The sequence below is a fragment of the Sorangium sp. So ce426 genome (genome assembly GCF_051475585.1).
Taxonomy (GTDB): domain Bacteria; phylum Myxococcota_A; class Polyangia; order Polyangiales; family Polyangiaceae; genus Sorangium; species Sorangium cellulosum_B.
This window is the reverse complement of the sequence record NZ_CP150341.1, coordinates 922,744-1,038,086: the sequence shown is the minus strand read 5'-3', so window position 1 is coordinate 1,038,086 and position 115,343 is coordinate 922,744. Positions and strand designations below refer to the sequence as shown.

The 115,343-nt window shown below is 72.2% G+C and carries 84 protein-coding genes and 1 tRNA gene (2 of these 85 only partly in view); 36 read left to right on the top strand and 49 right to left on the bottom strand.

The window, feature by feature from the left end; translation table 11 throughout:
* Positions 1 to 548, top strand: partial view of a DNRLRE domain-containing protein gene (locus WMF44_RS03880; RefSeq protein WP_437297769.1) — the end only. It extends 2,890 nt beyond the left edge of the window; the window shows 548 of its 3,438 coding nt (coding positions 2,891–3,438); its start codon lies off the left edge, out of view; its stop codon occupies positions 546 to 548.
* On the opposite strand, the gene WMF44_RS03875 is transcribed toward WMF44_RS03880, so the two are convergent.
* Positions 533 to 1,513, bottom strand: a complete 981-nt coding sequence (locus tag WMF44_RS03875; protein WP_437297768.1) for a LysR family transcriptional regulator — start codon at positions 1,511 to 1,513, stop codon at positions 533 to 535. The genes WMF44_RS03880 and WMF44_RS03875 overlap by 16 nt on opposite strands.
* Positions 1,514 to 1,606: 93 nt before the next feature.
* Here WMF44_RS03875 and WMF44_RS03870 point away from each other — a divergent pair, with 93 nt between their 5' ends.
* Positions 1,607 to 2,479, top strand: coding sequence for an SDR family NAD(P)-dependent oxidoreductase (locus tag WMF44_RS03870; protein ID WP_437297767.1), 873 nt, complete (start codon positions 1,607 to 1,609; stop codon positions 2,477 to 2,479).
* Positions 2,480 to 2,543: 64 nt separating this feature from the next.
* Here WMF44_RS03870 and WMF44_RS03865 read toward each other — a convergent pair whose 3' ends face one another.
* Entirely contained in the window at positions 2,544 to 3,011 is a 468-nt protein-coding gene (locus WMF44_RS03865) for a hypothetical protein (protein WP_437297766.1), read from the bottom strand.
* Between the two features lie 187 nt (positions 3,012 to 3,198).
* On the opposite strand from WMF44_RS03865, the gene WMF44_RS03860 reads away from it, so the two are divergent.
* Positions 3,199 to 4,632 carry a sigma 54-interacting transcriptional regulator gene (locus tag WMF44_RS03860; protein ID WP_437297765.1) on the top strand — a complete coding sequence of 478 codons (1,434 nt, stop codon included), beginning with the start codon at positions 3,199 to 3,201 and terminating at the stop codon, positions 4,630 to 4,632.
* Positions 4,633 to 4,654: 22 nt separating this feature from the next.
* Here WMF44_RS03860 and WMF44_RS03855 read toward each other — a convergent pair whose 3' ends face one another.
* Complete coding sequence (locus WMF44_RS03855) at positions 4,655 to 4,954, bottom strand: hypothetical protein (protein ID WP_437297764.1); 300 nt, start codon at positions 4,952 to 4,954, stop codon at positions 4,655 to 4,657.
* Positions 4,955 to 5,731: 777 nt separating this feature from the next.
* On the opposite strand from WMF44_RS03855, the gene WMF44_RS03850 reads away from it, so the two are divergent.
* A complete protein-coding gene (locus WMF44_RS03850) occupies positions 5,732 to 6,388 on the top strand; it encodes a hypothetical protein (RefSeq protein ID WP_437297763.1) in 657 nt (218 codons plus the stop codon).
* A gap of 91 nt (positions 6,389 to 6,479) precedes the next feature.
* Here the strand turns inward: WMF44_RS03850 and WMF44_RS03845 are convergent, their stop codons facing one another.
* A complete protein-coding gene (locus WMF44_RS03845; protein WP_437297762.1) occupies positions 6,480 to 9,065 on the bottom strand; it encodes an SUMF1/EgtB/PvdO family nonheme iron enzyme in 2,586 nt (861 codons plus the stop codon).
* A gap of 248 nt (positions 9,066 to 9,313) precedes the next feature.
* Between WMF44_RS03845 and WMF44_RS03840 the strand changes: the two genes are divergently transcribed.
* Entirely contained in the window at positions 9,314 to 10,189 is an 876-nt protein-coding gene (locus tag WMF44_RS03840) for an ATP-grasp domain-containing protein (protein ID WP_437297761.1), read from the top strand.
* Positions 10,190 to 10,219: 30 nt separating this feature from the next.
* Here WMF44_RS03840 and WMF44_RS03835 read toward each other — a convergent pair whose 3' ends face one another.
* Together WMF44_RS03835 and WMF44_RS03830 are read right to left on the bottom strand one after the other, a co-directional pair.
* A complete protein-coding gene (locus tag WMF44_RS03835) occupies positions 10,220 to 12,535 on the bottom strand; it encodes an FAD-dependent oxidoreductase (RefSeq protein ID WP_437297760.1) in 2,316 nt (771 codons plus the stop codon).
* 459 nt (positions 12,536 to 12,994) lie between these two features.
* Positions 12,995 to 14,527, bottom strand: a complete 1,533-nt coding sequence (locus WMF44_RS03830; RefSeq protein ID WP_437297759.1) for a hypothetical protein — start codon at positions 14,525 to 14,527, stop codon at positions 12,995 to 12,997.
* 545 nt (positions 14,528 to 15,072) lie between these two features.
* On the opposite strand from WMF44_RS03830, the gene astD reads away from it, so the two are divergent.
* Entirely contained in the window at positions 15,073 to 16,542 is a 1,470-nt protein-coding gene (gene astD, locus WMF44_RS03825) for a succinylglutamate-semialdehyde dehydrogenase (RefSeq protein WP_437297758.1), read from the top strand.
* A 246-nt stretch (positions 16,543 to 16,788) separates the two neighbouring features.
* Here the strand turns inward: astD and WMF44_RS03820 are convergent, their stop codons facing one another.
* From WMF44_RS03820 to WMF44_RS03805, 4 genes are all read right to left on the bottom strand, one after another.
* The gene (locus WMF44_RS03820; RefSeq protein ID WP_437297757.1) at positions 16,789 to 18,078 is read right to left on the bottom strand and encodes a cytochrome P450; all 1,290 of its coding nucleotides are present in this window, start codon (positions 18,076 to 18,078) and stop codon (positions 16,789 to 16,791) included.
* Between the two features lie 411 nt (positions 18,079 to 18,489).
* Positions 18,490 to 19,182 carry an ROK family protein gene (locus tag WMF44_RS03815; RefSeq protein WP_437297756.1) on the bottom strand — a complete coding sequence of 231 codons (693 nt, stop codon included), beginning with the start codon at positions 19,180 to 19,182 and terminating at the stop codon, positions 18,490 to 18,492.
* A gap of 250 nt (positions 19,183 to 19,432) precedes the next feature.
* Positions 19,433 to 20,530, bottom strand: coding sequence for a pectin acetylesterase-family hydrolase (locus tag WMF44_RS03810; protein ID WP_437297755.1), 1,098 nt, complete (start codon positions 20,528 to 20,530; stop codon positions 19,433 to 19,435).
* Between the two features lie 75 nt (positions 20,531 to 20,605).
* Complete coding sequence (locus tag WMF44_RS03805) at positions 20,606 to 21,211, bottom strand: hypothetical protein (RefSeq protein WP_437297754.1); 606 nt, start codon at positions 21,209 to 21,211, stop codon at positions 20,606 to 20,608.
* A gap of 365 nt (positions 21,212 to 21,576) precedes the next feature.
* Between WMF44_RS03805 and WMF44_RS03800 the strand changes: the two genes are divergently transcribed.
* The 6 genes from WMF44_RS03800 to WMF44_RS03775 all read left to right on the top strand — a co-directional run bounded on the left by WMF44_RS03800 (position 21,577) and on the right by WMF44_RS03775 (position 29,648).
* The gene (locus WMF44_RS03800; protein ID WP_437297753.1) at positions 21,577 to 22,518 is read left to right on the top strand and encodes an aldo/keto reductase; all 942 of its coding nucleotides are present in this window, start codon (positions 21,577 to 21,579) and stop codon (positions 22,516 to 22,518) included.
* Positions 22,519 to 22,523: 5 nt separating this feature from the next.
* Positions 22,524 to 23,357, top strand: coding sequence for a 3'(2'),5'-bisphosphate nucleotidase CysQ family protein (locus WMF44_RS03795; protein ID WP_437297752.1), 834 nt, complete (start codon positions 22,524 to 22,526; stop codon positions 23,355 to 23,357).
* A 6-nt stretch (positions 23,358 to 23,363) separates the two neighbouring features.
* Complete coding sequence (locus WMF44_RS03790) at positions 23,364 to 24,512, top strand: NAD(P)/FAD-dependent oxidoreductase (protein ID WP_437297751.1); 1,149 nt, start codon at positions 23,364 to 23,366, stop codon at positions 24,510 to 24,512.
* A gap of 106 nt (positions 24,513 to 24,618) precedes the next feature.
* Positions 24,619 to 25,461 carry an SDR family NAD(P)-dependent oxidoreductase gene (locus tag WMF44_RS03785; RefSeq protein ID WP_437297750.1) on the top strand — a complete coding sequence of 281 codons (843 nt, stop codon included), beginning with the start codon at positions 24,619 to 24,621 and terminating at the stop codon, positions 25,459 to 25,461.
* 220 nt (positions 25,462 to 25,681) lie between these two features.
* Positions 25,682 to 27,436, top strand: a complete 1,755-nt coding sequence (locus WMF44_RS03780) for a hypothetical protein (RefSeq protein WP_437297749.1) — start codon at positions 25,682 to 25,684, stop codon at positions 27,434 to 27,436.
* 265 nt (positions 27,437 to 27,701) lie between these two features.
* Positions 27,702 to 29,648 (top strand): sigma 54-interacting transcriptional regulator, encoded by a 1,947-nt coding sequence (locus WMF44_RS03775; protein ID WP_437297748.1) that lies wholly within the window; start codon positions 27,702 to 27,704, stop codon positions 29,646 to 29,648.
* A 357-nt stretch (positions 29,649 to 30,005) separates the two neighbouring features.
* On the opposite strand, the gene rsgA is transcribed toward WMF44_RS03775, so the two are convergent.
* Positions 30,006 to 31,070 (bottom strand): ribosome small subunit-dependent GTPase A, encoded by a 1,065-nt coding sequence (gene rsgA / locus WMF44_RS03770; RefSeq protein ID WP_437297747.1) that lies wholly within the window; start codon positions 31,068 to 31,070, stop codon positions 30,006 to 30,008.
* Between the two features lie 713 nt (positions 31,071 to 31,783).
* Between rsgA and uvrB the strand changes: the two genes are divergently transcribed.
* The 4 genes from uvrB to WMF44_RS03750 all read left to right on the top strand — a co-directional run bounded on the left by uvrB (position 31,784) and on the right by WMF44_RS03750 (position 38,712).
* The gene (gene uvrB / locus WMF44_RS03765; protein WP_437297746.1) at positions 31,784 to 33,943 is read left to right on the top strand and encodes an excinuclease ABC subunit UvrB; all 2,160 of its coding nucleotides are present in this window, start codon (positions 31,784 to 31,786) and stop codon (positions 33,941 to 33,943) included.
* A 145-nt stretch (positions 33,944 to 34,088) separates the two neighbouring features.
* On the top strand, positions 34,089 to 35,273 hold the full coding sequence (serB, locus tag WMF44_RS03760; protein ID WP_437297745.1) for a phosphoserine phosphatase SerB: 1,185 nt from the start codon (positions 34,089 to 34,091) through the stop codon (positions 35,271 to 35,273).
* Between the two features lie 292 nt (positions 35,274 to 35,565).
* The gene (locus tag WMF44_RS03755; RefSeq protein ID WP_437297744.1) at positions 35,566 to 36,585 is read left to right on the top strand and encodes a LacI family DNA-binding transcriptional regulator; all 1,020 of its coding nucleotides are present in this window, start codon (positions 35,566 to 35,568) and stop codon (positions 36,583 to 36,585) included.
* A 189-nt stretch (positions 36,586 to 36,774) separates the two neighbouring features.
* Entirely contained in the window at positions 36,775 to 38,712 is a 1,938-nt protein-coding gene (locus WMF44_RS03750) for a glycoside hydrolase 5 family protein (protein ID WP_437297743.1), read from the top strand.
* A 20-nt stretch (positions 38,713 to 38,732) separates the two neighbouring features.
* Here WMF44_RS03750 and WMF44_RS03745 read toward each other — a convergent pair whose 3' ends face one another.
* From WMF44_RS03745 to WMF44_RS03735, 3 genes are all read right to left on the bottom strand, one after another.
* Positions 38,733 to 39,416 carry an extensin-like domain-containing protein gene (locus WMF44_RS03745; protein ID WP_437297742.1) on the bottom strand — a complete coding sequence of 228 codons (684 nt, stop codon included), beginning with the start codon at positions 39,414 to 39,416 and terminating at the stop codon, positions 38,733 to 38,735.
* Between the two features lie 325 nt (positions 39,417 to 39,741).
* Positions 39,742 to 41,943, bottom strand: a complete 2,202-nt coding sequence (locus WMF44_RS03740) for an ABC transporter permease subunit/CPBP intramembrane protease (protein ID WP_437297741.1) — start codon at positions 41,941 to 41,943, stop codon at positions 39,742 to 39,744.
* A 6-nt stretch (positions 41,944 to 41,949) separates the two neighbouring features.
* On the bottom strand, positions 41,950 to 42,735 hold the full coding sequence (locus tag WMF44_RS03735; RefSeq protein ID WP_437297740.1) for an ABC transporter ATP-binding protein: 786 nt from the start codon (positions 42,733 to 42,735) through the stop codon (positions 41,950 to 41,952).
* A gap of 200 nt (positions 42,736 to 42,935) precedes the next feature.
* Here WMF44_RS03735 and WMF44_RS03730 point away from each other — a divergent pair, with 200 nt between their 5' ends.
* From WMF44_RS03730 to WMF44_RS03715, 4 genes are all read left to right on the top strand, one after another.
* Positions 42,936 to 43,160 carry a hypothetical protein gene (locus tag WMF44_RS03730; RefSeq protein ID WP_437297739.1) on the top strand — a complete coding sequence of 75 codons (225 nt, stop codon included), beginning with the start codon at positions 42,936 to 42,938 and terminating at the stop codon, positions 43,158 to 43,160.
* A gap of 82 nt (positions 43,161 to 43,242) precedes the next feature.
* The gene (locus tag WMF44_RS03725; protein WP_437297738.1) at positions 43,243 to 44,469 is read left to right on the top strand and encodes a hypothetical protein; all 1,227 of its coding nucleotides are present in this window, start codon (positions 43,243 to 43,245) and stop codon (positions 44,467 to 44,469) included.
* Between the two features lie 191 nt (positions 44,470 to 44,660).
* Positions 44,661 to 45,488 carry a bifunctional hydroxymethylpyrimidine kinase/phosphomethylpyrimidine kinase gene (gene thiD, locus WMF44_RS03720; RefSeq protein ID WP_437297737.1) on the top strand — a complete coding sequence of 276 codons (828 nt, stop codon included), beginning with the start codon at positions 44,661 to 44,663 and terminating at the stop codon, positions 45,486 to 45,488.
* A 352-nt stretch (positions 45,489 to 45,840) separates the two neighbouring features.
* Entirely contained in the window at positions 45,841 to 47,526 is a 1,686-nt protein-coding gene (locus WMF44_RS03715; RefSeq protein WP_157906421.1) for an FHA domain-containing serine/threonine-protein kinase, read from the top strand.
* Positions 47,527 to 47,711: 185 nt separating this feature from the next.
* On the opposite strand, the gene WMF44_RS03710 is transcribed toward WMF44_RS03715, so the two are convergent.
* The 8 genes from WMF44_RS03710 to WMF44_RS03675 form a co-directional block, all read right to left on the bottom strand.
* Positions 47,712 to 48,293, bottom strand: a complete 582-nt coding sequence (locus tag WMF44_RS03710; protein WP_437297736.1) for a hypothetical protein — start codon at positions 48,291 to 48,293, stop codon at positions 47,712 to 47,714.
* Between the two features lie 407 nt (positions 48,294 to 48,700).
* Entirely contained in the window at positions 48,701 to 49,273 is a 573-nt protein-coding gene (locus tag WMF44_RS03705; RefSeq protein WP_437297735.1) for a hypothetical protein, read from the bottom strand.
* 322 nt (positions 49,274 to 49,595) lie between these two features.
* Positions 49,596 to 50,930: a tolB protein gene (locus tag WMF44_RS03700; protein WP_437297734.1), complete on the bottom strand. Its 1,335-nt coding sequence runs from the start codon at positions 50,928 to 50,930 to the stop codon at positions 49,596 to 49,598.
* On the bottom strand, positions 50,921 to 51,781 hold the full coding sequence (locus WMF44_RS03695) for a TonB C-terminal domain-containing protein (RefSeq protein ID WP_437297733.1): 861 nt from the start codon (positions 51,779 to 51,781) through the stop codon (positions 50,921 to 50,923). Before WMF44_RS03695 ends, WMF44_RS03700 begins: the two co-directional genes overlap by 10 nt.
* Entirely contained in the window at positions 51,778 to 52,281 is a 504-nt protein-coding gene (locus WMF44_RS03690) for a biopolymer transporter ExbD (protein WP_437297732.1), read from the bottom strand. Before WMF44_RS03690 ends, WMF44_RS03695 begins: the two co-directional genes overlap by 4 nt.
* Positions 52,282 to 52,295: 14 nt before the next feature.
* Positions 52,296 to 53,036: a MotA/TolQ/ExbB proton channel family protein gene (locus tag WMF44_RS03685; RefSeq protein WP_437297731.1), complete on the bottom strand. Its 741-nt coding sequence runs from the start codon at positions 53,034 to 53,036 to the stop codon at positions 52,296 to 52,298.
* A gap of 150 nt (positions 53,037 to 53,186) precedes the next feature.
* Positions 53,187 to 53,735: an OmpA family protein gene (locus WMF44_RS03680; protein WP_437297730.1), complete on the bottom strand. Its 549-nt coding sequence runs from the start codon at positions 53,733 to 53,735 to the stop codon at positions 53,187 to 53,189.
* A 187-nt stretch (positions 53,736 to 53,922) separates the two neighbouring features.
* Positions 53,923 to 54,738 carry a hypothetical protein gene (locus WMF44_RS03675; RefSeq protein WP_437297729.1) on the bottom strand — a complete coding sequence of 272 codons (816 nt, stop codon included), beginning with the start codon at positions 54,736 to 54,738 and terminating at the stop codon, positions 53,923 to 53,925.
* 625 nt (positions 54,739 to 55,363) lie between these two features.
* On the opposite strand from WMF44_RS03675, the gene WMF44_RS03670 reads away from it, so the two are divergent.
* Positions 55,364 to 55,798, top strand: coding sequence for a DUF6918 family protein (locus tag WMF44_RS03670; RefSeq protein ID WP_437297728.1), 435 nt, complete (start codon positions 55,364 to 55,366; stop codon positions 55,796 to 55,798).
* A gap of 102 nt (positions 55,799 to 55,900) precedes the next feature.
* Here the strand turns inward: WMF44_RS03670 and WMF44_RS03665 are convergent, their stop codons facing one another.
* The 3 genes from WMF44_RS03665 to WMF44_RS03655 form a co-directional block, all read right to left on the bottom strand.
* A complete protein-coding gene (locus tag WMF44_RS03665; protein WP_437297727.1) occupies positions 55,901 to 57,217 on the bottom strand; it encodes a hypothetical protein in 1,317 nt (438 codons plus the stop codon).
* 10 nt (positions 57,218 to 57,227) lie between these two features.
* Positions 57,228 to 59,315 carry an elongation factor G gene (fusA, locus tag WMF44_RS03660; protein ID WP_437297726.1) on the bottom strand — a complete coding sequence of 696 codons (2,088 nt, stop codon included), beginning with the start codon at positions 59,313 to 59,315 and terminating at the stop codon, positions 57,228 to 57,230.
* Positions 59,316 to 59,491: 176 nt separating this feature from the next.
* Positions 59,492 to 59,959: a Tudor-knot domain-containing protein gene (locus tag WMF44_RS03655; protein WP_437297725.1), complete on the bottom strand. Its 468-nt coding sequence runs from the start codon at positions 59,957 to 59,959 to the stop codon at positions 59,492 to 59,494.
* 240 nt (positions 59,960 to 60,199) lie between these two features.
* Here WMF44_RS03655 and WMF44_RS03650 point away from each other — a divergent pair, with 240 nt between their 5' ends.
* The gene (locus WMF44_RS03650; protein WP_437297724.1) at positions 60,200 to 60,700 is read left to right on the top strand and encodes a YchJ family protein; all 501 of its coding nucleotides are present in this window, start codon (positions 60,200 to 60,202) and stop codon (positions 60,698 to 60,700) included.
* 44 nt (positions 60,701 to 60,744) lie between these two features.
* Here WMF44_RS03650 and WMF44_RS03645 read toward each other — a convergent pair whose 3' ends face one another.
* The 13 genes from WMF44_RS03645 to WMF44_RS03585 all read right to left on the bottom strand — a co-directional run bounded on the left by WMF44_RS03645 (position 60,745) and on the right by WMF44_RS03585 (position 80,277).
* Complete coding sequence (locus WMF44_RS03645) at positions 60,745 to 61,986, bottom strand: patatin-like phospholipase family protein (protein WP_437297723.1); 1,242 nt, start codon at positions 61,984 to 61,986, stop codon at positions 60,745 to 60,747.
* Complete coding sequence (locus WMF44_RS03640) at positions 61,983 to 62,858, bottom strand: CPBP family intramembrane glutamic endopeptidase (RefSeq protein WP_437297722.1); 876 nt, start codon at positions 62,856 to 62,858, stop codon at positions 61,983 to 61,985. The genes WMF44_RS03645 and WMF44_RS03640 overlap by 4 nt, the downstream gene beginning before the upstream one ends.
* Before the next feature lie 83 nt (positions 62,859 to 62,941).
* Positions 62,942 to 64,618, bottom strand: a complete 1,677-nt coding sequence (locus WMF44_RS03635; RefSeq protein ID WP_437297721.1) for an L-aspartate oxidase — start codon at positions 64,616 to 64,618, stop codon at positions 62,942 to 62,944.
* A gap of 1,202 nt (positions 64,619 to 65,820) precedes the next feature.
* On the bottom strand, positions 65,821 to 66,426 hold the full coding sequence (locus tag WMF44_RS03630) for a PP2C family protein-serine/threonine phosphatase (RefSeq protein WP_437297720.1): 606 nt from the start codon (positions 66,424 to 66,426) through the stop codon (positions 65,821 to 65,823).
* 1,025 nt (positions 66,427 to 67,451) lie between these two features.
* Entirely contained in the window at positions 67,452 to 69,011 is a 1,560-nt protein-coding gene (locus WMF44_RS03625) for a PGRS family protein (RefSeq protein WP_437297719.1), read from the bottom strand.
* Positions 69,012 to 69,031: 20 nt separating this feature from the next.
* Positions 69,032 to 69,394, bottom strand: coding sequence for a hypothetical protein (locus WMF44_RS03620; RefSeq protein WP_437297718.1), 363 nt, complete (start codon positions 69,392 to 69,394; stop codon positions 69,032 to 69,034).
* 658 nt (positions 69,395 to 70,052) lie between these two features.
* Positions 70,053 to 71,657, bottom strand: coding sequence for a hypothetical protein (locus WMF44_RS03615; RefSeq protein WP_437297717.1), 1,605 nt, complete (start codon positions 71,655 to 71,657; stop codon positions 70,053 to 70,055).
* Between the two features lie 20 nt (positions 71,658 to 71,677).
* Positions 71,678 to 72,298, bottom strand: coding sequence for a hypothetical protein (locus tag WMF44_RS03610; RefSeq protein ID WP_437297716.1), 621 nt, complete (start codon positions 72,296 to 72,298; stop codon positions 71,678 to 71,680).
* A 489-nt stretch (positions 72,299 to 72,787) separates the two neighbouring features.
* Positions 72,788 to 74,182 (bottom strand): hypothetical protein, encoded by a 1,395-nt coding sequence (locus WMF44_RS03605; RefSeq protein WP_437297715.1) that lies wholly within the window; start codon positions 74,180 to 74,182, stop codon positions 72,788 to 72,790.
* Positions 74,183 to 74,388: 206 nt separating this feature from the next.
* Positions 74,389 to 75,510 carry a PEGA domain-containing protein gene (locus tag WMF44_RS03600; RefSeq protein WP_437297714.1) on the bottom strand — a complete coding sequence of 374 codons (1,122 nt, stop codon included), beginning with the start codon at positions 75,508 to 75,510 and terminating at the stop codon, positions 74,389 to 74,391.
* 14 nt (positions 75,511 to 75,524) lie between these two features.
* The gene (locus WMF44_RS03595; protein ID WP_437297713.1) at positions 75,525 to 76,571 is read right to left on the bottom strand and encodes a hypothetical protein; all 1,047 of its coding nucleotides are present in this window, start codon (positions 76,569 to 76,571) and stop codon (positions 75,525 to 75,527) included.
* Positions 76,572 to 76,600: 29 nt separating this feature from the next.
* Positions 76,601 to 79,135, bottom strand: a complete 2,535-nt coding sequence (locus tag WMF44_RS03590; protein WP_437297712.1) for a protein kinase domain-containing protein — start codon at positions 79,133 to 79,135, stop codon at positions 76,601 to 76,603.
* A complete protein-coding gene (locus tag WMF44_RS03585; protein ID WP_437297711.1) occupies positions 79,135 to 80,277 on the bottom strand; it encodes a serine/threonine-protein kinase in 1,143 nt (380 codons plus the stop codon). The genes WMF44_RS03590 and WMF44_RS03585 overlap by 1 nt, the downstream gene beginning before the upstream one ends.
* 387 nt (positions 80,278 to 80,664) lie before the next feature.
* Between WMF44_RS03585 and WMF44_RS03580 the strand changes: the two genes are divergently transcribed.
* From WMF44_RS03580 to WMF44_RS03555, 6 genes are all read left to right on the top strand, one after another.
* On the top strand, positions 80,665 to 80,973 hold the full coding sequence (locus tag WMF44_RS03580) for a hypothetical protein (protein ID WP_437297710.1): 309 nt from the start codon (positions 80,665 to 80,667) through the stop codon (positions 80,971 to 80,973).
* A gap of 50 nt (positions 80,974 to 81,023) precedes the next feature.
* Positions 81,024 to 81,662 (top strand): sigma-70 family RNA polymerase sigma factor, encoded by a 639-nt coding sequence (locus tag WMF44_RS03575; RefSeq protein WP_437297709.1) that lies wholly within the window; start codon positions 81,024 to 81,026, stop codon positions 81,660 to 81,662.
* Between the two features lie 267 nt (positions 81,663 to 81,929).
* A complete protein-coding gene (locus WMF44_RS03570) occupies positions 81,930 to 82,745 on the top strand; it encodes a hypothetical protein (RefSeq protein ID WP_437297708.1) in 816 nt (271 codons plus the stop codon).
* 633 nt (positions 82,746 to 83,378) lie between these two features.
* On the top strand, positions 83,379 to 84,206 hold the full coding sequence (locus tag WMF44_RS03565) for an electron transfer flavoprotein subunit beta/FixA family protein (RefSeq protein WP_437297707.1): 828 nt from the start codon (positions 83,379 to 83,381) through the stop codon (positions 84,204 to 84,206).
* Positions 84,207 to 84,305: 99 nt separating this feature from the next.
* Positions 84,306 to 85,310 (top strand): electron transfer flavoprotein subunit alpha/FixB family protein, encoded by a 1,005-nt coding sequence (locus tag WMF44_RS03560; RefSeq protein ID WP_437297706.1) that lies wholly within the window; start codon positions 84,306 to 84,308, stop codon positions 85,308 to 85,310.
* A 181-nt stretch (positions 85,311 to 85,491) separates the two neighbouring features.
* On the top strand, positions 85,492 to 88,239 hold the full coding sequence (locus WMF44_RS03555; RefSeq protein WP_437297705.1) for an ATP-binding protein: 2,748 nt from the start codon (positions 85,492 to 85,494) through the stop codon (positions 88,237 to 88,239).
* 308 nt (positions 88,240 to 88,547) lie between these two features.
* Here the strand turns inward: WMF44_RS03555 and WMF44_RS03550 are convergent.
* Positions 88,548 to 88,621 (bottom strand) — tRNA-Pro (locus WMF44_RS03550).
* Between the two features lie 457 nt (positions 88,622 to 89,078).
* Here WMF44_RS03550 and WMF44_RS03545 point away from each other — a divergent pair.
* Positions 89,079 to 89,687 carry a response regulator gene (locus WMF44_RS03545; RefSeq protein ID WP_012233257.1) on the top strand — a complete coding sequence of 203 codons (609 nt, stop codon included), beginning with the start codon at positions 89,079 to 89,081 and terminating at the stop codon, positions 89,685 to 89,687.
* Between the two features lie 94 nt (positions 89,688 to 89,781).
* On the opposite strand, the gene WMF44_RS03540 is transcribed toward WMF44_RS03545, so the two are convergent.
* Positions 89,782 to 90,540: a TlpA family protein disulfide reductase gene (locus WMF44_RS03540; protein WP_437297704.1), complete on the bottom strand. Its 759-nt coding sequence runs from the start codon at positions 90,538 to 90,540 to the stop codon at positions 89,782 to 89,784.
* Between the two features lie 65 nt (positions 90,541 to 90,605).
* On the opposite strand from WMF44_RS03540, the gene WMF44_RS03535 reads away from it, so the two are divergent.
* Positions 90,606 to 91,865, top strand: coding sequence for a chorismate-binding protein (locus WMF44_RS03535; RefSeq protein ID WP_437297703.1), 1,260 nt, complete (start codon positions 90,606 to 90,608; stop codon positions 91,863 to 91,865).
* 10 nt (positions 91,866 to 91,875) lie between these two features.
* Here WMF44_RS03535 and WMF44_RS03530 read toward each other — a convergent pair whose 3' ends face one another.
* From WMF44_RS03530 to cysS, 4 genes are all read right to left on the bottom strand, one after another.
* Positions 91,876 to 93,321, bottom strand: a complete 1,446-nt coding sequence (locus WMF44_RS03530) for a protein kinase domain-containing protein (RefSeq protein ID WP_437297702.1) — start codon at positions 93,319 to 93,321, stop codon at positions 91,876 to 91,878.
* Between the two features lie 393 nt (positions 93,322 to 93,714).
* Positions 93,715 to 94,809 (bottom strand): AgmX/PglI C-terminal domain-containing protein, encoded by a 1,095-nt coding sequence (locus WMF44_RS03525; RefSeq protein ID WP_437297701.1) that lies wholly within the window; start codon positions 94,807 to 94,809, stop codon positions 93,715 to 93,717.
* 235 nt (positions 94,810 to 95,044) lie between these two features.
* Positions 95,045 to 96,001, bottom strand: a complete 957-nt coding sequence (locus WMF44_RS03520) for a DnaJ C-terminal domain-containing protein (protein WP_437297700.1) — start codon at positions 95,999 to 96,001, stop codon at positions 95,045 to 95,047.
* 158 nt (positions 96,002 to 96,159) lie between these two features.
* Complete coding sequence (cysS, locus tag WMF44_RS03515; protein ID WP_437297699.1) at positions 96,160 to 97,737, bottom strand: cysteine--tRNA ligase; 1,578 nt, start codon at positions 97,735 to 97,737, stop codon at positions 96,160 to 96,162.
* Between the two features lie 63 nt (positions 97,738 to 97,800).
* Between cysS and WMF44_RS03510 the strand changes: the two genes are divergently transcribed.
* The 5 genes from WMF44_RS03510 (at position 97,801) to WMF44_RS03490 (ending at position 102,513) form a co-directional block, all read left to right on the top strand.
* Complete coding sequence (locus WMF44_RS03510; RefSeq protein ID WP_437297698.1) at positions 97,801 to 98,577, top strand: rhomboid family intramembrane serine protease; 777 nt, start codon at positions 97,801 to 97,803, stop codon at positions 98,575 to 98,577.
* A gap of 153 nt (positions 98,578 to 98,730) precedes the next feature.
* Positions 98,731 to 99,291, top strand: a complete 561-nt coding sequence (locus WMF44_RS03505) for a hypothetical protein (protein ID WP_437297697.1) — start codon at positions 98,731 to 98,733, stop codon at positions 99,289 to 99,291.
* Entirely contained in the window at positions 99,288 to 100,241 is a 954-nt protein-coding gene (locus WMF44_RS03500; RefSeq protein WP_437297696.1) for an MlaE family ABC transporter permease, read from the top strand. The genes WMF44_RS03505 and WMF44_RS03500 overlap by 4 nt, the downstream gene beginning before the upstream one ends.
* A gap of 26 nt (positions 100,242 to 100,267) precedes the next feature.
* The gene (locus WMF44_RS03495; protein ID WP_437297695.1) at positions 100,268 to 100,759 is read left to right on the top strand and encodes a hypothetical protein; all 492 of its coding nucleotides are present in this window, start codon (positions 100,268 to 100,270) and stop codon (positions 100,757 to 100,759) included.
* 95 nt (positions 100,760 to 100,854) lie between these two features.
* Positions 100,855 to 102,513 carry a phytoene desaturase family protein gene (locus WMF44_RS03490; protein WP_437297694.1) on the top strand — a complete coding sequence of 553 codons (1,659 nt, stop codon included), beginning with the start codon at positions 100,855 to 100,857 and terminating at the stop codon, positions 102,511 to 102,513.
* Positions 102,514 to 102,547: 34 nt separating this feature from the next.
* Here the strand turns inward: WMF44_RS03490 and WMF44_RS03485 are convergent, their stop codons facing one another.
* The 5 genes from WMF44_RS03485 to WMF44_RS03465 all read right to left on the bottom strand — a co-directional run bounded on the left by WMF44_RS03485 (position 102,548) and on the right by WMF44_RS03465 (position 115,025).
* Positions 102,548 to 102,964, bottom strand: a complete 417-nt coding sequence (locus tag WMF44_RS03485; RefSeq protein WP_437297693.1) for a YkgJ family cysteine cluster protein — start codon at positions 102,962 to 102,964, stop codon at positions 102,548 to 102,550.
* A gap of 23 nt (positions 102,965 to 102,987) precedes the next feature.
* On the bottom strand, positions 102,988 to 109,029 hold the full coding sequence (locus tag WMF44_RS03480; RefSeq protein ID WP_437297692.1) for a hypothetical protein: 6,042 nt from the start codon (positions 109,027 to 109,029) through the stop codon (positions 102,988 to 102,990).
* Positions 109,026 to 113,798 carry a hypothetical protein gene (locus WMF44_RS03475; protein ID WP_437297691.1) on the bottom strand — a complete coding sequence of 1,591 codons (4,773 nt, stop codon included), beginning with the start codon at positions 113,796 to 113,798 and terminating at the stop codon, positions 109,026 to 109,028. The genes WMF44_RS03480 and WMF44_RS03475 overlap by 4 nt, the downstream gene beginning before the upstream one ends.
* Before the next feature lie 274 nt (positions 113,799 to 114,072).
* Positions 114,073 to 114,369: a polyhydroxyalkanoic acid system family protein gene (locus WMF44_RS03470; RefSeq protein ID WP_272097713.1), complete on the bottom strand. Its 297-nt coding sequence runs from the start codon at positions 114,367 to 114,369 to the stop codon at positions 114,073 to 114,075.
* 56 nt (positions 114,370 to 114,425) lie between these two features.
* Complete coding sequence (locus tag WMF44_RS03465) at positions 114,426 to 115,025, bottom strand: peptidyl-prolyl cis-trans isomerase (protein ID WP_437297690.1); 600 nt, start codon at positions 115,023 to 115,025, stop codon at positions 114,426 to 114,428.
* A gap of 285 nt (positions 115,026 to 115,310) precedes the next feature.
* Here WMF44_RS03465 and WMF44_RS03460 point away from each other — a divergent pair, with 285 nt between their 5' ends.
* Positions 115,311 to 115,343, top strand: partial view of a tetratricopeptide repeat protein gene (locus WMF44_RS03460; RefSeq protein ID WP_437297689.1) — the start only. 4,404 nt of this gene lie beyond the right edge of the window; 33 of the gene's 4,437 nt are visible here — the first part of the coding sequence; it begins with the start codon at positions 115,311 to 115,313; its stop codon lies beyond the right edge, outside the window.

The following is a 115,343-nucleotide window of genomic DNA, read 5'->3' as shown; positions in this document are numbered from 1 at the left end:
GCGACGGCCTCGGCAACGCCTGCGACCTCGAGTGCGTCAGCGTGCGGCGCGGCGCGTTTGGCGCCGTGCAGGACTCCTTCGTCGAGGGCCCCACGACGGGCTGGGCGTACGGCGCGTATCCCTACCTCATCACCAGCGCGAGCGCGGTCCAGCCGGCGACGGCGGTCCTCGCCTACGATCTGTCGTTCATCCCGGAGGGCTCCAGCGTGATCTCGGCGACGCTATCGCTGTCTTATGCCTGGAAGCCCGAGGGCAGCGTCGTGACCGTGCACCGCGTGAACGGCGCCTGGGAGGAATCGACGCTCCATGGGGGCGGGTTCAGCGGATACGGCCCGGCGGTCGAGGCCTCCCTCGCCACGCTGGCGCAGACCGACGCGTTCGTCACCGCCGATCTGACGTCCCTCGTGCAGGGCTGGGTCGACGGCGCGCAGCCGAACCACGGTGTCGCGCTGGTCGACGCGAACAACAGGACCGACTTCCGCGCGAGCGAGTATCCCGACGTCGCGCGCAGGCCGAAGCTCGACGTCTGCTATCACGCGGGCGAGTGATCCGCCGGATCGACAGCGCCTGTCCGCCCCATCGCTCTCGGTGACACCCCTCGACCGCCGCGCCGCCCGCGGCTCCCGCGCCTGCGCAGGAAGTCGATGAACGCCGAGAGCTTGGGCGGCACGTGCGCCCGGCTCGGGTAGTAAAGGAAGTACCCCGGGAAGGGCGGGCAGAAGCCCTCGAGGACGCGCGCGAGGCGCTTGCCGCGGAGCTCGTCCCGCACCGTCGCCTCCAGGACGTAGGCGAGCCCGATGCCGTCGGCCGCGGCGCGGACCATGAGATCGGGATCGTTGCACACGAGAGGACCGCTCACCGCGATGTCGAAGTCCTTCCCGTTCTCGGTGAACTCCCACCTGTAGACGTTCTGGCTCGTGATCTGCCGGTAGTTGATGCACGCGTGCGCGTGCAGCTCCCGCGGGTGCCTCGGCTTGCCGCGCGCGGAAAGATACGCCGGCGACCCCACGACGGCCATGCGCTGGTCCTCGCTGACGCGGACCGCGATCATCTCGCTGTCGAGCGTCTCGCCGAGGCGGATGCCCGCGTCGAACCCTCGCGCGACGATGTCCGCGAGCCCGTCCTCGATCGCCACGTCGACGCGGATCTCCGGGTAGGCCGCGACGAACGCCGCGAGCACCGGCTCGATCACCTGCCGGCACGCGATCCTCGGCACGTTCAGCCGCAGCGTCCCCGCAGGCCTTTCGCGCAGCTCGTCGAGCGCCTCGAACGAGGCGCGGACCTCCGCCAGCGCGGGCCGGAGCCGCTCGAGGAAGCGGGCGCCGGCCTCGGTCAGGCCCACGCTGCGCGTCGTGCGCTGGAGGAGCCGCACGCCGAGCCGCCGCTCGAGCCCGGTGATCGTCTGGCTCACCGCCGAGGGCGTCACGCGCAGCTCCGCCGCCGCCCGGGTGAAGCTCCGCTTCTCGGCCACGACGAGGAGCACCGACAGGCCCGCGAGGTCGTCCTGGATCATGAAGTGCAGCTTAACATCGCGTGCAGATTCACCCCGTTTTTGGGCGCAGCGCCGTGACGTAGGCTCCCCGTCGAAAGCAGAGGAGAGAGACCCATGAGCACTGCAAACAGCGGATCCAGGATCTGGTTCATCACCGGCGCGTCCTCGGGCTTCGGCCGCGCGATCGCCGAGGAGGCGCTCCGGCGCGGCGACGCGGTCGTGGCGGCGGCGCGCGGCGAGGGCGCGCTCGCGGGCCTCGCGGCGGAGGCGCCGGCGCGCGTCGAGGTCGTGAGGCTGGACGTCACGAAGCCGGACGACATCCGCCGCGGCGTCGCGGCGGCGCTCGCGCGCTTCGGCCGGATCGACGTGCTCGTGAACAACGCCGGCTACAGCCTTGTCGGCGCGGTCGAGGAGACCGGCGACGAGGAGCTCCGCGCCGCGATGGAGGCGATGTTCTTCGGCGCCGTGGCGCTCACCCGCGAGGTGCTGCCGCACATGCGCGGCCGCAAGAGCGGCGCGATCGTCCAGATCACGAGCATGGGCGGCCTCACGACGGGGCCCGGCTTCGGCGCCTACTGCGCCGCGAAGCACGCGCTCGAGGGGCTCTCGGAGTGCATGGCCGCCGAGCTCGCGCCGCTCGGCGTCCGCGTCCTCATCGTCGAGCCGGGCGCGTTCCGCACGCGCCTCTTCGGGGGCGCCTTCCGGTCGATGCCAGCGCTCGACGCCTACGCGCCCACCGTCGGCGCGACGCGCGCGTACGCGGCCGGGTCCGACGGATCGCAGCCGGGCGATCCAGCGAAGGCGGCTCGCGCGATCGTCGATGCGGTCGGGCTCGACCCGATGCCGCTCCGCCTGCCGCTCGGCGCCGACGCGGTGAGCGGCATCCGCGCGAAGCTCGCCAGCGTCGCGGCCGACGTCGACCGCACCGAGGCGATCGCGCTCGACACAACGGTGGACGCCGCGGCGGGCGGCGCGGAAACTTCCTAACCACCGCAATCCTCTCCGGCTCTCGGCGCTCGGTTGTTCGCGCAATGGCAAGGAGGCCAGCGCGTCACTTCGCGCCGGCGCGCCGCAGCACCTCGGCGCGCTCGGCGTCGGTCGGCTCGCGCTGGCAGTCCTTCCCGGCGCTCTGCAGGACATCGAGCTGGCGGACGAGATCCTGGGGATCCACGCTCAAGCATCCTTCCTCGAACTCGGAGCACTCGGCGACCGAGAGCGCGGTCCCCGCGACATAGCGGCAATCGGGATCCCCGGGGGGGTACCTCAGGAAGGAGGAGGCGTTCGTGAGGAGACACGCCGCGTCCGACGGCGTATTCGCCTTCTTGCAGCGCGCGGCGGCGATGCGCGCCATCCGGTCCAGCTCGGCCGCCGGATACATGGGGACCCGGGGGCGGGCGGGCTCGGCGCTCGCGGCGCCGGCGGTCCGCGGGCCCGCGGCGGGCTGCGGCGCTCCGGAGCACGCGCTCGCGAGGAGCGCGCACGCGCCGGCGAGGACGAGCAAGGACCCCCCAGGCCTCATGGAGCGACAAGTACCATACCCGCTTCATCGCCCGCAACGCAGCGAGGTTCCTCCAGCGCTCGCCGTCCCGCGGCCACCCGGGGGACCATGACGGCGCGCCAGCCGGCGCGCGCGCGTGGATCGAGACGTCAGCAGACGGGGGCGGCGCGACGAGGTAGAACCAGGCGGAGTGAACAGGGAGAGAACCGTGGCCGCCGCGAAGTCCACCCGGAACGATGTACAGGGCGCCCTGGAGCTCGCGGTGTTCGCCGGGGGCCGCGTGACCCGGCACCCGCTGCCCGCCGAGGGCCGGGTGTCGCTCGGCCGGTCGCCGGAGAACGACGTCCCGATCGACGACAGCTCCGTCTCGCGCCGGCACGCGATCATCCACCTCGGCCCGCCCATCGCGATCGAGGACCTCGGGAGCGCGAACGGGACCCGCCTCCGCCGCGAGCGCAGCGCCGGGCCGACGACCAAGCTCCTGGAGCTCCAGCCAGAGCAGGGCAAGACGATGGAGCTCTCGGTCGGGGACGCGGTGAACCTCGGCTCGACGCTGATCGTGATCTTGCCGCGCGAGGGCGCCGCGAGCGCGGCGCCGGGCCAGGGGCAGGGCCAGCCCATCGTGCTCGACCCGGCCATGGAGCGGCTCTACGCGCTGGCCGAGCGCGTGGCCGGCGCGCCGATCACCGTGCTCTTGCTCGGCGAGACGGGCGCCGGCAAGGAGGTGCTGGCCGAGCACATCCACCGGCGCTCGCCGCGCGCGCAGGGGCCGTTCGTGCGGCTCAACTGCGCGGCGCTCTCGGAGACGCTCCTCGAGAGCGAGCTGTTCGGCCACGAGCGGGGCGCGTTCACGAGCGCGGTCCAGGCGAAGTCGGGCCTCCTGGAGACGGCCGAGAAGGGCACGGTGCTGCTCGACGAGGTGGGCGAGCTGCCGGCCAGCATCCAGGTGAAGCTCCTGCGCGTGCTCGAGGAGCGGAAGGTGATGCGCGTCGGGGGGCTGAGCCCGCGGCCCATCGACGTGCGCTTCATCTCGGCGACGAACCGCGATCTGGCCGCCGAGGTGAAGCGGGGCGCTTTCCGGGAGGATCTGTTCTTCCGGCTGAACGGCATCGCGCTGACGATCCCGCCGCTCCGGGCGCGGATCGCCGAGATCGCGCCGCTCGCTCGCCTGCTCGCCGATCGGACCGCGAGCGCGCTCGGGCGCCCGGCGCCGGCGTTCGCCCCCGAGACGCTCGCCGCGCTGGAGGCGCACCGCTGGCCTGGCAACATCCGCGAGCTGCGCAACGTCATCGAGCGCGCGGTCGTGCTCTCCGGCGGGGACACGCTGCTCCCGGAGCACCTCCTGCTCGACGCCGCCGCCGCGCTGCCGCCCTCCGAGCCGCGCCCCGCGGCGGCGCCCGTCGAGCCGCGCCCCGCGGCGGTGCCTGCCGAGGCCGCCACGCCACCCCCGGCCGAGGGCGCGGCCGGCCTTCGGAGCGAGCTCGACGCGATCGAGCGGCGGCGGATCGTCGACGCGCTGGAGCAGTGCGCGGGGAACCAGACGCAGGCCGCGGTGCTCCTCGGCATGCCCCGCCGCACCTTCGTGGCCCGGCTGAGCGCCTACGGCATCCCGCGGCCGCGCAAGGGCAAGGGCACGCGCTGACGCGCCCCGACGGCGCAGGGCCTCACTTCGCGCCGAGGAGCTTCAGCAGCTCTGCCCGCTCGGAGTCGGTGGGCTCGCGATTGCAGTCCTTGCCAGCGTCCTGCAGGGCTGCGATCTGGTGGTCGAGGTCCTTGGCATCCACGCTCTGGCAGCCTTCCTCGAAATCGGAGCACTCGGCGACGGACAGCGCGGTACCCGACACGTAACGGCAATCCGGATCCTCGGGCCGGTATTTGAGGAATGGTGTGGCCTCGGTGAGGAGGCACGTCGAGTCCGAGGGCGCATTTGCCTTCTTGCAGCGCGCGGACGCGACGCGAGCCACCCTCCGCAGCTCCTCCAGCGGATAGCGGCGGCTCCGGGGACCGGCAGGGCCCGCGGCGGCGGTGTCGTCGGCCGGGGCCGCCGGCTGAGCGACGGCCGCCCCCGGGGCACCGGCCCCCAGGCTCTCCGGCGTCGAGGGCGCGGGCGGCGAAGAGGAGGCGCACCCACAGGCGAGAAACGCAGCAACTGTGATGAGATGAATTCCCCCAACCTTCATAGGCGACACATATCACACCTTACCTCGCCCCTTCAATGCAGAGCTACCGCCGAGCGCCGATCTCGAAATTCAAACAACAATAAACATTTACAGCACGAACGCCCCCCCCTCGGACGACGAGGTGAGGCCCGCGCTCGGGACGGCTGTCGAGGACGCGCCGCGCTCGCGCAAGCGCCGCTCGCGCAGGTCTTGCTCAAGTCGGGCGAGGGTGACCCGACCTGCCGTGCCGGGGCGCGATAGCTCCTCGGATCCCGCCCGAATCCTCGTCTCCTCGCGGTGGCACGACGCCTGCTGAAAGGCCAATCGCCGCGCGCGGCGCCGCCATCTCGGCAGGAGAGCGCGCAGGCACACCTCGAAGGGAGCTCTATCATGATGCGTGCGCTGTTCGCTTCGTTGTCCTTCTCGTTGCTCGCTGGTTGCGCCATGACGCCCGCTGGAGAGTCGGCCGCAGAGGATCTCGCCCCGCCGGACGCGGTCGAGCAGTCGGCGGCCAGCGACGCTGTCGCCTTCTCCGGTTAATATTCCGAGGTTCCACACACGAGACGAGGAGTTCATCAAGCCATGAGCACTGTATCGAGCACGGGCGAGCTGGGTATCACGCGGGGAGACCTCTTGCCCAAGGGGACGGATGAGCCGAACAAACACCAGATCCCCATCGACTCGAAGCTCCGCTTCATCGAGACGAGCACCGGGACCGCGCTCCTGCACGTGGCCGTGACGGGCGTGACGCCCCCCGGCGGATTCACGGCGAAGACCGAGTACTGGTCGAGGCTCGCCGCCTTCAAGTCGAGGGCGATCACCCTCGTCTCGTTCGGGTTCACGAACCGCCCGGGAGCGCCGGATTACCCCAAGGAGTTCCGGGACTGGCTCGCCGGGGGCAGCGTCCTCTCGACGGACCAGGAGGTGTCGGGGCAGCAGTGGACTCAGGGCATCTACCAGCCGACCTCCGCGGCCAGCGCGCTCTACTGGGCCGTCGATCCGGACGGGCCGATCGGGCGCCGGATCGGCCTCCTCGTGGAGCTCGGCAGCTCCGGCGAGCTGCGCAACACGATCTGGTACAAGATGGATCGGCCCCAGAACGGCCTCATCTTCCAGAACACCCCGAGCAAGGTGAACTTCACGCAGGTGTTCGTGGGGGATACGCCGTCGATCGATCCGCGCCACATCGACCCTCAGAGCGCCTGGTACCACTACCATGGCGTGATGAGGCCCGCGTGAGCGGCCAGCGCGCTTGACGCCTCGCCCGGGGGCGCCGCCCCAGGCGCGCCCGGGCAGGCCTCCAGCGCCGGGCGGCCGAGCGCTGCGCCGCTCACCCCGGCGCCGGGCGCGCCAGCCGGAACCCGATCCCCCCGAAGCGATCCCCGGGCTTGCCCGCGAAGCGCCCCGCCGCCCGGCAGAGGTTCGGCGACGTCGACCACGCGCCGCCCCGCGCCGCGCGGAAATCCGCGTCGCCGTCGTCCGCCGGATCGAGCAGCACGACCCCCGCTTCGGTCCGGGCCCCCTCGCGCTTCCACGCGTTGATGCACCAGTCGCGCACGTTGCCCGCCGCGCCGCGCAGGCCATAAGGGCTCTCGTCCTGCGGGAAGTCGTCGACGGGCCGCCGGCCGGCGACGCCCTCGTGGCTGCCCAGCATGCAACCCCAGGTCGGCTCCAGGAAATCACCCCAGGGCATGCACCGGCCGTCGACGCCCCGCGCCGCCTTCTCCCATTCGAGCTCGTTCAAGAGGCGCCACGGCGCGCCCGTCCCGGCGGCGTACCACGCCGCATAACGCATCGCCGCTCGCCAGTGGACGAACGCGACGGGCATCCTCGGCTCCTCCTGGACGTCGGTCTGGATGCACCCGAGCCGGAAGCGGCCGTCGTCTGCCCGCTCGAACCGGAGCGAGTCCGGGCTCGATCCCGAGGCGGCGCGGCCGAGCGAGAGGCGCGGGCAGCACTCGAGGGCCTCGGCTTCCCGCCCGCTCGCGACGAGCGCGTTGAGGAAGGCGAGGTACTCGGCGTTGGTGACCGGGTGCCTCCGGACGATGAAGCCGTCGCACCAGAGCCGCGTCCGCGGGAGGCTGTCCCCCGCGTCCGGATCGCCGCCGGCGAGGAACCAGCCGGCCGGCACGTAGAGGTCGTCCTCGCCGAGCTCGCCGAGGCGAAGGAGGCGCACCGGGTGGGCCCCTTCCCCGCCTGGCCGGACGCCGTCCCAGCGCCGCCCGCGCTCGATGAGCACGGGATAACACGCGTCGTGGTACCCCGGCGCGCGCAGCGTGAGGAGGTAGCTGCCGCGCGGGAGCGCCACCTCGAGCAGGGGCGTCGGGCCGAGCTCGCGCGCGAGCTCGGGCACGAGCCTCCGGTCGCGCTCGACGTAGCGGTGGAGGGAGACCCGCGCCCCCGCGGGCACGGTCGCCAGGGTGAGCGCCCCGTCGCCGGCGAGCAGCACCGCGTGGCGCCCGCGGTCGTGCTGCCGGAGGAGCGCCTCGGCGCGCGCCGCCCCCCGCGGATCCCGCGCCTCCTCGGCCTGGGCGAGCTCCTCGGCGTAGTGATCGGCCAGCGCCTCGTGCGCCTCGCGGAGATCCGGCGCCTCGTTCAGCGCCGAGCGGAGGACCTGCATCCACTCGACCTGGCCGAGCGACGCCTCCCGCTCCAGGCGCTCCGCCTCGTCCTCGAGCCGCCACCCGCGCGCCTTCTGCTCGGCCGGATCGAACGAGCTCAGGCCGTCGAGGATCGCCCGCGCCTCGTCGCGCAGCGCCCGGGCGCGCGCCCGCGTCGCCTCGATCTCCGGCTGGATCGCGCGGGCATGGTCCACGATCGCGAGCGCGCGCTCGCGCCGCCGCGCGCCGTCGAGCCAGCTCCTGACGTCGGCCGCGAGCGCGGCCGCGTCCGGGTGGCGAGCCTCCGGGGCGAGCGCCATCGCGCGGGCGCAGATCGCCGCGAGCTCCGCGGGCACCTCGTGGGGGGCGCTCGCCTCGACCGGCCTGAGCCCGCCGGTGAGGAGCGCGCCCCAGACCGCCGCGGGCTGGCCGCCGTAAGGGTGGCGCCCGGCGAGGATCTCGTAGAGCACGACGCCGAGCGCGTAGACGTCGCTCGCCGCGCCGAGGCGATCGCCCTCGCCTCGCGCCTGCTCCGGGGCCATGTAGAGCAGCGTGCCCAGCACCTCGCCGGGCTGCGTGAGCGGGGCCGCCTCGATCACGTCCGCCGCGCCCGCGGCCCCGGGCGACCCGCGCAGCGGCGCGGCGGGCCGCGCGAGGCCCCAGTCCATCACCAGGACCTCGCCGAACTCGCCGATCATCACGTTGGCGGGCTTGAGGTCGCGGTGCATCACGCCGCGGCTGTGCGCGTACGCCACGGCCTCGCAGACGCGGAGGAACGTGTCGACCGCCCGCCGCAGCGCGACGGGCGAGAGGCTCCCGCCGCCGGCCGCGTACGCCTCGGCGATCACCTCGCCGAGCGTGCGCCCGCGGACCTCCTTCATCGTGAACCACAGCCGCCCGTCGGCGAGCTCGCCGCACTCGTGCACGGGAACGATCCCGGGGTGCTGGAGCGCCGCGGTCAGGCGCGCCTCGGCGAGGAAGCGGGCGCGATCGGGCGTCGCGTCGCGCGCCTCGGACGACTGGATCTTCATCGCGAGCACGCGCCCCAGGATGCGATCGCGCACGCGGCGCACCTCGCCCATGCCCCCGCGCCCGATGCAGCCGAGATCCTCGTAGCGCTCCTCCGCGGACAGGCGCTCGGGGGCCGTGACGGAGATGGGCGGCTGCTCGGGGGCCGTGGCGCCCGGGGTCTCGCGCAGCCTGAACGTGACGTCCGACGCCGCGCCGGCCGGCGGCGCGCTTCCAGGCTCGGTCGAGGCGGGCGCGCCGCATGCGGGCTGCGTCAGCGCCATCTGATCGCGGTCGCTGAGGCTCATGCGTCGTCCACTCCGCGGATCGCGCCGGGGCGCTGCTCCCCACGGCCGAGGTCCGCGCCGACTCTATCGTCCGGGCGCGCCGGGCTCAACCCGACAGGTGTTGAAAGACCCGATTTTCGCCCCCGTTGAGCCTATCCTCTCGCAAGCGATCGCTCTTCGCAAGACTGGTTCTTCGCGAACGTGGATCCACCTTGTCCGCCCCGCCGCGCCGACCCGGACCCTGGCGCGGCGGCACCCAGGAGGACTCCATGAGCGACGTCACCATCCTCTTCGGAAGACCCCATGTCCCTCAGTTCGCCGAGGATCGCTTCGAGATCGACGTGCTGGCCGCCGAGGAGCTCGGCATCGAGTCCTACGCGATCCCGCTCGATCCCGTCGTGAACGGCGAGCCGGAGCGCGCGTTGCGCCGGCTGCCGAGGCCCCGGCGCCGGACGTGGCTCTACCGGGGATGGATGTTGAGCGAAGAAGAATACACGGGCCTGTACGAGGCCATGCAGGACCGCGGCGAGGAGCTCGTCGTCGATCCGGAGAGCTTCGCCGAGGCGATGTACATGCCCAGTTACGTCCCGCTGCTCGGCGACAAGACGGCGCCCACGCGGTGGACCGAGGGCGAAGACATCCGGGAAGCGTGGGAGGCGGCCCTCGAGCTCGGGCCGCCGCCGTGGGTGGTGAAGGACCACGTGAAATCGGTCAAGGAGCTCTGGCATCGTGCGTGTTTCGTGCCCGAGGGCGCCACGTACGACGATTTCGCCGAGGTGTGCGAGAAGATCCTGGAGCTCCGCGGGGACCGCTTCGAGCGGGGGTTCGTCGTGAGAAAGTACCTCGACCTCGCGACGCTGCCCGGCTGGGCGCCCGGCCAGCGCCGCGTGACCGACGAGCACCGCCTCGTGTTCTGGGAGGGGCGGCTGGCGGCGCATGCGCCGTATTACGACGTCGACTCGACGCTCGAGCATCCGGGGCAGTTCGCCTATCTCGGGCAGGTCATCGGCTCCCCGTTCTTCACGGCGGACGTGGCCCGGCTCGAGCGCGGCGGGTACACGGTGATCGAGATCAACGACGGCGGCTGTTCGGTCTTCCCCGAGCAGATGGATCCGCGCGACTTCTACGGGGCGGTGCTGGGTTGAGGCGCCGGGGGACATGCGCGCGTCGATAGGTCAGCTCGATGAGGATCGTCCCCGCGCGATCCGGAGGAGGGAGAGGAAGAAGAACGTGAGAAAGCCAAACAGCGCGCGCGTCTTGTCGCTCAGAGCCGCTGCCCCCGAGACGCGGAACGACAGGAGGAGGTGCGCCACGTCGATCGGCCGGAGCCGCGTCACCCCCTCGCCCACGACGCTCAAATGCTCGTCATCCCCCTCCTGGATCCGGAAGGGGAGCGCGGCGCCCCTCCTCCACAGCCGCCACAAGGCGAAGGCGCCGAGCGGCCGGAACACCCGGGCGCCGCGCAGCGTGAACCGCCGGCCGTCGCCGCCGTCGAAGGGGAGCACGTAGCGTATCTCCCGCGCTGGGCCGGTCCCTGTGGCGACGAACAGATTCCAGACGCCTTCCCTGATCGGAGTCTCTCCCGTGGTCAGCCCCCCCACGAACAGCGTCCCCGTCACGAGCCCGGGATGCGCCGGATCGGCGATGAACCTGGCCAGATAGGAGATCGTGATGCGCAGGTGAAGGCGCACCGGGCGAGGCGCCGCGCGCCGGGCGTCCGCCGCCGACGGGGTGCTCTCCCAGGAGCCGGAGAGGCGCTCTCGGAACGTCAGACCAAGCCCCGGATGCCGCGGCGGCGCCGTCCCTCCGGCGGGTAGCGCGATGGCGGTCAGCGGATCCGCGTAGGGCGCGGCGTGCGCCCGCTCCGGCGGCGTCCAGCCCGGCTGCCCCGTGATCCGACGGATGATCCGCTCGATGTTCTGCTCGGCCACCGCGGCGATGGTGTGCGAGGGGTTCACGCCGGTCGCCGCCGGCAGGATCGCGCCGTCGAGAACGAAGAGGTTTGGATAGTTGAACACCTCACCAAGCCCGCTGGTGACGCCCTCCTCCTCGCTGTCGCCCATCCGGCACCCGCCGAGGCTGTGGACCGTGATCGGCAGGTGCGCGAACCGCCAGAAAGGCGAGACCGCATAAGCGCCCCCGAGCTGCGCCACGATGTCCTGGGCGAGCCGCTCTTCAACGCTGTAGAGCAGGAGATTCGACGGGACATCCCACCGGATCGACAGCTTTCTGCCCCGCACGAGCTCCAGCCGCCCGTTGGCGATGTCTCTCCCCATGACCAGGAATACCGCGGTGTTCCGCATCTCCTCCGGCGTGACCGCGGGCGGCTCCCGCTCCGAGGCCGCCCGCATGGTCTCGTCGAGCGCGGCGCCGGTCGGCGGCGCCGCCGCGGGCGAGAGGGGCCTGTCCAGCGCCGGCGCCGGCCAGGAGCGCCAGTCGATGTGCGGCCTCGCGAGCTTGATGATCGGCCAGAGCTGCCTCGGGAAGCCACCGTCTTCCACCAGGAACCACGCCTGGTCACGGCCGGGGCTGCCCGCGTAGACGACGCCCGCGGTGATGGGCGGCCCCCTCTCCGGCTCGAATGGTTCGGCGACATCGAAGCCGAGGGCGAGCAGATCCCCGTTGCCCGAGTACCCCGCGCCGAGCTGCGCGCTGAGCCGCGGCAGCGCGCCCGCCTCCTTGCAACGCAGGAGCAGCTCGGTCGAGCCGAGCGAGCCCGCGCAGACGAAGACGTGCTCGGCCTCCTCGAACAGCTCCTGTCCGCCGCGCCCGCGGTCACGGTATGCGACGCGGTACCGTGGCCCCCCCGCGCCGGAGAGCGGCTCTATCAGCGTGACCTCGCACTCCGTGCGCATCGTCGCGCCGGCGCGCTCCGCGACCGCGAGATAGTTCATGTCCAGGGTGTTCTTCGCCCGATGGACGCAGCCGATGGTGCACTCGCCGCAGTCGACGCACCCACCCTGCAACACCCCGAACTTGTTCGGGCGGAGCCCCGGCTCCTCGGAGAAGTTGATCGCCAGCGGCGGATAGAAGAGCTGCTCCTTGCGGCGCAGCCTGGCCAGCGCCTCGGACATCTGCCGCGTCTTCGGGGGCAGCCCCCCCGGCGAGCTGGTGATCGGCTGGATGTCCAGCATATAGGCGACCAGATCGTAATAAGCGTCGAGCGCCTCGCGGCTGTAGCCCTTGGGCCACCCGCGCGCGAAGACCTCCGCCGGCGCGCGCAGGTGCACGTTCGCATAGATCAGGGAGCCGCCACCGTAGCCCGCCGATTGCACGACGCGCATTTGATCGACAGGCCGGACGTCGTACAGCCCTCCCGTCTTGCTCCAGAGCAACTGGTCGAGTCGGCCTCTTGGAAACTCGGGGACTTCCTGGTCGTACCGGCGACCACGCTCGAGCACGGTCACCGCAAATCCGGCCTGCGCGAGACGACAGGCAGAGACGGCTCCACCAAACCCCGTCCCGATCACGATCGCTCGATGTCGTCCCATGGCTCCCCCCTGGTTCGATGCTGTCCCATGGCTCCCCCCTGACAGACGCGCTGTCGACCCATAGCCGCGGCCCCAATAGACGGGCCGCGATCGCCGGCACCGTCCAGAATCGAGCCTAGTGACCGCGGCGCCTCCCCGCCATCGGGGGTGGAGAACGGAGCCAAGCAACACGATGGAAAAATAACAACGATCTCCGGTTCTCCACAGGAGCCCATCTGGATCTCTGGACCGACAAACGTGCTGAATCCGCCCCGCAGGCTGTGCAGCGAGGGCGGCGCCTCGTGGAGAGCATCAACAGGAGTTGATGTCGTTTGACCAATCGAGCCGCGACGGCGCTCGCGGACGGGGCCGCCGTTGCCACGGTCGGTGGAGGCCTGGTGCCCCTGGAGAGCAGCAATCCCCTTTGTGAGCGTGCTCCGCGTCGTATCTCTCGATGGGCGCCGGCGGGGCGCCGGCGGACTAACCGCGCAGCGCGGCCGTCGCCTGGGGCCGAAGCGCGGGGCGCGGGCGCTTGGCCATCTCGGCCTTTCTCGGCACGGACGGCCTCGCGTCGGCTCGCCAGGGCTGGAACCGCTCGTCCTTCCACATGACGAGGCCGCCCGACAGGGGCGCCTCGGGGCCCGCATCGTCCTCGGACCGCAGCCAGACGAGCGGGCGCGCCTCGAAGACGGGCCGCGTGCACGCGATGTCCTCGAACGCCGCGGACCAGGAGCCGGTGTTCCCGAAGAACACCCCGCCTTCCCAGCTCCCCTCCGGGTTGTGGGTGTGCCCGAAGATCACGGCCTTGGCGCCGTGCGCCCTGGCCACAGACCGCGCCGCCCGGTTCACGCCCTGCCAGACCGCGTCGAGCGTGGGCTTCGGCACGGCGCACTCGTACGCGACGAGGAGCGTCGGCGCGAGCAACGCCGCCGCCGCGAGCCCCCCCGGCATCCAGCACAGGCACGCGAGCGCCGCGAGGATCCCGACCGCCGCGAGCCCGAGGCGATCCAGCCAGAGCTCGCGCGCCACGCGGCCGAGGCAGTCCTCGGCCGGCCGCGCGAACAGCCGCGCGTGCTTGACCACCGCCGGGAAAGGCGCGCCCGTCTCGCGGGCGGCCGCGGCGAGGTCCGCGCGCCGGAGCGCCCGGCGGCTCGGGTCGCGCCGGCGCACGAGCTCGATCATCGTGCGCAGCGCGCCCACGCCGAAGGCGAGCACGAGGGAGCGGCCAGAGAACAGGTAGTACCGCGTCCAGTGAGAGAGGTAGCCGAAGCCGGAGAGCATGAACGACGAGTCGACGTGCGGGTTGAAGTACCCCATGCGCGACACGAGCAGGCGGCTCACGAGCGAGCCCATCGTCGGCTGGATCTCCCCCGGGTTCCGGCCGAAAGGCGCCATCGGGTAGCGATAACAGCAGTACGAGTCGTACTGATTGCCATGCTCGACGATGACGCCGTCGTGGGTGCGGTGGAACCAGGCGCGGAAGGCCACCCGCGCCGCGAGCGCCGCGCGGAGCTCCTCGGTCGATCCCGCCGGAAGGCCGCCGTCCCGGGTGGCGAGCTCGTGCATGGCCGCGTCCACGACGCTCCGCTGCACCGCCTCGCGCACCTCGGGCAGCGTGAGCTGGATGTCGTGGTTGCCCGCCACGAAGACCGCGGTATGCCCGTCCGCGACGATCCGGCCGACGGCCGCGACGAACACCGGGTGATCGCGCAGGATGGCCTCCATCGCCGGCACGGCGTGCTCGGCGGTGCGCGGCAGGTCGTGGACCACGCTCTCGTTGCCGATCACCCGGGGCGCATCCAGGTCGAAGATGTCGCCGTTCAGGACCAGCGTGAGCTCGTCGCGCTCCGCGCCGAGCCCCCCGGAGCCGCCCGCCCCCTTCCGGACCTCTCCCCGGAGCGCGTCGAGCATCGCCGCGATCTCCCCGTCCGGGGAGTACGGCGCCTGCCGATAGCGCATCCAGAGACCGTCGGTCGGCTCGAGCTCACATAGATGGATGTCCGAGATAGCCACCGTGTGATGCATTGACGGGAAAACTGACATGATCACGTCTCCACGCCAGCCACAGGACCGTCAAGACTTGGTGTCACCGGGCGTGGAGAGCGCCCTGCTGCAGTGCGCCCGGAGCGTGATCCAACGCGCACTCACGCTCAGCACACCTGCTCGCCACGGTGCATTCCCGTGAATGTCGCGCGCCCGCCACGAGCGGACTCGGAACGATCGAGCACGAGGCGCATTGAGATCTCGGCTCCTGGATTCTCATCAAGAGAGCAACTGACCGCGCAGACCCCTCTGGTTGGGGCTCAGTCGCGCCGGAACACATGATGTTGTGGTCCCCCCTGACGCGGCGAAGCCCTGGCGAGCTCGGCGAGCGGCCTCATCTTTCCTGGGCGGTCGCCGGCGCGATGCTCCGCCCGGGGGCGCGCGAGCCCTGGGGGCGCCGGCCTCTGGTACGATGCACACTGGCGAAGCGAGGTGGACGCAAACCATACTGGGTGGACGGACTGTTGAGCCCGTGTGGTGTTCCGCGGGGGGAGCTCCGCGACAGAGAGGTGACCATGTCGACCCATTTCATCGACGGCAGCTGGGTGACCGGCGCGGGCGAGCCGTTCGCGAGCCGGAACCCCGTGACGCAGGCGGTCGTCTTCGAGGGGCGCGCCGCGAGCGAGGAGCAGGTCGACGCGGCCGTGACGGCGGCGCGCGGCGCGTTCGCTGCGTGGCGCGATCGCGGCCTGGAGGAGCGGGCGGCGCTGGTGAAGCGGTTCGCCGGCCTCCTGGGCGAGCACAAGGCCCGGCTCGCGGACGTGATCGGGCTGGAGACGGGCAAGCCGCGCTGGGAGGCGCTCACCGAGGTCCAGACGATGATCGGCAAGATCGACGTGTCGCTGATGGCCTGGCGCGAGCGGACGGGCGAGCGTCAGGCCGAGGCGGGCGACGCGACGGCCGTGGTGCGGCACCGGCCGCACGGCGTGGTCGCTGTGCTCGGGCCCTACAACTTCCCGGGCCACCTGCCGAACGGCCACATCGTCCCGGCCCTGATCGCGGGCAATTGCGTTGTGTTCAAGCCCTCGGAGCTCGCGCCGAGGGTCGCGGAGGAGACCGCGCGGCTCTGGGAGGCGGCGGGGATCCCGGCCGGGGTGCTCAACCTGGTCCAGGGGGGGAGGCGCACCGGCGTCGCGCTCGCCGGTCACCCGGGCATCGACGGCCTCTTCTTCACAGGCAGCTCCGGCACGGGCAACGCGCTGCACCGGCAGCTGGCGGGCCAACCGGAGAAGATCCTCGCCCTGGAGATGGGCGGCAACAACCCGCTCATCGTGCAGGACGTCGCGAACACCGAGGCGGCGAACCACCATATCCTTCAGTCGTCCTTCATCTCGGCGGGCCAGCGGTGTACGTGCGCGCGGCGGCTGCTCGTGCCGGCGACGCCGGAGGGCGACGCGCTGCTGGGGCGCCTGGTCGAGGCGGCTTCCCGGCTCAAGGTGGGCAGGTACGACGACGCGGAGCAGCCGTTCATGGGCGCGGTGATCTCGCTCGCGGCGGCGGATCGGCTGCTCGCGGCGCAGGCGCGGCTGGTCTCGCTCGGCGGCGAGGTGCTGCTGGAGATGCGCCGGCTCGAGGAGGGGACCGCGCTGCTCTCGCCCGGCATCCTCGATGTGTCGGCGATCAAGGAGCTCCCGGACGAGGAGCATTTCGGGCCGCTCGTGCAGGTGCAGCGCTATACGAGCTTCGATGAGGCGCTCTCGCTGGCCAACCGCACGCGTTATGGGCTCGCGGCCGGGTTGATCTCGGATCGCAGGGAGCTCTACGAGCGGTTCTGGCGGGAATCCCGGGCGGGGATCGTCAACTGGAACAAACCGCTGACGGGGGCGTCGAGCGCGGCGCCGTTCGGGGGGGTCGGGAGCAGCGGGAACCACCGGCCAAGCGCGTATTACGCGGCGGACTACTGCGCATATCCGGTCGCGGGGCTGGAGGCGGCGGCGGTGGCGCTGCCTGGGCAGCTGGCGCCGGGGATGCGGCTCAACAGCTAGAACCAGAGCCAGGGGGCAACGGCCGCCGGGGAGAGGGGAGGGGGCGCGCGGGGGCGAGGGGGGCCCTTCCCGCGGACTCGCGCCTTGTGGTGGCTATGGCCGGCTGTACGGGACGGGGAGATCTGAGGGCGACAAGCTGCGGTGCGGGCCGGCGCTCGGATCCGCGGGGCCCTTCCCCCTCGCCCCCGCGCGCCCCCTCCCCTCTCCCCGGCGGCTCCAGGATGGAACGGGCGGGGTGGAGAGGGGTCAGGAAGCGGAGCTCTGCGGGCCTAGCTCTATCGGGAGGGCGGTGAGGCCGCGCATGCCGGGGCTCATGCGCCAGGTCAGCGGCCCAGGAGAGAGCTCGGCGTCGGGGAAACGGCGCAGGAACGTGGAGATGACCGCCTGGGCCTCGACGCGGGCGAGCGCGGAGCCGGCACAGTAATGGACGCCCAGGCCGAGCGAGATGTGACGGATGTCCGTGCGGCGGAAGTCGAGCTTGTCGGGGTCGGGGAACTGCGCGGGATCGCGGTTCGCCGCGCCGAGCACCAGGAAGGCACGATCGCCCTTCGGGATGCGCACGCCGTCGAGCTCGATGTCGTCGAGCGCGACGCGGCTCATCCACTGCACCGGAGAGTCGTATCGGAGCAGCTCCTCCACCGCCGGGCCGATCAGCGACGGGGTGGCGCGCAGCGCTTCGCGCTCGGAACGGTGGAGAAGGAGCGCGAGCAGGCCATTGCCGATGAGGTTCTTCGTCGTCTCGTGGCCGCCGAAGAGGAGCATGCAACACGTCGAGAGCAGCTCCTGCTCGCCGAGGATCATGCCCTGCTCCTCCGCGAGGATGAGCTGGCTGAGCAGGTCGTTGCCAGGGCTCTGCCGCCGGGCCGCGATCACGCCGCGGAAATAGTCCTCCAGCTCGGCCACGGCGCTCAGCGCGCCCCCCGCGATCTCCAGCGTCGGCCGGCCCGCGCCAAGGAAGCCGCTGAGCGCGTTGGACCAGCCCTTCAGCCGGTGCCGGTCCTCGGCAGGTACACCGAGCACCTCGCCGATCACGAGCAGCGGCAAGAGATCGCCGAGATCGCGGAGGACATCCATCCGGCCCGCCGGGGCGACCGCGTCGAGCAGCTCGTTGACCAGCGTCTCCACCCGGGAGCGCAACCCCTCGACGAGCCGCGGCACGAACGCCTTGTTGATCAGCGAGCGGATGCGCGTGTGCTCCGGCGGATCGAGCAGCAAGGCCCACGACGCCAGGTTGCGGCGCAACGGCTCCAGCCGCTGCCGCACCTCGTCAGGCAGCTTCGTCACGAAGGCGCTGGAGCGCTTCGCCGACAGGCGCGGGTCACGAAAGCCCGCCGCGACCTGGTCGTAGCGGGTGATGAGCCAGCCGTTGTAAGCCGCGCTGAAGTACACGGGCGCTTCCTGGCGCAACCGGGCGTACACGGGGTACGGGTTCGCGAGCGTCTCCGGCGACTGGAGGCGAAACGGATCGAGATCGGCGTCCGCCGCTGGATTGGCCGCGGGCGGTGCGTCGGGCTTCGGTGCGTCGGGCGAGTTCATCGGGCCAGGGTACGACGGTCACGCCCGCTTGGGAACCGGCGCGACCCACGCCCCCGCAGGCCCGCCCCAGGCCGGCCTCCCCGCCAGCGCACGGGCGCGCGGCCGCCCTTGGCTACAGCGGCTTCCGCCCCCCTCTGCCCCATGCCGAGCCGCAGCAGAGCGGCGGTCTCCCGAGCCGCAGCAGAGCGGCGGTCTCCCGAGCCGCAGCAGAGCGGCGGTCTCCCGAGCCGCAGCAGAGCGGCGGTCTCCCGAGCCGCAGCAGAGCGGCGGTCTCCCGAGCCGCAGCAGAGCGGCGGTCTCCCGCGCAGGAGACGGGCCCAGATCGGCGTTTTCGGCGCGCAAGCGCACTCCTGTGCGCTGAGCACCGAAAACGTCGAGGTGGGCCCGTATCCGAAGCGGGTGACCGCCGCTCTAGGACCAGAGCTTGATTCCGCCGAGCAGGCCAGCGACGTTGTCCACCACGACGACGTTCTCGGGCAGCCGCGAGGCGTCGAGCAGGCGCGCGTTGCCGCCGCCGAGGTAGAGCTTGCGGTAATTGAAGATCGGCTCGAGCTGCTCGATCATCTTGCGCACGCGCTTGTTCCAGCGCTTCGGGCCGATGCGCTTGCACTCGGCGTCGAACACGCGGTCCTCGTACTTCAGGTCCCTCTTTCCGTACGGATGGTGCCCGAGCTCGAGGTTCGGCACGTAGCGGCCGTCGATGTACAGCGCGCAGCCGAGCCCCGTGCCGAAGGTGAGCACCATCTCGAGCCCCTTGCCCTCGATGACGGCGAGCCCCTGGATGCCCGCGTCGTTGGCGACGCGGACAGGCTTGCCAAGGCGGCGCTCGACGGCCTCGCCGAGCGGGTAGCCCTTCCACTTCTCGTTGTCGAGGTGCGGCGCCGTCTTGGTCACGTTCTCCATCACCACCCCGGGGAAGCCGATCGAGACGCGATCGAACTCCCCCTGCGCCCGGGCGATCTCCTCGATGAGGTCGAGGATGGGGTCCGGCGAGGCCGGCTGGGGCGTCAGCACGCGCACGGGATCCGTCATCGGAGTCCCCTGCTCGTCGAGGATGGTGGCCTTGATCCCCGTTCCGCCGATATCGATACAAAGCGTGCGCATGGATCCCTCTGTCTCCCCCCGGAGCTCTTCCTCCAGGGCCGCCGCGGACGCGCCCACGCGCCCGCGTTCGCAGCGGACATAATCTAGAGCTCTGGCTGCGCGTCAACTGGCGCCGCGACGGCGCACGCCCGAGCGGGCGATCACGCCCCCTGAGCCCGCCCTCCCGCGCACACGCCGCCCGGCGCCGACCAGCGGGCACCCCCGCTGCCCCGGTGCCCCGGCCGCCGCGCCGCCCGCCCCCGGGCGACGCTCAAGGCGAGCCGCAAGCGTCGCACGCGACGCTCGACGGCGGCGCACCGTTTGCGAGCCCGTCGAGCCATTGCACGAGGCGCGCTCCGCGCGACTCGAGGGTGTAAAATTCCGGCCGCCAGAGGATGCAGTGCGCGGAGCCGGCGGCAAGGAACGACCTGAAGTTCGGCGTCGACGCCTCGATCTCGGCGATCTCTGCCCTCATGGCGTCGGACCACGCCTGGGCGTCGCCGCCGCCCATCGCGTTGAAGAAGAAGGCCTGGTCCTCATCATAGACGGTGTTGTACTGCGACAGGCGCATGTCGGGGTAATGGGCGCCGATCTTCTCGTAGAGCGCCGACAGCCGCGCGAGCTCGGCCGGGTCGAGGCCAGGTATCCATGTGGGATAAGCGCCCTCGGGCTTCCAGGAAGGAAGGCTGTCCCTGAAGAACGTCTCCGTGATGATCCCTGCCCCGCTGTCGGCGAACTCGATGACCGACGCGCTCTTGTAGTGCTCTCGCAGGTGCGCGGACCAGAGGATGGCGCCATACGCGCCCGCGCTGCAGCCCGTCACGAAGATCTTCTCTGGCGCGGAGACGTTCTCGTAGATCCAGCCGAGCGCCGCGCGGACGTTGACGGCGCCCTTGTGCTGGATGGTGACGGCCTGGCTCCCCTCCCCGTACGTGGCCACGTTGTCGCCCCAGTGGACGTCCGCGGTGCAATAGGGGATGTACACATGGTGCCAGTCCTTGAAGGGGTTGTCCGGGTTCTCATGATCGTAGATCCCGGTCGTCAGGGCGTCCTCGCCGACCGTCTCCTGGAAGAGCGCTCCCGCGAACGAGCACGTGGTTGCGTCCCAGCACGCGCCGCCGCCGCGGAACTCGACGATGAGGCGATTGACGGTGCCCGGACGGACGAAGTACGTGAAAGGATCACCGCGCGAGCACGTCGTCTCGCCGCCCGGCTCGATGGAGCTCCAGCCGGACGGCAGGCTCAGGATCCCGACCCGCGGCTCGCTGCTCGGGTCTTCGTGCTCGGCGGACGCGCCGCCACAGCCGAGGACGGCGAGCGGAAAGAGCAGGAGTCGAACCGGGAGGGGCGGAACGATCTTGAATCGCATGGAGGGCAGACAATACCACTCCATGACGCGCGGGCATCACCCGCCGGTGACGGCCCGCTCGGCGGTGCCGTCGCGTCATGGCACAGGGGCGTGCTCTGCCCACAGCTGCGACGCGGCCTCGCCGACGGCGCGGCGGATCGACCCCTCGTCGAGGCGGGCGCGGTCGCGCGGCGCGAGGGCGGCGCAGACGCCGAGCGCGACGAGGTAGAGGGCGCCGATGAGGCCGATCCAGCGCAGGCCGGACGCACCCAGGCGTGAGATGATCTCGATGGGCACGATCTGCGCGCGGATCTGGACGGCCCCGATCACGATCACGGCGCGGTCTCCCTCCTGGAGCTCGATGTCGGCCGGGCCCGTCAACAGGCGCGCGAGCCCGTCGGCGCCGTGGAGGCGCGCCCGCGTCCGCCGCGGGACGTGCAGCACGTAGCGTGCGCCGATCACCTCCGCGATGACCGGGGCCGCTCTATCGAGCTCCCCCGACGGCACGCGCACGATGGACGCGGGCGTGTCGCCGATGTGCGCGCGCCCCTCCGCGAGCACATGGCGGACGCCGAGCACGTCTTTGCCTCGGACGGCGACGAGCTCCAGCGCGCGCCGCGCAGAGGCGCTCGCCGCAGGCGGCCGCGACCTCCGGTCGCTGATGGGTTCGGCCGCCGATGCCTCATTAGGCCCTTTCGCCATACTCTCCAGCCCCCTTCGTCGGCCACCGGCAGGGCTCGACTCGACATGTCACCTGAAGACCCTGCCCCCCGCGGCGCTGCCCCGCGCGCTTCCGCATCACTCCCCTTCCCTGGCTCTCTGGCATGGAGCGTTCCGTGGCCGAGCGCGCAGGGACGTGGCGGACCGACGGCCCGCGCCGGCCGCGTGAGGCCCCGGAGGACGCGCCCTGCCACCGCGCGCCGAGGCGCGACGGGAGACGCCCGCCCCGGGGCAGCTCCGCCGCTCCGGGAAGGGCCCGCGACGCGGCGCGCCGTGCCCGGAGCTCCGCCCCGGAGCTCCGCCCCTATTTCGTGGCGCCCTCCCGGCGCTGGTGTAGATCGCCGCCCGTGAGGAAGCGCCCCCTCGGCAAGACGACCCTTCAGGTCTCGGAGCTCGCCCTAGGCACCTGGGGACTCTCCGGCGACGGCTACGGCCCCATCGCCGACGTCGAGATCGATCGCGTCATCGATCGCGCGCTCGCGGTCGGCATCGACCTCTTCGACACCGCCGACGTCTACTGCCGCGGCGAGATGGAGCGCTGCCTCGGCAGGCGGCTCCAGGGCGCCGGCACGACGTTCGTCGTCACCAAGATCGGCACCGTTCGCGACGGCGATCCCCCGACGAAGCGGTTCGACCCGGCCCACCTCCGCACCGCGTTCGAGCGGTCGCAGGAGCGCCTCGCCCGCGAGGTGGTCGACGTCGTCCTGCTCCACAACCCCACCGTGGCCGCGATGCAATCGGGGGAGGCCCTCGCCTTCCTGAAGGACCTCAAGCAGGCCGGGAAGATCCGCGCGTACGGCGTGAGCGCCGGCTCCGCGGACGTCGCCCGCTCCGCGCTGCGCGACGAGGTCGACGTCATCGAGATCGCCTACAACGCCTTCTTCCCCGGCGACCTCCACGACGTCGCCGGCGACGTCTCCGAGTCCGGCGCGGGCGTCCTCGCCCGATCGGTGCTCGCGCACGGGCTGCTCGCCGGCCAGTGGAGCCCCGAGCGCGAGTTCTACCTCGACGATCACCGCTACCAGCGGTGGACCCGCGACGAGCTCAAGACCCGCATCCGCCAGCTCGACGCGCTCAGGCCGCTCGTCACGGGCGCCGTCACCTCGCTCCGCTCGGCGGCCCTGCGCTTCGTCCTCGCGAACCGCGTCGTCTCTTCCGCCGTGCTCGGCCCCCGCTCGGTCGCCCAGCTCGACCAGCTCGTCCGCGAGGCCGGCATGCCGCCCTACCTCCAGGACACGGCGCTCACGGAGCTCTCCGCGCGCCTCAAGCAGGCCGGGATCGAGGTGTGAGCACGATGGACCAGAACGACAGGGAGCTCGACGAGATCGTCCGCATCGCGCGCGCCGCGGCGGCGATCGTGATGGACGTGTACGCGACGCCGTTCGCCGTCGAGATGAAGGGCCCCGGCGACCCGGTGACCCGCGCCGACCGCGAGGCGAACGCGCTCATCTGCAGCGCGCTCGAGGCCGCGTTCCCCGGCGAGGCGATCCTCGCCGAGGAGAGCGTCCCGACCGGCGACGAGCTCGCCTCGCGCCTGGGGAAGGAGCGGGTGTTCTTCGTCGACCCGCTCGACGGCACGCGGGAGTTCGCGGACAGGAACGGCGAGTTCGCCGTGATGATCGGGCTCGCGGTCCGCGGCCGCGCGGCGCTGGGCGTCGTGGTGATGCCCACGACGGGCGAGGCGCTGGCCGGCCGCGCCGGCGAGGGCGGCGCCGCCTTCCTCGAGGCGAGGGACGGCAGCCGCAGGCCGCTCCGGGTCTCGGCCGTGAGCGCTCCGGCCGACGCGACGCTCGTCGTCTCGCGCTCGCACCGGCCGAAGGAGCTCGAGCCGCTCCTCGCGCGGCTCGGCATCTCGAAGATCGTCCCCTGCGGCTCGGTCGGCGTGAAGATCGCCCGGATCGCGACCGGCGAGGTCGACCTCTACGTGCACGGCGGCGGCGGCGCCAAGCTCTGGGACAGCTGCGCGCCCGAGGCCGTGCTCCTCGGGGCGGGCGGCAGCTTCACCGACCTCTCGGGCGCGCCCATCGACTACAAAGGCCCCGGGCTCAAGCTCGGCCGCGGCATCATCGCCTCGAACGGCGCCCTCCAGGCCGCCGTCGTCGCCGCGGCGAGGTCGGAGCTCGGCTGAGGCGCGATGCGGGGGCAGGCCGAGATCGTCATCGTCGGCGCGGGGATCATGGGCCTCGCGATCGCGTACAACCTCGCGCGGCACCACGGCGTCACCGACATCGTCGTCGTCGACCGGAGCTACCTCTGCGGCGGCGCCAGCGGGCGCAACGGCGGCGGGGTCCGGGCGCAGTTCTCGAGCGAGGGCAACATCCGGCTCATGCAGGAGAGCATCCGCATCTGCCGGGATTTCGCCCGCGAGATGAAGATCAACATCTGGTTCCGGCAGGGCGGCTACCTCTTCCTCGTGCGCAGCGAGGCCGGCCGCAGGACGCTCGAGAAGAGCGTCGCCGTGCAGAACGCGTGCGGCCTCGGGACGCGGATGCTCACCGCCAACGAGGCGCGCGCGATCGTGCCGCAGCTCTCGACCGACGGCGTCGTGGCGGCCAGCTACAACCCCGACGACGGCGTCGTGTTCCCCTGGCCGTTCGTCTGGGGCTACGCCGAGCGCGCGCAGAAGCTCGGCGTCGACATCGCCACCTTCACGAACGTCCTCGGCTTCCGCACGCAGGGCGCGCGGATCGACGCCGTGGTCACCGATCGCGGCGAGATCCGGACGAACAAGGTCGTCAACGCCGCCGGCGCGTGGAGCCCCGAGATCGCGCGCATGCTCGGCGTGGAGCTGCCCAACCACCCCCACCGCCACGAGATCTGCTCGACCGAGCCGCTCAAGCCCTGGCTCGGCCCGCTCGTCGCGGATCTCTCGAACGGCCTCTATTTTTCGCAGTCGATGCGCGGCGAGATCGTGGGCGGCATCTCCAACGAGGACGTCCCTGACGGCCTCGACATGGGGTCGAGCCACAAGTTCCTCGCCCTGTACGCGCGGGCGCTCGTCGCCGCGTGCCCCCTCCTCGGCAGCGTGAAGGTGCTGCGGCAGTGGGCCGGCTGTTACGACCTCACCCCGGATCAGAACCCGATCGTGGGCGGGGTCGACGAGGTCGAGCACTTCTACCAGGCCTCCGGCTTCATGGGGCACGGCTTCATGATCGCGCCCGTCATGGGCAAGCTCCTCGCGCAGCACATCGCCGAGGGCGCCTCCCTCCCCCTGTTCGATCGCTGGAACCTGCGGCGCTTCAGGGAGGGCCGGCTCCTCAGCGAGGCGATGATCATCGGCTGAGCGCCGCGCCCCTGCGGCGCGGCGGCGGCCCTTCAACGCGGCGCGCGCCGCACATGCCGCGCTCCCCCGCGGCGTCGCGCTTCGCCTATACTCGCGCCCCTTCGCCATGGGTCACCTCGTCCTCGTCACCGGCTCCTCGAGCGGCATCGGCCTCGCGACCGCTGTCGCGTGCGCGGCCGCGGGCCACCGGGTCATCGCCACGATGCGCCGCCCCGAGAAGGCCGGCGCGCTCCTCGCCGCCGCCGGCGCGCGCGGCGTCACGATCGAGATCGAGCAGCTCGACGTCGCCGCGGCGAGCGCGCCCGACAGGGTCCGGGAGATCCTTGAGAAGCACGGCCCCGCTTACGCCCTCGTCAACAACGCCGGCATCGCGGTGGGCGGCGCCTTCGAGGAGCAGGCGGACGGCGACGTCCGGGCGCAGTTCGAGACCAACGTCTTCGGGCTGATGGCCGTGACGCGCGCGGTGCTCCCGGCGATGCGCGGCGCGGGGCGCGGCCGCATCGTCAACGTCTCGAGCATCTCCGGGCTCGTCGGCCTCCCCGGCGTGAGCGCCTACGCGGCGACGAAGCACGCCGTCGAGGGCTTCAGCGAGGCGCTGCGCTGGGAGGTCGCCCCGTTCGGCGTCCACGTCTGCCTCGTCGAGCCCGGCACCTTCAAGACCGAAATTTTCTACGAAAACCAGCGACGCGGCGCCCACGTCTCGCTCGACGGCCCTTACGGCGCGATGACCAGGGCGATCGAGCAGATGATCCTGAAGGACGCCGCCAAGGCGCCGCCGCCCGCCCCGGTCGCGGCGGCGATCCTCCGCCTCATCGACGACGCATCGCCGCCTTTCAGGACCCTTGTCGGCCGGGACGCACGGGCGCTCGTCGCGCTGCGCCGTGTCATCCCCGACCGGCTCTTCGCCACGGGGATCCGCCGGCTCGTCTCGGCGCCGCGCTCGCGTTGACACGTTCTCTGCCGGCGAATAGCGTCGGCTTCGCCGTTTCCATGGCGGAGCGGCGCCACGTCGTGGCCGAAGGGGGGCCGCGCCCCCTGCCGCGCGCTGTTTTTGTCCACTTTCGTCCCCTCAGGCTAACGAAGGCTAGCCGCTGACCGCCTCTCCTGAAGCGCGCCGTGCGACGGCGAGGTCAGGCCGGCAGCATCACCGAGGTCCCGGAGGAAACACCATGTCCCGCTCAGCACGCAGCATCCTGCCGCTCCTTCGCTCGCTCCTCCTGGGGGCCGCCACCGCGTCGTCGATGGCGCTCTCCGCAGGGGTCATCGTCGGATGCGGCGACGAGAACGACCCCGAGACGCACGTCAAGCGGCTCGACGACCCGGCCACGCTCACCGCCTCCGTCAACCGGCTCGTCCAGTTCTTCGAAGACGCGATGACGCGTGACAACAAGGACCGGAACGGCCCGACCGTGAAGCCGCTCCTCGACAAGATCATCGAGCCGATGACGCAGAAGTGCGTGACCGGCGATCTCGACGAGCGCACGAACTCGAAGCTCATCAAGTTCATCTCCGACACGAGGGACCCGCGCGGCGAGGCCTGCCTCATCAAGGCGCTCAAGGACTACAAGCCCGAGTCCACCGAGGAGGACGTCCGCTGGGCCGTGCGCGGCCTCGGCGCGACGAAGTCGGAGAAGGCCGCCGAGCCGCTCATGGCCGTCTTCTCGAAGCTCCAGCACGGCAAGCCGAAGGGCTCGACGATCTCGCGCGACGTGCACGACGCGATGGTCGACATCAACAGCAAGTCCTGGGAAGACGGGCTCATCACGATGATCGGGCGCCCGATCAACGACCCGAAGGACGTCGGCACGATGCGGAACGAGCTGTTCTGGCAGATCACCGCCGCGGAGCTGCTCGGGTGGCAGCGCAGCGAGAAGGCGGTCGTGCCGCTGCTCAAGGTGGTGCTGTCGCCGTTCAAGGCGGACGCGGCCACGACGGCCATCCTGGCGCTCACGAAGATCGGCAAGCCCGCGATCCAGCCGACGATCGCGCTGCTCCAGGGCGACCAGAAGGAGCTCGTCGAGTACTCGAAGGTCGAGAACCTGAAGGGCGCCGGCGACAAGGCGAGCGCGGAGCAGAAGAAGGCCGCGGAGACCGCCCACGTCGCGGCGGCCGCGCTCGTCCTGGCGACGATCGGCCGGCAGGAGTCGTCGCAGCCGCTGCTCGCCGCGCTCGGGAAGGCCGAGGACGTGCCGCGCGCCATCATCGCGCGCGAGCTGACCAAGGTGCCGAGGACGCCGGAGACCCTCGCGGCCTTCCAGGCGGCCTACGAGAAGACGCCCGCGGGGCTCGAGATGCCGCCGGCCGGCATCAACGCGCGGGTGATGCTCGCCGAGGCGGCGAGCAACTTCTTCGACGCGAGCCTCGTGCCGTGGCTCGTGAAGACCGGCCTCGAGGCGCGCGGCGAGGAGGACGACGTCGCGCAGATCCGCGACGTCTCGCTGCAGACGGCGCTCAAGCTGATGAAGCCCGACCAGATCGCCGACGTCGACCGGCTCGCGGGCACCCGCACGAGCGGCGGCGGCACGGTCGGCAAGTCGATGGAGAAGGAGATCAAGATCGCGAAGGAGCTGCTCGGGGCCTGCGGCACCAAGCTCGAGTGTTACGTCGGCAAGCTCGGCGATCCGGCGTCGCAGGCGAAGGAGACGCAGTTCCAGGGGATCAAGTCCGCCTACATGGCGGGCGTGCTCGGCACCCCCGAGGTCCGGCAGCAGATCATCGACGCGATGCCGAAGGTCTCGAACGCGGCCGTCCGCTTCGTCTCGGTCTCGGTCATCGACGCCCTCTCGCCGAAGGGCGACGCCGAGGTCGCGACCAAGCTGCAGAAGATCGTCGACGACGGCGAGGCCTCGAAGGATCCCGAGAAGATCGCCGGCAACGCGCCCTTCAAGACGGTCATCTACCGCCTCACCGCCCGCGCGCAGTGACCGCCGCAGCCCCGCGCGCCCCGTCCAGAGGTCGGGGCGCGCGGACGCGCAGGCGGGCACATCACCTCGCTCCAGATTTTTCTTGATCGGCGCCACCCGGGCGCGATGCTTGCCCAAAGCTCGCGCGACGCTCGTGTGAAGCTCGCGCGAAGCTCGAGTAACGCTTCACCGACGCGCCTGGCTCCTGATTTTTCCTGGCGTCTCCGCCGTCTTGACGGTTTACTCCGGCCCTTGTCACGGGGTCTTTCCGGCTGAAGAACGAACCATGATCGTGCTCGAGGTAACCCAGGGTCTCGCTGCCGGGCGCACCTTCGAGCTCCAGGGCGAGCTGATCACGCTCGGGCGCTCGTCGGACAACCGCGTCGTCCTCGACGATCGCCACGTCTCCGGGGCGCACGCGCGCATCGTGAGCGGCGCCGACGGGGTGATCCTCGAGGATCTGCGCTCGACGAACGGCACGAGCGTGACGCGGCGGGGCGAGCGGCTGGAGCTCGGCGCGGGGCGCAGCGCGCTCGCCCTCCAGACGGGGGACGTCATCGAGCTCGGCTCCGGGGACGCTGTCACCCGGATGGTGGTGAAGATCCCGGAGGAGGCCGACGACGCGCGGGTCGTCTCGATCCGCCGCCTCGACGAGATCGAGCCTGCCGAGGCGAAGATCGAGCGCGACCCGAGCGCGCTGTCGGCGATGTACGCGGCGCAGAAGCGCATCGGCGCGGCGACCGATCTCGACGAGGTGCTCGCCGAGATCGCCGACGCGGTGCTCGCGCTGGTGCCGAGCTCGACGCACGTCACGGTGGTGCTGCGCGACGACGACCAGGAGCCGGGCGCGGCGCCGGCGGCGTTCGTGCCGGTGCTGACGCGGGTCCGGTCCGCGTCGGGCAAAGGGGGGCCGCCTGCAGGGCCGGTCCCGATCACGCGCAGCGTGTACCGGAAGGTGATCAAGGAGCGGGCGGCCGTGCTCGCCGCCGACGCGCCGATCGAGGTCGGGCAGTCCGAGTCGCTGATGGGCGCCTCGATCCGCAGCACGCTCGCCGTCCCGCTCTGGAAGGGCGAGGAGATCATCGGCGTGCTCCAGGCCGACAACCGGAGCGTGCCCGGGATGCTGAACGCCGGCGACCTGGAGACGCTCCTCGTGCTGGCCGCCAACGCCTCGCTCGCGGTGGCGAACGCCCGGCTCATCAAGCGGCTCGTGCTCGCGGAGGAGCGGCTCCAGAAGGAGAACAGCTTCCTCAAGGGGCGCGAGGAGCGCCGCCGGGGCGGCGGCGGGGGCGCGGTCGACATCATCGGCAACAGCGACGCGATGCGCAAGGTGATCGGGCAGCTCGACAAGGTGGTCGACACGCGCGTCACGGTGCTGATCGAGGGCGAGACGGGCACGGGCAAGGAGCTCATCGCCGCCGCCGTCCACTACCGCTCCCGCCGCCGCGACAAGCTGTTCGTTGCGCAGAACTGCGCGGCGCTGGCCGAGAGCCTGCTGGAGAGCGAGCTCTTCGGGCACAAGAAGGGGTCGTTCACGGGCGCCACCGAGGAGAAGAAGGGGCTGTTCGAGATCGCCGACGGGGGCACGCTCTTCCTCGACGAGATCACCGAGACGCCGCTGTCGCTGCAATCGAAGCTGCTCCGGGCGCTCCAGGAGGGCGAGATCCGCCCCGTGGGCGCGACGAGCCCGAAGCACGTCAACGTGCGCATCGTCGCCGCGACGAACCGGAACCTCGAGGACGAGGTGGCCAAGGGGCGGTTCCGCGAAGATCTCTACTACCGCCTCAAGGTCTTCCCGATCCGGCTGCCGCCGCTGCGAGAGCGGCGCGACGACATCTCGCTGCTCGCGGCGCACTTCCTGGAGCGCTACGCGGACGAGATCGGCAAGCCGTGCGGCGGGTTCAGCCAGCAGGCGATGGAGCTCATGGTCGCGTACGACTGGCCGGGCAACGTGCGGGAGCTCCAGAACGAGGTGCAGCGGATCGTCATCCAGCTGGAGCCGGGGGCGTTCGGGACGCCGGAGCTGCTCTCGCCGAGGATCCGGCAGGTCGAGGGGCTCGTCGCGCGGGCGGGGACGCCGAAGGGGTCGCTCAAGGAGATGATGGACGCGGTCGAGAAGTTCTTCCTCCTGGAAGCGCTGCGCGGGCACAACAACAACAAGACCAACGCGGCCAAGTCGCTCGGGATCACGCGCGAGGGGCTGCACAAGAAGCTCCGGCAATACGGGATCTGACGGGGCACGGGACACGGGACACGGGACGGAGGGCTTCCCAGGACGCGAGGGAGCCCTCGGGAGGGGGTGTCGCGCGCGGGGCCGGCGGGGGGCCCTTCCCACGAACTCGCGCCTTGTGGTGGCTATGGCCGGTTGAACGGAGGTAGGAGAACCAGGAGCGAGTGGCTTCGATGCGGGCCGGCGCTCGGGTTCGTGGGGCCCTTCCCCCGCCGGCCCCGCGCGCGACACCCCCTCCCGAGGGCTCTTTCCAAGGGATGGGAAACAGCGGTTTCGAAGGTGCGCGGCGGGGATGCGGGGATTTGCTGGGGGTGTGCGGGGACGCTGGGGGCTGGCCGCGGGGGCGGGGGACGGCTCTGGTCAGCGCTTCGGATTGGCGCGCATCTGCTTGGAGATCTGCTTCCAGCGCCGCTTCTCCTCGATCCTCGCGCGCACGTCCTGCTGCCCGGCGAGGTGGCGTCGCTCGGCACCCAGCTTGAGGTAGGCGCCGAGGCGCTCGGGATCGAGGTCGCCGTCCTTGATGGCACGGAGCACCGCGCAACCGGGCTCGCCGTCGTGCGCGCAGTCCCGGAAACGGCAGGCCGCGGCGCGGGCCTCGACGTCGTCGAAGCCGGCCGGGGCGCTGCCGCCCGCGGACCAGAGGCCGAGCTCCCGTATGCCCGGCGTGTCGATGAGGAGACCACCGCCAGGGATCAGGAACAGCTCCCGGTGAGCCGTCGTGTGGCGGCCACGCTCGTCCGAGGCCCGGATCGCGCCCTCGAGCTGGACCTCCGCGCCGAGCAGGCGATTGCTGAGCGCGGACTTCCCCACGCCGGACGAGCCGACGAGGGCAATGGTCTCCCCTGCCCCGATCTCGGCGCGGAGCGCGTCGAGGCCGGCGCCGGAGAGCGCGCTGACGAGCGCGATCGGGGCGGCAGGGGCGACGTCCCGCGCCGCGTCGATGTACCGCGCCGGATCCGGGCAGACATCGGCCTTGTTGAGCACGAGGACCGGGCGAGCGCCGCTGTCGAGGACGGCGTCGATGTAGCGCTCGAGGCGGCGCAGGTTGAAGTCGGCGTTCAGCGACGTGACGATGAACACCTTGTCGATGTTGGCCGCGAGCACCTGGGCCTCCACCGTGGGCCCAGCGGCCTTGCGGCGCAGGCACGTGCTCCGCGCGAACGTGTGCACGATGTACGAAGGCCCAGCGCCGTCGCCAGGCCTGAGCCCCACCCAGTCACCGACGGTGGGGAGCGCCGCGCGATCCGCGGCCTCGTGCGCGAGGCGACCGCTGACCACCGCGAGGCGCGGGCCATCCGCGGTCTGAACGTGATGCCTGGACGCGGACGCGAGGACGACGCGCGCAGGCTGCACGGCATCCTTGAGACAGGCGAGCTGGCTCGCGAAGAAGGGAGTCCATCCGAGCCCGACCAGATCGGGCCGCATTTCGTGCTGCAAAGACGGATCAACGAGAGAATCGAGGTGAGTTTGCATGACGGACGAGCGCTCCATGGCGTTCGGCCGCGCCCGAGCTTCGGCGCGCGGCGATCGACGGACAGGGCGCGGCGGCGCACAAGCGCGCACGCGCCGGCCATTCCACACGCGGGGCCACCGCGGAGCGGAGCTCGTCGATCGATCAGGACGTCACGCCAGAAGGCACGCCCGGCCAGGGCAGATCCCTGGGAGGGGCACGCGCTCAGGGCACACACGCGCCCCTCAGGGCACGCGGGCGACGTCGCGGAGACGTGGAGACGAGCTCAGCCGGCCGCGGCGGAAACAACGGCGGCGGCGCAATGGGTGTGCGATGTGTTGGCACTCATGACCTGACCTCCGCGTTCGGCTCACGTCACCACGACGCGACAGCACCTAGAATCCTATGGCCCCGCGCCGACGTCAAGCGCTCTCGGCTCGGCCCGGCCGTGTGGACAGCGAGCACAGCGCGCGCGGGACGTGGGGCGCCCTCGTTCCAGGTGAACGACAGTGGGTCGACAATTTCCGCTCGGCCAATGGTTGCCGATAGTTGGAAGACCGACGAAGACCGACGAAGACCGACGAAGCCGGACGAGACCGCGCCTTCCCGGTGAGGCCACCCCGCCCTCCGGCCCTGACGGCCGCGGAGGTTGCGAGGAGCGCCTCGCCGCACTAGGGTCCTCCGCTCCATGCCCACACACTTCGAGCTCGTCTCCGAATTCAAGCCGTGCGGTGACCAGCCTCGCGCGCTCCAGGAGATCTGCTCCGCGTTCGAGCAGGGCGAGGCCTTCCAGGTCCTCCTCGGCGTCACGGGCAGCGGCAAGACGTTCACCGCCGCCAAGGTGATCGAAAAGCTGCAAAAGCCGACCCTCATCATGGCGCCGAACAAGACGCTGGCGGCCCAGCTCTACGGCGAGATGCGGGAGCTCTTCCCCAACAACGCCGTCCACTACTTCGTCAGCTACTACGACTACTACCAGCCCGAAGCCTACGTCCCGACGAGCGACACGTTCATCGAGAAGGACGCGATCATCAACGACGCGATCGACCGCATGCGCCACGCGGCGACGCACGCGCTGCTCTCGCGGCCGGACGTGATCATCGTCGCCTCCGTGAGCTGCATCTACGGCATCGGCTCGGCCGAGAGCTACCACGGGCTCCTGATCAAGCTCGAGCGCGGCACCGAGATCCGCCGCGACGAGCTCCTGCGGCGGCTCGTCGACATCCAGTACACGCGGAACGACGTCGATTTCCACCGCGGGACGTTCCGCGTCCGCGGCGATGTCGTCGAGATCTTCCCGGCCTACGAGGAGGCGCTCGCGATCCGGGTCGAGTTCTTCGGCGACGAGATCGAGGCCATCAAGGAGGTCGACCCGGTCCGCGGCAAGGTGGTGGGCCAGCTCGATCGCTACGCGGTCTTCCCCGGCTCCCACTACGTCACCGAGCAACAGCAGCTCAGGCTCGCGATCCAGGCGATCCGCGAGGAGCTGCGCGAGCGGATCGACTTCTACGACAGGGCCGTGCGCTTCCTCGAGAAGCAGCGAATCGAGCAGCGCACGATGTACGATCTCGAGATGCTGGAGCAGATGGGGTTCTGCAACGGCATCGAGAACTACTCGCGCCACCTCTCGGGCCGGAAGGCCGGCGAGCCCCCGCCGACGCTGATCGACTATTTCCCGAAGGACTTCCTCCTCATCATCGACGAGTCGCACCAGACCGTCCCGCAGGTCGGGGCGATGTTCCGGGGCGACCGGGCGCGGAAAGAGACGCTCGTCGAGTACGGGTTCCGGCTCCCCAGCGCGCTCGACAACCGGCCGCTCCAGTTCGAGGAGTTCGAGCAACACTACGCGCAGGTCCTCTTCGTGAGCGCGACGCCCGGCGACTACGAGCTGCAGAAGTCGGCCGGGTCGGTCGTGGAGCAGATCATCCGGCCGACCGGGCTCATCGATCCGCAGATCCACATCCGCCCGGTGTCCGGTCAGGTCGACGACCTGCTCGCGCGCATCCGGGAGCGGGTCGGCCGCGGCGATCGCGTGCTCGTCACGACGCTGACCAAGCGGATGGCCGAGGATCTGACCGAGTACTACACGGAGCTCGGCATCCGGGTCCGCTACCTCCACTCGGACGTCGACACGCTCCAGCGCGTGGAGATCCTCCGCGATCTCCGGCGCGGCGAGTTCGACGTGCTGGTCGGCATCAACCTGCTGCGCGAGGGGCTCGATCTGCCCGAGGTGTCGCTGGTCGCCATCCTCGACGCCGACAAGGAGGGCTTCCTCCGGAGCCCGCGCTCGCTCATCCAGACGATCGGCCGCGCCGCACGCAACGTGCACGGCGAGGTCGTGATGTACGCCGATCGCATCACCGAGGCGATGAAGCGCGCGATGGACGAGACGAACCGGCGGCGCGCGATCCAGGAGGCGTACAACAAGGAGCACGGCATCACGCCGGCCACGGTGAAGAAGGCGATCCTCGACCTGTCGCCCACCTCGGGCACGCGCGACTACTACGCCGTCCCGAAGGGCCCGGCGAAGCCCGCGGCCGATGCGGCGCGCGCCGCGGTGGACCTGGTCGACCAGATCGACGCGCTCCGGCAGGAGATGTTCGCGGCGGCGGAGAACCTCGAGTTCGAGAAGGCGGCGCGGCTGCGCGATCAGCTCCGGCAGCTCAAGGCACAGCAGGGGGACGGGGACGCCGGCGCGGCGCGCGAGGCGGCCGAGGAGAAGCCGGCGCGGGCTGGGCGGCCGGCGAGCCGGCGCGGGCCGGGCGGCAAGGGGGGCGGGAGGCCGGCGGCGGGCGGCAAAGGGGGCGGACGGGCGGCGGCGGGGCGAGGGGGCGGGCGCTACCGATAGCTACGGAGCCCGCGGGGGAGGAGGCTGCGCGCGACGGGGGGAGCGGTGGTTTGGCAAACGCTCTTTCGGTGAAGCATCGTTTTGCTTCGTGCGGCGAGCTATCGGCGTCGACCCTGCCGCGCGACGCTGTTAAGGGGGCCCCGGCATGGCAGTCTCGTCCGATCCGATACTCGTCACCGTCACCGGCAAGGACCACCCCGGCATCACCGCTCGGCTCACGGGCATCCTCAGCGATATCGGCGCCACGCTGCTCGACATCGAGCAGGTGGTGGTGCACGGAAACCTGAACCTCGCGCTCCTCGCGCTCTTCCCCGAGACACGCAGCGGACTCAAGGAGCTGCTGTTCGCCGCGAAAGAGCTCGGCGTGACGCTCGACTTCAAGCCGCTCGACGGGGGCGCGCCGCGGCGCACGCCGGGGAGCCGGTACGTGGTGACAGCCATCGGGCGCGAGCTCGGCGCGAAGCCGCTGCACGACGTGGCCTCCACGCTCGCAGCCCACGGCGCGAACATCGAGAAGATCGCGCGGCTGTCGGTCGAACGCCTCTCGTCGGTGGAGATCCAGGTGCTGCTCCAGCGCGAAGAAGAGGCCGACGCCCTCAAGCAGGCCCTCCTCGCCCTCGCGACGCAGAACAGCTTCGATCTCGCGCTGCAACGCGAGGGGCTCTTCCGCCGGAGCAAGCGGCTCGTCGTGATGGACATGGACTCGACGCTCATCCGGATCGAGGTGATCGACGAGCTGGCGCGCGCGAAGGGCGTCGCGGAGCAGGTGGCGAAGATCACCGAGCGCGCGATGCAGGGGGAGATGGATTATGACGAGTCGCTCCGCCAGCGGCTCTCGCTGCTCCGCGGCCTCGACGTCGGCGTGCTGCGGAAGCTCGCCGCAGAGCTCCCCATCACCGAGGGCGCAGAGACGCTCATCCGGGTGCTGAAGCGGCTCGGCTACCGGACCGCCGTGATCTCCGGCGGCTTCTCCATCGCAGCGGAGGCGCTGAAAGCGCGGCTCGGGATCGACTACGCCTACTCGAACGCGCTCGAGGTCGTGAACGGACAGCTGACCGGCCGGGTCACAGGGCCGATCGTCAACGCACAACGCAAGGCCGAGCTGCTCGAGACCATCGCCCAAGCAGAAGGCGTGTTGCTCGATCAGACCATCGCCGTGGGCGACGGCGCCAACGACCTCCTGATGCTGCAAAGAGCCGGCCTCGGCGTCGCGTTCCGCGCAAAGCCCAAGCTGCGAGAGGCCGCCGACACGTCCCTCTCCGCAAGCGGCCTCGACGCCATCCTCTTCCTGCTCGGCATCACCGAACGCGAGCTCCTCGAGGTGGCATGAGCCGCACGACACGGCCCGTCCGCCCAGCAGCGGAGTCCCACGGGACGCAGCGCCGCGCTCGACAGCGGCGCGCTGACCGGGCCCCCGCGGCCGTCCGGCGCGGCGCCTGACCCGCCTCGCCTGGCCAGGCGACGGTGTGGGAGGGGCTGCGCTGGGCGCGTCGCTCGCTCGCGGCGCTCGGCCGTGCGCGGCGTTCGGCTCGCCAGCGGGCCGCCGTGCTATCCACCGGGGCCATGCGGCGGAGCGGGTTCACACGGCAGGCGCGCTCCGTCGCCCGGAGCGGAGGTGATGCGTGAAGCGTCCGACGATCACGGACATCGCGTGGCGGGCGGGGGTATCCAAAGGAGCGGTGTCGTATGCGCTGAACGGCAGGCCCGGCGTGTCGGAGCCGACGCGCGAGCGGATCCTGGCCATCGCGGCGGAGCTGGGCTGGCAGCCGAGCAACGCGGCGCGGGCGCTCTCCGACGGCCGCGCCGGCGCCGTCGGCCTGGTCATCGATCGGCCCGCGCACATGCTCGGCATCGAGCCGTTCTTCATGCAGCTCATCTCCGGCATCGAGGCGGAGCTGTCCGAGAAGGCCGAGGCGCTGCTGCTCAAGGTCACGGAGGATCGCGTGGCCGAGGTGGAGACCTACCGCCGCTGGTGGGCCGAGCGGCGGGTCGACGGGGTGATCCTCGTCGACCTCTGCGACGACGATCCGCGCGTGAAGCTGATCGAGGAGCTGAAGCTCCCGGCGGTGGTGATCGGCGGGCCGGCGGGCAAGGGGCAGCTGCCCGCGGTGTGGAGCGACGACGCGAGCGCCATGCGGGCCGTCGTCGACTACCTGGCCGCGCTGGGCCACCGGTCGATCGCGCGGGTCGCCGGCCCGGCCGAGTTCGTGCACACCGCGGTCCGCACCAAGGCGTTCACCGCGGCCGCGCGCCAGCGGCGCCTGGATCGGGTGCAGACCGTCCACGCCGACTACACGGGCGAGGCAGGCGGCCAGGCCACACGGCGGCTCCTCGCCGAGGCCTCGCCGCCGACGGCCATCGTCTTCGACAACGACGTGATGGCCGTGGCCGCGCTCGCGGTCGCCCACGAGATGCGCGTCCCCGTGCCGGAGCGCCTCTCGATCGTGGCCTGGGACGACTCGGCGCTGTGCCAGCTCGTCCACCCCGCCCTGACCGCGGTGCGCCGCAACATCGCCGAGCACGGCTCCCGCGCCGCCGCGCTGCTCCTCCGCCTCGTCGCCGGAGAGCCGGTCGCCGACGACGAGTGCAGCGCGCCGACGCTCGCGACGCGGGGCAGCACCGCCCCGCCCCCCCGCGCATGAGCCGGCCCGGCCCGAGCGAGGGCCCTGCCCCCCCGCACGGGCGCATAGACTGAACCGATTAAGTAGCGTAAGCTGAACCGATTAAGTCACCTGCCCGCCGCTCGCGCCTGGAGCGCGCGGCCCGCGCCGCGAGCAGGAGGACGGACGGTGTTCGAGAGCGCCGCTCTGCATGACCAGGACGAGAGGACTATGCACCGCAATTTCGCCAAAGTCGCAGTTCGTCAACAGGCGGTCGCCTGGCTGGGGGCCAATTTCTGGTCGAGGCGCGGCGGCCCGCTCATGTGGCAGAGCTATGATCCGTCCGTGGTCCGGGAGGAGCTCCGGGTGCTCGCCGATCACGGCCTGACCATGACGCGGTCGTTCTTCTACTGGCCGCATTTCATGCCGGAGCCGGACCGGATCGACGAGGACTGCGTCGCGCGTTATGCCGATTTCCTCGAGGCGCATGTCGAGGCGGGCCTCACGACGATCCCGACCCTCCTCGTCGGCCACATGTCCGGCGAGAACTGGGACCCGGCATGGCGGCGCGGGCGGGATCTCTACGGCGATGTGTGGATGGTGGCCCGGCAGGCCTGGTTCGCCGAGCAGATGGCGCGGCGCTTCGCGGGGCACCAGGCGGTGACGGGCTGGCTCGTCTCCAACGAGATGCCGATCTACGGCGAGCGCGAGCGCTCGATCCGCGAGAACGTCACGAGCTGGGCGAGCCTGGTCGTGCAGGCGCTGCGGGCCGGCGGGGCGAGCCAGCCAATCTCGATCGGCGACGGCGCGTGGGGCATCGAGGTCACGGGGAACGACAATGGGTTCTCCGTCCGCGATCTCGGCGCGCTCGTCGACTTCCTCGGCCCGCACGTGTACCGGATGGAGAACGACCTGGCGCGCCAGCACTACGGCGCGGCGTTCGTCTGCGAGCTCACGGGCTTCCTCGGCAAGCCCGTCGTGCTGGAGGAGTTCGGCGTGTCGTCGGCCTTCGCGTCCGACGAGAACGCCGCGCACTACTACCGGCAGGTCCTCCACAACACGCTGCTCGCCGGCGCCACCGGGTGGATCGGCTGGAACAACACCGATTTCGATCTCATTCACCAGGATCCCTACAGGCACCACCCGTTCGAGCTCCACTTCGGGCTGACGACCGTCGAGGGCCGCCCCAAGCCGCAGCTCGAGGAGATGGCCCGCTTCGCCAAGGTGCTCTCCGACATCGACGTCCTCGGCTGTGAGCGCGAGCCGGCCGACGCGGCGCTGATCGTCCCGTCGTACCTGGAAGGCGCGTTCCCGTTCACGGAGGCCGAGGACCGCAGCTACCTGTTCACGATGCTGCGGCAGGCCTACATCGCGGCGAAGGAGGCGGACCTGCCGGTCGGGCTGACGCGGGAGCGGGACGGGATCGCCGAGGACTGCCGGCTTTACCTGCTGCCGTCGGCCAAGCAGCTGACCGCGCCCACATGGCACCTCCTGGAGCGGCTGGCCTCCGCCGGCGCGGTCGTCTACGCGTCGTACTGCCACGGCACGCACGGGTCGCAGCGCGGGCCGTGGTACGCGCACCTCAACGCGCTGTTCGGCGTCGAGCACCAGCTGCGCTACGGGATGATCGATCCGATCGAGGACGATCGCGCGAAGCTCACCTTCGAATGCCAGTTCGGCACCATCGCGGCGGGCACGACGCTCACGTTCCCGGTCTCCGGCACCGAGCACAGCCGCGCTTACCTCCCCGTGCGCCCGAGGGGCGCGGAGGTCGTCGCGGTCGACCAGCGCGGCCGGCCGGCGCTGCTGCGGCGCAAGATCGGGAGCGGCAGCGTCGTGCTCTGCACGGTTCCGATCGAGCACTTCGCCGCGGCGACCCCGCGGATCAACCCGGAGCCGACCTACACGCTCTACGACGCGCTCGCCGAGCTCGCCGGCGTGAAGCGGCCGGTCACGGTGGACGACCCGCGCGTCGCGGCCGACACGCTGCGCCACCGCGACGGCCGCCGCTTCGTGTTCCTTGTCAGCCAGGCGGATCAGCCGCTCTCGGTGGAGCCCGCCGCGGCCTCGGGGCACCTGACCGAGCTGGGCGGCAAGTCCCCCGTCCAGGCCGTGGAGCTCGCGCCGTACGACGTGCGGATCCTCGAGCTGCAGCCGGGGCCGCGGTAAGCGCGGGGCGGCCAGCCGTCTCAGTACCAGCGCGGCGTGCCGCAATCGATGTGCAGGTGGTCCCGGTGGCTTGCGTCGAAGTCCGGGCCGAGGACGCGCGCGGCCGCCCCGTCGGCGCGGAGCCGGCGGGCCACGCCCCGGAGGAAGCGGCCCTCACGGGTGCTCGGGTCGTCCCCGTGGAGCACGTAATCGCGGAGCACGCTGATCGCGCGGCCGCGCTTCGGCGAGAAGCGCGCGATATCGAATGCATTGCCGAACGAGTGCTCGCTCAGCCCCTCGCTCCACGGGCGCATCCTGCCGACCACTTCGCGACAAGCATAGCTCCCCAGGGTGTTGATGCGGACGATCTGCGAGCTCAGGTGCGCCTCGGCCTCTTCCTGGATCACGCGCTCCATATCGGCCAGCCGGAGGGCGAGCGAGCAATCGACTTGCAGCGGCGGCGAGTAAACGATGCCGGTCGGCCCGCGGCTCAGCAGCACGCCGTGGGGGATGCCACACCCCTTCTTGTTGGGCTTCACGGTGTCCGGCAGCGACTGGAACCGCGCCCCCGCAACCTTGAGGGCATCGCGGCAATCCGCCCCTGCGGCCGCGGCGATGTGGTTCCACTGGCGCTGCGCCCGCGGAGGCCGCTCGCGGAGGCCGGCAGCGTCCGCGAGGTGCTCGATCCAGGGGCCGGCCCATCCCGGCGATGTCGGCGGCGTCACGGGTGGTCCTGCGGCACCGGCGGGCGCCGCTTCCGCGGAGACCGGCGCCCCCGCGGCCTCAGCCGGTGCTGCTCCAGCGATTCCAGCGAGGGCAGGCGCTTCGCCGGGGGCCGGCGCCGCGAGACGGCCGGGCGCGGTTCCTCCGCGCTCCGCGAGCGTGGGACCGCCGTGAGAGCAGGACAGCGCCGAGGTCATCGCCGCCGCAGCGAACCCCAGAAGAAAGCGTGCGTGCACATCGATGTCCGTACCGCCGCCAGCGGCCGGCGCAAGGTGCGCGATTCCCCTCCACGCGCACTCGCCCACACCGCTGCCGCGTTCGCCAGCCTCAGCCCTGCGCCGCGCCGCCTCCGCCGGCCGCTCCCCCGCGACGCTCGCGCTCGTCCATCTTCGCCTTCCCGTCCGGTTCCGGTTCCGGTTCCGGCGCGCTCGGCGCCGAGAACCGGAGCAGGAGCAGCCCGGCCAGCGAGACGACCATGCCCGCGAACGTCACGCTCCAGGGCAGGAGCTCTCCTTCGAGGAGGCCTTGCGCCCATGACGGCTTGAAATAGAGGAGCGACACCGCGAGCCCGTTGTTCAGGGCGTGAAGCAGCGCCCCGGGCAAAACGGAGCCGGTGCGGTGGCGCGCGTAGCCGAGCGCCAGCCCGAGCGAGAACGTCGGCAAGAGCCGGTACACCGACCCGTGCGCGAGCCCGAAGAGGAGCGCCGATACGCCGATCGCCACCGCGGGCCCGGCGCGGCGCAGGCCTGCGTAGACGAGGCCGCGGAACAGGAGCTCCTCGCAGACGGCCGGCGTGACGGCGACGAGCAGCAGGACGACCGGGTACGGCTGCCCGCCGAGCAGCACGAGCTCGCCCAGCTCGCGGGCGAAGGGCTCCGGCGCCGGGAACCACCGGAGGACGGTGCCGCCGATCGCGGCCCACGCCGCGACCCCGAGGAGCAGCGCCCCGGCGAGGCCCCGGACCGAGGCCAGCCTGAGGCCGAGCGTCGCCCGCGGCGAGTAGCCGAAGCCGGCGACCAGCGCGAGGGTCGGGACCAGGAAGAAGCCGACCTGGGAGACCGCGAGCTGGACCGCCACGCTGGTGCGGGCGATGAGCAGGCTGCCATAGAAGAAGAGCACCTGGACGCCCGCGAACGCCGCCAGCGAGAAGCCCGCCGAGGGCGCCCCGCCGGCCCGGCGCCCCAGGCCGAGCACGGCGCGCGCCGACTCTTGCCCCCCGAGGAGCACGCTCTCGCGCTCGAAGACGCGCGCGGCGAAGAGGAGCGCGAGGCAGGCATAGAGCGCCGAGGAGACGAGCGCGGTGAAGAGGAGATCGGCCGGCGCCTCTCCGACGAACAGCGCCTTGATCAGCACCGCGATGTTGAGGACCGGGGCGTAGGCCGTCCACGGGTTGAGCTCGACCACCGGCAGGGCCGTGATGCCGGCGAGCAGCGAGAGCGGCAGGTACGCCGGCATGAGCGCGTTCTGACCATCCTTGAAGTCCTTCGCGAACACGGCGAGCGCGAGGAACAGCGCCGAGAACAGCAGCGTGACCGGCACGAGCAGCACGAACGTCAGCGCGAAGGTGCCGGGGCCGACGACCATCGCGTCCGGCAGCAACCGGCTCACCGTGAGCGACATGCTCACCACGTTGCCGAGCGCCGTGAGCAGCGAGATGACCCACACGGCCAGGAACTTGCCCGAGATGATCTCGATGGGCCGCACGGGCGCGCACAGCAGCGTCTGCATCGTGCCGCGCTCCTTCTCGCCCGCCGTCAGATCGATCGCCGGGAGGAAGCTGCCGAGGAGCGACATCAGGATCAGCAGCATCGGCATCATCGCGCCGAGGATCTGGCCGACCTTGCGGCTGTCCGCCGCGACGTCGCGCGGCACGACGTCGAACGCGCGCGAGAACCCCTCGGGCAGGCCGCGCTCCGCCTCTCGATCCGCGACGATGGCCCTGCGGGCGCGCTGCAGCGCGCCCTCGAGGCGCGCCTCCGCCGTGGCCGAGTCGGCGCGGACCGAGTCGAAGTAAATCGCGACGGCGCCCTTCCCGCCGCGCCCGAGCTCGGCCCCCATCGATGGCCACGGCACGAGCACCGCGTCGACCTTGCGCTCGCTCACCGCGGCGCGCGCCGCGGCGAGCACGGCGTTCTCCGGCTCGATCCACCTCGGCGGCTCGGCCTCGGCCTCGGGGGGCGCCGCCTCGCCGTCGTCCGGCGCGGGCTCTGGCCCCGCCGGCGGCGCGAGCGCCCCGGAGAGGAGCCCCTCGCGCACGTCGGGGGGCGCGCCGGCCCACGGCGCGAGCTCGATCTTGCCCGCCGCGGAGAGCCTCGCCTGCAGGCCCTCGGCGAGCTCTCCCCAGACCGCGATCCTGGACGGGCGCGCCTCGCGCGCGGCCGCCTCGACGCCGACGAGCTTGCTCATCGCGAGCGCGAAGAGCGGATAGAGGAGGAGCGGGACCACGACGAGGCGCACGAGCGTGCGCCGATCCCGGAGCGACTCGACGAGCTCCTTGCGGAGGATCGTCCAGACGATGGCGAGCCTCACGGCGCGTCAGCTCCCTGGCGCGGGCGCGCCGGCGCGCTCGGGCGTGTCGCGCGCCGCGCCCGGGCGGCTCCGCTCCACGTGGTGGAGGAAGGCGTCGGTCAGGTTCGTCGTGCCGGACCGCCCGAGGAGCTCGGGCAGGGTGCCGGCGTCGACGACGCGCCCCTCGTGCATGAGGGCGATGCGGTCGCAGAGGTACTCGGCCTCGCTCATGATGTGCGTCGAGAAGAGGATCGCCCTGCCCGCGGCGCGCTCCCGCCGGATCGACGCGACGATGAAGCGGCCGCTGAGGATGTCGAGCGCGGTCGTCGGCTCGTCGAGGATGAGCACCTCCGGCTCGTGGAGGAACGCGCGCGCGATGTTGGCGCGCTGCTTCTGCCCCGTGGAGAGCGTGCCGCACGGCCGCGAGGCGAACGCGTCCATCTCCAGGTCGGCCACGAGCGCGTCGATCCGGCGCGAGAGCGCCGCCTCTTCCATGCCGTACAGCCGACCGAAGTAGCGGAGCACCTCGCGGGGCGTGAGCCGCTGGTAGAGCTGCGTGTCCCCGGAGAGGAAGCCGAGGCGCTGCTTCGCCTCGAGCGGCCTCGCGGCCAGGTCGACGCCGCCGACCAGGATCTGCCCCTGGTCCGGCGACAGGATGCCGGCGAGCATCCGCAAGGTCGTCGTCTTGCCCGCGCCGTTCGGCCCGAGCAGCCCGACGACCTCCCCGGCGTACACGGCGAGATCGACCCCGTCCACGGCCGTGACGCCGCCGAACCGCTTCACCAGACGCTCGGCGTACAGGGCGGGGCGCATGGAAGCGTCTCCTAGTTCGGCCCGCGGCGCGGCGCAAAGCGCCCGTCGGACGGCCCCGCACGCAGCGCGTGCCGCGGCGCGCCGCCCATCTGCTCGCGCCGCCCGGTCGCCTCCGTCCAGGCAGCGTCGCGGCGCCGCCCCCTCGACGTCCGCCGCGGCCCCCCTAGACTACGCTGACGTCCATGCCAACGAGCCCGTCGATGCCCTATCGCGACCGTACGACGCCCGAGCCGGTCCAGTGCCCCTGCGGCCATGGTCGCGATCATTACATGGTGAGCGCCGAGGCGGAGTACCGCGTCCTCGGGTACATCCAGCTCGCGTTCGGGATCTCGGCCCGGCCGACGAAGGTGAAGTACAGGTGCCGGCGCTGCGACACGGTCTTCGCGACGACGAAGGATCCCACGGTCCTCGACAAGCATTACTGACGCCGAAGCCTCCAGCGCGGTCAGGCACCTCCCCCTGCCGTGGTCGCCTCGCTCGGCGCGCCCTGTGGCATACTCGTCGCTGATGCGACAACGGCTCTTCGCGATATCGTTCGTGATGCTCGGCGCGGCGGCCCTCCCGGCCGGCTTCCTGGCGGTCGCCTGCTCACCGGCGGAGCGCTCGTTCGGCGATGCCAGCAGCGGCGGCGGCGGGACCGGCGGCGCGTCGCCGACCGGCAGCGGCGGTGCATCGCCGGCCGGCAGCGGCGGTGCATCGCCGGCCGGCAGCGGCGGCGCGTCGCCGGCCGGCAGCGGGACCGGCGGCGGCGTGAGCGCCGGCGAAGGCGGGGGAGGAGGAACGGGCGCAGCTGGCGGAGGGGACACGCAACCATCGCCCCCGGAGGTCGTCGCCACGGGCCTCGACGACCCGTACTCGATCGCGGTCGACGACCAGAGCGTCTTCATCCTGTCCACCTCCACGTTGCTGCGTTGCCCCCTGGCAGGCTGCCCGGCTCCGGTGGTCCTCGCCGAGGGGCTCGGGCCTCCCTCGGGCGCCGCCATCGCCTCTCCCTACCTCATCGGGGTGGATCCGAATTTCGTGCACTGGCTGAGCTCCCCCAACGATGGAGGGTCCCGCCGCTACTACCGATGCCCGGCGGCCGGCTGCGTCTTCCAATCGCCGGTGCAAGTGTGGGAGTCCATCGCGAGCAACCTGAATCAGATCCAGGTGAGCGATGACGGCGTGGCGCGCATCTCGGACAAGTTCGATGTCCTGGAGTGCGATAACGGCCAATGCGAGCGGATCCGCTGCGTGAACGCGGACGGGATCCGTTCGTTCGTCATGGATGGGACGACCGTCTACTGGGCCCACGCCACCGATCCAGGAGGCGTCTATTTCTGCGATCCCGGCAATGCCGACGGCGCGATCCAGCTCCACGCCGAGCACGGCGTCGTCATGGCGATCCACGACGGGATTCATTACGTGATGAACGCGGCCAAGAGCACCATTTTCGCGTGCAAGAAGACCGGGTGCGGCGGCAGCCCGACGACCTTCGTCGAGGGCGAGCCGTCATTGACCAGCATGGCTGTCGGCCCCACAGGCGTGTACTGGACCGCTCTCGGCACGGGCACGAGCGCGGACGGCGTCGTCAAGATGTGTCCGCTGGACGGCTGCGGCGGCGGCCCTCGGGTCATCGCCTCGAACCAGGCGCGGCCGACGAGCGTCCGCCTCCGGAACGGCTTCGTCTACTGGTCCAACCGCGGCCTGGCCGGGAGCCCGATGTCGGGTGAGATCGTGCGCGCTGGCCTCTGACGCCCGGCCGGGATCGCGGCGCGGGCGCCTCCTCTCGCCGCGCCAGCAAGAACCCCTCGCCACTCGCCGCATTTCAGGACACCCTGCGCGCTCGCCATGCGCGCCTCTCGCAGCTCGCTCCCCGCTCTCCCAGCGCACCTGCCGCGCGGGGGCCGACCGGCCTCCGCGACCGCCCGCCGCCGGAGCGCGCCATGAAAGGACGCGTCCTCATCGTCGCCGGCTCCGACTCGGGCGGCGGCGCAGGAATCCAGGCCGATCTCAAGGCGGTCACCGCGCTCGACGCGTTCGGCGCGACGGCGATCACCGCGCTCACCGCCCAGAACACCCGCGGCGTCGACGCCGTGTTCCCGGTGCCGCCCGACTTCATCGGCCGCCAGATGGAGGTCGTGCTCGACGACATCGGCGCGGACGCCATCAAGACCGGGATGCTCCACTCGGCCGAGGTCATCGACGAGGTGGCGCGCGTCTACGAGCGCCTCGGCCGCGGCGCGCCGCTCGTGGTGGACCCGGTGATGGTCGCCAAGGGCGGCGCCCGGCTGCTGAAGTCCGACGCGGAGGGCGCCCTGCGCGCCCGGCTCCTGCCGCTCGCGGCGCTGCTCACGCCGAACATCCCCGAGGCCGAGGCGCTGACCGGGGTGGTCATCGACAGCGTGGACGCGATGCGCGGCGCCGCAGCGCGGCTGCTCGCCATGGGTCCGCGCGCCGTGCTGCTGAAGGGGGGCCACCTCCCGGGCGCGACGGTCGTCGACGTCCTCCGGGCCGCGCCGGGGCCCGGCGCCTCCGGGCTGCCGGAGGGCGAGCAGCTGTTCGAGGACGCGCGCATCGAGACGCGCGCGACCCACGGCACGGGCTGCACGCTCGCCTCGGCCATCGCCGCTGGCCTCGCCCAGGGCCTCGCCCTCGTCCCGGCGATCGGGCGCGCGCGGCGCTACCTCCGCGAGGCGATGCGCTCCGCGCCGGGGCTCGGCCAGGGCCACGGGCCGCTGAACCACGCCCACACGGCGCGGCCGTTCCCCTGAACAGCGCGGCGCGCCGCGCGCGTCTGTGGACGGCCGCGACGGCCGCGACGGCCGCGACGGCCGCGACGACCACGCCGGCCCCGCGCCGCGGGCCCCGCACGGCGGCCCCGTGCCGCGGGCCCCGCACGGCAGCCCCGTGCCGCGGGCCCCGCACGGCAGCCCGGCGGCTCTGCGAAGGAGCGGCGGGGCGGCCCGGTGCGGCGCCGAACGGGCCGCGTGCAGCGCTTGTGCAACGACTCGTTGCGCCCGGCGCGCGAATGGACGACCCTGCGCGCAGTCCGTATCGGCGTCCCGGCGCGTCTCCTTCGGCGCCGTCGCGGAGCTCTTCCTCACCCTTCGTGCGCCCGTGGCCGTGACCAAAGATCCCCTCCCTCCCATCGACGTCGGAACGGTCATCAACGACCGCTACGAGGTCCTGAAGAGCATCGGCAAAGGCGGCATGGGCGAGGTGTTCTTGGCCTTCGACCGCCTGACCCAGCAACAGGTGGCGCTCAAGGTGGTGCCCGAGGCCTCCGCCATGCCCGGCGACGACGAGGCGCTGCGGCAGGAGGTGATCCTCGCGCAGAAGGCCCGCCACCCGAACGTCTGCCGCGTGCACGACCTCGCCCCGAGCCCGTGGGGGCCCATCCTCGTGATGGAGTACATCCCCGGGCAGACGCTCCACAACCACATCCGCAAGCGCAAGACGTCGGGCGGGTTCAGCGCCGACGAGTTCCGGAAGATCTCGACCGACGTCTGCGCGGGGCTCGCCGCGATCCACCAGCAGGGGCTCGTGCACGGCGATCTGAAGCCCGGCAACGTGATGGTCGCCGACGATCGGGCGGTCATCCTCGACTTCGGCTTCGCGAAGGAGCGCGCCCGCGCCGCCGTGCGCAAGCCGGGGGCGCCTCCGGACGGCGGCACGCCTCACTACATGTCGCCGGAGCGGCTGCGCAGCGGCGGCGCGAGCCCGGAGGACGACGTCTACGCCGCGGCGCTGACGCTCTGGGAGATGTGGACCTGCCGCGTCCCCGAGCCCGGCTACAAGCCGCGGCTCAAGACGATGAAGCAGCAGATCACGTTCGACGTGCCCGCCGCGCTGACGAACGACGAGATCAGGCAGATCTTCCGCGCGCTGAACCCGGATCCGCAGATGCGCCCGCAGGCGCGGCACATGCGGTTCTTCAACCCGACGCAGACCGCGACCGCGCCGATCCAGCTGCCGCGCGAGCGCATCGATCCCGGCCCCGCGCCTGGGCGAGCCATCAAGACGCAGTTCACGCCGGGCGCGCAGTCGCTGCTCATCACGTACGCCACGAACGCGCCCGACAGCGTCGCCACCCTGTTCCCGCTGCAGAAGCCGGTGCTCTCCATCGGCCGCCGCAGCGATCAGGACCTCGTCCTCGCCGAGGCGACCGTCTCCGGATCCCACGCGCTCCTCCGCTGGCAGACGGGCTCCTGGCTGGTCGAGGATCTCAACAGCACGAACGGCACGTACGCGGACTTCCCCTTCGAGCGCAAAGCGCAGGTCTCGCTGCTCCATGGGGCCGAGGTGCAGCTCGGCGAGTGCCGTCTCATGGTGGTCACGTTCGGGCCCGACTCGCCGCACCACGACAAGGCGAAGCGTTACCTCGCCCGGCGCGACGGCCTCACGGGGCTGCTCGTGCGCGAACACCTGATGAAGGCGATCGACGAGGATGGCTTCTTCGCCGAGTGGGGCGAGGTGCCGATGCAGATCGCGCGCTTCGAGCTCCGCGGCCAGAACGGCCTCGTGAGCTTGCGACCGACGATCCTCGAGATGCTCGCGCTGCGCAAGGCCGCGCTTCAGGTCGTCGATTTGACCCAGACGCTGCTGCTCAGCCTGACGCCGGCCGCGGCCGGGCGCACCGGCCCGCTCACGTTCGTCGTCTCCATCGTGGGTCCCAACCTGGACGAGGCCCAGCACGTGGTCGAGCAGGTCGTCGCGCAGGTGCAGGGCACGCTCCCCGAGACGCTCGAGCTGACCGCCACGCTCGTGAAGTGCGAGCCTGGCCGCCCCGCGCGCACGCTGATCGACTGAAGCAGACCGCCGGGTCGTCGCTCGACCGTCGCTCGACCACCGGGCGGTGGCTCGAGCGCGTGTTCCGTCACGAAGCCACGGAGCCCATCACCAGGCGCACCGCGCCGGCAGCGCGCCGCGCAGCGCCTGCACCCTGCGAGCGCTCCTGCGCAACGGGGCCGCTCCCAGGCCGGAGCAGCAAGCGGCTACTGGACGGCGAGCGGCTGCTGGGCGGTGAGCGGCTGCTGGGACGGCCCGCTGCAGGCCTCGCCCGGAGCGGCGACACGATCGAGCACCACCTCGCCGGCCGACTTCCGGACGTCGATCTCGCCCTGCCAGATGAGCTCTGCGCTGCCCTGAGCGTCGACGACGTCGCGCAGCAGCCGCACGTAGACCTTGCGCTGGGCGACCTCGGGGATCGCCACCGCGAAGTCGAACGCGCAGACCGAATCACACCTCGGGTTCGCCGCGTCGGGCTCGTCCCGCTCGGTGATCTCGTAGATGCTGTCGATCCTGTCGACGTGCATCGCGCGCTGGCCGCAACAGTTCAGCAGGAGCCGGCTGTCCGCGATCTTCAGGGCGCCGCTCGACGGGTCGTAGCGCCAGCGCAGGACCTCGGCCCCGCAGTAGCTCTCCTCCCCCTCGGAGGCGAGCCGCCGCTCCGGATCCACGAACCCGCCGGCCTCGCTCACGAGCCCCACGTGCGCGGGCTCCGCCTCCAGGCACGCGCTCAGAGCGAGCAGCGACCCCACCGTTGCAAGCGCTCCACAGACCCCCAGGTACTTCATGCCCCGCTTTCCTTGACTGTCCGCGACACGGTTAAAATTCGACCAAAAGGCAAAGAACCAGGGCCTCTAGAAACGCGCTTCACGTATCCGCTACGTGCGCCTAGGGATTCAGCTGCAAGCCAACGTACACAAGGTGCGCACATGCGCCGCACCCCGGAGCAGCTGTACGCATATTCGAGTGTGATTTACGGGTTTCTGGAAACCTTGTCCAGGCGAAAGTGGCAGAGTTAGCCCGATTCTCTGACCATGAACGTCATGGCCAGCCAAGCTCCTCCACCGCCCTCCATCATCCCACCCCATGACGCGCTGCCGTGTGCTGCCATGCGCGGCGGGACATTCACGAACTCCCCCTGCCGCCCGCGGACGCGAGGTGCTGCGGAGCGATCCGGGGGCGTGTGCTCAGCGCCTCATCGCGCGGCGACCGTCTTGCTGCGCTGGCGCGGGGAGCCCTTCGCCTGGCAGCCGGCTTCCGCGGGCGTTTCGTCGAGTACGACCGCGCCGGCGGAGCCCCCCAGATCGAGGGAGCCGCTCCAGATCACGGCCGGGCCGCCCTGCTGATCGACGACGTCGCGCAGCAGCTTCACGTAGACCTCGCCCCGCGGGACGTCGTGCACGCCGACGGACAGATCGAAGGCGCACTGCTCACTGCAGCGACCTCCGGCGCCGTCCGGCGCGTCCCGCTCGGTGACCTCGAAGAGGCTGTCGATCCTCTCGACGTGGATCGCGCGCTTCCCGCAGCAGTCGAGCATCAAACGGGCATCGGCGAGGCGGAGCGTCGCCGCCGGCTCATCGTACTGCCAGCGCAGCACCTCGGCGCTGCAGTAACCCCCGTCCTCTGCCGCGGCGAGCCGGTGCTCCGGGTTCCTGAACCCCCCCTGCTCGCTGATCCTCGCCTCCTGAACCGCCGCCACCTGGCTGCAGCCACCGGAACAGAAGGCCCCGACGATCGCGATGGCGGTCCAGATACGGCTCGACACCATGCACTTCTCCATTTCCTCTTGGCTGGCTGGCCAGGGCGGCTCGTCCCAGTTTCGTTGCAATTTTCCAGCCAACTCTCCCCCTGAGCAGTCCGGAGGCTAACCGCGACCGACGCGGTGGGCCAAGGAAGCGGGGGCTGCCAGCGGTCTCCCTTCACCTTCGCTCGCAGCAGCGGCGCGGGAGGGCGCGCACGAACTACCCACGTCAGACGTGCCGGGACGTAAAAAGTTGTCGGAGAGAGAACGCCTGGCTCAGCCACGACGTGGGCGGCCCTCGATCGGACACACGCCGGATGTCCGGGCCGTGCCCCGCGGCTCGCCCGCGTCAGTTCTTCGCTTCGACGGCCTTGCCGGGCGGAAGAGGATCCCAGCGCAGCGAGTCCCCGAGGAGGTTCGAGATGCGCTTCGGGCGCTGCCCGTCGACGCGCATGACGTAGAGCCCTGGCCCCTCGCCGGAGGTGCGCGTGGAGAAGAACGCCACGAGCCGCCCGTCGGGGCTGCAGGCCGGGTACCCGTTCCTGCCCTGATTCTGGGTCAACCGCACGAGGCCGCCGCCCGTCTCCCCCGAGGCGACGAGGTCGGTGTTCTTTCCAACGCCGACGGCATAGACGGCCTTCACGCCGTCGGGGTGGTTGCAGAACGTGGGCGCCGAGGCGAAGAGCCCGTCCGGAGAGATCGCCTTACCGCCGACGTAGATGCGCTGTCCGTACCTGCCCTCGCCGGAGAAGGCGAGCTTGCCGGTCGGCGTGAACACCGGGTGGAGCGCCATCCCCACCTCGGACGCCGGCTTGATGCTCTGGAGATCGGGCCCGGAGAACAGCTTGATCGTCGACCCCACCCCGATGCTGAGGGCGACCTGGGCGCGATCCTTCGAGAACGCGATCCCGTAGACCGAGCCCTTCACGGGCAGCGCGAGCGGGCCGCCGGCGGGCGTGAAGACCTTGTACTCGTCGCCCTTCACGCTCGCCGCGTAGTGGAGCTGCTCGTTCTTCCCGAATGCAGGGGCGATGGCGGTCTGGTCGGGCGGCGAGACGGCCCTGGCGTCGTGGCCGTCGGCGTCGATCGTGAAGACACGCCGCAGCGAGCCCGAGCCCGAGGCGAACGTCATGTGGCTGGCGAAGCCGCCGTTCTGGCCGGTGAGCGCGCCGATCAGCTGGTCGGCCACCCGGTGCGACTCGAAGCGCACGTCGCGGAGGGGCACGATGAACTTCTTGTCGAACACCGGGGCCTGCCCGCGGTTCACCAGGAACGCCTGGCCGACGAGCTCGACCTTGTCAGCGGCGACCTTCTTGCCGCGCACGCTCACGACCGCCTCGACCCCTTTCGCGGACCACGCCTTCACGTCCACCGGGCTGTCGGAGAGGTACAGGCCGTCGGGCGCGGCGCTGTCGGGCAGCACCTCGAACTCGCCGCACAGCTCGAGGTCGCGCCGGACCACGCTGTGGATCGTCACGTCCTCGGGGTCCGAGACGAGCGACGGCAGGACGCCGATCTTCGGGAGCGGGCGCGTCGCGCCGGCCACGACCGTGATGTGGCCGAGCAGCTCGTCCGGGTTGGGCGGCGCCGCCGGGGAGGCCGGCGCCTGCGCAGGAACAGGGGGAGCAGCGAGCGCGGCGGCGGCGAGCGCCAGGGCGCCGAGGGCAAATCGAGCTAGTCGCATGTGGTCTCTCTACAGACGAACGTGACGCTGACCTGCTTCTGCCCGAGGTTGGGATAATTCTCGGGCGGCGGCGGCAGCGCCTGCCCCTTCGCCGCCTCGAGGGTCGCCTGCGCGGCCGCGTCGAAGGCGGGATTCCCGCTCGGCGTCAGCGTGTAGCTCACCATCTGCCCGTCGGACAGGACGATGACCGCGCGCGGCTTGTGCTTCGTGAGCTCCTCCGGCGGGAGCCCCGAGCCGTTCACGCGGAACCTGCTCGAGAACCACCCCGCGATGCGGGCCAGGTACAGATCCACCGCGCGCGCCTTGAGGGGATCGGTCTCGGTCCCCTCCTTCACGCCGTCCTCGTGGCCCTCCTGGTCGACGTTGGCGGCCGGGGCGGCGTCGGTCTTCGGATCGAGCTCGGTGTCGACCTGCTTCGCGATCTCGGCGTCGGGCGGCGGCGGCGCGGTGCCCGCGTCGGCGATCTTGACCTCCTTGGGCGGGATGTCCGCCTCGGTCTTGCCCGCGCTCGGCGACACGAACGCCTTCTGCTCGACGCGCGGCTTGGGCGCCTGGCGCACCCACCGGTCGGGCAGCTTCATCTTGTCGCGCTTGCCGCCCAGCTTGAGCAGCGGCGTGTCCATGTCGAGCACCGGCACGACCTTCACCGGGACGCTCGGCCCCTTGTCGATCTCGGGCGCCGCCGCGGGCACGGTGAGGTCGGCCAGGCTGACCGCGACGGCGGCCCCCGCCTGCACGGCCATCGCCACCGCGACGGCGAGCGCGATGTCCCGCGGGCGGAAGTCGCTCGCCGGCCGGCGCTGCCCCGGCGGCGTCCTCGGTCCGGGCGCGCGCGCCGCAGCCGTGCTCACGGCGCCGCACCTCCGGGCCGCGGCGCGGCTCCCCCGGGTCGCGGCGCCGTTCCCCCGGGCGGCGGCGGCGCGCCCTCCGGCTCGATCTCCGGCTGGACGAGGAGGTTCAGCCCCTCGACCCCGGCGGCCCGGGCGGCGGCGACGACGCGCGCCACGGCGCCGTAGCGGGCGTCCTTGTCGGCGCGGATGTAGAGCTCCTTCTCTTTCTGGACGCGCCCGTTCGAGGCGAGCACGCCCTCGATGTCGGCGGTCGCGTCGTCCTCGCCGAAGAGGATCTTCTCTTCCTTCGTGACGGTCACGACGAGCTTCGTGTCCTTCGTCGGCGCCTCCTCGGCGGAGACGTTGGGCAGCTCGACCCGGAGCCCGGCCGTGAGCAGCGGGGCCGTGACCATGAACACAACGAGGAGCACGAGCATCACGTCCACGAGCGGCGTGACGTTGATGTCGCTGAAACCGCCGCCGCCGCGCCGCCTGCGCCCTCCACCGACCGACATGCCCATGATCGGCCCGCCCCTCAGCCCTTCGGCATCACCGGCGTGGGCCGGTCGCTCGACCGCTGGAGCGCCAGCGGGATGGACTCCTGCATCCCCCGCGCGGAGAGCGACGCGATCTCCACCCAGCCCTCGCTCGCGGCCTCGAGCGCGGCGAGCAGGTCGTCGACGCGCTTGTTGATCCCGTTGTACGCGATGACCGCCGGGATCGCGGCGAACAGCCCGATCGCGGTCGCGATGAGCGCCTCGCCGATGGCCGGGGCGACGACGGGCAGCGACGCGCTCTTCTGCTGACCGATGCGGAGGAACGCGTCCATGATCCCGTAGACCGTGCCGAACAGGCCGATGAACGGCGACGCCGCCGCGATCGACGAGAGCGTCGGCATGAGCGCGCTCGCCCGCTGCGTCTCGGTCACGATCGCCCGCTTCGCGATCGAGTCGAGGAGCCGGCTCGTCCCGACGCGGCGGCTGAGCTCCATCACGACGCGGGCGCCGGGCGCGTCCGCGTGCCGCTGCGCGAGCGCGAACAGCTGATCGGGCGAGTGGGCGTGCGCCGACTCTTGCTCGAACCGCGCCTGCAGAGAGGCGAGCCGCGCGAGCTGGAGGACCTTGAGGACGGCGATCACCCAGACGAGGATGGCCGCGAAGATCAGCAGCCACACGACCAGGAAGACGGGACCGGAGGCGTGGAGGACCAAGGAGACGGGATCGAGCTTGATCGGGACCGTCATCGCCGGGTCAGGGGCGCTTTGCAGGAAGGCCATTTCGATCTCTTCGGGTCAGGGAGTCGGCTCGTCAGGGTTCCGCGCGCGCGGCCCCGTTCAGTGGAGTTTGCGGCCGCGGCCCCCTCTCTCGCCTGGAAGCGCGGCCGTGGCCCTCTTCAAGTTCGCCCGGCGCCGCACGCGGCGCGGCGCTCAGTCCGCGAGCAGGATGTCGACCTTCCGGTCGCGCGCCCAGCCCTCTTCGTCCGTGCCGGTCGCCTCGAACTCGCCCTTCGACGAGGTCGCGATGCGGCCCTGCTCGAGGCCCTTCTTGCCGAGGTACTCCGCGACGCTGCCGGCGCGCTTCTGGCCGAGGCCCAGGTTGTACTCCGTCTCCCCGCGGGGGTCGGCGTGGCCGATGAGCTTCATCCCCTTGCCCTTGAGCGGACCCGAGACGAAGCAGCGCGCGAGCGCGTCGAGCGCGCCCGCCGCCTCGCCCTCGATCGACGTCGAGTCGAACGCGAAGCGGGCGGTCGGTAGATCGCCGCAGGCCTTGAGGATCTTGTCGTCGATGCGGATCGAGCCGCTCGTCGGCTTCTCGGTGTCCTGCTTCGGGGCAGGCGGGGCGGCGGTCTTCGCCACCGGAGGGGGCGCGACGTCGCTGGCGACATTCGCCGGCGGCTGCGGATCGGAGCCGCAGCCGGCCGCGAAGGCGGCAAGGGGCGCCGAGACCACGAGGATCAACGCAGGCAGTTTTGTCATGGGCATGCCGTTACCACGCCGGGAGGCGCGTTGCAGCATTTTGAGCGCCCGCCGGCGAGCCGGCGCGCCCGGATGACAGGCATTCCGTTAATAGTGCCGCGATGAATCGCTCGATCCCGGCGCGGGAATATTTTGGGCACCAACGGGTTGGCCCGCCCCGCGCCGAGCGCGCGCCCTCCGGCGCGGGCTATTCCTCGCTGGTGTCGGCCTGGCGCCGCGTCTCCGCAGCGGCGGGCGCCGGAGGATCGGCGACGGCTGCAGCCATCGCGTCGGTGAGCGACATCGGCGCCTGAGGCCGCGATACCTCCTCGGACGCGAGCGGAGGCGGCGGCTGACGCTCAGGCCGGGCGCGGGCCCCCGAAGCGGCGGGCGGGCGCACCCCCGCCCCGGAGGCCTCGCGCGCGCCCGCCTCCGGCGCGGCGCGCGGCCGCGGCGCCGTGGCGGGCTCGGCGGCGCCGGCCTCATCCTCGTCGGTTGCTTGCGCGCGCGCGTCGAGCCCGCGCAGCGCCGTCCTCCGGGGGCCGGGCGCCTCGACCGGCACGCGCACCTCGCGCGCGATCTCCCCGGCCCGGGACACGCCGCGCTGCGCTGCAGGCGGCACGTCATCCCGCGGCGCGCGCGACATCCGGCCGACGACCAGCGTGAGCCCGACAGCGATCACCAGGGCGCCGGCCACGGTCGCCGCCGCGAGGATGCGCACGCGGGCTCGTGATCGCGCCCGCGAGGGCACCGCGACGGGCACGAGCGCGTCGTGGACGCGCATCACGTCGCTCACGCTCGGCGCATCGACCACGACCGGCGCCGTGCCCGCGAGCGCGCTCGAGGCGGTCGCCGCGGTCGACTCCGCGCCCCCGATCGCCTGTGGCGTCGTCAGGCCCACCGCCGCCGGAGCGACAGGGCCGCTGCCCGGCGCGACCGAGCCCGCCGCCGACGCGCTCGACGTCGTCGTCGCGGCGGGAAGCGTCGCGATGAACGACTTCAGCGCGAGCGACCGGAGATCCATGATCGTCGGGTCATCGTCGCTCCGTGGCACCGAGGGCGCGCTCGATCGCCGGAGCGGCGGCGGAGGCCGGCTCGATCGCCGGCCGGCGCCTCCCGCCGGGGGCGCTGCCGCACCCCTCCCGTGCGCACGGAGCATCGCACCGCCGCAGACGCTGCACTCGAGCGCAGCCCCGCCGCGCGCGTCGCTCGACACCGTGGTGACGATTCCGCAGATTTCGCAGGTAACGTCCATGAGCCCCCCGCAGGCCTCGCGACACGACAGCGGCGAGCGCCCGCCACGCCAAACTGTGATTCAAATTACATCTTGAGTATGGCGCGCGAGCGGCGGCCATGCATGCGGTCTCCGCGCGGCATTTCAGAGAATCGAGCGCGTGACGGCGCTGCAATGCCATCCCGGACGGTCGACATCGGACGAGAGCCGTCCTGGACCGAAGGTTTCCCGGGTGGGCGCTTGCGATGCCGGCCTTCGGGCCGCTGTGGTAAGAGCCGCGCTTCGATGTGGTCGGGAGCGGACCACCGGTCTGCTCGACGTGGTCGCGGCTCCCTGCCGGGGGTCACGCGGGGGTCACGCTGACATGGGTCTGGGGGCCGCGACCGGCCTCCGAAGCGCCCGGAGGAGTTCGAGAATGGGTCTCAGCGAAACGCTGCTCGATGCGAACAAGAAATCCAAGGTCGTCGCCGACTGTTGCACGCTGGTCGACGAGGAGGTGGCTTCGAAGAGCGGACTCTCCGGCCTGGCGGTCAAGGCCGGCTACGCGGCCGTGAAGGGTATCAAGCCCGGCTTCATCCAGCAGGTGGTCGAGAAGCTCCTGCCCGAGTTCGCCAAGAAGCTCGACCCCATCTGGACCGAGGCCGCGAGCAGCGGCAACCCGAGCTCCTTCTTCACGTCGAACCGCTCGCGGATCGCCGACGCGCTCCTCAGCATCACCGACGAGAAGGCGAAGTCGTCGTCGAGCGGCGTGGTGCGCGGCACCTACGAGAAGCTGCGCGGCTCGGCGAAGAAGAACGTCGAGGAGGCCGTTCCGCGCCTCGCCCAGCTCATCCAGAAGCACACGGCCTGAGCGGCTCGGCGCGGCAGGCCCGCTCGCGCCGGCCTGCTGCGCGCCGCAGCGAGGCGCCCCCGCGGCCGCGTGCGCGGCGGAGGGCGCCCCCGCGATCGGCGCTCAGCCAGGCTCGCCGAAGCTGCGCGCGAAGAGGTCGCGGATCGCGTCGCGGCCGGCGTCGTTGAGATCCTGCGTGCCGATGCCGGCGAAGTTCTCGCAGGTGATGCTCGGCTGCCGCGCCATCTCCCAGGCCGAGCCGCTCCAGCGGAACCAGCCGCGCTTCTCCTGATCGTAGACGAACAGCTGCTTCTTCCAGAGGCGCGCGAGCTCCGCGCCCCAGCCGGTGCCGCCGCGCACGGTGCCGTCCTCCTGGAGCGTCCCCACGACGAAGACCTGGCTGGCCGCGTTGATCTGGTGCCAGATCGTCTGGAGGATGTTGCGCACGAGCGGGATCTCGCTCAGCACGCGGCCGAGGCGCCGCGACACGTAGACGAGGCTGAAGTCGCCCTTGCGCAGCTCGTCGTCCCCCAGCACGACCACGCCGCGCTGGCGCTCGAGGAGCCGGTGGCCCTCGAAGCTGTAGTTCAGCTCCTGCACCCCGTACCGCTCGGCGCACGCGCCGAACTCGGCCTCGGCCCCCTTGGCGCCGCCCGAGTGCACGCGGAAGGTCCGCGGGTCCTTCGGCCGCTCCGAGGGGGGCCGCACGTCCTCGTCGATGACGCGCATCGAGTGGGGATCGAGCCGCAGGTGGAGATCGGCGAGATCCTTGTTGCCGTGGTCCTTCAGCAGCCGCAGGCGAACCACGTCGCGCTCCGGCTGCAGGTAGACGACCACGTTGAGGTGGCGCTCGACCCCCTGGAGCGCGGCAGGCAGCTTGCCGGGAGGGCCCGCCTCGTCGACCTGGGCCGCGACCCAGACCTCGGCGGAGCGCTCCTTCGCGAGCCGCCCGAGCGCCTCCATCGCCTGCTCCGACGCGACCGCCACGTCGAAGCCGTCGACGATGATCACGTCGGGCTCGAAGTGGGCGACGCCGCGCGCGAACGCCACCGTCTCGAGCATCTTCTCGACCCACAGGCGCGCCGCCTCTTCGGGCGCGTCGGCCGACGCCTTCACGTGGCCGAGGTGCGAGTAGATCTGCCGGTGCCGCTCGACCTCGAGCCGGACGGCCTCCGGCTCCTCGAGCCGCATCGACTGCGCGAGATCGTGGAAGATCTCGTCGTAGTACGCGCGGACGTGATCGACCGCGTTCTCGTGCGAGATGTGGAGGACCCGGCGATCCCGCAGCAGATCGTCGAGCGCGATCTGCACGAGCAACGCCGTCTTGCCCACGCCGGGCCGGGAGACGATGACGCCGACGTTGCCGCGACCCAGCCCGCCGTGCATCGACCCCTCGAAGACCCGCATGGGGCTCCGCTCGTTTACCTCTTTGCGGTACATGCCGACCCCCTCACTTGGCCTTCTTCGCCTGCTCTTCCCGGTATTTCTTGATGAGCTCCTCACCAAGCGCCGCCGGAAGAGGAGCATAGCGCGAGAACTCCATCGTGAACTCGGCTTTGCCCTGGGTCGCGGAGCGGAGGACGGTCGAGAAGCCGAACATGTCGGAGAGCGGCACCTCCGCCTCGACGCGGCAGAAGCCGTCTGCCTCGGTCGAACCGACGATGATGCCGCGCCGCTGCATGAGGATGCCGACGATGCCGCCCTGGTACTCGCTCGGCCCCTCGCAGGCGACCTTCATCAGCGGCTCCAGGATCTGCGGGCCGGCCTTGGGGTACGTCTCGCGCCAGGCGCCGCGCGCGGCCTCCTGGAAGGCGATGTCGGACGAGTCGACCGCGTGGGCCGCGCCGTCGTTCAGCGTGACCGACACGCCCGTGACGGGCGCGCCGATGAGCTGCCCCTTGGCGAGCATCGACACGAAGCCCTTCTCGACCGCCGGGATGAACTCGCGCGGGATCGCGCCGCCGACGACCTGATCGTCGAACCGGAACGGCGCCTCCGTCCACGGCTCGATGAAGCCGCCGACCTTGCCGTACTGACCGGAGCCGCCGGTCTGCTTCTTGTGCGTGTAGTTGAAGTCGACGCGGCGCGTGATCGTCTCGCGGTACGCGACGCGCGGCGGGCTCGTGACCACCTCGGCCGCGTACTCGCGCTTCATGCGCTCGATGTAGACGTCCAGGTGGAGCTCGCCCATGCCCTGGATGATCGTCTCGCCGCTCTCCGGATCCGCCCCGACGCGGAAGGTCGGGTCTTCCTTGGTGAAGCGGCGCAGCGCCTTCGACATGTTCGCCTGGGCCTTGTTGTCCTTGGGCGTCACCGTCAGCGAGATGACGGGATCGGGCACGTGCATCGACGTCATCGCGACGCTCAGGGTCCCGTCCGTGAAGGTGTCGCCGGAGTTGCAGTCGATGCCGAACATCGCGACGATGTCGCCCGCGCCCGCGGAGTCGATGTCCTCCATCTCGTCCGCGTGCATGCGGACGAGCCGGCCGACCTTGTGGCGCTTGCCCGTGCGGGTGTTCGTGATCTCGCCCCCGCGGGTGAGGTTGCCCTGGTAGACCCGCAGGTACGTGAGCTGGCCGAAGCGCCCGTCCTCGAGCTTGAACGCGAGCATCACGAGCGGCTTGTCCGAGTCGCTCGACAGCACGACCTCGGCCTCGTCCTTGTCGAGATCCACGGCCTTGTTCGTGATGTCGGCGGGCGTCGGCAGGTAGCGGGTCACGCCGTCGAGCAGGACCTGCACCGCCTTGTTCTTGTAGGCCGACCCCATCATCACCGGGACGATCTGGAGCTTCACGGTCGCCTCGCGGATCGCCTTCTGGAGGAGCTCCTCGGTGACGCGCTCCTCGAGGATCGCCTCCGTGAGCTCGTCGGAGTACATCGAGAGCGCGTCGAGCATCTCCTCGCGCGCCGCCTTCGCCTCGTCGGCCATGTCGGCCGGGATGTCGCCGACGACGATCTTCTCGCCGTTCGCCCCCTCGAACCGGTAGGACTTCATCGCGATGAGGTCGACGACCCCCTCGAACTTGTCCTCGAGCCCGATCGGCAGCTGCAGCAGGACCGGGTTCAGGTTGAGCTTCTCGCGCAGCTGCGCGCGGACCCGCAGCGGGTTCGCGCCGGCGCGGTCGCACTTGTTCACGAACGCGATGCGCGGGACGCCGTAGCGGCGCATCTGGCGGTCGACCGTGAGCGACTGGCTCTGCACGCCGGCGACGGCGCAGAGGACCAGGATCGCGCCGTCGAGCACGCGCATCGCGCGCTCGACCTCGATCGTGAAGTCCACGTGGCCGGGCGTGTCGATCACGTTGATCTGGTGCCCGTTCCAGAAGCAGTGCGTGGCCGCGGACTGGATGGTGATCCCGCGCTCGCGCTCGAGATCCATCGAGTCCATCTTCGCGCCGACGCCGTCCTTGCCCTTGACGTCGTGGATGGCGTGGATCCGCTTGGTGTAAAAGAGGATGCGCTCGGTCAGCGTTGTCTTGCCCGAATCGATGTGGGCGCTGATCCCGATGTTGCGCAGCTTGGACAGTTCGCTGATCACAGAAGGCTCCCCGCCGCGCACCCGTGAGGGCGTGCCCGTGGAGGGCGTGCGGCACGCATCGAACGTCAGCCAGGCGGCGCACTCTTGCGATCGCCCAGTCAGAAATTCGGCGCGGCTCTTAATTCGGCCCCATGGCCAGCGCCAGGGGGAAAATGATCGCGCGTGAATATTTCACGCTACTTGGCTTGAATCCTGGAAAGCCCGACCGTCTCGTCCCACTCGGATCCGTAGCCGTCGTAGTGGATGCGGTAGCGCTCCTGCCCCACGATGCCGGTGACGACCGCCGGGTACATCTGCCCGTGCCACTCGACGCGGACCCTGTCGCCGATCTTGTAGACGTTCGTCTGCGACGCCTGCAGCCCCTTGCTCCGGACCTTCGGCGGCGGCGGCGGGTGGACGACGTTGCCCTCGACGAGGCCGCGGATCCGGTCACGAGGTACAACTTCGTCCCAGATGTCGTCGTACCCCTGGTAGTGGATCTTGAACTTCGTCGGGCCCAGGACCTCGATGACCTCGGCCGGGTAGACGTTCCCTTCCCACGTCACGAGGACGTGATCGCCGATGGCGTATTGGCGCTTGCAGCCCCCCAGAACCAGGGCGAGGGCCAGGAGGAGGGCCGCGGCGTGAGCGCGCGCTGCGGGCATACTTCCCGCCCGCCTTACCGTCCTCGCCGGCGCCCCGCAAGAGGCTTCGCTCAGGGACGCGCGCGGGTCGGCGCTGGACGGCGCGACGGCGCCGGGCCACGCCGTGCCGGGTCGTCCTGCGGCAGGCCGCGCCATGCCGCGGTGAGCCGTCCTGTCGCGCGCCCCGCCACGCCCGCCGCGCCCCATCTCGACGCCTCCCAGGGCGCTGCACCGGGGCACGAACCCGTGTAGAGAACGCCCATGACCCGAGATGTTCGTCCTGGTACGGGGACCCTCTCCCGCCCGTGCCCGTGCGGCTCGGGGCGCTCGTACCGCGAGTGCTGCGCCCCCTGCCATCTGGGCGATCGCGAGGCGCCCGACGCCGTGGCGCTGATGCGCTCGCGGTACGCCGCGTTCGCGGTCGGAGACACGGCCTACCTCTGGCGGACGCTGCACATGGGCCACATCGACCGCGGGCGCGACAGGGACCAGGTGCTCCGCGAGCTGAAGGTGACGATCCACCACCACCGGTACCGGGGCCTCCAGATCCTCGACAGCCTGCAGAGCGGCGACTCCGCGTCGGTGCTGTTCCTCGCCAAGATCTTCGAGGCGGGCGTCGATCGATCGTTCGTCGAGCTGTCCGATTTCCTCCACGACGGCGAGGGCTGGCGCTACCTGCACGGCGTCGCCATCCCGCGCGCCCGCATCAGCGTCCCGCCCGACGAGCTGACGATCGCCCGGTTCTCCTCCCTCGCCAGCTGACCGGCCCTCGCCGGCCGAGCGGGCGCTCGGGCGACCGATGCGCCTCAGCCGGCCGACGGGCCCGACGCGCGGGCCTCGTGCCAGCCCATCGCCTCGACCACGGCGCGGTTCTTGTCCATCCACACCGCGATGCGCTCGCGCGTCGTCCGGTAGGCGTATTCGAGGATGGCGCGCCGCGCGCGCAGGTTGGCGGGGTTGTGGAGGAACAGCAGCGCGTCGTTCCGCGCGGGCTCGAGCACGAGGACCTGCATCTTGCCCTCGGCGAGCGCGCGCCCCACCGCCTGGTGGAGCCGCGCGTGCGCGCCGATCCGCATCGCCTGGTTGAAGATCCAGAGCATGCCCTTGTCGCGCACGCTCTCGCGCACCCCGTGCCCTGTCGGGACGGGGCGGTGCGCGGTGGAGACGGGCACGAGCGGGCTCACGACGATCGTGAGCTCCACGCCGGCGGCCTGCGCGAGATCGAGGTGCGCCACGTGGCCCAGCCCGCCGTCGAGGTAGTGGCGGTGCTCGACGCGCACCGGCGAGAAGAACAGCGGGAGCGCGAGCGACGCCGCGCAGGCGAGCGACACCGGGACGTGGTCGAACCCCTCGGCGCCGAAGACCACGCGCTCGCCCGAGTCGAGGTCGTGCGCCGGGATGCGCAGCGTCCGCGGCATCGCGCGGAACGAGTTCGGGATGCCGCGCCGCAGGAAGAACTCGCCGAGGAACCGCTCGTAGCGATCGAGCTGGAAGAGCCCCGCGGGGAGCGAGTCGTTGAAGCGATCGAGCTGCTCGAACAGGTACTGCTGCGCCGGCGCGTTCGGGGTCGCGTCGCCCCGGGTCGTGAGCCGGACGATCGCGTGGCGGAGCGCGACCATGCTGGTGCTGAGCGCGCGCCGCCACTCGCCGACGTCGAGGTGGAGGAGGTGGCTGCGCTCCAGCGGGAAGAAGTTGTCGACCGGATCGAGCAGGGCGCGGTAGAGCCGCTCGATCGGGATGCCTCCCGCCAGGGCCGCGGCGACCGCGGCGCCGCTGCCGTGCCCGAGGTAGAGCGAGAAGCTCTGGTTGTCGATCCCCTCGACGCCATCCTCGAGCGCCGCGAGCGCGCCGATCTGGTAGAGCGCGCCCGTCAGGCCGCCCCCTGGCAAGCAGAGGCTGACGCGCGCCCGCTTCGCCCCGGCGCGCGGGGCGGCGCGGCCCTCGCCGCCCGCGTCCACGGTCCCGGAGGAGCGGCCCTCGCCGTCCCCCGCTGCGATCTGCGCGGATCGGCTCCCGCCGCCGCCTTGGCTCCCGAACGCCGGCATCATGAGAGGTCCTTTTCCCTCGCGCGGGCCGCCCCCTCGGCGCGACGGCCGAGGACGCAGGCGAGCGCGGTCAACACGAGCGCGGAGGCGGAGCTCGCCGCCACGAGCCACGCCGGGCTCGCCGCGGCGTCGGGCAGCGCGGCGCCGGCGGCCGAGGGCGCGCCGTCGGCCGCCCCCGCGCCCGCCGCGGAGAGGAGCGCGAAGCACTGGATGGCGTTGTAGGTGCCGTGGAGGAGGATGGACGGCAAGAGCGACCCGCTCGCGACGCGGAGCACGCCGAGGGCCGCGCCGAAGATCCCGATCGGCAGGAACTTCTGCCACCCGACGTGGGCCACCGCGAAGAGCGCGGCCGTGATCGCGATCACGAGCGGCGCGCGGTGCGTCCAGCGCAGCGGGCGGGCGAGCGCTCCCCGGAAGAAGACCTCCTCCAGCGCGGGGCCGAGCACGATGAAGATGAGGCCGAGCGCGGCCCGCTCGGGCGCGCTCGCGTCGACGAAGACCCGGACGAGCTCGGCGTCGTCGATCCCCGACGGCCAGCGCGCCTCGATCGCCGTGTAGAGCGCGGCGATGGGCCCCTCGAGCGCGAAGCCGAGCGCGATCGCGAGCGGATAGAACGCCACGTGCGTCCCGCGCACGCCGAGGAACTGCCGGATCGACGCGCGCGGCGCGTGCACCTGGAGCACGCCGAAGAGCCCGAGCAGGTACGCCGCGGCCTGGCACGCGAAGCTGCCGATGACGTCGAGCTTCGGCGCCGCCCGGAACGAGCCCGCGCCGTCGAGCGCCGGCTCCATCCGGAAGGAGGAGATCAGGCCGAGCAGGAACAGGAACAGCGCGGTGACGCCCACGGTCCAGCCGATGGCCCCGGGGATCGACATCGGTCGCTCCTCGCCGCCTGGCCGGACGAGCGGACCGGGCCCTCCGCCGCTCGGCGGAGGGTCGGGGGTGCCGTGAAGATCGCTCATCGACCTCGCAGATAAGGCACGACGCCCCGCTTCACGACCGTGTCCGTGCCGAGGCGATCGCTCGTCTCCGGGTAGTCGATCGTCGTGTGCAGCCCCCGGCTCTCGTGCCGGGCGGAGGCGCAGCCGACGATGAGCTCGGCCACGGTGGCGATGTTGCGCAGCTCGAGCAGATCCCGGGTGACAAGGTGCTTCCAGTAGTACTCGCGGATCTCCTCCTGGAGCAGGGAGATCCGCCGGGCGGCGCGCCGGAGGCGGGCGTCGGACCGGACGATGCCGACGTAGTTCCACATGGTGCGGCGCAGCTCGTCCCAGTTGTGGGCGACGACGACCTCCTCGTCGCTGGCGACCGCGTTGCCGACCTGCCACTCGGGCACATCGGGGAACGCGCTCTGCCGGAGCTCGGCGATCTGGGTGCCGAGGCGCGCGGCCGCGCGCTGGCCGAAGACGAGCCCCTCGAGCAGCGAGTTCGAGGCGAGCCGGTTCGCGCCGTGGAGCCCGGTGCACGTGCACTCGCCGATCGCCCAGAGCCCGGGGATGGTCGTCCTGCCGTAGAGGTCGGTGGTGATCCCGCCGCACATGTAGTGGGCGGCCGGCACGACGGGGATCGGCTGCGCGGTGATGTCGATGCCGTAGCGGAGGCACTGCGCGTGGATGGTCGGGAAGTGCTCGCGGACGAAGCTCGCGGGCCGGTGGGTGATGTCGAGCAGCACGTAGTCCGAGCCGGTCCGCTTCATCTCGAAGTCGATGGCCCGCGCCACGATGTCGCGCGGCGCGAGGTCCTTGCGCGGATCGTGGCTGGCCATGAAGGCCGTCCCGTCCGGCAGCCGGAGGATGGCGCCCTCGCCGCGCAGCGCCTCGCTCACGAGGAAGCTCTTCGCCTCCGGGTGGAACAGGCACGTCGGGTGGAACTGGTAGAACTCCATGTTCGCGATCTCGGCGCCTGCCCGGTAGGCCATGGCGACGCCGTCGCCCGTCGCGACGTCGGGGTTCGTCGTGTAGAGGTAGACCTTGCCTGCGCCGCCGGTGGCGAGCACGGTCGCCCGCGCGAGGTAGGTCTCGACGACGTGCGGCTTCGAGGCCGGCCGGTGCCGGGGCGCCGGCCGCTCCGAGTCGCGCTGCCGCGGCCCGTTCAGCGCGGCGTCGGTCTCGTCGAGCACGTAGGCGCCGGCGCAGATGTCCGGCCCCCCGAACCGGGAGAGCGGGATGAGGTCGATCGCCGTGTGGTGCTCGGCAAAGCGGATGTTCGGGTTTTGCCGGGCCTGCTCGAGGAGCGCGCGCTCGATCTCGAGGCCGGTGGCGTCGGCGGCGTGCACGATCCGCCGCGCGGAGTGCCCCCCTTCGCGCCCGAGGCGCACCTTGCCGTTCTCGTGATCGAACTGGGCGCCCCGCGCGATGAGCTCGCGCACCCGCTCGGGCCCCTCCCGCGCGCAGATCTCGACGACCACCTCGTGACAGAGGCCCGCCCCCGCCTCGAGCGTGTCGGCGATGTGCGCCTCGGGGGAGTCGTCCGGGGCGAAGACCGCGGCGATGCCGCCCTGGGCGTACTTCGTGTTGGATTCGTCACGCGCGCGCTTGGTGACGATGATCACCTCGCCGTGCTCGGCCGCCTCGAGCGCGAAGGTCAGCCCAGCCACACCGCTACCGATGACGAGGAAATCTGTCGTTATCGCCACGGCCAGGAGGGTAGCAGGAGCGGGGCGCACGGAGGTAGGCCGTGGTGCGCTTCCTGCGTGCGACGGCGCTGCGGCCGGGCGTTCGGGCGGGAGGCCGGCGTGGCCGGGGAGAGCCGAGCGCCGGCGTGAGCCTGCGCGAGGTGTGGGCGCGCGCACGGGCTGATCGCGCTCATGGAGGAGCGCCTCGGCCGTTGTCGACGCGCGCCGGGGCGCACGTCGCGCGCTCGGGGTCACAGCGCAAGCTCATGAGCGCAGTCCATCCATCAGAAGGCGCGACTCACGAGCAGAAGGCGCGACTCGCGAGGCGCAGCGGGGATGCCGGAGATGCGGTGTTCTGGCACAACACGGCAGGTTCCCGGAGAGCACATCAGAGCCGGCGTCCCCCACACCATCGGTGTCGACTCGCTCGACTCGCTCGATCCAGCCCCTTCGTGAAGGGGCCTCTCGCTCAAGGGTCCTCGCCTTTGCGGTGCACCGAGGGAACGAGCATCAGCTTGGGGCGACGCTTGCTTCGCGCTTTGGGACCACCTGCCGGGCGTGGGATCTTCGCCCACAAGAGGCTCTGTGACGCGGGCAGTCTGGGCCCTGACGGCGGCGCAAGCTCCTCCGCCGCCGCTTCGCGAGCTTCCCGCTCTGCGATGCAGTGCACGCAATACTTCTCGGGATCCCAGTCGATGTCCTCGAGACCCAGCCTCCGTACCCACATCCGCTCCCACTCCCCCATCTTGCTCAAGCTGGGGCGCTTACCAGAGGGAGGAGGGTTGTCTCCGCGGGACCTTCGGTGCTTCGGCATGGGGCTCCTTGAATTCGGGCGGCGCCCATTCTGCCGGCAACGAATGAGCTCGCCAAGGGGTTTCTTCGAATCAGGATTGCCGTTTTGTCGAGTTACGTTCAGCCGTCCGAAATTGTCACGAAATCATACAGCCTCTCATTTTTTCTGCAGCGCTCGCCGCGATCAGCGCGATCTGCAGTCCAGCGGGCTCTGCTCGCCGCTCCCGCCCCCTTTCCGGGCAGTCCGCCGCGGCCGCGGGGTTCGCCGCTGCCTCCGCTCGCTCCGGCGCCGGCATGGCTCCCGGGAAGATCGCCGCCCCACCCTTCGCGCCGTCACCTTCGCCCACAAGAAGGCTGCCCACCCCGGCCCGTGCTCGGCCCTCCGGGCCCGCGGGCGCTCCGGCGCTGCTGCGCCGCGCCTCCTGACGAGTTCAACCCACAGACCCCGCAACACGTGCCAGGACGCACATTGCCTGCTCGGGCTCGCCGTTCTCATGAGCGCAGTCCATCAGCAGGCTCGCCGCAAGGCGCAGCTCACGGTGCGCTGCGAGGATGCCGGCGATTCGCTGCTCGGACATCGAGCCCCGGAGGCCCCCCGAGCACGCGAGGAAGATGTCGCCCGGCTCCGTGTCCTCGACCTGGGCCGTCATCTCCACCGCTGCGTCGCAGCCGAGCGCGCGTGTGGCCGCGCTGGCGTGTTGCCCCAGCACGGCTGGGGCATCCGGCGAGGTGGATCCGTCCAGCGCCCCACCGTCGAGCGCCGCATCTTCACGCGTTCGCGCCTCCAGCTTCCCCCCACGGAACCGGTAGATGTGCATATCGCCGGCGTAGGCGATGTACGCCGCCCCGGGCGCGAGCAGCACACCGGCGAAGGTCACCTGCACGCCGCTCGGTCCCGGCCCCGGACGTTCGTCCTCGGAGCGGCCTGTTCGGCGCGGGCTCATCATGAGCCGCACTTCGTCCCGGCACTGCGGCGCGATCATCGCACCAGCACCAAGGTCGTCCACGCTGGCTGCGTCGACAGCGGGATGCACCATCTCGATCGCCGTGCGGGAGACGACCTCTCCGCCAGGCCGGCCCGTGACCAGGAAGAGCCCCAGACAAGGCAATTCCCCGGAGCGCTCCTCGTTGCTCGCACGACGCCTCGACACGAGGGCCTCCGCCCCTGCCTCGATGGCGATCGTTGGACGCACCATCCTCCACCTCGCACGCTCGCCGCAAGGGCGAGCCGAGTCAGCGCGCACCACGCTCGCGGTGCGCCGGTCTCCTGTTCTGTCGCCCAGCGCGCGGCGCCGTCGCCGTGCGCCCTCTCGGCGTGCTCAGGTCGTCAGCGGCTGCTCGCTCGAGCTGGGAGCTCGCGACGGGACCTTTCGCTCAGGCGCTCAAAAATCTTCGCGCACGAGACGCGCCAGTCGAACCATCTTCAGCAGCAGCCGCCTGCAGCGGCCCTTGCTCCGCCTGCTTCGCCGACCCGCCCTCGGCGGAATCTTCTCCCACCCAGGGCCCAGCCGCAGCTTCGGTCGGCTCCCCGACCGTGCGGCAAGCTCCTCCATCACCGCGTCCCAGGCCGCTCGCTTCGCGATGCAGTGCTCGCAGTGCAGCTCGGGGTCCCACTCCACGTCCTCGAGACCCAGCCTGCGTACCCACATCCGCTCCCACTCCCCCATCCCGCTCGGGCTGGGGCGTCTTCCGCAGGGAGGGACGTCGTTTTCACTGGAATTCCGGCGCATCGGCAGGGCGCTCCTTGGATCGAGCGGCGCGCATACTGCCGGCCACGAACGGGCTCGCCAAGCGTTTTCGTCCAGAAATCGATGTCTTTCGATTACTTACGCGCAGCCAGGCCAGGTCGTCACAAAATCGTACGGTCGCCCTCACTTTCTCCACCGCTCGCCGGTGGCAGCAGCCCGGCGGGCGCGGCTGGCCGCCGTACATGTCGCCGGCGGGAGATGCGTTGCCTCCTCGATGGCGCGTCGCGTCGCGCGATCGTCGGGGTCGCCTCCGCCACAACTGCGCGGCGGCAGGCGGCAGCAGCGACGAGACCGCCCGCTACCTCGTCGCTCATTTACGGAAGTTGCTGCTCCGCCGCCGCCGTGCCTTCCGCGCCCGTGTTGGCCGCCATGTTGTTGCTCCCGCCGGGACCTCCGGCGCCCGGCGTGCCGGGTTCGAGCGTGGTCTTCCCTTCCTGCTTCACCGCCTCGCCTCGGTACGCGATCGCGAACGACGGCCCGCCGAGGCCTCCTCCTCCTGGACCGCCGTTGCCTCCCTGACCTCCCTTCCCGCCATCACACGCGTGCTTCGACCCACCAACCCCGATGCCACCAGCACCGCCGAGCCCGCCCGATCCGCCCGGCTGGAGGTCGCCGCCGGCGCCTCCCTTGCCCCCATCGCCCGCCTTCAGCATGCAGTCCTTCAGCGTCACCTTCCCCTCAACGCTCGCCAGCGCGATGCTCGCTCCGCCGGCGCCGCCGCCTTGCCCGGGCAGCCCACCGCAGCCACCAGGGCCGCCGCTGCCTCCGCTCGCTCCAGCTCCCGGCGTGTCCCCCGGGCAGATCGCTGCGCCGCCCTTCGCGCCGCCGCCTCCGCCTCCGCCTTGCCCGGGCCTGCCCGCGCTACCGGCTCCGCCGCTCACGCCCACGTAGCCCGACGAGCTCAACCTGCCGAGGCCGCTCGCGGCAACGCCGGCATCGCCGGGGGAACCGTTGTCGCCGCCCTGGCCGGTGCCACCCGCGGCACAGCTCCAGGCGCCTGTCGCCGGCTCTCCAGAGCCTGCCGCGCCGAGCGCACCAGGCTCTCCGACCTGTCCACTGCCACCGTTGTTCACCCTTCCAGTGCCGCCTTCTCCGCCAATCGACAGCGCGCCGCCGCACGCGTTCTCCACCTGCGCGCCTCCCGGTAGCCTTTCATCGGGCGCTCCTGATGTATCAACATCGCTGCACGCGTTCGTTCCGGCGTTCCCAGGAGGCGCCTGCGCCGGCCTCTCGCTCGGCGCATCCTCTCCCTCCGCGCCATCCGCTCCGTTCCCCGCGATCAACTCGCACCGCGCCAACGCCGCCGTTGCTCCATCGACCAGCACCGCGATCGACGACGCCCCCGGCGCCCGTGCATCCGTCGCGAGCACCGACACGTCCTCGATCCTCACCGCGCCCTCGCCCCGCAGCACCTTCAGCACGATCCCTTCCTCCCCTGGGGCCACGACCGTCTTCGCCGTCTCGCCGATCCAGGTCCACCCGTTCGCGCAATCGAGACCGCCGAACAGCTTGGCTCCCGCTGGCAGCTCGATCGCCTCCGTAAACGTTTCGGCGCACGCGTAGACTCCGCGACCTTGCTCCTCCGCGCGCCGGAGCGCTTCGGCGAGCGTCGCCACCGGCTCCGCCCGGGTACCTGCATTGTCGTCGTTGCCGCTCGAAGCCACGAAGATCCCGCACGTATCCTCTGCGGCGCCCTCGATCTCGCTCGGCACGCACCCGGAAGGCACAGCCTCACTGCCCCTGCCCCGGTACTCCTCGCAGGTGAGCATGAACTCGCAGTCGTCCTCGACGTGATACCAAAGCCCGTCGCAGCCGCCGGGGACCAGCGCAATGGCGGCGGTCGTTCCAAGCAAGGTTCGCCTGAGCGTTCTCATCGTTCTTCCTCCGGCTCGGCTCACCATGCGTTCACCATCACGACGCTGACGCCCTGTGCCCGCGGCTCAGGAAGCATGAACAACGCTGTAGAGCCCTGCGCGCTTTTCCTGGGCCACAGGGCATACGTCACGGCGCCCGTCGCCAGCAGGCCCGATAGGATGTAGCTGCCTAGCGCGATGTCCCCCAGACGACCGGCGCGCTCGCCGGAGCGTTGGAGCTCGGCGCATCGCTCGGCGAACGACGGCGACGCCACGCAGCTGCCGCCTGCGGCGAAGATCTGGTGCCGTTGAGCACGACCTTCCGAGTTCGCATCGTTCGACGCGACGGTCATGAGCACGCCCACGCCGAGCCACACCGCGCTCACTGCTCCCAGCGCGATCACGGGCCCCCAGCTCCTCTTCTCCGGCAGCGGCTGCGCCTCTACCGACACCACGAGCGGCCCCGCCGCGGGCCCTTCGGCCCCCGTCACCGGCACGCGCTCTTCGCACCACCCCACACGCGCAGGCGCACAGCACAGAACTACCGCGAGAAGGTAGCTGCCCACCCCCGGCCCGTGCTCGGCCCTACGGGCCTGCGCGCGGTCCGCCCCTCCCACGTCCCACGCTCCGCGCGGGACGGGAGGGGCCTCGGTGGCAACGGCGGTTCGGGATCCAGGGCCACTGCGCCTCTGCTCCGCCGCCACGGCACCGCGATGCTCCGACGCCGCGCAAAAGTGATCTGCTGCCGGGCTGCCTTCAGCGACCGTAGGATGGTATCCGGGTTTGCGGCCCGACGCAGAAGCAGTCAGCAGATCATCGGTCCCTCCGCCCGCGCCTCTTGCGATCCACGCCAGGGTGGTGAAGTTTTCAGCGCCGGGCAGCCCACCGAGCCGCGTCTCCGCGACAAAAGACTCCCTATCACCCCAGCTCGGGGCGTGTCCATTCATTTCTTGTCTCCTCCTTCAGTTCAGCTGCTCACGGAGCACTGCGCTCGTCCGTCGCTCCTCCGCATTGCGCTCAGCCACGAAGAATTCTCACTTATTCTCACTACGCCGCTTCACTTCACCGGCCGCAGCTCGCATTGCCCGTGAAGTCCCAACATTCTCCGCTCACGCCTGCGTCGCCGGCGTTTCCTCCCGGCGCCGTGCCTCCGCCATCGCCCGCTGTACCCTCAATGAAGTTCGCCAGCGTCATCGCAGCGCCCGGCGCCGCCGCGTAGGCGATGCCCACCGCGTGGCCGCCTCGGCCGCCGGCTCCGGGGCCGCCCGCGCCGCCTTGACCGCCTCGACCGCCATCGCAGCCCCGGGTCGAGGGGGAGGTTCCAGAAGCGGCTCCGCCGGCGGCGCCGACACCGCCGTCCGCACCGCTCTGACCGGCGATGCCATTCCCACCCTTCCCCGCCTTGCCCACCGCGACGGTCACCTCCGTCAGCACAAGCTTCGTCCCGAGGCTCACGATCCCGAGGCTCGACCCGCCAGCCTTCCCACCGCCACCGCCCTTGCCACCGCAACCGCCGGCTCCGCCACCGCCGCCGCTCGCGCCGGGACCCTCCACGATGTTCGGGCCGGCCTTGCAGAACAGCCCAGCCTTCGCTCCGCCGCCGGCGCCTCCCCCTTGACCGCGTGTCCCAGTTCTGCCGTTGCCGCCGTCGCCACCCGTGACGCCCGCCAGCGTCAGCGTCGTGTCGCTGCCGGCCTCGCCGGCATTGCCTGCAACGCCTGGCGCACCGGGCTGTCCCTGCCTGCAGTTGGCCGACGCGTCACCTTGCCCAGCGCCGCCTAACCCATACTCGTCCGGGTTCGGCTCAGGCAGCGGTCCACCATCGGCACCTTTCTGTCCGTTGCCCTCCTCGGTGCCGGTGATCCCGCCGAGACCACCGGCGCCCCCGCGCGTCTCGCCGTCCTCGCACGTCGTCACGCCGGGGTCACCGCCTCGCACGGCCGCCGGCAGAGCGCACGCATTCGACGGCCGCGTCTCCTCCGTGTCTGGCGCGCTGGCTCCCGCCTGCGGCGCCTGCGTCGATGTCTCGCCATTTGCACCGTCGACCGCATCGCCTGCCGTCACGTCCACCTGCACAAGCTCCGCCTCGACGTCCGCCACCGCCACGCCGATCGACGACCCGCCCGGCTCCGCCGCGCTCGCCGCACGGATCGCGAAGCTCCTCACCTTCGCCCCGCTCGCGCCTTCCGTCATCGTGAGCGCCACCGCGCCCGCCGGTCCCTCGATGGCGCTACGCGTCTCTTCGCTCCACGTCCACTCCGCTTTGCAGGCGAACCCCCCGATCACCTCGACCCCAGCCTCGATCATCACGCTCTCCGCGAAGGCTCCGCTCGCGCACGCCAGCACCCGTTTGCCGTTCGCTTTGGCTACGGCCTCCCCGAGCGACGCGTACGGCTTCGCCTTCGTCCCGTCTCCCCCCGCCTCCGCCGTCGCGCTCGCGAACACCGCGCACTCTTCCGTCACCGTGCTCGCGTCCTTCGTCGGATCCGCCTCGCACGCGGGGTTCGGGACACCGCCGCCTGTGCCATCCCACAGCCCGCGGTGGTGGTCACACGACAGGGTAACCTCACAATCCTCCGCGACGTTGCTCCATACCGCGTCGCAACCGACGCTGCAAACGACCAACCCCCAATAACACAGCTGCCAGCGAACTTGATTCCTCTTCATCTCACCCTCGTTTCGGCTCTTCACCATGCCCCCCGCACCTCGATTCCCCCGTAACCGATGTGCGCTTCGGGTAGAGCACGCACCTTGCCTGACGCCTTGGTCCCCGAACGCGGCCAAAGCGCGTAGGCCGCAGCTGCGATGGCCAGCACGCCCGATGCTGTGTACGCCACGGTTGCTGCACGCCCGAATGTGTCGACGCGGAAGGCCGTTGTCCGAAGCTCAGAGCACGCCTGTTGGTGTCTAGACGGCGCATCCGCGCAGCCACCGCCGGCGTTGAGGATTGCGTTGGCCTGCGTGCGCCCATCCGCGCTCGCGTTGTTCGACGCCACCGTCATCCCGATCCCCACGCTGAGCCACACCGCGCTCGCCGCCCCCAGCGTGATCACCGGCACCCAATTCCTCTTGTCCGGCAGCGGTCGCGGCTCCACCAGCACCGCCGGCGGCCCCGCCACGGGCCCGACGATCCCCACATCCGTTGCGCCCCCGCCCCGCTCCGTCGTCGCTCCCGCCGCCGGCGACTCCTCGCTCTTCGTCGGCGCCGCGTCAACCGTCTCTCCCATAACCTCACGCACCCGCTGCTCGCACCACGCAGTTCGCGCAGGGGTGCTGACAGCGACAGCAATGAGCACGAGGATGCCCACCCTCGGCCGGTGCTCGGCCTTGCGAGCCTGCGCACGGTCCGCCCCTCCCATGTCCCGCGCTCCGCGTAGGACGGGAGAGGTCTCGCCAGCTACGGTAGTCCGGATGCCAGCGTGTCCACGCTGCCGCCCCACGACCACGGCATCGCGCAGCTCTCCCGCCGCGCAAAAGCGATCTGCTGCCGGGCTCCCTTCAGCGACCGTCGGATAACATCCGCTCTCGCGGCCCGACGCAGAAGAAGTCAGCAGATCAACGGTACCTCCGCCCGCGCCTTGGGCAGTCCACTCGATGGTGGTGAAGTTGTCAGCGCCGGGAAGCCCACCGTGCCGCGTCTCCGCGACAAAAGAGTCCCTATCACCCCGGCGCGGGGTGCGTCCAACCATTTCTTGTCTCCTCCTTCAGTTCAGCTGCTCATGATCACAGCGCGCGCCCTTCAGTCGTTCGCATTGCATTCAGCGCTGCGAATTTCTCACCCAGCAACACCGCTTTTCTCACTGTGCGCAGCTCTCGTTCGTCGCGAAGTTCCAGCAGATACCGCTCACGCCCTGGGCACCGGCACTCTGCTCCGATCCACCAGGTCCAGCACCGCCTCCGTCTCCGGCTGTGCCCGCCGTGAACTCCTTCAGTTTCAGCGTGGCGCTCGCCGCTGCAGCGTAGGCAATGCCCACCGCATGACCGCCTCGGCCGCCGGCTCCAGGGCCGCCATCTCCACCCGCACCGCCATCGCCACCTCGGCAACCGGCTTTCGAGCCTGCAAGGCCCGATGCGGTGCCACCGGACGCGCCACTGCCCCCAACAGCACCGCCTTGTCCACCTGCACCATCTCCGCCCTTGCCCGCCTTGGCCACGGCAACGGTCACGTCCGTCAGCACCAGCTTCGTCCCCAAGCTCACGATCCCGATGCTCGAGCCGCCCGCCTTCCCGCCTCCGCCCCCCTTCCCGCCACAGCCGCCCGCTCCGCCACCCCCGCCGCTCGCGCCTGGACCGTTGATCGGGTCCGCTGAGGGTCCACAGAACCGCCCTGCTTTCGCGCCTCCGCCGCCTCCTCCCCCTTGACCACGCGTCCCCGTCATGCCGCTTCGGCCGTCGCCACCTGCGATCCCCTCCAATGTAAGCTGCGTGGAGCCGTCCACTTCGCCGGATCTGCCGGGATCGCCGCTCTTACCGTTTGCACCGGCATTGCATTCATCGACTGCATTCTGCCCCGTGCCTCCGATGCCTTTGTTGCTCGGGTTCGGCTCTGGCAACGGCGCACCGTCCACACCCTTTTGCCCATTGTCCTCGTCGGTACCCATGGTCCCGCCGGGTCCACCGGCGCCACCGCGCGTCTCGCCGTCCTCACACATCGTCACACCGGACTTACCGCCGTAGACGACCTCGCACGCTTTCGACACCTCCGCCGGCGCGCTCGCTCCCGCCACCGTCGCCTCCGTCGGCGTCTCGCCCTTCGCGCCGGCCATCCCGTCGCCCGCCGCCACGTCCACCTGCGCAAGCTCCGCCTCGACGTCTGCCACCGCCACGCCTATCGACGACCGACCAAGCTCCGTCGCGCTCGCCGCACGGACCGAGAAGCTACGCACCTTCGCTCCGCTCGCACCTTCCCCGAGCGTCAGCGCCACCTTATCCGCCGCTCCCTCGATCGCGCTCCGCGCCTCGTCGCTCCACGCCCAGTCCGTCTCGCAATCGAAGCCCCCGATCACCTCGATCCCTGCTTCGATCGTCACGCTCTCCGCAAACGCCCCGCTCGTACACGCAAGCACCCGCTTACCCTTCGCGTTCGCGATCGCTTCCCCGAGCGATGCGTACGGCCTCGCCTTCGTCCCATCTCCCCCGGCTTCTGCGGTCGCACTCGCGAACACCGCGCACTCGTCCGTCACCGTGCTCACGTTCTGCGTCGGATCTGCCTCGCATGTAGGGTTCGGCGGACTGCCGCCAGCACTTCCGGATGCGAAGTGTTCGCAGCTCAGCATGAGCTCGCAATCCTCATCCATATTGTCCCAGAACCCGCTGCACCCGCAAATTGCCGTGGCGAGTCCCAAGCCTGCTACGATCCAACACCTTCGGCTCATGGTCGTTGTTCCTTCGCTCGAGCTCACCACGCACCCAACACGTCGATTCCAACACTACCTGCCTGAACCCGGGGCAATGCGCGAACGCGCTCCGTTGGTGTCGCTTTGGTTCGAGGCCATACGGCATATGTCACCGCAGCGATCGCCAGTGCTCCCGATGCGATGTAGGCCACCCGTGCAGCGTCGCCCAACGTCGCGCCTCGCGAGCCGATGCTCTGAAGCTCTTCACATGGCTTGACGAACGCGGCCGCGGGTGTGGCGCATTGTCCACCGGCGCTAAGAATCACTTCGCCTTTAGAGCGTGCGTCATCGTGCGCGCTGTTCCTCGCCACCGTCATCGCGATCCCCACGCCGAGCCCCACCGCGCTCGCCGCGCCCAGCGCGATCACCGGCACCCAGTTCTTCTTCGGCGGCAGTTCCACCGGCCCCGCAGGCGGCTGCCCCGTCACCGGCGCACCGGCCCCCACGAACGACCCGTTCGTCCCCCCATCCGTCTTCACCCCCGCCGACGCCTGCGGCGCGGCCTTCACTGGCGTTATCGCCAGCTTCACCTCCGCCGTCCCTCCCTTCGCCACACCCACCGTCTGGCTCGCCGGCTCGTAGTCCGGATGTCTCGCTTCCACCCGGTGCTCGCCGGGGTCGACGAACACCTCCCCTTCCAGCGGCGCCCGGCCCACGTTCTTGCCATCCACCAGCACTTCCGCTCCCGCTACGGTGACCGACACCGTGAGCGCACCCACCTGCGCCCGCGACTCCGCGAGCCACTGCTCCGCTCTCGGCTTCAGCTTCGCCACCGCCTTCAGCAGCGGCCAGTTCCTCAGCGCGAACGAAAGGTACTGCGCTGCTTCTCGGTGCTTCTGCAGCTTGTATTCCGTGTTCCCGAGGTTGTACGCCACGTCGAACGTCGGGTTCAGCTCCCAGGCCACCAGCAGCGCCGCCTCGGCTTCTTGGTACTTGCCCTCCAGATAGAGCGACTTCGCTTTGTCGACGAGCGCTTCGGCGCGCTTCGCCGCGTCGGCGCCGCTGGCAGGCCCCGTCCCTGGCGCGGCAGGCGGCGCCGCCGGCTGCGCGGCAGCGATGTCAGGGTCGGCGATCAAGGTCGCAACGGTCAGCAATGCAGCAAGCGATCGGCTGGTCATCATCATGGCTCCACGCGGTCTCACTCCATCCATCCTTCGTCTTGTGGCCGCTCCGTGGGCGCCGGCGCGGCCGGAGTCTGCGGTCGATGCGGCACCACACCCGTCGGCCGCGCGGGCACAGGCGACACCGGCGCTGGCGGCGCTGCCGGTTGGCTCGCCGTCGCGGTGTCGTCGAGGCTTGGCTCGACCGCATCCGGCGGTCCCGGCACCACCGGCGCCAGCAGCTCCGAGGCCTCCGGCGGCGCCTGCGTGCTGGGCGCCGGCGCCCCGCTCGACGGCGGCGCCGGCTCCGGCTCTTTCGGCGGCTCCTCTCGCCCCAGGATCCTCGCCAGCACGAACGGGCCGCTCACCGCGATCACCGCGAGCAACACCATCAGCCACGTCGGCATCCACTGCCGGCGCTTTCCCGTCGTCTCCGTGGCGGCCGGCGCCTTCGGCACCGCGACCGGCGGCGGCGTCACGGGTAGCAACGACGATGGCAGCAGCGCCTTGTCGATCGGCGGCAGCGCTCGATCCGCCCACTGGCTCGGCGCCGTCGCGCCCTGCGGCGCAGCCGCGCCCCCGAACACCGGCACTCGCTGCGTCATCGTCGCGCCGTGGTGCGCCGCCGCCGCCCCGTGCTGCACCGCCGCGCCATACTGCACCGGCACACGCTGCGTCATCGTCGCGCCGTGGTGCGCCGCCGCCCCGTACTGCACCGCCGCGCCGTGCGGATGCGCCGCCGTCACCTGCGGTCCTGCCGGCTGCTGCGCCGTCGCCGGAAACGGCGGCGGCACAGCTTGCGCCGGCGCCGCTTGCGCCGGATACGGCGGCGGCGCCGCCTGCACCGGCAACGGCGGCGGCACCGCGGGGTGCCCCTTGGCCAGCGCAGGCACCACCGGGAACTGGAACAGCGGCTGTCCCGTCGGCTTCTGCTGCTGCATCTCCGTCAGCGCGCGGTCCAGCTCCGGGTTGTTCTGCGCCTGCCGCAGCTTCCGCTCCGCCACCTCTGGATCCGCCTCGCGCCGGATGCTCTCGAGGTCCGGCAGGTACTGCCGGATGTCGTCGCTGTCCTTGTTGCTGCCCATCGAAGACCTCTCTCCTCAGCGACCACACACTAGAACGGCCTGCACCCCGCCGTGGCGCACGGCCCGGCTGGCTTCGCGCCCTGTTGCTTCGCAGGCGCCGCCGGCTTCGCGGGCGCCGCCTTCTTCCGCTCCTCGATCACCCTCAGAAACGACGGCTTCTGACGCTTCGGCATCGGGTAGAACTCCTCGTCGTCCTCCGTCTCCGCCGCTGCCTTCACAGGCGCTGCCTTCGCCGCCTCCTTCACCGCCGCCGCTTGCTCCTTCGGCGCCGCCGCTTGCTCCTTGGGAGCAGGCGCATCGGCCTCCGCTGCCGCCCGTGCCTTCTCCGCTGCTCCGGCCTCCACCGCCTCGGCCGTGCTCGCCGCCTCCGCGCTCGCCGCCTCCGGCACCGCCTCGGCCGGCGGCGCCGCCACCGGCACCGTCTCGGCCGGCGCTGCCGCGCTCGCCGTCGCGCTCTCCACCGGCGCCGCCGTTGCCGCCGGCTCTCCCGTCACCGCCGCCGGCCCGGCGTCGCGCGCCGAGCGCAGCCCCAGCACCACCCCCACGCCCCCCAGCGTCAGCGCCAGCGCCACCAGCGGTGCCAGCACGTACGCTTTCGGCGCCCGCCGCGGCTGCGTCAGCAGCGCCGCCGGCGCCGGCGTGGTCGGCGTCTCTTTCCTCAATGCCTCCACCGGTCCCGCGCTCGGCGCCGTCACCGAGCTCGGCGCCACTGGCCGCGCCGCGACCGGCTGCGGCGCCGATGCCGCTCGCTGCATCTCCATCAGCGCCGCCGGCGGCTTCACGTACGGTGCCCCTGCTTCCGGCCGCGACGGCACCACCACCGCTGACTGCTGCGCCATCACCGGATACGGCGGCGACGCCGCCGTTGGCTGCTGCGCCATCACCGGATACGGCGGCGACGCCGCCGCTGGGTGCTGCGCCATCGCAGGATACGGCGACGACGCCACCGCCTGCGGCCCCGTCACCGGCAACGGCGGCGGCGCTACGTACTGCGGCGTGACGTACGGCGGCTCGACCTCCGGCCGCGACGGCACCGCCGCTCGGTGCGTCTCTCTCCACGACGGCTGCGACGGCGCTGCGTACTGCGGCTCCATCGCCGCCCTCGGCGGCGGCACCGCGTAGCTCTCCGCCCTCACCTCCGCCGCCCTCGGCGGCGGCACCGCGTAGCTCTCCGCCCTCACCTCCGCCGGCCTTTGCGGTCGCACCCCGTACCCCTGCGCTCCCGCCTGCGGCATCACCGGCGGCCCCGTCCGCTGCGCCATCCGCTCCGCCCACGTCCCCGCGAGCTTCGCGGTCGACTCCAGCGGCTTCAGCGCCGGCAGCGGCTCCGTATGCCCCACCCCCCGCCCCCGCGGCAGCCTCGACGCCGGCGCGAACGGCAGCGCGCTCGCCGGCGCAACGAACTGCTCCAGCGGCGCCGTCTCCACGTGCACCACCCGCCGCCCCCTCTTCTCTTCTCCCTTCGCCGCCGCCGCGCCGCCTCGCCCCATCCCGCCCTCCACGCTCTTCCCGCGCGCCTCCTCCGTCTCCTCCTCGCCCGCTGCGCCCCTCTCCTCCTCCACCGGCGCGCTGTCCTCCAGCGCCACCCCCGCGAACGCCGCCTGACGCTCCGCCTCCATCCGCTCCCGCGCCAGCCGCTGCGCCAGCACGTGCCCTGCCGGCACCGTCTCTCTCAAGAGCCCCCGCAGGTCCCGCGCCACGTCATCGAACCTCGGATACCGCTCCTCACGGTCGATCGCGATGCACCGCGCCACCACCGGCCACACGAACTCGGGGCAATCCGGCACGATCTCGTGCACAGGCTCCGGCGCCGCAACAAGGTGCCCTGTCAGCGTCTCCTCCGCCGTCGCCGGCTCGCTGTCGTCCAGGAACAGGTGCTTCCCCGTCAGCACCTCATAAAAGATCGCTCCGAACGCGTAGATGTCCGTACGCCCGTCCGGCCTCGCCCGCTCCACGCGCTCGGCCTTCCTCGAGCTCGTGTACAGCATCTTCACCTGCTCCGGGGAGATGTACCTCACCGTCCCGACGTCCGGCAGATCATCGGTGTTCATCCCCCCGTCCGCGAACTTCGCTATCCCGAAGTCGAGCAGCCACACGTGCCCTTTCGCGTCCGCCTTCGTCCCCACCATGATGTTCTCGGGCTTCAGGTCGCGGTGCCATATCCCCTTCGAGTGCACGAACGTCATCGCGTCCGCCACCTGCAGCATCACGTGCATCGCGCTCAGGAAATCGAGACGGTACGCCTTGTTCAAGAGCTTCCTCAGCGTCCTGCCCTCGAGGTAATCCATCACGATGTACGCCACGTGATCCGGCGACACCCCGGCCTTCTTCATCCTCACGATATTCGGGTGCTTCAGCTTCGGATAGAACTTGCACTCCTGCCGGAACCGCCTCGCGAAGTCCTCTCTCTTCAGGTGCCGTGGCAGCATGCACTTGATCGCCACGACATCTTCCGAGTAGTCCTCCACTGCCTTGTACACCTCTCCCATCCCACCCGCGTCGATCACCTCCGTGATCCGGTAGTCAAGGAACACGTCCCCGGCCTTCAGCGCCTCCCGCGCCATCACCACACCCCCATCCCGCGCAGCACCAGCGCCGCGATCGCCGAGAACACCACCGTGCTCGCAAGCGTCAGCCCCGCGAACAGCCGCGCGTCCACCGGCGCCGTCCCCGCCTCCACCGCCACGCCCGCCACCCCCGCGCCCGCCCCGCTCGTACCCTCCGGCCTCGCCTCGAACCACGCCCTGCTCTGCGGCCCCCACCCCGCCTCCGCCTCCACCGTCCGCGCAGCTCTCCCGCTCCCGTCCTCCTCCGCGAGCTCCGCCCCGATCCGCCCCAGCTCCGCCGCGAACGCCTCGGCGCTCTGGAACCGCTCCTCCGGCCGCTTCGCCAGCGCCTTCAGCACCGCACGGTCCAGCGCCGCCGGGAGCCGCTGCGCCGCGTACCGCGACGGCGGCGCCGGCGTCTCCACCACGTGCGCGCGCAGCAGCGCCAGCGCGTCCTCGACATGGGCGAACGGACCGTGCCCCACGACCAGCGTATACATCAGCAGCCCCACCGCATACACATCCGCCCGCGCATCCACAGGCTGGCACCGCGCCTGCTCCGGCGAGGCCGTCCGTGGCGTCCCCACCAGCAGTCCGGCGTCGGTCGGATACGCCGGCCCGTCCACCGCAGGCGGCGCCCCCGGCGCCGCGCCGGCCAGGGCACCATCGAGCACCTTCGCGACGCCGAAGTCGAGCACCTTCGCGACCCGGGCGTCGCCCGGCGCCGCCGCCCCCGGCGCGCACAGGAACACGTTGTCGAGCTTCACGTCGCGGTGCACGAGCCCCACCCGGTGCGCCGCCGCGAGCCCCGCCAGCACCTGCCGCACCAGCTCGATCGCCTCGGCCACCGGCAGCGGACCGCGCCGCTGGAGCTCCTCCGCCAGGGTCCGCCCTTCGAGCCGCTCCATCACGAAATACGGGCGCCCCGACGGCGTCTGCCCCAGATCGAGGACCGACACCACGTGCGGCGACGACATCGCCGCCAGCGCCCGCGCCTCCACCTGCAGCCGGTCCGTGAACCGCGGATCGTGCGCCAGCGCGCGGCGGACGAGCTTCACGACGACCCGCTTCCGGAGCGCGCGGTGCTCCGCCTCGACGACCTCCCCCATGCCCCCGCGCCCGAGCACCCGGACCGCCCGGTAAGGTGTGCCTTCCAGCACATCCCAGGCACCGCCCGAGCGCCCTGAGCCGTCTGAGGTGCCGCGTTCCACCAGCGAGGTCTCCTGAGATGGAAATCACGACCAGGGCGCCGGTTCAGACAAAGAAAATGCACCGGCGATGCCGATTCCTGAAAAACTACGTCAATTCAAGCTGTTATCAGCCATCCGGCCACGGCCACGGCCAGGGCCGCAGCCCACTTCGGCGCACGCTCCGGCCCTCCCCCCGCCCCGGCACCCGCCCGCGCCCGGCGACGGCGCGCCTCCGGGGGCGGGGCGCGACAAATCGATCCCGGCGTGTCGCTTTCCTTGTCTGAACCGGCCACCCGGCAGTGATTTAGGAGAAGGAACGGGCGCCGCACGCACGCGGGCCCCCTGCGCGAGGTCCCCATGACGCACGACGCTTCCGACCAGCACGACGACCTGGAGCCGCCCGGCGACGCCGATCCCATCGTGGAGGCCTGTCTCGCCGACGCGCTCGGCCCGTACCTCGGGGTGCTCTCCCCCGAGGAGCTCGAGGATTACCGCAGGTATCTCACGGTCTTCATCACGACCCACCCGGCGGCGGCGCCGCTCCACGCTCGCTTGCGGGCGAAGGGCTACGTCCCGGCCGGGAGCGGCGCGATGGCCCGCGAGGGCGAGGGCGCGAGCGAGGAGGCGGCGGCGCCCGACGACGGGACCTCCGGCGGGCGGCATTGATCAGGGACCGGCGTCCTCCTCCTTCACCTCACCCTCCGCGGGAGCGCATCATGGCGGCGCTCCCCCTCGCTCGCCGCGTCGCCAGGGCGACCGCGCGGATCTACGGCGTGCGGACGCGCCAGGGCATCGAGGACTGCGAGCAGACGGCCTACCAGGCCCTCCTGGAAGCCGGGCTCGGCTTCGATGAAACGCGCGGCGTCCCCCTCGGCATCTATGCCTGGAAGCGGGTCGCCGGCGCCGTGATGCGGCAGCTGACCCGCGACGCGCCGATCCGTCGCGCCGGCGCCGCCGCCGCGCTCGACGCGGCCGAGTCGATGCGCGACACAAGCGATCCCTTCAGCGACGACGACGACGACGCGTCGGGCCAGCTCATGACCCATTGCCGGACGCTCGCCTTCACCCGCTTCGTAGGGGACACGGGCGAGCGGCTCAGGGCGCCCCCGGAAGACGCGCTCGCGCGCACGCGCGCCTTCGAGGCGCTCGCCGCGGCGCTCCGCGGCCTCGACGAACGGGAGGCGCGCCTCATCGAGCTGCGGTACTGGCAGGAGCTCTCGTGGGCCCAGGTCGCCGCGGCGCTCGGCGTCCACGAGAAGTACGCGACACGCATGGACGAACAGCTGCGGAAACGCCTTCGGGGCGATCTGCAGACGAGCCACGTCGAGGAGCCGCCGCCGAGCGAGGGGACCTGAAGAGACCTCCGCGCCGGACCACCCGAGCTTCCGGCGCAAAAGGCAATTACAGGCGATAACACCGTCCTCCCCTCTCGAGCTCCTCTCGAGCCGCGAATCAGCTGTAATTGAGCTGTAATCGAGCCGCGGCGCCCCTCCCGGACGCGCCGTGGGCCGACTCGAAATCTCGCGCCGAGCACAAGAGCCTTTACAATACCCATCCGGACTGAGAGCTTGACGAATGGTGCATTCCCCGGCGCGTCGCCGGAGGACAACCAAGGAGGCACCATGGCCCTCAAAGACCTCTCTCCTCGTCAAATGGTCCAGATCACAGGCGCCTGGCTCGACCCGGAGCGCGAAAGGCCGCGCCTCGTGTCGCTGAAGCGGTGCGCCCCGCTCATCGACGATATCGAGGAGGCGCACGAAGGCGTCTTGAAGTCGCACCGGCGGCAGAAGAAGGCGGACGACCAGATCTCGGAGATCCAGCAGAAGCAGGTCGCGACCGATCAGATCCATGATCGCAAGGCCCGCGGCGCCCATGCGGTGCTCACCGGCTTCGCCGATCTGGCCGACGATCCCGAGGACGCGGCGATCTACCTCGAGATCCGCGATCAGCTCTTCGCGGATGGGCTCAGGTTCATCGGGGCGAGCTACAGCGATGAGGCGGGCGAGGTGAAGCTCGCGCGCGACCGGCTGACGCCGGAGTCCAAGGCGGCGCTCAGGGCGCTGCCGACGCCGGGGGGCAACCTGCTCAAGGCGGTGCAGGCGTGGTTCGCCGCGGGCGACGAGCTCGGCAAGCTCGACGCGCAGCGGATCCACCTTTCGGCGGAGGACCGGCCGGGAGCGGCCGAGTCGCCAGGCGGGCAGCTCCGGGCGCGCAACCGCTGGATCAAGGTGGTGCGCAGCGTCCTCCAGATGCTGGAGCTCGAGGGGGCCGATGAGGAGACGGCGCGCCGGCTGCTCGCGCCGCTCCAGCGGGAGACGGCCAAGGCCGAACGCCGGCGCTCGGGCGGCAAGGAGGAGACCGACGTGGAAGGCGGCACGCCGCCCGACGCCGGCGAGCCAGCGATCGACGAGGGAGCCCCCGCGACCGGCGTGGATTGACGGGGCCGCCCCTCCGCCGGGCCCTCCGGGCTCACTCGATCCGTCAACCCCCCCTCCGCCGGGCCCTCCGGGCTCACTCGATCCGTCAACCACCCCCCTCCGCCGGGCCCTCCGGGCTCACTCGATCCGTCAACCACCCCCCTCCGCCGGGCCCTCCGGGCTCACTCGATCCGTCACCAACCCCCCTCAGCCGGGCCCTCCGGGCTCACTCGATCCGTTAACCACCCTTCCGCCGGGCCCTCCGGGCTCACTCGATCCGTCACCAACCCCCTCCGCCATCCCCCCTCTCAACGGATCGCGTCCATCACCAACCCCCTCCGCCGCCCCCCTCTCAACGGATCGCGTCCGCCACCACCCCCCTCCGCCACCTCCTCACAACGGAGCACCTCTGTCTCCCCGCGCTCCGCGAGACCCCTCACAATGGCTCGCGCCCTTCGAATAGGCCGTCGCGTCTGCTTGACGCACCACGTCGGCGCTGCCATGACCGGCTCCCTCCGCCTCGGGCGTGCTGTTTCAGCCGCGCGCGCCGGGTCCACGCATGGGTCCGCCGGCCCGGCTGTCGCAGGCGTGGCGCGTCCTTGCCGAGGCGGACTACGCTCTGCGTTACCACACAGCAACAGGAGCCACCGAGCCGTGAAGATCCTCGTTCCGCTCAAGCGCGTCGCCGATCCGGATAACGCGAACAAGGTGAAGATCCCCGCTTCCGGGGACAAAATCGAGACGACCGGGCTCGAGTGGAAGCCGAACCCGTTCGATGAGTACGCGCTCGAAGCGGCGCTCCGCCTGACCGAGGACGGCAAGGCGCCGAAGACGCGGGCGGGCGAGGTCGTCGTCGTCACCTTCGGACCGAAGGAGACCGAGCAGACCCTCCGCGCCGCGCTCGCCACCGGCGCCGACAAGGCCATCCGGGTCGACGTCACCGACGACAAGCTCGACGGCGACCTCGTGGCCCGCGCGCTCAAGACGCTCGTCGAGCGCGAGAAGCCCGACGTCGTGCTGATGGGCAAGCAGGCCGTCGACGGCGACTCCAACCAGGTCGGCCAGATCCTCGCCGAGCTGCTCGACTGGCCGCTCGCCACGTTCGCCGCGACCATCAAGGAAGAGAAGGGCGCGCTCCTCGTCGGCCGCGAGGTCGACGGCGGCGTCTCCACCCTCCGCGTGCGCCTGCCGGCCGTCGTCACCGTCGACCTGCGCATCGTCGCGCCGACCAGCGTCTACTCCCAGAAGACCGCGCCCGCGTTCAAGTACAACGACGGCGTCCGCTTCGCGGCGCTGCCCGCGATCATGGCCGCCAAGAAGAAGCCCCTCGCCGAGGTGAAGCTCGCCGACCTCGCCGCGGACCAGGCGCTCAAGGTCCAGTACACCGCGTTCCAGCCGCCCCCCGCGCGCAAGGCGGGCATCAAGGTGAAGGACGTCAGCGAGCTCGTCTCGCGCCTCAAGAACGAGGCGAAGGTCCTCTGACGGGGCGCAGCGAGACGAGACGGGACAAGAGGTCGATGACATCGAGGGTGCCGCCGACGCGGACCCCGACCCGCAGCGGCGGGTCGCGCAGGAGGGATCATGGCTGACGTTCTCGTGGTGGCCGAGGCCGCCGATGGAAAGCTGAAGAAGACGACGCACTCCGCTGTCACGTTCGCGCGGCAGGCGGCGGCGGCGCTCGGCGGGACGTACTCGATCCTCGTGATCGGCGACGCCCTCGGCGACGCGGCCGCCGAGGCCGCGACGCTCGGCGCGGCCAAGGTGCTCGTCGCCCAGGCGAGCTCGCTCAAGGACTACGTCGCCGAGCGCTACGTGCCGACCGTCGCGGCCGCCGCCAAGGGGACCGCGAACGCGGATCCCCGCACGCCGGCGACGTACGCCGTCGTCGTGGGCACCGCGAGCGCCTACGGCAAGGACCTGCTCCCGCGCGTCGCGGCGCGGCTCTCGGCAGGGTTCGCGAGCGACATCTCCGAGCTCCTCCCCGAGGGGGGCAAGCTCAAGTACAAGCGCCCCATGTACGCCGGCAACGCGTACGGCGTCTGCACCGTCTCGACCCCCGTCCAGGTCGTGAGCGTCCGCCAGAGCGCGTTCGCCGCCGCCGAGCCGACCGGGTCGACGTCGCCGATCGAGCAGGTCGCTGTCGTCCCGCCGAGCGCGGCGGCCGAGCGCGTCGAGTTCGTCTCCTTCGACCAGGTGAAGAGCGAGCGCCCGGAGCTCACCGAGGCGAAGGTCGTCGTCTCCGGCGGCCGCGCCCTGAAGGAGCGCTTCAACGAGGTCCTCGACCCGCTCGCCGACGTCCTCGGCGCCGCCGTCGGCGCCAGCCGCGCCGCGTGCGACGCCGGCTACGCCGCGAGCGACCTCCAGGTCGGCCAGACGGGCAAGGTCGTCGCCCCCTCGCTCTACGTCGCCGTCGGCATCTCGGGCGCCATCCAGCACCTCGCCGGGATGAAGGGCTCGAAGGTCATCGTCGCCATCAACAAGGACGCCGACGCGCCCATCTTCCAGGTCGCCGACTACGGCCTGGTCGCCGATCTCTTCGCGACCGTGCCCGAGCTCGTGAAGCAGATCCAGGCAGCCCGCAGCTGATCCTCGCGCGGCCGACACGGCCGGGGTGCACCTCGTCCGCCCTCCAGGGATGCGGGCGTACCCCGGCTCACCGGATGAGTCCGTCCAGCGAGGAGTCCACGTTCGCGGGCGCGATTTCCTTGTCAGGTCGCGCACGTAGCATCTTGTTCGCGTCCTGCGGCCGTGGGATCCCTTGAGCTCTATGCCCGAACGCCCGGACATGCCGATCGTCGCGGCGCTCGCGCAGGCGCGGGCATTGCTGTACGACGCGGCCAGCACCACGGAGCAGCGGCGGCTCATCGGCCCCACGGTCATGGAGATCGACCGCGCGATCGTGAGCCTCGATCCGACAGCGAGCGCCTCGTTCGAGCTCACGCCGCTCGCGGCGTCGGTGCCGCCGGTCGACACGGAGATCGAGGCGCTGCGCCGCGAGGTCGAGCGGCTGCGCGTGATCACCCAGCACGAGCGCGGGCTCCTCGACGCGCTCCTCAGCGAGAGCCCGCACGGCATCATCGTCTCCGACAGCCAGGGCAAGCTGATCCTCCAGAACCGCGCCTCCGAGCGGATCTGGGCCGGCAGCTCCACCGCCGAGAACGTCGAGGGCTGGGGGCGCTACCGCGCGTTCCACCCCGACGGGCGGCCGTTCGAGGGCGGCGACTGGTCGATGGCGCGGTGCCTGTCGCGCAGGGAGACCGTCCCCGCGGAGGAGATCCACTTCCAGCGCTTCGACGGCACCCACGGGATGCTGCTCGGCAGCTGCGCGCCGCTCTTCTCGCCGGAGGGCGAGATGCTCGGCGCGGTGTCCATCTTCGCCGACATCACCCAGTTCAAGCAGCTCGAGGCGGACCTCCGGGTCAGCAAGACCAAGTTCTCGACCACGCTGAAGAGCATCGGCGACGCGGTGATCTCGACCGACGGCACCGGGCGGATCGACTTCATGAACGCCGTGGCCGAGACGCTGACCGGCTGGACGCTCGACGAGGCGAAGGACCGCCGCCTGTCCGACGTCTTCCGGATCATCTCCGAGCAGACGCGCCACGATCTCGACAACCCCGTCACCGAGGTGCTGCGCCACGGCGGCATCATCGGGCTCGACGACACCACGCTGCTCCTGCGCAAGGACGGCTCGGAGCTCGCGATCGACTCGAACGGCGCGCCGATCCGGAGCGAGGAGGGCGAGCTCGTCGGGCTCGTGCTGGTCTTCCGCGACGTGACCGAGAAGCGGCTCGCCGACAAGTGGCGCTACTTCATCGGCGAGGCGAGCCGGCAGCTCGCGCTGTCGGGCCTCGATTACGAGAGCACGCTGGCCAACGTCGCCCGCCTCGCGGTGCCGCACATCGCCGACGCCACGGTGGTGGACATCGTCGAGCCGGACGGCTCGCTGGGCCGGCTCGCGGCCGTGCACGCGAGCGAAACGAAGAAGGCGCTGGGGCGGGATCTGCCGGCCCGCTACCCGACGGATCCCGAGGTGCCGCGCGCGGTGCACGCGGTGCTCCGGTGCGGCGAGTCGCTCCTGCTCCCCGACGTCGAGGGCATGGCGTGGCAGCGCGCCGCGTCGCTGAAGCCCGGCAACGAGTGCTGGTCCGGCGCGCACGACCCGGCGTACCTCGCGCTGCTCCGGGAGCTCGGCGTCCGCTCGGCGATGATCGTACCGCTGCGCGCCCGCGACCGGACGCGCGGGGCGATCACGCTGCTCTCGACCGAGCCGAGCCGGCGCTACACCGTCGAGGATCTCGCGCTCGCCGAGGAGCTCTGCAACTTCGCCGCGCTCGCGCTCGACAACGCCCAGCTCTACCGCGAGTCGCAGCAGGTCAACCGCGCCAAGGACGAGTTCCTCGCGACGCTCTCGCACGAGCTCAGGACCCCGCTCACCGCGATCCTCGGCTGGGCGCGCATGCTGCGGCAGGGCTCGCTGAAGCCGGATACGCACGTCCGGGCGCTGGAGGCGATCGAGCGCAACGGCACGCTCCAGGCGCAGCTCGTCGAGGACCTCCTCGACGCCTCCCGCATCATCACCGGCAAGCTGCGGCTCGACGTGATGCTGGTGGACCTGCCGCCGATCATCAACGCCGCCATCGACGCGGTCCGCCACGGCGCGGACGCGAAGGGGATCGAGCTGCTCGTGCAGCTCGACCCGAACGCGGGGCCGATCTCGGGCGACCAGACGCGGCTGCAGCAGGTGGTGTGGAACCTCCTGTCGAACGCGATCAAGTTCACCCCGCGCGGCGGCAAGGTCTCGATCCAGCTCGGCAGGGCCGAGGGGCTGGCCCGCATCCAGGTGAGCGACACGGGCCAGGGCATCGTGCCGGAGTTCCTGCCGTACGTGTTCGACCGCTTCCGCCAGGCCGACAGCACGAGCACGCGGCCGCACAGCGGCCTCGGGCTCGGCCTTGCGATCGCCCGCCACCTCATCGAGCTCCACGGCGGCACCGTGAAGGCGGAGAGCGCCGGGGACGGCAAGGGCGCGACGTTCACGGTGGAGATCCCGCTCGCGCCCCGGGGCGCCATCGCGGCCCTCCGGAGGGCCGACGGGCTGGTCCCGCTGTCCAACGAGCTGGAGCCGACGCTCCAGGGCGTCCGGGTGCTGATGGTCGACGACGAGCCGGACGCGCGGGAGCTCGTGACCACGGTGCTGGAGCGCAAGGGGGCGAGCATCACCGCGGTCGCGACGGTCGACGAGGCGCTGTCCGCGATCGAGCGCGAGAAGCCGGACGTGATCCTGAGCGATCTCGGGATGCCCGGGGAGGACGGGTACAGCCTGATCCGGCGCCTGCGCGCGCAGAGCCCGGAGCAGGGAGGGCGAATCCCCGCGGCGGCGCTGACGGCGTACGCGAGCGCACAGGACCGGACGCGCGCGCTGCTGGCGGGGTTCCAGTCGCACGTGCCGAAGCCGATCGAGGCGTCGGAGCTTGCGGCCGTGATCGCCAACCTCGCGGGGCGCACGGGGTAGGACCGCAGCCGCTCATGCCTACCCTGACGAGCACGTGCACGCGCACGCGCACGAACACGCGCACGAACACGATCACGAACACGAACACGAACACGCGGACATGGACGAGCACGTGGACGTGCGCGTGCGCGTGCGCGTGTTCGTGTTCGTGTTCGTGTTCGTGATCGTGTTCGTGGACGTAAACGACCAGCCGTAAACGTAACCGCCGACGGCCAGGAGCCCCCCCGCTCCCGGTCTCCCTGCCGGCACCCCCAAACGACGAAGGGCGGCCATCAGGCCGCCCTTCGTGGATCCCCAGCTGAACTGAGTCGGGGCGAGAGGATTTGAACCTCCGACTCCTCGGTCCCGAACCGAGTGCGCTACCAGGCTGCGCTACGCCCCGTTCGCTGCCCCAAGAGCAACGCCCGCTGAACAGCGGGCGCGCAACATCGCCAAGAGCGAGCCTCTTGTCAAGACGAAATGATCCGGGCTCCACCGCTGCACCGCGAGCTCTCAGCCCTTCCCCGGAAGCGCCCGCGCACCGCATGACGGCCAGATGACAAAAAACGGCAAGAATTCGCTCACTTCAAGGCCACCCCGGCGCCCCGGACGTTTCACGAAGCCAAGAATCGTGGGAGCGCAAGAAAAATGTCCCGTCCCAACTTGCTCAGGCCGTGTTAAAGTGTCACTGGAATCCCGATGTTGCCGAAAGGAAGCAGAGAGCGAGGCGTCTGGTGCGCCGGTGAGGGCCTCGCCCCCTGCTCGCGCAACTTGAGCAGGGGACCGCACGGGCGGCCCCTTCCAGAACGGACCAGGGCGACCGGCCGGCTCCGGCGGTCGTGACGTGAGAGGAGGAACAGGTGGCAATTGAGCTTCCCGCTGTACGCATTCTGATCGTCGACGACGACCGCGCGATCTGTGACTACATGCAGACGCTGCTCGAGCGCGACGGGTACCAGGTCAAGACGCTGGGCGACCCCACGACCGTGGAAGAAGAGGTGCGCACGGGCGGCTACCACCTCATCATCCTCGACCTGATGATGCCGAAGCTCGACGGCATCGAGGTGCTCAAGCGCATCCGCAAGGTCGACAACGACATCGCCGTCGTCATCTTCACCGGCTTCCCCAACCTCGAGAGCGCCGTCGCGTCCATGAAGCTCGACGCGGTCGACTACATCAAGAAGCCGTTCAACGTGGACGAGTTCCGCGAGGTGCTCGCCCGCGTCATGCGCAAGAAGGGCCTCGCGCGCACGCCCGAGGAGCAGCTCCACCGCGTCATCGGCGACACGATCAGGAACCTCCGCAAGGACAAGGACCTCACGCTGAAGCAGATGGCGCGCCGCACGGGGCTCAGCGTGTCGCTGCTGTCGCAGATCGAGCGCGCCGAGTCGTCGGCGTCCATCTCGTCGCTCTACAAGATCGCGGTCGCGCTCGAGTCGCGCATCCAGGACCTCTTCGGCCACTACTGATCCGCTCGCCGGGCGGCGACGCCTGGCCCGCCGCGCGCGCAGCATGGACGCACGCGCGCGCCCGGGCCGGCGCCGGCTCAGCGCCGGCGCGGGCTCAGCGCCGCGCGCCGCGCTCGATCGCCGCGTCGAGCTCGTCGAGCGCGAGGCCGGCGATCGCCTCGGCCCGCGCGCCCGACGTGTCGAAGACGATCACGTACGGCAGCTTCGAGACCTGCTTCAGGTACCGCCGGGCGAGCGGGCTGTCCCAGTCGACGATGTCGAGCTTGCGGTACGCGACGTCCTTGCGGGCCTCGAGCACCGTGACCATGTGCGCGTCCAGCTTGCGGCAGGGCATGCACCAGGCCGCCACGAAGTCGATGACCGTGACTTTGCCCGGGACGATGTGGGCGCCGAGGTCGGGGATGTCCGCGCCGCCGTCCTCGATCGTCCGGGCGTCCGCGCCCTCGGGGAACGTCGCCCAGCCGAGGTACTGCCCCTGGCCGGCGCCGAGCACCGCCTCGAACCCCTCGTCGGCGGCGAGCCGCTTCACGGTCCCCGCGACGTCGAACGACCGCGACGCGGTGACGGAGATCTCGGCGCGGCGCCTGTCGAAGGCGGCCGAATAGACGCCCGGGCGCTCGCGGAGATCCGCGACGAGCTCGGCGCCGCACGCCTCGCAGTCGATCTTCCGCAGGGAGACGACCGTTGTGCTCGCGCCCTCCGGGACGGGCTGCACGCCGCCGCAGGCGATCAGCAAGCCGCCGCAGGCGCTCAGCCAGCCGCCGCAGGCGCTCAGCCAGCCGCCGCAGGCGCTCAGCCAGCCGCCGCAGGCAGCCAGACGAAGGGTCGAAGAAAGGGCTTTCGCGCTTCGCACCGCGTCCTTCGAGCTACCTTGCCCGCCTTCTCCGCGCGGCGCAACGTCGTGTAGGCTGGGCCGCGATGAGCTCCGTCGTGACCCGTACGCTGCCGGCCGATCACGTCACGCCGGTCCGCGCCTACGCCGCGCTCCGCGCCCAGTCGCCGGGCCGATCGTCGTTCATGCTCGAGTCCGCCCTGCCCGGCGAGCGCTGGGGCCGCTACGCGATCCTCGGCTACAGGGCGCGCGCCGAGACCCTCCTCCCGAGCGGGTTCGACCCGTTCGCGACGCTCGCGGACGGGCTCGCGCAAGCCGCGGCGGCGGACACGTCGAAAGCGCCGGACGCACAGGGCACGGCGCGCGACCTGGCGGCCGGCGTCTGTCAGGCCTGGGTCGGCTTCCTCGCGTACGACGCGGTGCACCTGCTCCTGGGCGTCGAGCCGTGGCCCAACGAGGCCTACCTCGGACGGGTCATGAAGGACGCGACCGTCGTCGTGTTCGACAGCGTGGCGCAGACCATGATGATCGCCGGCCAGTCGCAGGGCGCCGTGAGCCGATGCGCCTGGGAGCTGTCGCACGGGCCAGAGCAGATGAGCCTGCCCGCGCTCGATCCACACGCCCTGCCGGAGCACGTCGAGACGCCGGTGGCCGACGAGGACTTCGCCGCGAAGGTGGCCGCCGCGCACGAGCGCGTCGCGGCCGGCGAGGCGAAGGAGGTCGTGCTCGCCCGCAGGTTCCGGGCCCCGCTGCGCGGCGCGGATCCGTTCGACGTGTACCGGGCGCTGCGGGTGCTCGCGCCGTCGACCCACCTCTACTTCCTCGACTTCGCGGAGTCGCCGTTCGCGCCGGGGCTCACCGTGGCAGGCGCGTCGGGCGAGACGCTCGTCCGCGTCAAGCGCGATCCATCGGCGGGGCCGAGCGCAGGCGGCGCGTCGCCCGTCGAGGCGCTGCGCGCCGCCTTCGCGCGCGGCAGCGCGGTCGGCGCGCCGGCGGCGCATGCGAGCGGCGTCAGCCGGCGCCTCGAGGCCGGCCCGCGCCAGATCTACGGCGGCTCGGTCGGGTACTTCGGGCCGGAGGGCGCGGAGATGGCGCACGCGCTCGGCGCCATCTGGGTCGAGTCGGGCTACTTCGAGACGATGACCGGCGCGCGCATCGGGAACGGGAGCGACCCGCGCGCGGCGTCGGAGCGGACGCGCGGCGACGCGCGCGCGGCGCTGTCGGCGATCCGCGCGGCGCAGGAGGCGCGCAGGGCGAGCGACGCGGCCGCGGAGAAGAGGGCCGCCGCCGAGAAGGCCGCCGCCGAGAAGGCCGCCGCCGACGACGACGCGGTCCGGAGCGCGTAGCGCGCAGCGCTCAGTCGGGCAGCAGGCTCTGGCGCACGCGCGCGCCCGTGGGGGCCGCCCCCGTGGCGGTGCCTGGCCGCGCGAGGCGCGACGACGCGGCGGCCTGGGGCGCGGTCGCCGCCGCGCGGGCGCCGCGCGGAGGAGGCTCGGGAGGCGCCGGCCGCGCCGGCGGCGAGGCGATCGCCTCGAGCGCGGCGGCGCGCGCCGCCCGGGCCTTGCCGGCGGCGAGCACCGCCGTGAGCACGGCCGCCCTGGCGCCGGTCGCGGCCATCACAGGCCTCGGGCGCTCGGGCCGCGTGAGCGTGACGAACGTCGCGACGCCCATCAGCGCGACGAGGCCGACGGGGAGGAGCCAGCCGAGCCGCGTGGGCGACGCGAGCCCGCGCAGCACGCTGGCGCTCTCCGCGCCGAGCAGCGTGTCCGGCGGCGTCGTGCGGCTCGCGGTCGGCGGCTCGGAGCCGGCCTCCGGCCGCACGACGGCGCGAGGGACCGCGGCGCTCCCCTGCGCGAACGCCGCGACCGGCGCCCGCGCCGAGGCGGCCCCGGCAGCGCGCGCCGACAGGGGCGGGCGCTGGAGGCCAGAGGAGGGCGGCGGCGCGTGCTCCGCGATGCGAGCGAACGACGACACCATCTCCTCCACCGAGCGGAAGCGCCGGGCCCGGTCGCGCGCGAACGCCTTCTCGAAGAAGCCGTCCAGCGCGGCAGGCAGCCTCGGCGCGAGGCGCGTCGCGATGGGCACCGGCGCGAGCAGGATCTTCGAGGCGACGACGCTGGCGATGTCGCCGGGGAACGGGAGGTGACCGGTCACCGCGCGAAACAGGATCGCGGCCAGCGACCAGAGATCGGTCTGCGCATCGAGGGTCCGCTCCGCACGGATCTGTTCCGGGCTGAGGTAGTGGAGCGCGCCCGCGCTGATCTCCGCCGCGATCTCGCCGACGAGCCGCGGCGCGACCGCCCTCGGGAGGCCGAAGTCGAGCACCTTCACGACCTCCTCGTCGCCCTCCAGCGCGAGGAAGAGGCTCTCCGGCCGGAGGCCCTGGTGAAGGAGGCCCGCCGCGTGGGCGGCCTGCAGGGCGTCGCCGGCCTGCGCCGCGACGCGCGCGGCCTCGTCCAGCGAGAGCCGGCCGCGCCGGACGAGGCGCGCCGCGAGATCCTCGCCGGAGAGCAGGTCCATCGCCAGGTAGACAACGCCGTCCTCGGCGCCGTGATCGCGCACGCTCACGACGTGCCGCGACGAGAGCTCGGCGGCGGCGCGGACCCAGCGGTCGAGCCAGAGGATCTCCCCCGTGGCGCCGGCGTCGGGGTCGAAGAGCTTCAGGGCGACGCGAACGCCCAGCCGGAGCTCGCGCGCGGCCCAGACCGAGCCGCGGTCGCGCGCGATCCGCGCGAACGGACGCGCGAGCTGCCTCTCCAGCAGATACTTCCCCCCAACGATGGTGCCCGGTGAGATATCCATGGGTTACCTGAGCCTCCTCCCCCACCGTAAAGTTGCACATACGCCATGCGGCGCAATTTGGCGTTGCGGGTCGCTGCACGGTTTGCTTGTGCGACCGCCTCGACCGTGCAGGCGGCGGGAGCGTTCGCACCGCACGCAGCGCGCGGGAAGAGGCGAGTCGTATCGCGGAGCACAGGGGGCCCGTCCCGGTTGGGGCGGACCGAACCCGGCCTCCGAGGTCGGTGCAGCGTCAGGCGCGGCGAGGAGCCTTACCTGGCGAGGCGGAACCAGGGCGGCCGCGGAGCGGACACCGGGGCGTGGAACGGGGCGAAGCCCCGAGGAAACAGGGCCGGTTCCGCCCGCGCGACGCCGCCGTGAGGCGGCGCAGAAATCCGGCCAACCCTGGCCGCGCGACTAGGGTGCTGACGGCTGCGGGTCGGGCGAAAACCGGAGCGGCACGACGAAGCGCAGATCGCCGCCCTCCGGCGCCGGGAACGTGAGCGCTCGCGCGCGCCGGAGCACGCAGCGGGTGAGGCGTTCGTCCGGGAAGCGCGACTCGGCCTCGAAGGCCTCGTCGACGGCGCCGCTGTCGGTCACGTGGAAGCGGATCGCGAGGCGGCCCCAGAGCGCCGGCGCGCCCGCGAGGGCCTCTTCGTAGCAGCTCCGCCACACGGGCAAGGCCTCGGCCAGGGCCGCGGAGATCGCTTCCGGCTGGAGCTCGCCCGGGCCAGGAGCGAGGACGGACGGCGGAGGCTCGACCGGCTCGTCGCCCGGATAGACCTGCAGCGTGGCCACGACCGTCGAGCCGGCCTTGGCCCCGGGGAGCGGGAGCGACCGGGCGCGCGCGGTGAGGCACGAGACGACGTCCGGCGCGGAGAGCGTGGACGAGGTGGCGCGCGCCCCGGTGACCTTGCCGGCGCGGCTCACCGTGAGCCGCACCGTGGTCTTGCCGTGCAGCGTCGGGTCCCGGTACGCGCGCAGGCGGTAGCACGAGTAGACGTGGATCCAGAGGCGCCGCCGGGCGATGCGCTGCACCTCGCTCGCCTTGAGCGGACCCTTCACGTGGTCGATGTCCACGATGATCCTCGGCAACGGGTGCCCCTCGGCCGGAGGCGGCGGCGCGGGAGGATCCCCCCTGCCCCCGACGTTCCAGCGATCCCGCTCCGCCGCCTCGGCCTGGCCGCGAGGCACGAGGTGGCGGCCGAGCTTGTAGGGCGGATCGATCGCGATCGAGGGCCCCTGCGAGGCGCCGCGCGCGTCGCCTTCGGCGGCCGCCGCGGACGGGTCCCCGAGGGAGGCGCCCGGCGCCGCAGGCGAGACCACCGGAGGCGCGGCCGGGGCGCGCGGCTCGGCGGAGGAGGCGACGAGCGCCGGCGCGTCCACCCGCCGGGGCGGACCTGCGGCCGGGGCGAAGAGGCCGGCGGCGCGCGGAGCCGGGAGCGGCGGCGCCGGCGAGGCGCACGCGGCGAGCGCGAAAGCCGCCGCGAGGAAGGGCCGGGGATGGATCATGAAAAGCTTCTTCATCGCACGTCTGTCCGAGCGCCGCGCTCCCGGTGGGTGGGGGAGCTCCCCCATTCACCGGATTGAAGAGGCCGCCAGAAGACGCCAAGAGACGCCATAAGACGCCAAATTTTTTTACTTCTCTTGGCGTCTTTTGGCGTCTCTTGGCGTCTTTTGGCGTCTCAAAGCCCCCACCATCCACCCTGGACGACGCCCGGCCGCGCGCCGCGCCCGGAGGCCGCGCTCAGAACCGGAGATCGCCGCGCGGCGCCTCCACCTTGCCGTCGAGCGCGTCGATCGCCTTCGCGACCTCGGGGTCGTCGACGGTGGGGACGTGCACCACGAACTTCACGTAGAGATCCCCGGGCTCCTTCGCCTTGCGGGCGATGCCCTTGCCGCGCAGCCGCATCACCTGGCCGGTCTGGGTGCGCGCCGGGATCTTGAGCGTCACCTCGCCGTCGGGCGTGGGGATGCGGATCTTCTCGCCCCGGTAGGCCTCGCTCAGGGTGACGGGGACGTCGAGGTGGAGGTCGTCGCCCTCGCGCTTGAAGAACGGGTGCGGCGTGACGTGGATGTTGAGCAGCAGATCGCCGGGCTCGCCGCCGCCCATGCCCGGCGCGCCCTGGCCGCGGATGCGCAGGCGGCTGCCCTCGGCGGCCCCGGGCGGGACGCGCACCGTGACCGGCTCGGGATCACCCTCGCGCTGGAGCTGGAGCGTCGTGCCGCGCACCGCCGACACGAAATCGATGGTGAGGTTCTGCTCGATGTCGCCGCCGCGGCCGCGCGCCGGCTGCGGGCGGCGGCCCGCGCCGGCGCGGCCACGGCCAAAGAGGTCGCCGAGGATGTCGCTGAGGTCGCCGCCGGCGGGGGCGTTGCCGAAGATCTCCTGGACGTCGAAGCCGCCGGGGCCGCGGCCCCCGCCGCCGGCCCGCGCGTTCGCGTAGCGGCGGTAGGCGCGGGCGCGCTCGGGATCGAAGTTCTGCGAGAGGCTCTCCTCGCCGAACTCGTCGTAGAGCGCGCGCTTCGTCTTGTCGCTCAGCACCTCGTGAGCCTGGTTGATCTCCTTGAACCTCTGCTCGTTGGCCTTCCCCGGGCTCTTGTCCGGGTGGTACTTCATCGCGAGCTTGCGGAACGCCTTCTTGATGCTGTCCTCGTCCGCGTCGCGCGAGACGCCGAGCACGGAGTAGAGATCACGAGCCATGGTCGTCCGTCATCGTTCTGGTCCGCGGGAGGTGCGAGGCGCGCGGACCGCTGCGGGCCTTCATCGGGCCGAAACCTAGATCTGCCGTTGGTCCTCGTCCACTGGGGGCCGCCGCCTGCGCGAGCGCCAGCCGTGGAACGCGCAGGGCGCGGCGCGCCTCAGGCGCTCACCCGGAAGGTCGTACCGGTGGGAGAGTCGGCAACCTCGATGCCGTCGCGCTCGAGCTCCTTCCGGAGGGCGTCGCCCCGCGCGAAGTCCTTCGCGGCGCGCGCCGCGGCGCGCTCGGCGAGCTTCGCCTCGATCGCCTGCCGGGTCGTGCCGAGGAGCCCGAGGCGCTGCTCCTGCGTGCGGGCCTGGTAGACCGGAGAGGGCGTCTGCAGCAGGCCGAGGACGTCGAGCGAGGACCGCAGGGCCGCGTGGAGGCGGCGCGCGAGCGGCGGGGCGGCGCGGGCGACGTCCTGGTCCTTCCCCCGCCGCTGCGCGGCGTCGGCGAGCTCGTTGGCGGCCTTGGCGACCTCGGCGATGATCGAGAGCACGACGGGGGTGTTGAGGTCGTCGTCGAGCGCGGCGGCGGCGCGGCCCGGCGCGCCGTCCGCGAGCGCGGCGAGCGCCGCGAACCCCTTCGGGAGCCGCGCCGGCAGCTCCGGCGCGGCGCCCTCGCCGGCGGGCGGGCCGGCGAGCGCGGAGAGCGCGGACAGTCGATCGAGCGTCGCATACAGGTAGTCGACCCGGCGCTCGGCCTCGACCACGCCGGGGAACACGATCCGGCCGTCGTCGCGCTTGTGGGTGTCGAACTCGAGCGGGCCCCGGTAGTGGACCGTGAGCAGGAAGTAGCGGAGCGCCTCCGGGTCGTTGCGCGCGTAGACGTCGCGGAGCTTGACGAAGTTGCCGAGCGACTTCGCCATCTTCTCCTTGTCGACGTTGACGAAGCCGTTGTGGATCCAGATCGAGGCGAGCGGCGCGTCGTCCGGATGGGCGGCCTCGCTCTGGGCGATCTCGTTCTCGTGATGGGGAAAGACGAGATCCATGCCGCCGCAGTGCACGTCGAAGCCGGCCCCGAGGTAGCGGCCCGCCATGGCGGAGCACTCGATGTGCCACCCGGGGCGCCCCTTGCCCCACGGGCTGTCCCAGCCCCACCCGCCGGGGGCGACCCCCTTCCAGAGCGCGAAGTCGAGCGGATCGCGCTTGTCCTCGCACGGACCGACGCGCGCGCCGACCCGCAGCTCGTCGAGGTTGCGCTTCGAGAGCTTGCCGTAGGAGGGGAAGCTGCGGACCGAGTAATACACGTCGCGGACGTCGCGAACGTCGCCGGGCCGCTCGACGACATAGGCGGCGCCTCGCTCGATCAGCCGCTCGACGAGGGCGATGACCTCCGGGATGTGCTCCGAGACCTTCGGCTCGACGTCGGGCGCCAGACAGCCGAGGGCGGCGACGTCGTCCTGGTACAGGCGAGCCATCCGCGCCGACAGGTCCATGGGGGGCTCGCCGGACTCGGCCGACCGCTGCAGGATCTTGTCGTCGACGTCCGTGACGTTTCGAACGTAGACGACGCGGAGGCCGCGCGCCCTCAGGTGGCGGACGAGGATATCCGGGGCGAGCGCGGCGCGGCCGTGCCCCACGTGCGCGACGTCGTAGGTCGTCGGGCCGCAGCAGTACATGCGGACCTCGCCAGGCCGCCGTGGGGCGAGCGGGGCGAGCTTCTGGGTCAGCGTGTCGTGGAGGCGCAGGGCGGACATCGGCCGGGGGTCTATCAAGGCAGGCGGATGCTGTCACGGGCCCGCGTGCTTAAGGTGACCGCGATGCTGCCCGTCCGTGACCAACTGCCCACCCGCAAGCTGCCGGTCGTCAACTACCTGCTGATCGCGCTCAACGTCCTCGGTTTCTTCTGGATGCGATCGACGATCGCGGCCGGGTTGCCGCCCGACCGGCTGCTCTCGGCGTGGGGCCTCGTGCCCGAGCAGCTCCTGGAAGCGCCGAGCGACGCGTGGTGGACGGTCTTCAGCAGCATGTTCCTGCACGATCCGACGGGGTGGGCCCACCTCGGCGGGAACATGCTGTTCCTCTGGATCTTCGGCGACAACGTCGAGGACGCGCTGGGCAGCGCCCGCTACGCGGCCTTCTATGTGCTGTCCGGGATCGCCGCCGCGGCCGCGCAGGTCATCATCGATCCCGGCTCGACGATCCCGATGGTGGGCGCCTCGGGCGCGATCTCGGGCGTGCTGGCCGCGTACGCGTCGCTCTACCCGCGATCGCCGATCACGGTGCTGAACCCGATCTTCCTCCTGTGGTTCATCTTCGGGCTGTTCCTGGAGCTCCCGGCGTGGCTGGTCATCCTCGAGTACTTCGTCGTGAACCTGCTGAACGGGCTCGGCTCCATCGGCGTGCGCGGCGGCGGCGTGGCGTTCTTCGCGCACCTCGGGGGGTTCGTCGCCGGGCTCTTCCTCGTCCGCATCTTCATGGCAGGGCGCGCCCGGCGCGAGCACGAGCGCTGGCAGCACTTTCGCCCGTCCCCCCGGCGCCCCGATGCCCGCCGGCCCCCGCCGTGGGACGCGCCGCGGCGGCGAGGCTCCTGGTGACGGCGAGCTGCGACCAGGAGCGCCCCGAGGTGCGGCGGCCCGTACGCGGCGCGCGGCGAAAAGGCCGGTGAGATCCGAAGGATCTCGCCGGAACGGCCAGGCTGCTCGCGGTTCGCCCAGGATGCAAAAGCGTGATAGCGTCGGCCCGCAGCGATGCGACGACCCCTTCGAAGGCGCCTCACCGCCGCGGGTTCTGCGGGCGAGGCAGCGGACCCCCGAGCCTGGCTGCTCGCCGTCGCGATCGCGCTCGCCGCCTGCGGAGGGCCGTCGTTCGACGGGACGGTCTACCGCAGCGCGGACGTGGCGTTCCGCGTGCCCCCGGCGCCGGCGACCTGGGAGCGGCTCGATGTGTCGGACGCGGCGGTGGCGTACCGCGACGACACGAACGGGGCGACCATCGCCCTCAACGGGCGCTGCCGGAACGAGGAGGACATCCCGCTCGTCTCGCTGACCAACCACCTCTTCCTGCACTTCACCGAGCGCGAGGTGCTGAAGCAGGAGGTCGTGCCGTTCGACGGCCGCGAGGCGATGCACACCGTCATGTCGGCGAAGCTCGACGGGGTGCCGAAGGTCTTCGACATCTGGGTGCTCAAGAAGAACGGCTGCGTGTACGACATGCTCCTCATCGCCGATCCCGCCCGCTACGCCGGAAGCGAGCCGGCGTTCACGCGGATGGTCCGCGGCTTCTCGACCCTGCGCACCGATGACCGATGACGACTGATCGCAAACGGCCCGCGGCGGCGCCGCCGCCCGCCTCGAACGGCCCGCCGGCCGCCTCCTCCGGCGGGGGCTCCACCAGCGTGCCCCCGCAGAGCACGCAGCCGACGAGCGTGCCCCCGCAGAGCCTGGCGCCGAACAGCCTGCCCCCTCCGCCGCTCCCCCCGCTCCTCGCCCGGATCAACGAGAACGCGGTCGGGTTCGTCGAGCACCTCGGGCAGTTCGGGCGGATGACCTGGGGGGCGCTCAGGTCGATGTTCGAGCGGCCGCTCGAGATCCGCTCGACCCTCTACCAGATGGAGGCGCTCGGCGTCCGCTCGGCCGCCATCGCGTCGGTGACGGCGCTCTTCGTCGGGATGGTCATGGCGGTGCAGTTCGCCATCGGCCTGCAGAAGTTCGGCGGCATGGAGTACACCGGCCGCATCATCGGCCTGTCGTTCTCGCGCGAGCTGGCGCCGACGCTGACGGCGGTGATCGTCGGCGGCCGCATCGGCGCCGGCATCGCGGCCGAGGTGGGGTCGATGGCCGTCACCGAGCAGATCGACGCGATCCGCGCCCTCGGCGCCAGCCCGCTGAAGAAGCTCGTCCTGCCGCGGCTGCTCGCGAGCGTCGTGGTGATGCCCGTGCTCGGCGCGTTCGCGCTCGTGCTGGGCTTCGGCGGGGCGATGCTCGTCTGCGCGACCGAGTTCGGCATCCCCGCCGGCTTCTTCCTGCGAACGGCGCTCGGCTCGGTCACGTTCAACGATTACTTCAGCGGGATGTACAAGACGCCCTTCTTCGGGGCGATCATCGCGCTCGTCGGGTGCCACTTCGGGCTGATCACGCGGGGCGGAACGGAGGGCGTCGGCCACGCGACAACGCGCACGGTGGTGGTGACGTCGATCGCCATTCTGATCGCCGACTTCTTCCTGACCAAGATGTCCATCCTGCTCTTCCCGACCCGGTGAGCAGGGGCGGTCCGGGAGGCGCCCAGATGCCGCCGCCGACGTCGCAGCGAACGCTGGCCGGGCTCCTGCCGGTGCTGCTGTCCGGGGTGCTGGGCGGGGTGCCGTTCGGGGTGCCATTCGTGGTGCCGTTCGTGGTGACTGCGTGCCAGGGGGACGCCGGGAGGGAGGGCGGGGTCGCGGAGGCGAGCGACGGCGGCGCCGCGCTCCCGGAGGGCACGCCGGCGCCACGGCGGCCGACGCGGCACTACCACCTCCGCCGGACCGACGACGGGTGCGAGATCTTCTGGATCGACGGGGATCTCGTCTCCGCGTCCCAGGCGGTCGTGTGCCCGGCCGACCTCGAGGTGGGCGAGCGCCTCCGCCTGACCGGCAAGACATGCCTCCGCGAGTCGGCGCAGACCCCCGCGCGCGCCGTGCCCGTCGTCTGCCCGCTGCCGCTCATGAACATGGAGAAGGCGGACAGGGCGCCGCCCGACGCCGGGGCGCCGCCCGACGCCGGCAAGCGAGGCGGCGGGTAAGCGACGGGGAAGCGACGAGCAAGAGGCGGGGCCATCGAGGGCACGAGCGCGCAGCCGACCACGTCCCTGGAGCATCGTAGTCCGGGGGTAGCGTCATGCAGCACGCGGATACCGTCGTGATCGGATCGGGCGCCGGCGGGCTCACTGCGGCGCTCGCGCTGGCGCGCGCGGGACAGAAGGTGCTCGTCGTCGAGCAGCACTACCTGCCCGGCGGGTGGACGCACAGCTTCTCGTTGAACGGGTACCTTTTCAGCCCGGGAGTCCATTACATCGGCGGGCTCGGCCCGGGGGGCGCCGTGCGGCGGCTCTACGAGGGGCTCGGGCTCTCGGGAGATCTCGAGTTCTGCGAGCTCAACCCGGACGGGCTCGATCACCTGATCATCGGCGACGAGCGGCTCGACGTGCCCAAGGGCCTCGATCGGCTCATCGCCCGGCTCACGGCGCGGTTCCCGCACGAGGCCGCGGGGATAGCGCGGTACTTCCGTGTGCTGCGCGGGGTCAACGACGATCTCGGGCGGCTCGAGGCGATGCTCGAGTTCCCGAGGGTGCTTCTCGCGCCGTTCAAAATGCCGAGCCTCGTGCGCTGGGGCCTCCGCACCCAGGAGGATCTGCTGGACGCGACGATCCGCGATCCCCTGCTGCGCGCGTTCCTGTCGGCGCAGGGGGGCGATCATGGGCTGTCGCCGTCGCGCGTGGCGCTGCCGGTCCACGCGGGCATCGTCTGCCATTACATGGATGGCGGGTACTACCCGCGCGGGGGCGCGAAGCGTATCCCGCTCGCGATGATCAGGGCCCTTCGCCGGCTCGGCGGGCAGGTGCGGACGCGCGCGCGGGTGAAGCGCATCCTCGTCGAGCGAGGGAGAGCGGCCGGCGTCGAGCTGGAAGGGGGAGAGATCCTGCGCGCGGCGAGCGTCGTCTCGAACGCGGACCCGGCGATCACCTATGGAGAGCTGCTGCCGCCCGAGCTGACCGCCCGCGAGCGCCGCAAGATCCAGCGGATGGAGTACTCGGTCAGCCTGCTCAGCGTGTTCTGCGCGGTGGACATGGACCTCCGGTCGATGGGTTACGACTCAGGCAACTACTGGTGGTACCGCGGGCGAGACGTGGGGCGCCTCTATGAGCGCATGGAGCGCCAGCTGCCGTGCGGGGCGGTGGACGGGCTGTTCTTGACCATCACGACGCTGAAGGACCCGGGCCACCCGACCCGGGGCGACCACCACACGATCGAGATGTTCACGTTCGTGCCCCACGGCCCCTTCACGCGCTGGGAGAAGACCCGCACGGGCGAGCGAGGGGCGGAGTACGACGCGTTCAAGGAGTCGATCGGAGATCAGATGATCGCGGCGGCGGAGAACGTCATCCCCGGGATCTCGCGCGCGCTCGTGTTCCGCTCGGTGGCGACGCCGCTGACCAACGACTTCTACTGCGCCACGTACCGCGGCGCCGCCTACGGCACCGCCAAGACGAGGTGGCAGCTCGGCCCGCTGTCGTTCTCCATCGGGACGAGGATCCCGGGGCTGTACCAGTGCGGGGCCAGCACGCTGAGCCACGGGGTGGCAGGCGCCGCGATGTCAGGCCTCATGGCCGCGCAGCGGATCACGGGCGCGGCGCGCGCGGAGGATCTGCTCGGGCCGGCCGACGGCTCGCTGCGGACCTACCCCGCCGATCGACCGGAGGAGTGGCTGCACGAGCGGAGGAAGGCGAGCGCGGCGGCGCAGGCGGACACGGGCGACGAGGTGCCCGAGTGGACGTGAGGGGACGTGAGCCGCGCTGCCGCCCTATCGAGCGCTAACCGGCCGGCGTCCTGGACCGGAACGTGATCTGCACGAGCGGCATCACGTCGGGATCGTCCTGCGTCTCCCGCTCGAACTGGAGCACGTCGTAATAGCCGCACCGCGGCCTGCCCGGGTAATCGCGGCAGACCTCGGGCCGGGCCTCGTAGATGGTGCAGCCGCGGGTCGTGAGATCGAGGAAGCGGCAGACCCTGCCGAGCACCGGATCCGACTGGCGCCGGAGGATGCGCTCGTCGTTGTAGCGCTTCGTGAAGCGCTCCTCGGCTGCCTCGAGCGTGAGGCCGAAATGGCGGGCGAGCCGCCGCATGTCGCGCGGCGTGACCTCGACCCGCTCGTAGATGGAGCAGCAGTAGGCCGGGCACTTCGAGCAATCGTAAGAGACGCGGGGCTTGGCCTTGAGGGTCGTCGTCATGGATCGTGGGGGGGGACGTGCCTTCACTCGTTGAAGCCGAGCTGCTCCCGCGCCTCGGTCAGGCCGTCGCTCACGGCGAAGACGATGAGGTCGCGCGCCTCCGCGTTGCGCCCGATCCACGTGACGCGGTCCTTGCCCGCGGCGGGAGGCGCGTTCGTGTTGCCGCCGGACCAGGCGATGCCCGTGAGGACGACGTTGATGTCGCCCACGGCGAGGAACGCGGCCCGGTTCCCCCAGCCGTTGATCGCGGTGTTCAACGTCGAGGCGCGGTTGCCGATGGAGCCGATGACGTCGGCGGCGAGCACGCTGATCTTCGGATCCACGCCGCCCGCCATCACCCGCTCGATGCGGCCGTGGTACTCGCGCAGGCGCCCGGCGTCCGCGCCCTGCGGCGACCACGTCGGGACGAACGCCTTCAGGTAAGCCGCGAGCAGCGGCCAGAGATCGATCGGCGCCGTCCGCGAGAAGGCCGAGGCGTTGGTCTGGAGGATCTTGACGGCGCGGTGGATGAGGGCGACCCGGACGTCCTCGCGCGGCGAGGTGACGAGCGCCTGGCCGAGGACGATCTTGGGCGGGCTCGTGGACGCCGGCACGCAGACGGCGCCGAGCGCGCCCGTCATGTAGACCTGCAGGCCGGGCAGGCCGTACGCCGCGCCGATGCCGCGCGCCAGATCGGTGATCTCGGCGTGCTGGGGCGGCAGCGGCGTCGCGCGGATCGAGTCGAGATCGAACGGCACCGCGGCGTCGAGCAGCGGGCCCGTCTTGAGCAGGAGCTCCCGGAACGCCGGGGTCATGAGCTCCGGCGCGAGGTGGGCGTCGAGGCGGGCCGCGCCGGCGGCGTTGCCCGCGCCGCCCATCGCGGCGTCGCGGCCGTCGAGCGCGTCGACCGTCGCGCGCGCGATCCTCGCGGCGCCGGCGCGGCCGCGGAGCTCCGCGACCGTCGCGACCGTCGAGAAGAGGTAGGGCTCGAAGCGGCCGGTGTTGAGCGCGCGGCGCGCGTCGGCGAGGGCGCGATCGAGCAGGGTGGTCGCCGCGGCGGTCTGCTCGGTGCGCTGGTAGTAGCGGGCCAGCGCGCCGAGGGCGAAGTCGTCCTTCGGCCACGTCTTGCGGGCCGTGAGCAGCGTGGCCTCGGCCTTCTTCGCGTCCCCCATCGCCTCGTAGATCTCGGCGAGCTCCGCGGTGCGGCGGCACTTCTGCTCGGGCGCCTCCGCGGCGCTGATGAGGAGGTTCTGCTGCTCGAGCGCGCGGGCGCCGTCGCCGGCGCGCTTGTAGAGCGAGACGAGGCGCTCGCGCGCGCTCACGTCGCCCGGCGAGCGCTTCAGGATCTCCTGGTACGCGAGCTCGGCGCGCTCCGCGTTCGGGAGGTGCTCGTCGTAGAGCTCGCCGAGGCGGAGGTAGATCTCGACCTGCTTCGCGGGCTCGGGCACGAGGCGCGCGAGGCGGATCCACGCCTGCTCGGCGCCGGCCCAGTCGCCCTCGCCGGCGCAGACGTCGGCGAACGCGGACAGGGCCTCGACGTGATCGGGGTTCGCGTCGAGCGCGGCGGCGAGCGCGCGCTTCGCGGCCGCCGCGTCGCCGACGTCGGCGAGCGCCCGGCCGCGCAGGACCTCCATCTCGACCCGCTCCGCGGGATCCGTCACCGCCTCGAGGCGGCGCTCGAGGAGCGCGGCGAGCTCGGCGCGCGCCCCCTCGGCGATGTAGATGGCCCTGAGCCGCGAGAAGACGTCGGCGTACGAAGGATCGACCGTGGCGACCGCCTCGAGGACGTCGCGCGCCCGCGCGACGTTCTGGACCTTGTCCTGCCAGAGCACGGCCGCGGCGTAGAGCGAGTGCGCGCGCCCCTCGGGGCCGACGCTCGCGCCCGCGGCGGACTCGAGCGCCGCGGCGGCGGCCGCCGGGTCGCCGCCGCGATCGAGCGCGTCGGCGAGATCGAGGTGCGCGACGAGGTAGTGGGGGACGAGCGTGATCGCGTGGCGGAAGAAGGCGACGGCGTCCTCGATCGAGCCCGCGAGCAGGGCGTCCCTGGCGGCGCGCACCGAGAGGGCCGCGGCCTCGGACGGGCGATCGGTGCGCTCGATGAGCTGGCGATCCGCCTCGATCGCGAGGGCGTGATCCGCCTTCGCGCGGGCCTGGGCGGCCATCTGGCGCAGCGCCCAGATGCCGCGGGGCTCGTTCCTGTATGCGATCTGCACCGGCTCGAGCGCCTCCTCCCACGGGAGCACGCGCAGGCGCAGCCGCGCCGACAGGAGCGCGTGGGCGATCGCCTCCGGGCCGTCGAGGACACGGGCGATCTCCAGGGCGATCGGCTCGAGCTCCTCGTCGCGGCCCTCGCCGATGAGGTAGGAGGCGACCCGGCGGAGCGTCGGCAGGTGGTGCGGCGTCTCCTCCAGGATGGATCGGCGCCAGAGCAAAGCGCTGCCGGCGTCCTTGCGCCCGTGCTCGTCGAGCTCCGCGAGGCGCTCGTAGATGTCGAGGCGCTCCGCCGCGTCCGCGGCCTCGCGGGCGCGCGGGATCAGGGCGTCGACGAGCTCTCCTGCGCCGTGGCCCGCGACGGCCGCGCGGTAGAGGGCGATCGGCGCGAGCGCGTTGTCCCCGGCGGCGATCGCCTGGCGGGCGCACGCGGCGGCCTGCGCGAGATCGCCGGCGCGCTCGTGGTCGAGGGCGGCCTCGAGCGCGAGGCGAGCGGCCTCGATGCCCGCGGCGGCGCGGTCGTCACCCGAGAGGCCGGCGTCGCCGTCGCCGCCTGCGTCGAGGGCGCGCAGGAGCTCGGCGGCGCGCTCGGCGCGCCAGGAGGCGCGGTCGGCGGGCGGCTCCGGCGCGAGCCGCTCGAAGAGCTCGCGCAGGCCGATGTCCTGGGGGCGCGAGCGGTGCGCCGTCTCGAGGAGCGACGCCGCGGCCGCGGGGTCGGCCTCGGCGACGAGGAGCGCCTCGCGGACGAGATCGTGGGCCCGCTCGAGAGGGTCGGCCGCGCCCTCGCGGCGGGCCCTGAGCCACTCGAGGAGGCCGTCGCGGTCCACCCGGGCGCGCGCGCTCCGCTCGCCGAGGTGGAGCGCGACGGGGAGCTTCGGATCGATCTGGGCGGCGCGCGAGAGCAGGCGCTCGCCCTCCTCGTTGTCGCCGCCGTCGAGCAGGCGGATCGCGGCCTCGGTGACGAGCACCGCGGCCCGCGGCCCCTCGTCGAGCGTGAGCGCGTGCTCCGCGAGGATGCGGGCCGCGCCGACGCCGCTCTCCTGCGCGGCGCGGGCGCGGGCGGCGCCCTCGTGCTGCGGGTCCGCGGCGCGGGCGCGATCGAGATCGCTCATCGCCGCGCGCTGATCGCCCGCGATCTCCGCGAGGACGGCGGCGGCGAGCGCGCTGTCGCGCTCGGACGCGACCTCGCGCAGCGACGCCACGGCCCGGGCGACGCGGGCGCCGCGATCGCCGTCGAGATCGAGCTCGAGCGCGAGCGCCTGGAAGAGCGGGCTCTCCGGCGCGGTGTCGCCGTACGTGACCACCGCGCGGGAGAAGGCGTCGCTCGCGTCGACGCCGCCCTCGGCGGGGACGGCCTCGCGCGAGAGCGCGCGGCCGAGGGCCGCGGCAGCGCGGGCCCTCGGGCCGCCGAGGGGGCGCACGCCCCTCGACGCGGGCGCGCCATCCACGGAGGCCACGGAGGCCACCGCGGCGTCGCCGCCGGCGTCGCTCAGGGCGGCGCTCGCCGCAGCGCAGAGCGGCGCGAACTCGGGATCGTCGGCGAGGGCGTCGAGCCACGGGTCGATCTCGCCCGCGGCGCCGCCGGCGAGCGCCGAGAGGACGATGCGATCGGCCGGCGAGAAGGCGCCGCCGTCGTCGCCGTCGTCGAGCGTCGCGTCGCGCACGGCGGCGGCGTCGCCGAGCTCGATCGCCTGCGCCGCGAGGGCGCGGCGCGCCTGGCCGCCGTGTGAGCCGGCGGCGACGCTGCGGAGCGCGCCGAGCGACGCCGGGCGGGTCTCCTTGCGCGCGGCGCTCAGCGCGGCGGTGAGCCACGCGACGGCGGGCGCGAGCGAGGTGCCGCGCAGGGGATCGAGGGTCGCGAGGCCCTCGGCGAGGTCGCCGGCGCCGAGCAGGGCGCGGGCGCGGAGCAGCGCCTCGTACGGCGTGGCGGGGGGTGCGGCGGCGCGGCCGCGCGCCGGCCTCGGGGCGCCCCGGTGCGCTGCGACCTGAGCGCTCGCCGCGGCGAGCGGCGCGAGCTCGGGCGCCTCGGGGAGGCGGAACTTCGCGAGCACGGCGGAGGCCGCCGCGTCCGAGTCCGGCGCGGCGAGCGCCTCGCAGAAGCGCTGAACGTGCGCGCGCGGGTCGGCCGGGTGCGTCCGCGCCGCGAGCTCGAAGCGCTTGTGGGCGCCCTCGGGATCCGCGAGCGGGATGCGGCAGAGCTCCGCGCCGAGCACGAGGTTGTGGCAGCGCGCGGCCGGCGTGCCAAGGACGCGGGTCTCGCTCTCCAGCGCCTCGAGCGCGGCGGGCAGATCTGCCTCGCGCATCAGGAGGCCGCGGAGCTGGCGGTGCGCGAAGACAAGGCTCGGGGCGAGATCGCGCGCCTCGGCGGCGATGGCGCGGGCGGTGGCGTCCTCCCCGGCCATCACGTAGAGCTCGGCGACGGGGAGCAGCGCGCGCGCCCGGGCCGCGGGGTCCTCGATGAGCTCGGCCTCGGAGCGGAGCCACGCGGCGCGCGCCGCCCACACGTCGCGCTGCTGCGACTGGACGAGGATCGCGCTCGCGTCCTGCTCGCCGTCGAACACCGACGCGGGCGGCGGGATAGACGGCAGCGGCGGGAGGCTCTCGGGCGCGCGGGAAGAAGGCGACGACGACGGGCCCGCGGGCGGCGCCGACGGGACGCGCGCCGACGAAGACGGGCGCGGCGGTGACGACGACGCGCGCGGCGAGGAAGACGGCACACGCGACGGCGACGGCACGAACGACGACGACGGCACAAACGACGACGACGGCCGGACGTGGGACGGCGCGAACGGGCGCGGCGATGACGACGACGACGACGGGCGCGGCGGTGACGACGACGCGCGCGGCGAGGAAGGCGGGCGCGGCGGCGCGAAGGCGACGCCGCTGTCGGGCCTCCGGGTCGCGACGCGCGTCTGCGCGAGATCGTCCTCGAGCTCTTCATCGGTCGGCTCGGCCGACCCGCTGATCAGGCTGGACTCGTCCACGAGCTCGCCGGGATCGCTGTCGGCGGCGGGCTGATCCCAGCGGCTGGTGGAGGCGGACGACTGGCCGGTGTACGGCCGGGTCCTGGGCCCGGGCTCGTCGAGGGCGTTGGTCTCCTCGTCGTCGATGCCGTGCGTCTCCTCGTCGTCGAACGCGTGCGCCTCCGCGAACCGGCCGCTGCTGGCGCCGCTGGGCGGCGCGAACTCGAACGGGGAGTCGCCGCCGTCGGGGATGGGCGTCGCGCGGTCGCCCGCCTCGGCGGTGTCCTCCTCGAACACAGGCTCCCGGCGCGACGACGGCGGCGGCAGCGGGGGCGGCGGGACGGCGGGCTGCGCGCGCGGCGCCGTGAACCTCGCGGACGGGGCCGGCGGCGGGATCTTCGGCGTCCGATCGCCGGGCGTGAGCTCGGCGCCGAGCGACGCCTTCACGTCGCCCGGCCTGCTGCCCGAGCGGGGCGGGGCGCCGGGGCGGGGCAGCGACGGGGGGCGCGGCGGCGGGATGGGCGCCGGGGGCCGGCGCGTCCCGTGCAACGCCGGCGCCGAGGTCACGACCCCGTCGTCGGCGTCCTCGGCGCGCTGATCCTCGAACAGCATGTCGAGCAGCGCGTCGCTCTCTCCGGCGCTCTGCGCGGGCCTCGCGGGCACGGGCACGGGCTCGCGGGAGAACAGCTGCTTCAGGCCGCCTTCGCCGGCGCGCTCGCCCTCCTCGGCGCCGCGGATCGACTGGATGAGCTCTTCGGGGATCTTCGCGAGGAGCGTGGCCTCCTCGACGTCGCCCTCCGAGACCGCCGCGCCGTACATCGCCGGCGGGGGGACCGTGATCTTCTCCTGCGACGGCGCGCCCTCGTCGCCGCCGCCGCCAGAGGAGCTCTTGGATTGCGGATTCTTGCTCACCGGACCCCCATGCCGAGCTTCTTCCGGAGCTCGAGGTAGCTCTGCGAGAGGACGAACGCGACCAGCTGGCGCGCACGATCGCTCTCGGCGACGACACCGCCGAGCTGCTCGCGCGGGGTATTGAGGATGTCCGAGAGGACCAGCGAGACGTCGCCTGCTGCGATGACGGCCATGCGGTCGATGCTCCTGCGCGCGGCCTGCGCCCAGCGGAGCGGGTCCTGCTGGCTCGACACGATGCGCTGGCAGACGTCGGCGATGGCCTTGCGGGTCGCGCGCGACATCTCCTTGTGGATGGCGCGCGAGACCTCGCCGAAGACGGCGTAGGGCGGCTGCGGGACCGTGAGGCCCGCCTCGATGCACGCGGCCGCGACGAGCGAGGCGACGGTGCTGTCGTCCCGCGTCCTGAGCGACGAGATGCCCCGGCGCAGCGCGAACGCCTCGCGCGCGATCGCCGAGCGCGAGGCGGCGTCGAGGGGCGTCGTGATCTCGGGGCCGAGCACGAGCGCCGGCAGCTGGCCGTAGACGCCGGTCGCGCCGCGAGGGCTGGGGCCGCCGACGTAGAGCTCGAAGTCCGTCTCGAAGCTGAGCGCGCCCATCCACTCGGCGACCGCCACGCGCAGCGGGTGGCCGCCGCGCGAGTCGATGCGGTCCTTCTTGCCGACGCCGAGCGACACGAGCGAGGGGCCGAGCGCCATGCAGATGGTCTCGGCCATCTTCGCGAACAGCTCGCCGACGGGCCCGGTGTCGAGCGGATCGGCGATGTCGGCCATGGCCTTGGCGTCGAGGGCGATCTGCGGCCGCGCCGGGACGCGGGCGTCGATCTTCCTGAGCTCCGCGGAGATGCCGTCGTCGATGCGGGTGAGCGAGACGAGCGCGCCGAGCGTGGCCTGCCGGAGCGCCGCGTCCTGCCCCGCGCCGGCGATCTTCGCGAGGAGCGCGACCCGGTCCGCGTCGATCGGCTCGACCGCGAGCGCCTGGATCAGCGTCGCCTTGGCGCGGCCGAGCACGCGGGTGCGGAAGGCGGGCTCGTAGTCCGTCGTGAGGACGAGATCGATCGCCTCGCCGTCGTCCGGCGCCTCTTCGAGGAGCTTCGCGACGGCCCGCTCGGCGCGGCGCGGCGCGCCGAGCTGATCCCGGTAGATGGCCATCGCGAGGCGCGCCGCCTCGATCCGCCCCGCGGGGGTGTCGCGCTCGACCATGAGCTCCTCGAGCAGGCGCGTCGCCTCGTCCCAGGAGCCGACCCGGGCGGCGACCCGGACGAGGCGCTCACGGACGACGGGCGTCGAGAGCCCGGCCCGGTGCAGGCCGATCAGCACCTCGAGCGCCCTGTCGTGCTCGCCGAGCTTCTCGTAGGCGTCGACGGCCGTGATCCCCGACATGAGGCGCTGCTCCCCCGGCGCCTTCGCGACGCGCGAGAGCTCGGCGTAGAAGGCGGCCGCCTGGCCGAGGTCGCCCTGCGCCTTCGAGATGTCGGCCGAGAGCGCCAGCGCGCCGATGTGGTCCGGCTCGAGCAGCGTCACGTTCTCGAGCGCGGCGAGCGCGTCGTCGAGCCTGCCCTTCTTGCGGAGCACGCGCGCGCGCTCCCAGAACAGCTTGCAGAGCTCGAGGTCGTTGTCCGCCACGCCGAGCCGCCGCTCGATGATGTCGAGCAGCCGATCGTCCTCGTTGCGCGCGCGGACCCGGCGGAACAGCCGATCGAAGGCGACGCCGCGCCGCGGGTCGCGCGCGAACGCGCGATCGAAGGCGATCTCCGCGTCCTCGTGGGCCTCGGTGTGCTGGAGGAGCAGGAGCCCGGCGCTCTCCCAGAACCCCGCGCCGCGCGCGTCGTCCCTGCAGAGCGCCCCGAGCTGCGCCGAGGCGAGCGCCGTCGACACGGGGTCGCGGAGCGCCTCGGACGTCGCGCGGACGCCCTCCCAGGCGGCGACGTCGTCGGGCCGCCGCTCGACGACCGCGCGGAACGCGGCGAGCGCGCGCTCGTGATCCCCGGCCGCGAAGTCCGACCAGCCCGCGAGGCCGAGCGCCGTGAGCTGCGCCTCCTCGCCGAGCGCGTCGCCGAGCCCGTGCAGCGCCGCGGCGCGGCGCCGCGGATCGCAGCCGGGGAGCGCGAGCTCGAGGTTGGCGAGCTGCGCGGGCGCCTGCTCGCCCGTGAGGAACGGCCGCGGCAGGTTCGGCTGATCGAGCGCGCCGACGATCGCGGCCGAGGCCTCCATCGCAGCGCGGGCCTCGCCCTCCATGTGCCGCGCGAGCGCGCTCCGCGCGGCGACCTCCGCCTCGCGGTCCTCGGCGCCGAGCGCGGCGCCGAGCCACTCGAGCTCGGCGTGCGGGCTCGGGTCGGCCGCGGCCCACGCCGCCGCGCGCGCCGCGGTGCGCGCGCGATCCTGGTCCAGGGTCCGCGCGAGGCGGAAGCGCTCGGCGTGCGCGATCGTCGCGGCGCCGTCGCCGCGCTCCTCGATGTAGTCGAGCGCGCGCTCGACGGCGCTGCGCTGCTCGAGGGCCGGCTGCCAGAGGAGGCGCCCGAGCGCGGCGGCCAGGGCGAGGTCGTCGCTCGCCTGCGACTCCAGCGCCTCGAGCGTCGCGAGCGCCTCGTCGGCGTCGCCGCCCTCGGCCGCGCCGACCTCGAGGCCGAACCGCGACAGCGCGAGCGCCGCCGGGTCCTCGCCCGCCTCGCCGGCGACCTCGAGGGCGCGGCGCCGGCTCTCCAGATCGCCCGCCTCGTGGCCGCGGAGGGCCCAGGTGAGCGCCGTCGCGCCGGCGCGCGGCGCCTTGCCGCGCGCCGCCTCGAGCTCCTCGACGGCGCGCCCGCGCTCGCCGGCGCGCCAGAGCAGGATCGCCGCCTCGATGTGCAGCGCCGCCGAGAGATCGGCGTCGTCGATCGCCGCGGCGCAGGCCGAGAGCGTCGCGGCCGCGGCGGTGGGGCTCCCGGCGCGCCGGTGGAGCTCGGCCAGGAACACCGCGATGACCTCGTCGTCCGCGGATCGCTCGAAGAGCGCCCGGAGCCGGCTCCGGGCGCGATCCAGATCGCCGCCGCGCGCGCTGCGCAGGGCGGCGACGAGCCACAGCCCGCGCGCGGTCTCCTCGCCCTCGACCTCGGCGAGCGCCTCGATGACCGTCGGCGAGCGCCGCGGGCCGGGGGCGCCGGGCTCGTCGCCGCGCTCGCGCCGGGTGCGGACGAGATCGACCGCGAAGGCGCCGAGCGCCCGCCCGAGCCACGCGTTCGGCGTGGCGCCGTCGTCGGCGCCGGCGTTCGCGAGCTCGGCGAAGGCGCCCTCGGCGCCGTTCGCGTCCCCCCGGAGGAGGCGGCTCCGGCCGATCTCGAACCACAGGCTCGCCTTCTCGGCCGGGTCGACGCCCGTCGAGAGCAGCCGCTTCGTCGACTCCTCGTACCAGGCCGCGTCGCCTCGGAGAGCCGCGAACGAGCGGCCGAAGCGTGCGAGCACGCCCGGGTGGACGCCGGCCATGCCGGCCTGCGACAGGGCCGCCTTCGCCGCGCCCACGTCGTCCGTCCGCACCGCCCAGACGTAGGCCGCGAGGAGCAGCGCGCGCCCCCGCGCGTCGTCGCTGGCGTACGAGGCCGCCGTCGCCTCGAGCGAGGCAGCGAACGCGGACGGGTCCTGGCCGTCTCCGAGGAGATCGATCTCCAGCGCGCGGGCCGGGATGCACTGCGGGTCGGCCGCGAGCGCGCTCCGGAGCGCCGCGAGCGCGGCCTCGCGATCGCTCGCGAGCGCCGCCGCCTCGGCGACGCGGAGCCACAGGGCCGCGGCGCCGGGCCCGCTCGCGCCGCGCGCGATCTCCTGCTTGGCCAGGCTGGCGGCGGCCTCGGCCTCGCCGGCGGACTCGAGCGCGGCGATGCGCGCCCGGCCGAGCAGCGTCGACTGGGGCAGCCGCTCCGCGGCCCGCTCGAGGAGCGACGCGAAGCCGCCCGTCCCTGCCCGCTGCGTCAGCTCGGCGGCGCGGAGCCACGCGTCGGCCGCGTGCTCCGGCTTGCGCAGGGTCCGCGGGACGCCGTTGGCGTCGCCGCTCGCCTCGTCGTCGAGCGCGTCGGCGATGAGCTCTGCCTGCCCCTCGAGGGCGCGCGCGAGCGCGCCGAGGTCCTCCTCGCGCCGGGCGATGACCTCGAGCGCGAGCTGCGACCTGAAGCGCGCCCGCCCCTCGAGCGCGGCCGCCGCGTCGAGCAGCTCGTAGGCGCGCTCCACGTTCTCGGTCGCCGCCGCGAGGTCGGCGAGCTCGATGAAGAGCAGCCCCTTCCACGTCGCGTCCGTCGCGAGCTCCGCGCGGGCCTCCAGCGCGCGCATCCGGCCGGCGATGTCCCCTTCCTTGGCCGCGATGAGCTCGAGCTCGAGCCAGGGGGTCGCGTCCTCCGGGTTGCTGAGCGCCGCCTCCTCGAGCGCCTCCTTGGCCGCCGCGAGGTTCTGCTCGTGGTCCTGGAGGTACGCCGCGCGCTCCCAGAACGAGCGCGCCCGCTCCTCGGGCGTGGCCGCGGCGCGCGTGAGCGCGTCGAGCAGCTTGCCGAGGTTCTTGATCGACTTGCGCCGCGTGAGGATGCGGACCAGCGCCTCGAGCGGCTCGCGGAACTGGGGGTCCGCGTTGAACGCGGCGAGGTAGTCGCGCGCCGCCGTGGGCTCCTCGCCGAGCGCCTCCTCGAGCGCGCCGAGCTCGTGCAGCAAGAGCGCCTGGAGCTGCCGCTCCGGTTGCTCGCCTTGCTCGGCGCGGAGCCGCGCGATCAGGGCCGTCATGCTCTCCACCTGCCCCTCGGGTGCCTGAACCGTCATCTCGCTCGCGACGCCTCCGAACGGGGTCTCATCTGTGCGCACCGCATGACGATGGCGGAGAGTAGCGAACCGAACGTGACGGAGTAAAGCGCGCCGGGCAGGGAGCGGGCTCGAACAGCGTCGCGCCGCGCGCGAGCGGAGGTCGCTCGCTCGCGAGGAGGAGGCCGGGTCGCGGGGCCGAGGAGGAGGGCGCGCGTGTCGGCCGGGGGCGCCGCGCGCTGCGGGGCGGCTCGGTCGATCGAGCCGCCGGGGGGCGCCTGGCCCGGCTGCCGGGCTAGGCCCTGCCCAGCACGGCGTCGAGCTTGTCGTTGACCTTCGACTCGACCATGCCCTTCATCGCCTTCAGCAGGAACGGGAGATCGATCTCCACATGGACCGCGGACGCCTCGACGCGAACGAGGCCCTTCGTCCCCTTCGCGGCGCCGCCCGGCGCCTCGAACCGGATGACGTCGCCATCCCATCGCCACTGGATGCCGAGCTTGTCTTCCATGCCCCGCGCAAGCTCTTCCGCGCGCTTCCTGGCCTCGTCCTTGGTGAGCGCGTGCTGCCGACGGATGTCGATCGTCGCCATACGGTATCTCCACTCGTTCGCGTCCACGGCGACGCGCCGCGCGCGGTACGCTCTACTTACTCGATCCGACGCGCGATCCAAAAGCCGCGCGGCGTGTCGACCGGGCCGCTCACGCCCCCCTTGGAGAGGCTGAACAGCTCGTACTCCGGCGCGGGCTCGAGCACGCCGCGCGGGATGTAGCCGAGGTCGTCGGTCGACCCCTTGTCGCCCTTCTCGATGGCGGCCTTGAAGTCCGTCTTGGCCACCTCGGCGAGCTCCCTGGCGAGCGCCAGCGCGGCGTCCTTGGAGCGCGCGGTCGGCGCCGCGCCCTGCGCGCCGCGGTACTGGACGAGCACGACGCCGAAGCGCACCTTCTTCGGCGCCTCGGCCGGCAGCGAGGGCGGCGCCTCTCCCGAGAGGAGCGTGACGCCCGCGTCGGAGCGCCCCGCTGGCTCGGGGCCGCGCTCCTGGACGATGCCCTCGGCGCCGGCGTCGCTCCCCGCGTCGGCGTCGGCCGTCGCAGGCGAGGCGGCGGCGTCGACGGCGTCGGCGGCGTCGGGGCCTGCGTCGGCGGGCGCGCTGGCCGCGCCGCGCCCCTTCGAGCCGCCGTGCGTGATCACGAACGCCAGCGCGCCCGCGAAGAAGAGCGTGTAGATGACCGCCGTCGAGCGCTGCATGAGCGGCAGCGCGTTAGCACAGGTGGAGGACGCTTGGCGAGGCCGCGATGGCGACACGCGCCGCCTGCCAGACGGCGTCGCCGCTCCGTTGCTGTCCCCGCTGCTGTCCCCGCCCGTCCCGCCCGCCCCCGCGTCCCTCCGTCCCCGGCCGCCCCGCGTCTGCGCGATGTCCGCTTCCTGCTTCCGGACCACGCACGCGACATGCCCGAGGAAGTCGCCGATTTGAGGGCGCCCGGCAGAAGAGGCGATCCTAAGGACCGCAACCCCTGCTAGTAAGGAGAGCGGATGTCGGGGCATCCCGGCCTTTCGCAGGCCGAA

Excerpts from the sequence above, each read along its gene's own strand:
- WMF44_RS03500 (WP_437297696.1), top strand. The coding sequence starts at position 99,288 with ATGACGACTGATCGCAAACGGCCCGCGGCGGCGCCGCCGCCCGCCTCG.
- WMF44_RS03705 (WP_437297735.1), bottom strand. The coding sequence starts at position 49,273 with ATGGTGTCGAGCCGTATCTGGACCGCCATCGCGATCGTCGGGGCCTTC.
- WMF44_RS03680 (WP_437297730.1), bottom strand. The coding sequence starts at position 53,735 with ATGACAAAACTGCCTGCGTTGATCCTCGTGGTCTCGGCGCCCCTTGCC.
- WMF44_RS03750 (WP_437297743.1), top strand. The coding sequence starts at position 36,775 with ATGCACCGCAATTTCGCCAAAGTCGCAGTTCGTCAACAGGCGGTCGCC.
- WMF44_RS03475 (WP_437297691.1), bottom strand. The coding sequence starts at position 113,798 with ATGACGGTTCAGGCACCCGAGGGGCAGGTGGAGAGCATGACGGCCCTG.
- WMF44_RS03685 (WP_437297731.1), bottom strand. The coding sequence starts at position 53,036 with ATGGCCTTCCTGCAAAGCGCCCCTGACCCGGCGATGACGGTCCCGATC.
- WMF44_RS03485 (WP_437297693.1), bottom strand. The coding sequence starts at position 102,964 with ATGACGACGACCCTCAAGGCCAAGCCCCGCGTCTCTTACGATTGCTCG.
- WMF44_RS03525 (WP_437297701.1), bottom strand. The coding sequence starts at position 94,809 with ATGATCCATCCCCGGCCCTTCCTCGCGGCGGCTTTCGCGCTCGCCGCG.
- WMF44_RS03870 (WP_437297767.1), top strand. The coding sequence starts at position 1,607 with ATGAGCACTGCAAACAGCGGATCCAGGATCTGGTTCATCACCGGCGCG.
- rsgA (WP_437297747.1), bottom strand. The coding sequence starts at position 31,070 with ATGCGGCCCGATCTGGTCGGGCTCGGATGGACTCCCTTCTTCGCGAGC.
- WMF44_RS03470 (WP_272097713.1), bottom strand. The coding sequence starts at position 114,369 with ATGGCGACGATCGACATCCGTCGGCAGCACGCGCTCACCAAGGACGAG.
- WMF44_RS03655 (WP_437297725.1), bottom strand. The coding sequence starts at position 59,959 with ATGCCCGCAGCGCGCGCTCACGCCGCGGCCCTCCTCCTGGCCCTCGCC.
- WMF44_RS03865 (WP_437297766.1), bottom strand. The coding sequence starts at position 3,011 with ATGAGGCCTGGGGGGTCCTTGCTCGTCCTCGCCGGCGCGTGCGCGCTC.
- WMF44_RS03495 (WP_437297695.1), top strand. The coding sequence starts at position 100,268 with ATGCCGCCGCCGACGTCGCAGCGAACGCTGGCCGGGCTCCTGCCGGTG.
- WMF44_RS03820 (WP_437297757.1), bottom strand. The coding sequence starts at position 18,078 with ATGAACTCGCCCGACGCACCGAAGCCCGACGCACCGCCCGCGGCCAAT.
- WMF44_RS03505 (WP_437297697.1), top strand. The coding sequence starts at position 98,731 with ATGCGACGACCCCTTCGAAGGCGCCTCACCGCCGCGGGTTCTGCGGGC.
- WMF44_RS03815 (WP_437297756.1), bottom strand. The coding sequence starts at position 19,182 with ATGCGCACGCTTTGTATCGATATCGGCGGAACGGGGATCAAGGCCACC.
- WMF44_RS03510 (WP_437297698.1), top strand. The coding sequence starts at position 97,801 with ATGCTGCCCGTCCGTGACCAACTGCCCACCCGCAAGCTGCCGGTCGTC.
- WMF44_RS03630 (WP_437297720.1), bottom strand. The coding sequence starts at position 66,426 with ATGGTGCATCCCGCTGTCGACGCAGCCAGCGTGGACGACCTTGGTGCT.
- thiD (WP_437297737.1), top strand. The coding sequence starts at position 44,661 with ATGAAAGGACGCGTCCTCATCGTCGCCGGCTCCGACTCGGGCGGCGGC.
- WMF44_RS03735 (WP_437297740.1), bottom strand. The coding sequence starts at position 42,735 with ATGCGCCCCGCCCTGTACGCCGAGCGTCTGGTGAAGCGGTTCGGCGGC.
- WMF44_RS03465 (WP_437297690.1), bottom strand. The coding sequence starts at position 115,025 with ATGCAGCGCTCGACGGCGGTCATCTACACGCTCTTCTTCGCGGGCGCG.
- astD (WP_437297758.1), top strand. The coding sequence starts at position 15,073 with ATGTCGACCCATTTCATCGACGGCAGCTGGGTGACCGGCGCGGGCGAG.
- WMF44_RS03690 (WP_437297732.1), bottom strand. The coding sequence starts at position 52,281 with ATGGGCATGTCGGTCGGTGGAGGGCGCAGGCGGCGCGGCGGCGGCGGT.
- WMF44_RS03595 (WP_437297713.1), bottom strand. The coding sequence starts at position 76,571 with ATGGGCAGCAACAAGGACAGCGACGACATCCGGCAGTACCTGCCGGAC.
- WMF44_RS03530 (WP_437297702.1), bottom strand. The coding sequence starts at position 93,321 with ATGGATATCTCACCGGGCACCATCGTTGGGGGGAAGTATCTGCTGGAG.
- WMF44_RS03775 (WP_437297748.1), top strand. The coding sequence starts at position 27,702 with ATGATCGTGCTCGAGGTAACCCAGGGTCTCGCTGCCGGGCGCACCTTC.
- WMF44_RS03625 (WP_437297719.1), bottom strand. The coding sequence starts at position 69,011 with ATGAGAACGCTCAGGCGAACCTTGCTTGGAACGACCGCCGCCATTGCG.
- WMF44_RS03490 (WP_437297694.1), top strand. The coding sequence starts at position 100,855 with ATGCAGCACGCGGATACCGTCGTGATCGGATCGGGCGCCGGCGGGCTC.
- WMF44_RS03790 (WP_437297751.1), top strand. The coding sequence starts at position 23,364 with ATGCGGGGGCAGGCCGAGATCGTCATCGTCGGCGCGGGGATCATGGGC.
- WMF44_RS03665 (WP_437297727.1), bottom strand. The coding sequence starts at position 57,217 with ATGTACCGCAAAGAGGTAAACGAGCGGAGCCCCATGCGGGTCTTCGAG.
- WMF44_RS03615 (WP_437297717.1), bottom strand. The coding sequence starts at position 71,657 with ATGAAGAGGAATCAAGTTCGCTGGCAGCTGTGTTATTGGGGGTTGGTC.
- WMF44_RS03805 (WP_437297754.1), bottom strand. The coding sequence starts at position 21,211 with ATGGCGAAAGGGCCTAATGAGGCATCGGCGGCCGAACCCATCAGCGAC.
- WMF44_RS03675 (WP_437297729.1), bottom strand. The coding sequence starts at position 54,738 with ATGGATCTCCGGTCGCTCGCGCTGAAGTCGTTCATCGCGACGCTTCCC.
- WMF44_RS03575 (WP_437297709.1), top strand. The coding sequence starts at position 81,024 with ATGGCGGCGCTCCCCCTCGCTCGCCGCGTCGCCAGGGCGACCGCGCGG.
- WMF44_RS03845 (WP_437297762.1), bottom strand. The coding sequence starts at position 9,065 with ATGAGCCTCAGCGACCGCGATCAGATGGCGCTGACGCAGCCCGCATGC.
- WMF44_RS03835 (WP_437297760.1), bottom strand. The coding sequence starts at position 12,535 with ATGGGACGACATCGAGCGATCGTGATCGGGACGGGGTTTGGTGGAGCC.
- WMF44_RS03875 (WP_437297768.1), bottom strand. The coding sequence starts at position 1,513 with ATGATCCAGGACGACCTCGCGGGCCTGTCGGTGCTCCTCGTCGTGGCC.
- WMF44_RS03600 (WP_437297714.1), bottom strand. The coding sequence starts at position 75,510 with ATGATGATGACCAGCCGATCGCTTGCTGCATTGCTGACCGTTGCGACC.
- WMF44_RS03810 (WP_437297755.1), bottom strand. The coding sequence starts at position 20,530 with ATGCGATTCAAGATCGTTCCGCCCCTCCCGGTTCGACTCCTGCTCTTT.
- WMF44_RS03590 (WP_437297712.1), bottom strand. The coding sequence starts at position 79,135 with ATGGCGCGGGAGGCGCTGAAGGCCGGGGACGTGTTCCTTGACTACCGG.
- WMF44_RS03580 (WP_437297710.1), top strand. The coding sequence starts at position 80,665 with ATGACGCACGACGCTTCCGACCAGCACGACGACCTGGAGCCGCCCGGC.
- WMF44_RS03640 (WP_437297722.1), bottom strand. The coding sequence starts at position 62,858 with ATGTCGATCCCCGGGGCCATCGGCTGGACCGTGGGCGTCACCGCGCTG.
- uvrB (WP_437297746.1), top strand. The coding sequence starts at position 31,784 with ATGCCCACACACTTCGAGCTCGTCTCCGAATTCAAGCCGTGCGGTGAC.
- WMF44_RS03725 (WP_437297738.1), top strand. The coding sequence starts at position 43,243 with ATGCGACAACGGCTCTTCGCGATATCGTTCGTGATGCTCGGCGCGGCG.
- cysS (WP_437297699.1), bottom strand. The coding sequence starts at position 97,737 with ATGTCCGCCCTGCGCCTCCACGACACGCTGACCCAGAAGCTCGCCCCG.
- WMF44_RS03730 (WP_437297739.1), top strand. The coding sequence starts at position 42,936 with ATGCCCTATCGCGACCGTACGACGCCCGAGCCGGTCCAGTGCCCCTGC.
- WMF44_RS03850 (WP_437297763.1), top strand. The coding sequence starts at position 5,732 with ATGAGCACTGTATCGAGCACGGGCGAGCTGGGTATCACGCGGGGAGAC.
- WMF44_RS03670 (WP_437297728.1), top strand. The coding sequence starts at position 55,364 with ATGGGTCTCAGCGAAACGCTGCTCGATGCGAACAAGAAATCCAAGGTC.
- WMF44_RS03780 (WP_437297749.1), top strand. The coding sequence starts at position 25,682 with ATGTCCCGCTCAGCACGCAGCATCCTGCCGCTCCTTCGCTCGCTCCTC.
- WMF44_RS03840 (WP_437297761.1), top strand. The coding sequence starts at position 9,314 with ATGAGCGACGTCACCATCCTCTTCGGAAGACCCCATGTCCCTCAGTTC.
- WMF44_RS03645 (WP_437297723.1), bottom strand. The coding sequence starts at position 61,986 with ATGATGCCGGCGTTCGGGAGCCAAGGCGGCGGCGGGAGCCGATCCGCG.
- serB (WP_437297745.1), top strand. The coding sequence starts at position 34,089 with ATGGCAGTCTCGTCCGATCCGATACTCGTCACCGTCACCGGCAAGGAC.
- WMF44_RS03535 (WP_437297703.1), top strand. The coding sequence starts at position 90,606 with ATGAGCTCCGTCGTGACCCGTACGCTGCCGGCCGATCACGTCACGCCG.
- WMF44_RS03710 (WP_437297736.1), bottom strand. The coding sequence starts at position 48,293 with ATGAAGTACCTGGGGGTCTGTGGAGCGCTTGCAACGGTGGGGTCGCTG.
- WMF44_RS03700 (WP_437297734.1), bottom strand. The coding sequence starts at position 50,930 with ATGCGACTAGCTCGATTTGCCCTCGGCGCCCTGGCGCTCGCCGCCGCC.
- WMF44_RS03650 (WP_437297724.1), top strand. The coding sequence starts at position 60,200 with ATGACCCGAGATGTTCGTCCTGGTACGGGGACCCTCTCCCGCCCGTGC.
- WMF44_RS03570 (WP_437297708.1), top strand. The coding sequence starts at position 81,930 with ATGGCCCTCAAAGACCTCTCTCCTCGTCAAATGGTCCAGATCACAGGC.
- WMF44_RS03520 (WP_437297700.1), bottom strand. The coding sequence starts at position 96,001 with ATGGCTCGTGATCTCTACTCCGTGCTCGGCGTCTCGCGCGACGCGGAC.
- WMF44_RS03560 (WP_437297706.1), top strand. The coding sequence starts at position 84,306 with ATGGCTGACGTTCTCGTGGTGGCCGAGGCCGCCGATGGAAAGCTGAAG.
- WMF44_RS03555 (WP_437297705.1), top strand. The coding sequence starts at position 85,492 with ATGCCCGAACGCCCGGACATGCCGATCGTCGCGGCGCTCGCGCAGGCG.
- WMF44_RS03795 (WP_437297752.1), top strand. The coding sequence starts at position 22,524 with ATGGACCAGAACGACAGGGAGCTCGACGAGATCGTCCGCATCGCGCGC.
- WMF44_RS03785 (WP_437297750.1), top strand. The coding sequence starts at position 24,619 with ATGGGTCACCTCGTCCTCGTCACCGGCTCCTCGAGCGGCATCGGCCTC.